Below are 82,960 nucleotides of genomic sequence, written 5' to 3' on the forward strand. Positions count from 1 at the left end.
TTGAAACTGAAGTTGATTCTGAAGAGGTTGCAGAAGAAGTAGTGACTGATGAAGAAGCAGCAGTAGTTGAAACTGAAGAGTCATCTAAAGAAGACGCTGAAGCTGTTATCGACTTAAAAAATTAATCTAAATTCAAAAGGACCGAAGGATTTTTCCTTCGGTTTTTTTTTGGCTTTCTGCATCAGTTAATGTACATGGTCACAAACAGCTTATAGGCATTAAGTGGGAAATTTCTATCCGCTTTAACAATTATCGGGTAAATTCGACCTAAATCTTTATGGTAAAAAATTACTGTTTATTCAATAATTTGAAAAATATGTATATTTTTTGTCATCCATATGATAATTTTGTAAAAAAAGAGGGAAAAAATTACATTGAAAATATTTACAATGTCAAAGAATCAAAATTTGATAGTCAATAAGTACTGTATTTAGGATCTTTGGCCATGTGTTATTCCCTAAAAAATACTAGGAGATATTCCTCGATACATAAAACGACACATCTATACGAGGAGGTACACTTTGAGATTTTTTCGAAAATACCCATGTACGATGCAGCATGATGCCTCTGATTGTGCTGCAGCTGTTATGTCAACTGTTTTACTCGTTTATAAAAGTGAAATGTCGATTATGAAATTAAGAGAAATAATCGGCACAGATGCCTATGGGACAAGTGTTAAAGGAATTGTCGATGGATTTGAGAGATTGCATTTTAATGTAAAGGCAATCCGAACAACTGCCAGTGAAATTACCAAAGAAATGACATTTCCTGCCATTGCACATATCAATACAAAGGAAGGACTCAATCATTTTGTTGTTATACATAAGATTGTAAGAGGAAACCAGCTTCTTATTGCTGATCCAAGTGAAGGATTAGTAAAAATGAAAGTAGAAGACTTTGAGCAATGCTTTACAGGTGTTCTAGTATTAATGGTTCCAACCAGTGAGTTTGAAAAAATTTCTTATAAAAATAAAGAGCTGCTTGATTTATTTGTTGCGTTAATTCTGCCGCAGAAACGCATGTTATTAACAATTATCTTGGCTTCGTTATTGTTAAGTGTGATTGGTATTCTTTCTAGTCTTTTTACCAAAGTTCTCATGGATGAGATTATACCATTTCAATTAAAGAATAGTTTATACATATTTCTTGTTGTCTTTGGAATTGTCACGTTAGTACAAAATCTACTGACTGCCTTTAGACAACATATTTTATTATTTTTGTCGAGAAAGGTTGATATACCCGTTTTAATAGGTTACTACAATCATATTATTCATTTGCCTTACCAGTTCTTTGCTACTCGTAAAGTCGGTGACATTATTACGAGATTCCAAGATGCGATGACTATTAAGGATATTTTTACAACCGTCTCGATTTCACTAGTTATGGATATCTTGTTAGCCGGGGTCACCGGTGTCGTTCTCTGGAATTTAAATAGTAAATTATTTGGTATTTTACTAATCATGGTCGCTGTTAATATTCTATTAATTTATTTCTTTAAAAAGCCATATAAGAAGCTGAATCATGAGCAGATGGAAGCGGGCGCCATCCTGAATTCGCAATTAATAGAATCGATTAAAAATATTGAAACGGTTAAATCACAAGGTGATGAAAAGTCTCAAATCAATAAATTAGAAAATAAATTTGTTTCGATGCTTAAAATCGACTATCGCGAGGGAGTCCTCACAAATATTCAAGGAGTCATCTCCTTATTCATAGGTTCGTTGGGGAATATCATTTTTATGGGGGTCGGAGCTTTAAGTATTATTAATGGGGAAATGAGTATTGGAGATTTACTGGTCTTTCAAACATTAAGCCAATATTTTACGGAACCGATTCAAAGTCTCGTTTCCTTGCAATTAACGTTTCAAGAAGCCCAGATTGCCATGAAGAGATTAAATGAACTGATGAGCATTGATCGTGAGGATAGTAATAAAAACTTACTTTCTGAAGTACATATGGATGGCGATATCTCGTTTAAAAACGTTACGTTTGCCTATGGTTCAAGACCTCCTATTATAGATAATTTAAATTTGACAATACACAAAGGGGCTAAAGTTGCCTTTGTTGGTGAAAGTGGAGCAGGAAAGAGTACGGTCTCCCGCTTGCTGCTAAAGTTTATTGCTCCTCTAGAGGGAAAAATCACCATATCAGGGTATGACATTGAAGATATTGATTATCGTTATTTACGATCGCGGATTGCCTATATCCCTCAAAACATAGAATTGTTTTCAGGCACGATTATTGATAATTTACGTGTCGGTAATCCTACCGCTACTTATGAGGAAATGGTATTAGCCTGTAAAAAATCAGGAGCAAGTGAATTTATTGATAAATTACAAAATCGATATGGTGCCTTTGTGGAAGAAGGCGGGAGCAACTTTTCTGGAGGAGAAAAGCAGCGGATCGCCATAGCTCGATCATTAATTACCAAACCCGATATTTATATATTTGATGAGGCAACCTCTAATCTGGATTCCTTTAGCGAAAAGAAGATTCAGAATCTTATTTTTAATAACAATAGTGAAAAAACAATTATTATTATCGCCCATCGTTTATCTACCATCGTTCACTGCGATATGATCTATTATCTTGATAATGGTCAAATCATCGAGAAAGGTACACACCAGGAGCTTATGGCTTTGAATGGTAGATATGCAAAGATGGCGGCATTCCAAATGGATAATGAACTCATTGGGAATGCTCCACTAAGAGAATTTGAAGAGGTTGTGTATGAATAAGGCTTTACCTACCAAGTTTGGTATAACGTACCTATTGGTACTTTATATAATCCATAGAAAAAAATAAAAAGGAGGATGACTATGGAACTAGTATTACCAAGAAGTTATGTCGAGTTGGAACAAGAAGAAATGATGTATTTGGATGGGGGAATTGATTGGGGGAAAGCTAAAACTTTTGCACTTGGTTTTATCACTGCTGGTGTAGCAGCACTTGCTAAAAGTGCAGTTTCAAAAAGTGCTGTTGGCGCAGTTATAAATAGTGCAGCTGGCTGGTTAGCGGGGGCTATCGACTCAGCGATTCTATGGTGCTGGTATAATCCGTGGCTGGCAGCTGGTATTGCTGTTGCGTTCGCTGGTACAATTGCGGGAATTTATGTCTATGGTAAAAAGAAAGGTAAATGGAAGTAATAGCCATTATTTGTTTTCATAACATACACTTAGTTCCTTAACATGCTACATAGGTTGAGGGGGATAGGCGGGCATATTTACTAATAAATATCCATGTTTTTAAAATGGGTAGTATAGTGGATTATTGCCCGCTTGATGTATTTTCTATAATAAAGAATAAAAGGATAAGGAGGAGCACTAGTATGAGTAAACTCGCCGTAAAAGAAAATAAAAGATTAGTATTAAAGAATGTTATTATTAAAGAATTAAGAAATATTCAAATGGACCATTTAGATAAAGAAATTGAAAAGTTTTTAAACTACTTAAGGGTATTAAATGTTCAAACATTTGGGCCATTGATCACAAAATCATTTGGAACAAATATTCATGAAGATGGCAGTATCACGTTTGACTATGATGTGATGGTACAGGCTCATGATTATCACTTACATAAAGAAAGATTTAGAGTGAATCAACTCCATACGTGTGATAATTGTATCTATGTTCGATATGAAGGAAAAGCGGATCAATTAAATTTTGCACATACTAAGTTAGATTTGCACATTTTCGAAAATGACTTAGAGACGGATGGTAGCATTTATAATATATATATTTCTAATGACCCTGATAACACAATAATAGATATTTTTAGGCCAGTGATGAGAGATGAAACTTTATAATCGAAGTGAGCTAAAACATTCGAGAATCTTTTTTGATCAAAGACCCCCGGCTTTTTTAACCTTTTTTATTTGTTTTCTAGCAATTATTATGATTTCAACTGTTTTTGTATCTAAAGTAATCGCAAAGCCTTATATCGTGAGGGCTCTCGGAATGGTCACAACAAATGATAACCACCTTATTTCCTCACAATTAGATGGAGAAGTGGTTATGATTCATTCTAAAGAAGGACAAAATGTTAAGGCTGGAGATATACTCTTAACGATTTCTAATGGGCAAGAGGGATTGCAAGCTTCTGCGTTAGGGGAGCAATTGAATGAACTCTATACAAAACTAGAAGAAATGGATCGTTACGTTCAATCTTTGGAAACTCAAAAAAATTTGATGAAGAATGCCGGATCAGAGCAAGAATACTATGGAAAAGTTGAATATTATTTATTACAGGTTAAAGGAGATCATTTTGAGAGCTCAAATACAGCCCAGCAACTTAAGGAAAAAAAGGAACGTATAAGCTTACTAGAAAATGAAATTAATAATGTATCAAATAATATAAATTTACTTAATTCGACGATTGCTGGAAATGACAAGCTAAGACAGGAAATACAGACTAGCATTGATCAAAAGCAATTAGCTTTGGAAAAGATAAATGAGCAATTAAACTTGGGCGAACCTGCAGAGGGTGATGAAAAGAGAAAAAAGGAATTAGAAACAGAATTAGCCACTCTTTCAAAAAAGTCAGCCTCAATTGAAAGTAAAGAAGAAAGTAATGCGAAGAAAAGTGCACTGCAGGCAGAAATTGACACGAAAAAAAGTGAGATTGAAAGTCTTTCAACAGAAATCAAACAATTAGAAACACAGAACAGGCAGCCAGTATCTCAAGCAAAGCAGCTTTATAATCAATTTTTAAGTGAAATAGGCGCTGCTAGAAGTCAGGTGGAGGCTAAGTTAGTTGAATTGCAAAGTCAAATGTCCGTTCAGAATGGACAGGAATCCTCTCTTATCATTAAGGCTAAGAATGATGGAGTTGTTCATTATTTAGTACCAATCAAGACGGGAATGTCTATTCAGAGAAACCAAGTTATTGCAGAAGTTTCAAGGAACTTGGAAAATGATTTACAAGTGGAAGCGTATATTCCAGCTCAAGATATTTCAAGGGTCAAAATAGATGATGAAGTAAAAGTTTCTTTGCAGGGCGTTAATATTCAGAAGTATGGAACGTTAAAAGGAAAATTAGTGTCGATTGATTCAGGTACGATCACGCAACAAACAGAAAATGGAAATGCTGTTTTTTATAAATGCTTGGTCTCTTTAGAAAATCAGAAGCTTTCTGCTAAAGACGGTACGGCTGTGAATGCCATAAAATCAATGCCAGTTGAAGCAAGAATCGTTTATGAGAAAGAAACCTATTTCGAATGGGTTTTAAAAATGTTAAGTTTTAAAAGTTAGTCGTTTATTTATTTCGCCCGCCTTATAAAGGCAGGATGGATTATAAAGAGGTATGTGAATATGCATAAAGCCGAATCTAATCAAGTTAGGTATGAACTGAACAAAACTAGTTACTATTCGCCATGGATGTATATCGTTACGATGATTATTTTACTAACTTTTTTGGTCGTCGGCTCCATAGGTTACTTTTTACTATTAAATAAGGTTTTTGGAGAGGTAACTTTCTCGTTAGGTACTTTCCTCGTTACATCCTTAATCGTCTATCTCGTATCCGTTTTTTTACACGAAATGGGTCATCTTTTAATGGCGAAACGATATGGTTATCCTTTTAGGATTTTTAAAGCCGGAGGGATTTTGGCATTTCATAATTCTTTTAGAAACATAAGTGTGAAACCTTCTCAGTTCCTAACTGGCGGATTTGTTCTGTTAAATTATAATGAAGCTATTACATCAAATAATAAATTATCTCAATTTGTAAAAAATGATTTTAGATATATTGCACTTGGTGGGATGGTTTCTAACGGTTTGTTGGTTATAATCGGATACCTTTGCTTGTTCCATACTAAGACTTTTGAATTCGGCTTTCTTTTAATTTGCTTTAACATGATGATTCTGATTGCTCAGTTTTTACATCCGAGTGATTTAACCAGGTACTGGTTTATACATAAAAATCCAAAGTTTGCAGCCATTGTATTTACCGAGGAATTATCCATCAATAGGAAAGTTAATGGTTTCCTCGAAGGGTTATTTCAATCCTATATCGAGGAGTCTTTATCGAATAGAATGTTTGATCAGCATACGTTTGCCGTGATTCAACGGATGATCGAATATAATTTGATACATGATAAGGAAAGCTCAAGGGAACTGAATCAGTTTATTCGCTGGTTTAGAGAAAATTTCAATCAAATCCTTCCATTGGGATTCGGGATTCGAATTTCCGCCCAAAGGTTAATGAATATGCTTATAGAATATAATCTAATTGATCCTAAAGATATCTCTATGCGTAACATATCTCCAGTCATTCATAAGCATCCGTTTCATTCCTATTACTCACATTTTTCAAGCTATAAACAAAAGATAGTAGAATTAGAGACAATAAAGAAAGAGAGGGGAACGAATGGACTTCCTTTTTAAGTTAGGTGCAATCGTACTAATCGCTATTCCTATTTTTTTTGTTAGTCGAATCATATTGATAGCCTTTCACAAAAAACTATCTTGGATGGAAAAGTTACATGAGAAGTTGGCTAATACCAAAAAGGAAAAGGTCATATCCTTTGCTGTTATTATACTAAGTGGAGGTTTATGCTATTATTTTTCAGAGTTTCTTGCATTTACCAATGTACAATTAGGTTTGGTATTAGGGTTATTTCTAGGAATATCTAATATATTTGATCCAAAGATGTTAAAATAACAAAAAACGATTCGCCTCTATGCGAATCGTTTTTTGTTATACATACCTATTTCGACCGGACAGCATTCCAAATACAATAACCACCACAGAAACTCCTATAAGGGTAAGGATCGGAATGGTCCATGAATGCGCCATATCATATAAATAGCCAATAAATAAAGGACCTACTGCCGCAAGGATGTAACCTGTAGATTGCGTCATTCCAGATAACTCTGCTGCTTGATTGGCATTCCGCGCTCGAAGTCCGATATAGCTTAGAGCTAAAGGAAAAGCTCCTCCTAAAGCAAATCCGATTAAGGCAATACTTACGATTAACATCGGATAAGACGAACCTAACAGTAAGCCGCTATAGCCAACAATAGCGCACATCCCTAACATGAATGCAAGCTTTACTTGTGATTGAGCACGTCCAGCGAGGACGGGAATGAAGAAACTAGCGGGTAATCCAACTAGCTGGGTAAAGGAAAGCAGCCAACCTGCTGTTTCCAAGCTCATTCCATGACTATGTAAGATTTCAGGCAGCCATGAAATGGTTACATAAAATAAAAAGGATTGAAATCCCATAAAAATAGCAATTTGCCAGGCAAGAGGCGAACGCCACATTCCTTTAGGAGCTTCAGCCTTTTTTGGCTGTAATGCTCTCGAATCTTTTAAGTTATATTTTCGAAGAAAGATCCACACTAAGATTGCTACTACAACAGGTATTGTCCATACAATTTGGGCTCCCTGCCACCCAAGGTTTGCATTCACAGCTAAAGGAACACTGATTCCTGACGCTAATGAAGCAACTAATCCCATAGATGTTGAATAAACACTTGTCATTAACCCAAATTTTTCTGGAAACTTATCTTTAACAACCGCAGGCAGCAGAACATTTCCAATGGCGATGCCCAAGCCAGCTAATAAAGTTCCTGTGAAAAGGAAAAAGGTCATAGGGATTGATCGGATTGCAATTCCAATTAAAAGAGATGTCAACCCAATAATTAATGTCAATTCATTTGTAAGCCGATTCGCTATTTTTGGAACGAGTGGAGACATGAACGCGAAAACCAGTAAAGGTAGACTCATTAATAAACCTGCACTCCAATGGGCAAGTCCCACATCTTCCTGAATCATACCCACTAACGGCCCAAGCGATGTAATGGCTGGGCGAAGATTAAACGCAATGAGAACAATCCCGGCAATAAAGAAATATATATAAGTTGATTTTGTATTTGCCTTTGATTCTAAAAACTCCAAAAGGGCAACTCCTCTCTAAAAAAACAAACCATTTAAAGTATAGCATAATCAAGGAGTCCCCGTTAATTACAAGAATAAGGTAACTTGTCCTCTAGCGAAGTAGGTTTATTACTATGAAGCGGGTTTGATTATAACAATAAAATGGTACCAATAAGACTTTGAAGCCCATGTTGGGAACATGGGCTATTTCGTTCTTAGTCTTTTTATTGCTTTCACAAGCAGTAAGATATACACCAATAGGATTCCGTACCCCACAAAGATAATGAGGATGGGGACATAATCCGGAGTACTAGGTGAATCAGTTGAGAACGCTGCCAAGAGAAGCGGCATTACTGGCAGCATAAGAGCGGCAGGACCTGTACTAATAACAAGAACAGCACCTGCTCCAATGACAATCCATGGCCAAACTGGCTTTTTAACAGCAGGTTGTTCCTGAATGATGAGGTCTGGTGAAGCCTCAACCTGTGGAGGAACATGGTTGTTTTTAGCCTTTTGATATGCCTTTATCGCTGAATAAGCCTTTTTCATCCCCCAAATTGTCACAGTGAGAATTCCAAGCGCAAAAATAATATAAAAAATGGAAAAAAAGCTAAATTCGTCTGGTTTCCACAAAGGGATGGTAAGAGTTAGCAGCATTCCAGGAGCGGCTTTTAGTAAGAATATCCCGCCTCCAATGAGGACAAACCATGCCCATAAAGGGTTCTCTATTTTTGATTGATTCATTTAGTAGTCTCCTAAAATGTTTTACTATTATTATATAAGGAAATGGAAAAAAAGGAAATTATTAGGTGTATATATTAAGTTATTCCCCGCCAAAAAATTTTAGGAAAAATGGTTATAAGTTGTTTGACAATATTTCTATTATAATTAAGTGAAAAGTTCTTATATACAGAGGTTTATTTTATCCTTAAATCAATCGATTAGTTAAAATGTATCTAGTAGAAAAATGACAGAAAAGGTGTGTCTGTGTTGAACTATACGCTTTGTTTTCTTGTAAAAGGGAATGATGTTTTAATGCTGTTTAGGGAGAAGAATCCGAATCGTGGTAAATGGAATGGTGTTGGCGGCAAGATTGAGCCATCGGAAACTCCTGAAGAAGGTTGCAGAAGAGAAGTGCTCGAGGAAACGGGATTACACGTCGGGAGTTTGTTGTTTAGGGGAATGATTGCTCTTAATGGGGTGGAGTGCATTTATGTTTTTATCAGTGATGATTTCGCGGGGGAACTCATTCAATCTGATGAAGGGGCACTGGATTGGAAAAGTGTTAATTGGATTCTAAAGACTAAGGATGTTGTCGAGAATATCCCTTTATTTATAAACAAGGTTTTGGATCGATATTCTGAGCCAAAAGTGTACGACTGTAGTTATGGAGAAAACGGGGAAATGAATAATTTTCAAAGCAAGCCTTGCTCAAAATTACTGCGAATTTAGTGTGTTCAACATTCCGCCATATCATTTCAAACAAACTGTGAACTTGTTACTATACCTATGTTAGTAACTATCGATTTCTAATATAGTATAAGTATCAAGAACAAGTTAAATTTTGAAAGGCGGAATGCTTTATGTTTAACAAATTTTTAAGAGAAAATAAGATTTCAGCAGCTATTTTAACTATTATTCGTTTATACCTCGGCTATTCTTGGTTCACAGCAGGTCTAGGAAAATTAACTGGCGGCGGATTCGACGCTTCTGGATTCCTAAAAGGAGCGGTTGCGAATCCAGTAAAAGGACCAGACGGCAGCGTGGTGTATAGCTGGTATGTACACTTCCTAGAAAGCTTTGCATTACCGAACATTGACGTGTTCAACTTCATCGTTCCTTGGGGCGAAACATTGATCGGATTAGGACTTCTGCTTGGCTGCTTAACAACAACAGCAATGTTCTTTGGTCTAGTGATGAACTTCTCTTTCTTCTTAGCAGGAACTGTATCTCACAACCCAACAGACATTTTCTTAGGCTTCATCATCTTAGCAGCAGGCTTCAACGCTGGTAAATATGGTTTAGACCGCTGGGTGGTACCATTCATCCGCAAAACAGTGGGCAAAGAAAAAGTAACCGCATAGCGGGCAACAGCAAAAAAGACGATTCGTCCCCCTCGAATCGTCTTTTTTTGTATTATTATTTCACTGCTTCCGCTAGTAAATCCACGATATGAACAGCACGCATTTTATCGGACAAACCTTCACGCTCAACTCCGAGCTGCATTTGGAGCAAACAGCCGGGGTTTGCGGTTACGATGGTTGTTGCATGTGTCGCTTTCGCCTGGACCATTTTATAGTCAAGCATGACCATCGACATTTCGGACTCTACGATATTATAAATACCAGCAGACCCACAGCAGCGGTCCGCTTCTTTCATTTCTACAAACCGTACCCCTTTGATGGACTCCAACAGTATTCGTGGTGCTGAAGCGGTTTTCATCACATTTCGTAAATGGCAGGAGTCCTGATAGGTAATTACCTGAGCTGGAAGCTCTAATTTCACTTTTTTATGAAATGAGACCGCTACAAGAATTTCAGAAATATCCTTTATTTTCGATTTGAACACCTCAGCACGTTCTTTCCATACAGGGTCATCCTTCAAAAGGTGATCATAATCAACAAGGAAGGCGCCGCAGCCTCCAGCATTGGTAATGATGAAGTCTGCACCCAAGTCCTCGAACGCTGCAATATTTTTCTTCGCAAGCTCTTTCGCTGCATTCTTTTCACCGCTATGCCCATGCAGGGCGCCGCAGCAGGTTTGCTGCTTTGGAATCACAACTTCACAACCCGCTAGTTGTAACAATTTCATGGTTGCGTCGTTTGTTTTCATGAACATGGTATCCATTAAACAGCCGCTGAAAAAAGCAACCTTATGCACTTTTTCGGCAATCGCCGGCAGGTGCTCAGGCCGGTTTTTCATATCTTTCATCGTTGGAACTTTCGGGAGCACTTTTTCCATCGTGGCTAAATTGTCAGGCAGCAATCCTAAATAGCCTGTTTTCCGTGCAAGGGTTTGAATCCCAGACCGCTGGTAGAAACCTAGAAGGCCAACCATCGTGCGCATACGGTTTTGGTGAGGGAACAGCCCTTCAAATACTGTTTTTCTAACTGCTCTAACAGGTAAAGAGTGTTTTTTATTTTGATTAATAATATCTCTTGCTTCCTCTAGTAAATGGCCGTAATTAACGCCGGAAGGACAGACCGGTTCACAGGCACGACAGCCTAGGCAGAGATCAAGTGAGCGTTCAAAATCCTCATCCGGTTCGACGATTCCATCGACGACGGCTTTCATCATCGCAATCCGACCGCGGGGAGAATGAGACTCCTTATAACCTGACTCGATATATGTTGGGCAGGTTGGCAGACAGAATCCACAGCGCATACAGTTTAAGAGTTCATCCTCATTCATCCGCTCTTTAAATTGCTGTTGAATTTTTTCTTGTTCGACCAAGGTTGTCATTTTGTAATCACCACGCGTTTCTTGCTGTCTTTCGCAAACACTTTCCCAGGGTTCATAATGTTATTCGGATCAAACGCCTGCTTAATTCCCATCATGGCAGCAATTCCCTCTTTTTTCAGCTTCCACTCTAAGTACGGTGCTTTCATCGCTCCGACCCCATGTTCCCCCGTAATCGTGCCGCCTAATTCAATCGCTTTATCAAAAATCTCCGCGAAAGCCTTTTCGACGCGTTCCATTTCTTCATGGTTTCTAGCATCCGTCGCACAAGTAGGGTGGAGATTTCCGTCGCCAGCGTGGCCGAATGTACAAATCGTCAGCTGATATTTTTCGGTAATTTCATTAATGGCTTTCACCATATTGGCAATTTCTGAGCGAGGAACGGTTGCGTCCTCTAGTATGGTCGTCGGTGCTAAACGTGCTACTGCCGAAAGTGCCGCACGTCTTGCCGTTCTAAGCGCCATGGCTTCCTCTTCTGTTGCTGCAATTTGAATCGATACCGCATTTTCCAGTTTACATACTTCTGCAATTTTATTAATATCGCGTTCGACGACTTCAGGCGGACCGTCCTGTTCAATTAAAAGAACCGCTTGAACATCGGTTGGGAGGCCAATTTGAGCATAATCTTCAACCACCTTTAAAGTAGCCTGGTCCAAAAACTCAAGCGTGGTTGGAATAATTTTATTGGCAATGATTTTTGAAACAGAACGTGCAGCTGCGGAAAGATCCTGATAAAGCGCGAGCATCGTTTTACGTGTTTCTGGCATTGGAATCAATTTCAGGGTTGCTTCGGTAATGACACCAAGCGTTCCTTCAGAACCGACAAATAGACGAGTTAAATCGTAGCCAGCCACATCTTTTGCAAGCTTACCGCCTGTACGGATGATATCGCCATTTGACAGAACGGCTTCAAGCCCAATCACATAATCTCTAGTTACACCATATTTGAGACCGCGCAAACCGCCTGAATTCTCATTGATATTGCCGCCGATGGTGGAGATTTTCATTGAACTTGGATCAGGCGGATAGAAAAGGCCTTTTTCTTCAATGGCCTGAATCATATCTAGCGTAATGACTCCAGGCTGCACGGTGATCGTTAGATTCTCCTCATCAATCTCAAGGATTTTGTTCATATGTTTAAAGAGAAGGACAATCCCGCCTTCGGTTGGGCAAGTTCCTGCACAAAGGTTCGTTCCCGAACCGCGTGGGACAATCGGAACTCCATATTGGTTACATATCTTCAATATTTGTGAAACTTCCTCTGCATTGCGCGGACTGACAACTGCATCTGGCATCGACTGGAAGTTGGGTGTGGCATCGTAGGAATATACTAAACGTTCTATTTTCGAATCATCGTAGTTTTTTTCAGATACAATCGAGATTAATTTTTGTTTCACTTCATTTGAGAGCATGCTATTTCCCCCATCTTCGTACTATTTTCATACTATTTAAAGTATAAAAAAACAGGCATAAGCCTGCTATGGAGAAACATCCAAAAAATAAATATTTTTTTGTTCAATTTCTGGTTATTCATCCAAAAATAATACAGCAAGATACAAACAAAACAAATCATGAATACGGTTTGGATTTAGATGTGTTAGATCCTCGATTTTCTTCAAACGATAATGAAGGGTGTTGATATGAATATGTAGGACCTGAGCTGTGTTTTTCAATGAATGATTTTGTTTAAATAGTTCCACTAAAGTTTCCAGGAGTTCTTTTTCTGTTAACAGTGGTGCAATGCTCCGTTGAATGTATTCAGCTTTAATTTCTGACGTAAGTTCGCCTGTTACCATTTCAAGGATTAATTCCTCATCAAAAATAATGCCTCTGTTCCGTCTAGCCAGTTTCAACGCTCGTTCTGCCTGAGCGTAGGAATGGTGCAGGTTGGACGAAGCTGCACATTGACCAACGCCCGCATAGGCGGATATCTCAAAGCTATTTTTCATCAATCGAAGAAATTGTTCCAGCCGATGTTTAATGGACGGAGGTTGAACAGGGGCGGAACAGTCAATTAACACAATGATTCGTTCATTTCCTGACCTTGTTACGACATCGTTTTTATTTTGAGAAAAGGAATTCAAAATAGAAGACCACATATCTCTTGATAGTGGTTGCGCTCTTTGTTCCAACTCGATAATCACTGCGGTACGGCTAAGTTCAAGATTGACGGTCAGCGCTCGAGCCCGCTCAAGCAAGTGTGAACTTGGTTCTTTTGCCTGGAGCCATTCGAGGACAAAGGTTTCCATCGCACGTGAATGATAGTCAAACTGTTCACCATAATAGTTTTCGCTGATTAACAGCTCGGTCATTTTACGGATGATTTCGCCAAAGGGGGTAACCTTTTCAGGGTCACCGGTAATGCCAATCACGCCAATGACATCATGCTGAAAGAAGATCGGGAGATTAATTCCGGACTTTACCCCTTTTAATTGTGGGGTGTCTTTTTCTGTGATAATCAGCTTTTTCTTCTGCTGTGAAGTAAGTAATGCTCCTTCATGGAAGGTACCAATTCGGTCTTGGTTTGTGCTGGCCATGATCAAGCCATCCGTGTTCACAACAATGATCTCTTCAGATATTAGTCTCTGGACTTCCCTGACAATTTTTTCTGCAAGTTCTGGTTGAAGCATGTTCAGCACCACCTGCCATTGATTAAAATGATATTTTAATAAATACTATAAGCGTAATGAAAAAATAGTGCAAAGGGGAGAGCAAGTTGGCATATAAATTATTAGCAACAGATTTGGACGGAACATTATTAAATGATTATAGAGAAATTGATAGAGAAAACATTCAAGCGATCCATGAGTTTCGTGAAAAAGGAGGAAGAGTGGTAATTTGCAGCGGCCGTTCACCCCTTTCAACAAGGTGGATTGCTAACACCATTGGTCTAAAAGGAGAACCGATTATTGCTTATAATGGGGCGATCATTCTTGATGAAAATGGCGGGATCAGTGAGCAAGCAGTTTTCGAGCATGACCACTTGCTGCATTTCTGGGAATTATGTGAGGGGGAAGGCTTTTACGCTCATTTTTATGAAGGAGATACATTGCTCGTTCCAAAAGAAACGAAATGGAATAAGAACTGGATTGAAAATAATATTCCTACGCTTGAAAAAACGGGTGGAAAAGCAGCGGACCTAGAAAATTTTCGCGGGCAATGCCAAGTGAAAATTGTGGATGATTTTTATCGATACATGAAGTCTAATCAACCAGATATCACGAAAATTGCCGTTTTTGATGAAGAGGGAAGACTTGCTGATTTTTCAAAGGTAATCGGTGAAAAGGTCGGGGGTATGGAAGTTAGCAGCAGTCTCAATTTTTTAAATTTGGAGATATCACCATCAGGAGTCAGTAAAGCTTCCTCACTGTTAAAGTTAAGTGAGAAATACGACATCCCCCTCTACCAGATGGCTGCGATTGGAGATAATTATAATGATTCTCTGATGCTGAAAGCTGCGGGACTGGGAATCGCGATGGGAAATGCACCAGATAAAGTGAAGGCGCTGGCAGATCAAGTGACCGGAAGTAATCAGGAAGCCGGGGTAGCACAGGCAATTCGACGTTATTTATTAGAATAGTTTTGGAAAATTTCATTGTTGATTATTCGTACAACGGTATAAAGGATGATGAAAGACAAATCAGGAGAGCCCCCAGTAAGATTAGTCCTTCATATTGCTGATGAAAGACAAATCAGGAAGGAACTTTGTGAGATTAGTCCTTCATGAGCGTGATGAAAGACAAATCAGGAAGGAACTCAGTGAGATTCGTCCTTCATAAGCGTGATGAAAGACAAATCAGGAAGGTTCTTAGAGAGATTGGTCCTTCATAAGCGTGATGAAAGACAAATCAGGAGAGATCTCAGTGAGATTAGTCCTTCATGAGCGTGATGAAGGACAAATCAGGAGAGTTCTCAGTGGGATTCGTCCTTCATGAGCGTGATGAAAGACAAATCAGGAGAGATCTCAGTGAGATTAGTCCTTCATGAGCGTGATGAAGGACAAATCAGGAGAGTTCTTAGAGAGATTGGTCCTTCATAAGCATGATGAAAGACAAATCAGGAGAGATAACAGTGAGATTCGTCCTTCATAAGCATGATGAAAGACAAATCAGGAAAGTTCACAGTGAGATTCGTCCTTCATAAGCGTGATGAGGGACAAATCAGGAGAGATCTCATTGTGTTTAGTCCTTAATAAGGATTTCCTTATGACAAAAATCAACATCTGTCTTTAACAGGGCCTTTAAAATAGATTTTGAAATGTCATTTTAAAATTTTAATAAAATTATTGAATTAATATTTCAGTAGAGGTATAATAAGGGTACGGAAATCGCTTACACCTAGAAAAACAAACAGGAGGATAAGGAAATGATCGAAGAAAATCTCGAATTATTAACGACCGAGTCCCGAAATCAAGAAACCATGCAGATTGATACGGCCGAGGCCATCGATATATTACGAATCATGAACGAACAAGATCAATTGGTAGCACTGGCTGTTAAAGAAGTTTTACCTGAAGTAGAAGCAGCGGTTCAGTTTGTATTTGAGTCCTTTAAAAACGGCGGCCGCCTGATTTATTTAGGTGCCGGTACGAGTGGAAGATTAGGTGTACTGGACGCTGTTGAATGTCCGCCAACCTTCAGCACCGAACCTGAAATGGTTGTTGGTTTGATGGCCGGAGGAGAAGGCGCCTTTTTGAAAGCCGTGGAAGGAGCCGAGGATGACCTTGAACTTGGTGTTCATGACTTAAAGCAGTTGGAACTGACTGAAAACGACACAGTAATCGGGATTGCTGCAAGCGGACGTACACCATATGTCATTGGCGCCCTTCGCTATGCACGCAGCATTGGAGCAAAAACTGTCGCACTTTCGTGTAATAAAAATGCTGCAATTAGTAAAGAAGCCGACCAAGCGATTGAAGTTATTGTCGGTCCAGAAGTTTTAACTGGTTCAACCCGTTTGAAATCAGGCACAGCCCATAAAATGATTCTGAATATGATTTCTACATCAGCGATGATTCTTTTAGGAAAAGCCTATGAAAATTTAATGGTTGATGTAAAAGTGAGCAACTTAAAGTTAAAAGAACGCGCGATTGGAATTATCCGCAAAGTGACGGGTGTTTCCTATGATGTGGCGCTGGAGACGTTAGAAACATCAGGTCTCCAAGTTAAAACAGCCATTGTCATGATTATGACGGAATCAACAAAACAGGAAGCAGAAGAATTATTAAAAGCAGCGAATGGATATGTAAAAATCGCAATCCAGAAAAAATGATAGGTTGAAAAGGTGGTATGAGTGTGGCAGCAGGCGGATTAAAAATGCTTCAAAATATGCTGGATCAGCTTCCGGCTTCCGAGCGAAAAATTGCACAATACATTCTTGAAAATCCAAGAAGTATCTTAAACAGTACCGTTAATGATATCGGGACCCAGGCAAAAACCAGTGGTGCTGCAGTCATTCGCTTATGCAAGTCACTTGGATTAAATGGTTTTCAAGATTTAAAGGTAAGAATTGCTGGAGATTTAGTGAAGCCTGTAGCAGAACAAGGGTATCGTGACATTGAACCAGGTGAATCGTATTATTCTATCGTTCAAAAGACAACCAGCAATAGTATTCAAAGCATCCGCGATTCTGAGGAAATTATCAATTATGAAGAATTGGAGCGTGCGGTTCAAACGCTCCTCCCTGCTCAGAATGTCCATTTTTTCGGAATTGGCGCTTCTAATATTATTGCCAAGGACGCGCAGCAGAAGTTCTTGAGGATTCAAAAAAATGCAACCGCTTTTACGGATACGCATCTTGTTGCGACATTGATTGCGAATGCGAGTAAGGATGATGTGGTGTTTGCTATTTCTCATTCTGGTGAAACCGCTGAGGTGGTGAAAGTGATGGCGCTGGCGAAAGAGCGCGGTGTGAAGACGATTAGTCTGACCAAATACGGACAGTCTTCGGTTGCTTCTTTAGCAGATATTAAACTGTTTACCTCTTATTCTGGGGAAGCAGCTTTCCGAAGTGCCGCAACATCGTCACGTCTTGCTCAGCTATACATGATGGATATTTTGTTTTTATCCATGGCAACGGTTCAGTATGAGCAAACGATTCAAGCCATTGACCAAACAAGAGAAGCAATTCGTTTTATCAAAGAAGGGAACTAACCTTACGGGGGGTGATGTGAACACTATTTACACCTTGAACGAATGGGGAAATAGATTCACGTTTCAAAGATAAAAATACAACAGAGAGTAGGGGAAATTCATGGCTGGAGAAAACAAAATATTAGCTGAACAGATCCTTGAACAATTAGGCGGCTCTTCGAACATTGGCAACTATACACATTGTATGACAAGACTTCGCGTTACACCGAAGGATGAGTCTATTGTCAATAAGGCAGCGCTTAAGAAGATAGACGGAGTTATGGGAGTGGTAGAGGAAGAAACCCTTCAAATCATTCTTGGACCTGGAAAAGTAAATAAAGTAACAGAAGAGTTTGGTAAGTTGATAGACGCGGATGGCGGTATCAATTTAAAGGAGAAGGCAGCGAGCACAAAAGCTGAAATTAACAAGAAGAATGCAACACCGTTTAAAATGTTTCTACGTAAAATCGCAGGAATTTTCATTCCATTAATCCCAGCACTTGTTGCGTCAGGATTAATTACAGGGATCACAAAAGCGATTATCCAAGCTGGATGGTTAGCAGGTGATTCTCAGCTTGCAACGATTCTTTCTGTCATTGGCGGCGGATTATTTGGTTATCTTGGAATTTTAGTTGGTACCAATGCAGCAAAAGAATTTGGCGGTTCACCAGCACTTGGTGCGATTGCAGGTATCTTAATTATCAACCCAGCTGTAGCAGGTATTCATTTGTTTGGCGAAGATTTACTTCCTGGACGCGGTGGTTTAATAGGAGTTCTGTTTGCTGCTATCTTTATCGCTTTAGTCGAAAAACGAGTGCGTAAGTTTGTTCCAACAAGTCTTGATCTATTCGTTACACCAACTGTGGCTTTATTGGTTACTGGTATTGTTACTTATCTTGTTTTTATGCCGCTTGGTGGATTTGTTTCAGATATTATCACAAAAGGGTTAACTTCCTTACTTGATATGGGTGGTGTTGTAGCAGGTTTCGTTCTAGGTGCAACGTTCCTTCCACTGGTTGTAACTGGTTTACACCAAGGTTTAACACCGATCCACTTAGAGTTAATTAACACAATCGGTGATGACCCGCTTCTTCCAATCTTAGCCATGGGTGGAGCAGGGCAAGTAGGTGCTGCTTTTGCCATCTACGTAAAAACAAAGAAAACTCGCTTAAAAAGAGCGATTGGCGGCGGTCTGCCAGCAGGTATTCTTGGTATCGGCGAGCCATTAATTTTCGGTGTAACCCTTCCTTTAGGTCGTCCGTTCTTAACAGCATGTTTAGGTGCTGGTGTCGGCGGGGCGTTCCAAGCAGCGTTTGGTATCGCAACGGTTGCAATTGGGGTATCTGGTTTACCACTTGCGTTCCTAGTTGTTACTGGCCAAGTTCTCCTTTATTTAGTAGGGGTATTAATTGCCTATGCAGCAGGATTCTTGTTCACGTATTTATTCGGTTTCAAAGATGAGATGGCTGGTGAATTTGATTGATCGGCATTTCCTTCTATTTAAATGATCCTTTAGCAGAAGAACGAATTGCAATGGCTGGAAAAATGGGTGTGAAGCGGGCGTTTACCTCGCTTCACATTCCGGAAGAATCTGGTGATTTAGCAGGTCGTGCCATGACACTACTTCAGTGTGCCAAGGACGCGGGGATAGAAGTGTATGCAGATGTATCGTTAAAAACACCTGGACACTTAGGTTTAGATAGCTTGTTTGCGTTAAAATCACTTGGGGTCAGCGGACTTAGATTGGATGACTTTTTTGAGAACGAGTTGATTTTGAAGCTGGCTGCTGAATTTAAGTTAGCTCTGAATGCTAGCATTTTATTTGAGGATGATATTCGTGCACTGCTTGATGGCGGTCTAAAAGCAGATCAGCTTTTGGCATGGCATAATTTCTATCCAAGAGTTGAGACAGGATTGTCCGACTGGTTTTTTGAAAAGCAAAATGAACTATTTGGGAAGTATGGAATCCCGGTAAGTGCCTATATTCCAGGTGATGGGGAAAAACGCGGTCCGTTATTTGAAGGGCTGCCAACACTAGAAGAGCACCGCGAAATGGATCCGTTTTTGGCGGCACTAGAGTTAGCTCATTTTGGAGTAGAAGATATCTATATCGGTGATCCAGAGGTTAGCGCGACTCTTCTTAAAAGGCTAATAGACTTTCATGAAAATAATCATGTAGCTATACGTATTGAAGGTTTTCAAGAAGGGGAGTTTAAACTCCGTCCAGATTTTGCCCGTGATGTTTTACGGTTGATGGATACTAGAAGTGTAGATCCTATCGCGCAAGAAAATACTTCTGAGCGTATTGTTGGAAGTATAACAAGAGATAACGACCTCTATGGACGATACCGCGGTGAGGTTCAAATTACACTTTGTGACCTTCCAGCGGATGATCGGGTGAATGTGGTGGGAAGAGTTGTTGAGGAAGATATCGTGCTTCTGTCCTACCTCAAACCTGGACAAAAGATAAAATTCATCCATGTATAAAGGGAACTGCTTCATTTTGAACTGACCCAATAAAGTAGATAAATACTTTTATTCAACTTAAAAGACCTGAGTTCGGTATTCCACCGGACTCAGGTTTTTTGATTTCGCCCTCATTTCTTACCATTTCGAACAATATGAAAAATGTCCTACCTTAATTATTGAAAACGATTTCAAAGATAGGTTTTTAGACTCTATGAACCAAATTGACGTATTGGATATAATATCCATTATAGGAACGAATATCAAAATCGCATGTTACTGACTTGATCAGGCAGGGCGGCACTTGGTAATGGGGTTTTCCCGTTGCTGTGTGTTGTCCTGCCTTTTTCTGTGTCAAGGCTATGGGTAGGCTTCTGAATCCTTGAGAGCCTGATCATCTTGGAACCTGAGGTTCGTCCCTGATTGTTTAAAATGATAATAGAAGAGGTGGTTACGTTGGCAAAAAGTAAAGCGATAAAGGCCGTTGTTTCAGCTTGTATAGTATCTGGGTTATTGGTTCCGTTTGATAGTCAACATATCGGGAAAGCGCAGGGTAGTAAAAGCTATGAATTGACGGTATCGCCCATCCCGAAATCGTTAGAACAAACAAATAATGGATTTCCTTTGAACCCAAAAGTCGCATTGGTGACAGAAGAAGGAACCGATTCTGCTGCGATTAATGAATTGAAGCAAGCCCTAAAAAAAGCGGGTGTAACCAACATTGTGGAAAGTGGTATGAAAGACCCTAAACTCCAGGCACCTGTCATCATTTGGCTAGGGGAGTTCACTAAGCCTGATGAACAAAAAATCATCCAGGAGCACACGGGTCTCGAGGACTTAGAGATGACGAAAAAGGAAGGGTATATTGTTGCTTCCAAGTACGGGACTCACGATAAGAAACATATTGTTATCTCCGGTCATGATGAGGAAGGTACCTATTATGGTACACAAACGTTCAAACAAATTATTGTCGAGCGGAAAGGAAATGACTGGATTCCTGAGGTGGAAATTAAGGACTGGCCAACAATGCCGATCAGAGGCTCGATTGAAGGTTTTTATGGTGCGCCGTGGTCCCATGAAGACCGCTTGCGTCAGTTAGAATTTTACGGCGAGCATAAGATGAATAGCTATATTTATGCCCCAAAGGATGACCCATACCACCGCGAAAAATGGAAAGAGCCGTATCCGGCGGAGAAGTTAGCGGAGATTGCACAACTCGTCCAGACAGCTCACGATAACCATGTCGATTTTACCTTTGCGATTTCGCCAGGGAATACCATTACATATTCCAGTGAGGGTGACCTACAGGCTTTAATGGATAAGGCACAAGCAATGTGGGATATCGGTGTAAGATCGTTTGCTTTATTCCTCGATGATATTGACCCTAGCCTTCGTTCACCAGAAGACAGGGCGATGTTTGGCAGCGATCGAAACCCGCCGGCAGCGGCACAAGCGTATCTATTAAATCGGTTCAATGAAGAATTTATTCAAAAACACGAAGGGGCAGAGCGTTTGATCACGGTGCCGACCGATTATTATCAGGCGGGCACTACTCCTTACCGAGAACGATTTGCGGATCTGGTTCAGCCTGACATCATTGTTCAATGGACAGGAATTGGTGTTGTTGCTCCTACGATTACCTCGGAGGATGCCGATAAAATCCATGGAATTTTTAAACACGATTTACTAATTTGGGATAACTATCCGGTCAATGATTTTGACCGAAACCGCTTGTTCCTTGCACCGCTGACCGGCCGGGATTCGGATTTAACACCAGAACATGGGGTGATTGGCTTAACGGCCAACCCGATGAATGAGGCCGAGGCTTCGAAAATCCCATTGTTTACAGTTGCTGATTATACGTGGAATCCTGAAGCCTATGATCCAGCAGACTCGTTAAAGCGGAGCCTGATGGAATTTGCTCCAGCGGCTTATGAACCTTTAAATCTTCTAGTGGAAGCCTCGTATGCTACGAGTCTCAATAGCAACCAGGAGCCGATTTCAGAAAGATTAAAGCCGTTGATTCAGGAATTTTGGTCCTCTGAGGAAGCCGGGGACAGTCAGGGAGTTTCAGAAGCTGGCACTGCTCTGTTAAAAGAATTCAAAAAGTTGAAGGAAGCTCCCAGCCAGCTGCACAATCAGGTCAATAATCCGAACTTCTTGAAAGAGGTGGCTGGATATTTAAACAAACTGGAGCTAATTGGACAAACGGGTGAAGCAGCCGTTAACATGGTGCTGGCTCAACAGAGCGGGAATGAGGCAGAGGCTGCTGCAGCAAGATTGGTCCTGCAGCAATCGATGACAGCGATGGACAAAATCCCTCAGAAGTTGAGTATTGGCGTGGTTCCGACGTTCCTTGACCGTGCGCTTAACGGGAAGAATTTAGCGGAAGGAAAACAGGTGACTGCTTCTTCGAGTGAAGTCGACTGGCTGACACCGAACCTTGCTGTAGACGGCAACAATAATACCAGATGGGCCTCCTTGTACACCGATAATCAGTGGATTACTGTTGACTTAGGGCAGGTGTATTCCATTGATAAAGTGAAATTAAACTGGGAAGCGGCTTATGGAAAACAATATAAAATTCAGGTATCAACCGACGGCAGCCAGTGGACAGATGTATACACAGAGCTAAACAGCAACGGAGGAATCGACGAAATTCAGTTCCCGGCAATCGACGCCCGATATGTTAAAATGCAGGGCATTAAACGTGCTGGCGGCTGGGGCTACTCATTGTACGAAATCAGCGTTTTTGAAACACAAAATTAAGAGAAGGAACATCTCTAAATACGCGAAAAAGCCCAACTAGCTTAATCTACTAGTTGGGCCTTTTCGCGCACAAAACTACCAATTGACCACTTTAAACTGTCCCTGTGGAATGCCTATGGTTCTGATATAATAGATGAAAAATGGTTACGACAACGCGGTTTATCTGGAGGTCACCCTAAATGGATAATTTTCATCCCCGTCAACGAACGATTATAAAAATGCTCTATGAAAAGAAGGCAGTGATGAAAGGAGGAGAGTTGGCTGCTGAGCTAGGGGTATCGGATCGGACGGTACGAAACGATATCGCCTATATTAATTCCGTAGTAAATACGGACCTAATCGTGTCTCAAAATAAAAAAGGCTATCATTTATCGGATTACGTTAAAGCCAGTGAGATTGTTGCTTATGAAGGAGAAGGGATTCCTGTTCTTCCTGAAGAGCGGATCAACTATATCTTGAAACACCTCCTCTTTCGGAACAGGGAGCTAGATCTATATGAACTTTCGGAAATGCTTCTGGTCAGTGAAGCAACAATTGAAAATGATATGAAGGAAATTAAGAAGCTGATTTCTGAAAACAACCGGGACCTAAGACTAACAAGGAAGGTAGCAGCCATCACGTTAGCAGGAAGCGAAAAGGATAAACGAGCGCTATTTAGTGAGCTACTATTTAAGGAAACGAACAGAAACTTTTTTAATATTTTCAAATATGAACGGTACTTTCATCACCTCGATTTAAATCTTATTCAAAGAAAGCTGATGCAGGCTGTAGCGAAATATCGTATTCATCTTAATGAAATGGCTGTGGTCAATCTCGTCATCCATATCGCGATCACCATTGACCGGATTAAAAGTGAAAATATCCTTGATATGGAAGAGGAATTGGACAAGGTATTGGAAATGCGGGAATATAAAATGGCTGAAGAGCTTTGCGGCCAGTTAGAGGATGATTTTGGAGTCAGGTTCCCTCGAGGAGATATCATCTATATTTCCTACCTTATCCTAGGGAAAAGCATTATTAAAAATAAATATAAGAAGAAAATTGAACTTGAGGGGATGATCGACCCCCAAATAGCAAGTCTTACGGAGACGCTGATTGCTTCGATCAACAGGGAATTCGGAATCAGCTTTGAAGAGGACGATAACCTCTTTATCGGATTATGTCTACATACTAAAAGACTGATGGATAGAATCACCAGCCATGTTCTGTTACGTAACCCCTTGCTGGATGAACTGAAAATAAAATATCCGTTTATCTTTGAACTTGCTGTTTTTGTTTCGAAGGAATTTTACAAAATAACGGGACACGTCATTAAGGAAGATGAGATTGGATTTATTGCCCTCCACCTCGGAGCAGCCTTTGATAGTCTCAATGGAAACCTGATCATCAAACGGAAAATTGCTCTTATTTGCCCGACGGGATACACCACAAGCGAGTTGTTGAAGTCAAAACTGCATTCCGTGTATCAAGACAAGATTGAAGTCCTTGGAACGTTTTCCTTTATGGAGTTGAATAAGCTGAGGGAGCAGGAGCCGGACCTCATCCTTTCTACCGTAAAATTTGATTATGAACTGGACTTTAAGGTGATAGAGGTATCGCCATTTCTTGATCTGAACGATATTGAAAAAATAAATCAACATTTATATCTATCAGGACAGGATATCGGAAAATCTCGGTTTTTGAATGATGTGAACGATTTTTTTAGAAAAGATCTTTTCTTTAAGGGCATGACGTGTAAGGATGAATGGGATGTGATTGAATATCTGGGGAATCAGCTCTCTACAAAGGGGTATACGCCAGAGGAATATGTCCATCTCGTGATTGAAAGGGAGAAGATTTCTTCTACGTCCTTTGGAAATCTTCTTGCGATTCCGCATCCGATTGTGATGAATTCATATGAAACGGTCATTGCAGCGGCCATCCTGCAAAAGCCTATGCTGTGGGGGAAAAACAAGGTTCAGCTTGTGTTTATGTTTGCCCTTAAGGAAGCGGACAGAAAGAAATTAAACGAACTTTATAAGCATATTATTGAAATTGTTGAAAAACCGGAGGGGGTACAGTACCTAATCAAATCTAGAAATTTTGACGACTTTATCTCGCGGATTTTAACCTATGATGCAATTTAGTCCCGGCTTCGGCTGGGATTTTTTTTGCATTTTCGCTTCCGTACTGCCCACCATAGACTTTTTCCTCTTTGTTAGGAAAATGTTTATTGGAGACAGAACATGATAGAAAACTATAATACAACTTAAGTAAGATTTTACAACAAGGAGGTGAAGCTAGTGCAAGAGGTCGAACAAACTGCATTTGAGATTATCGGATCGGCAGGGGATGCTTTATCGATGATGATGAGTGCTCTACAGTATGCACGAGAAGGGAAGTTTCAAGAAGCAGATAATCTAATGAACGAAGCAAACACGTCACTAGCAAAGGCACATAATGCCCAAACGAGTTTGATAGTGGAGGAATCAAGAGGGAATAAATCAGAATACTCCATCATTATGGTTCATGCGCAGGATCATTTAATGAATGCCCTGCTGAGTCAAACATTAATCGGTGAAATGCTTCATTTGTATAAAAGATTAGAGGAGAAATAAGGAGGGATGAAGGTGAAGTGGGGGATTATTGCAACCTGGCGTATGGCCAAAGAAGGCGTGGAAGCGGCTAGTGATCTGCTTAAGGAAGGCGGAAGTTCTGGTGACGCAGTGGAGATAGCTGTAGGAATGGTAGAGGATTATCCCCTTTATAAATCGGTGGGCTATGGCGGACTTCCAAATGAAAATGGCGAGGTTGAACTTGATGCCGCGTTCATGGATGGCGATACCCTTTCAATCGGTGCCGTTGCTGGGATAAGGGACTACAAAAATCCAGTGTCCATCGCAAGACGACTGAGTAAAGATCGATTTAATAGCTTCCTAGTTGGAAATGGTGCCGAGGAATATGCTCATAAGAATGGTTTTGAGAGAAGGAATATGCTGACGGACAGGGCAAGAAAGCTTTGGGAAAAACGAGTCAAAGAGATTCGCGAGAAAAACCTGAGCCCTTACGATGGTCATGATACGGTTGGGATGGTTTCCGTTGATTCCAAGGGACAGATGGCATCCGCCACATCCACAAGCGGATTGTTTATGAAAAAACGAGGAAGAGTGGGGGATTCCCCATTATCAGGATCAGGATTCTACGTTGACAGCAACATAGGCGGAGCATCGGCAACCGGGCTTGGCGAAGATCTGATGAAGGGCTGTGTATCCTATGAAGTGGTCCGTTTAATGAAAGAGGGCGTGCCTCCTCAGACCGCTGCTGAGCGTGTGGTGTATCAGTTTACCCGATATCTGACAGAGAAAAGCGGAAAAGCAGGAGCCATGTCAGTGATTGCCATGAACAACCGTGGTGAGTGGGGAGTCGGCACCAATGTGGAGTTCTCCTTCGCCGCCGCCACCTCAGAGGAAATGCCAATGGTGTATGTGGCCTATCCGATAGGGGACAAAACCGTATATGAACCGGCATCGGAGGAATGGCTTGAAGCCTATACCAAGCGGATAACTAGTCCTGTTGAATAGAAATTTAGAGGGATTGTAGGTCCCTATATAGTATAAAAGGGGGTACAGTATATGGAAAAAATTCAAAGATTCCTTGAGACCAAGCTTTTGCCTGCTGCAACAAAGGTGGCTGGGCAAAGACATCTTGCTGCGATCAGAGACGGATTTATTTCGTTTATTCCATTTTTAATTATCGGTTCCATCTTTATCATTATTCAAGATTTCCCTGCACCAGGCTGGCAGGAGCTGCAGGTCAAACTCTTTGGGGAATTTTTCAATCAATTTATTATTCTTCCAAAGCGGGTAACCTATGATATCATGTCGATCTTTATTGTTGCGGCGATATCGTATAAACTCGCACAATCGTATAGAATCGATGCCTTCTCGTCTGCGATGTTATCGATTAGTGCCTTTATCCTGTTAACACCGATTACCACGACCATTGACATTGATGGGACGTCACATGTGGTGGAAAAGGTTATCACAGTTGGCGGCTGGTACGGTACGAATGGAATTATTGTAGCCATTATTACGGCTCTAGTGGCAACGGAAATGTTCAATTATTTTATAAAAAAAGGAATCATCATCAGGATGCCGGATGGTGTGCCGCCGGCAGTATCACGGGCATTCTCTGCACTTCTGCCGGGATTTGTCATCATTGTTGTGATGCTATTGGTCCGATTGTTATTCATGCAGACACCATACGAAAATATCCATGATTTTATCTACCAAGTGGTTTCACTGCCGATGCAGAGTTTGGTCGCGAATAATATTTTCGGTGCCATCGGGACGGTATTTGCCATCAGTCTTCTCTGGTGTTTGGGATTAAACGGCGGAACGATTGTAAATGGAATCATGAGACCATTTTGGGTACCGCTTCAGGACGAAAACCTGGCCGCAATCGAAGCGGGGAAAGTGGCACCTAATATCATTACAGAGCAGTTCTTTGATATGATCTGGATTGGCGGTGCAGGTGCAACACTTGCGGTAGTCTTGGTGCTTTTATACAAGTCAAAGTCAAAGCAGTACAAAGAGCTTGGAAAAATGTCACTGGCACCAGGTTTATTTAATATCAATGAGCCGATCATGTTTGGATTACCTGTAGTTCTAAATCCAGTCTTAATGCTTCCGTTACTGCTTGGACCGATTGTGATCACCATTATTAACTACAGCGCGATGGCTCTTGAAATTGTCGCCAGGCCGACAGGAGTAATCATCCCATGGACCACCCCACCTTTAATCCAAGGATTCCTGATCACTGGACATTGGTCAGGTGCTTTGCTTCAATTAGTCGATATCGTCATCGTCATGCTCATTTGGTTTCCGTTCATCGCCGTGATGGATAAGAAAAAGGTAGCTGAAGAAGCAGGTGTTCTGGAAAGCAAAAATACAAATGGAAAAATGGGCGTTTCGTCATGAGTGAGAAGAGTTCGGGGAAGGGTAAATGTGCACTTACGATCCCTGGGGACGGTGTAAAGATTGAGCTGATTGCATCTGCGATTGAGGATGCAAAGAAGATTGAAGCCTGTGGCGGCGACAGGATTGAGCTTGTTAGTGCTCTTTCTGAAGGCGGATTAACGCCGAGCTATGGACTCATGAAATCAGTGATTGAATCTGTGAACATCCCGGTCAATGTGATCATAAGACCGCATTCCCAATCCTTTGTTTATCGTGAGGAAGAGATTGAAATGATGAAACAAGACATTAGAATGGCCAAGGAACTTGGAGCCAATGGTGTCGTGATTGGCGCTCTTAATGAACAAAACCAAATATGTGAACTGAGCCTTAACAGACTCCTGGAAGCCGCTAAAGGATTAGAGGTTACCTTTCACCGAGCCATCGATGAACTGGAACATCCTGTGGAGGGAGTAAAGATTCTTTCAAACTATAAAAGCATAAATAGAATTCTGACATCAGGCGGGAAAGGCAGCTTGAGTAACAATAAGGAGATTATTCGAAATATGATTCTTCACTCCGATCACATCAAAATTTTGGTTGGAGGGGGCTTGAACTTTGAAAATGTAACCGAAATCATGCAAGGGACAAATGCCCCAGAATATCATTTCGGAACCGCAGTGAGGGTTGAACGTTCTCCTTTTAAGAATATAAGTGAGGACTTGCTGAAAAAACTCATTAAACTAGTAAAGAAATAGGAGGAACAAAAAATGAATATCATTTTAGTCTGCTTTGCAGGTATGTCAACAAGTATGCTGGTCAGCAAAATGGAGAAGGTCGCAGCGGAACGTGGGATTATTGCGAATATTACCGCTATGCCGGCAACAGAAATCTATGATGAACTAGATGGAGCAGATGTTGTACTATTAGGACCTCAGGCTCGTTATGCACTGGATAAAGTAAAAAGCGAGGCAGAACCCAAGGGCATTCCCGTTGCGGTTATTGATTCCATTCTTTATGGAACAATGAACGGTGGAGCGGTTTTGGACATGGCTCTAGAAATGGCAAAGAAATAAGATTATGAATCAATGAAAAACGGTCAAGCTTTGTGAGCTTGACCGTTTTGACGGTTTCTTTATTTATGGGCAGATTATTTTGGGGTAGTATTTCTTAATATAGGGGAATTGACGCACCCTATTATTCTTGTATAATAAATGGATGGGTTCTTACAACTAAAGCATTTATTACTAGCTAGAAGGTAAAAAGCGACAATCGTTTGGGCAAAAAGATTGTGGATAATACCGAAGAATCAATGTGCAAGGAAAAAATGTGAAAATACTTGCTATACATAAATAAAATGATTGGCACGATCTTACCAGTGGTGACAATCCTCGCAAATAAAGTATCATAATCCATCGAATCCTAATCCATAATCCGATTAGGATTCTTTTTTACGGGTGACGACACATTGTAATGGGAAAAGAACAAGGAGTTATACTAAGAAAAAATAATAAAGGGTTGAGGTTGTAATATGGAACAGTCAGAGAAGGTTTTTTTAGATTACATTCACGATAAGGACTTGAATCAATCAGATAAGGATATTCTGTCTTATTTAATTCAAAAGAAATTTGAAAACCAACAGCCAAGCATCCGCAAAGCGGCAGATGATCTTTTTGTTTCAACGACTTCGATTATTCGGGTTTGTAAAAAGCTCGGTTTTAGCGGATATAGTGAATTTATTTATAACTTAGGCTTAAAAGTAGTGAAAACGGCCGACTCTGAAAATCGGTCTGTGACTGGCATCCACGGACCCTTTGAGGAAGCCCTTCTAGAATTTGGTCAAAACTTTGAGCGCACTTTTCGTTCCATCGACGAAAAGGACATAGAAGATTTCTTATATGAAATTGAACGTAATAAGATGGTTTATTTCTACGGTGCCGGATTTTCCACTCTATTTTCCAACTATCTCGCAAAGAAACTTGAGTTATTTGGCTATTATGTTTCGAACGCATCTACAAGCGACAGCAGGGCGATTTTTTTCAATAATATTCAAAAGTATAATCTGCTGATTATCTTTTCGCGTTCAGGTGAAACCAGTAAAGTGATTGAAAAGGTTCAAATCGCAAAAGATAAAGGATTAAAAACTGTCCTTTTTACAGGCAATAGTAAGAGTACTACCGCACAGATGGCCGATATTGTTTTCTCCGTGCTTGATCCTACCATCGAGTCACAGCGGGAGTTTCAGGTTACCTCGTTTGAATCCAACATGTTTATGTTAATTGATATTATTCTTATATTGGCGGTTAAAAGAGGGATTATGAAGGAATATTAGCCCTTGTGTGTAACATGTTACGTTATTTGTTAACATGCTACAGAATCGCCTTATCCCCTTCCTGGACCGTAAAATCCAAGCTATACTGTGAAATGTAAATGATAGCGTTTACCCATAAAAGAAAGGAAGGCTGCAAATGAAACAAGTGATAAATGGTCTCCAATTATTTGGAAAATCTTTGTTTGCACCAATATTAATATTACCGATTATCGGTCTCTTCATTGCTTTTGGAAATGTATTTGGAAATGGGAACTTAGCACAATACATTCCATTCCTTGAAAATCCGGCTGTTCAAAATGTCGGAAAGTTTATCTCCTCTTCAGCTGTTTCAATATTACAGAACCTTGCATTGGTTTTTGCGGTTGGAATTCCAATCGGATTAGCGAAGAAGGATAAAGGCTATGCAGCCTTAACAGGACTTGTTACTTTTGTTATTTTTATTAATGCTATGCACCAGGTTTTAAAGCTTTCTGAGCGCTTAGTAGCTCCAGAAGCTATGCAGCTTTCAGGACAGGCAACCGTATTAAATGTCCAAGTGTTAGAAATGGGAGTTTTTGCAGGAATCTTAATCGGTGCGCTCGTCGGCGTACTGCACAATAAATATTGTGATACCGAGTTTAAAGGCGTTATGCAAATTTATTCTGGACATCGCTTTGTAGCGATTCTCGCGATTCCAAGTGCAATGATTTTAGGGGCATTGGCAGCAGAGTTTTGGCCGTTTGTGCAAAATGGTATTACCGCTTTAGCAACAGGAATTAGAAGCTTAGGCGATGTTGGTTTCTTAATTTATGGTTTCTTAGAGCGAATCCTGATTCCAACTGGACTTCATCACCTCGTATATACACCGTTCTTATATACAGAACTTGGCGGTACAGCGAATGTTGCCGGTGAAGTGGTTTACGGAGCAAGAAACATTTACTTTGCCGAAATGGCTGATCCAAGTGTGGCTGTTTTAAGCAGCACGGTAAACTGGGATGCCCGCGGCTTAGCGAAAATGTTTGGTTTAATGGGTGCCGCTTTAGCAATGTACGTAACAGCGGATAAAAAGAATAAGACAATGGCAAAAGCGATTCTTTTACCAGCGGCGTTTACTTCTTTCTTACTGGGTGTCACGGAGCCGCTTGAGTTTGCATTTCTATTCACTGCACCAATTCTGTTCTTTACACATGCTGTGTTAGCAGGAACAGGGATGATGTTATTGAACATCTTTGGTGTCCATGCGATTGGTGCCAATGGTGTGATTGACTTTTTACTGTATAACCTTCCATTAGGAACAACGAAGTCAAACTGGCCAATGTTTATTTTAGTAGGATTGATTATGTTTGCTGTTTACTTTGTGGTTTTCAGAACGTTAATTTTAAAAATGAACCTCAAAACTCCTGGACGTGAAGACGGAGTAGAGGCAGCTGCAGAAACAGCACCAGCTGATGCGAAAGTAAGCGCAGTTGCAGGGAAAAATGCTTCTCCACTTGGAGAAACGATTGTCACAGCACTTGGCGGAAGTGAAAATATTGAAAATGTTGATAACTGTTATACCCGTTTACGTCTTGTTTTGAAAGATCCAAATGCAGTAAATGAGCAGCTGCTAAAGGAAACAGGGTCTAAGGGTGTTATCAAGTCAGGAAACAATGTTCAAGTAGTTTATGGATTGAATGTGAAGTCTGTTCGAGACCAAGTCGATCAAAAATTAGGAGGACTTAACTATGAAAACATATAAATTAGCGATTGCAGGCGGCGGAAGCACGTATACACCTGGTATTGTAAGAAGCTTAATGGATAGATTAGAAGATTTACCGTTATCGGAAATCAGATTTTACGATATTGATGGAGAACGTCAATCAAAGGTAGTGGTAGCAGCGAAAGCAGTTATTGCTGAATATACAGATTCGATTAAAGTAATGGATACTACCGATCCTGAAACAGCGTTTGACGATGTAGACTTTGTGTTTGCACAAATGCGTGTTGGTAAATATGCGATGAGAGAGCTTGATGAAAAAATTCCGTTATCTCATGGTGTAGTAGGACAAGAAACATGCGGGCCTGGCGGTCTTGCGTACGGATTAAGAACGATTTTTCCAATGGTTGAATTGATTGATTTCGTTGAAAAATATGCAAAAGAATCTTGTTGGATTGTAAACTATTCAAACCCTGCTTCCATTGTAGCTGAAGGTGTCCGCAAGCTTCGTCCAAATGCAAAAGTGATTAATATTTGTGATATGCCGGTCGCAACGATGCGTAACATGGCGGGAATCCTTGGCGTTAATCGTGAAGACCTCGTAGTTGACTACTTTGGCTTAAATCACTTCGGCTGGTTCACAAAGGTTGAGGTGGATGGTGTTGACCGTCTTCCGGAATTACGTGAACACATCAGTAAGTGGGGTCTATTAACAGAAGATATTTCGAAAATTGATTATCGTCATGCAGATGCTTCTTGGATTAAAACGTTTAAAAATATTAAGCCAATTATGGATTTCTTCCCGGATTATATTCCAAATCCGTACTTGCAATATTATTTACTGCCAGACTACATTGTTGAGAATTCTAATAAAGAATATACTCGTGCCAATGAAGTTATGGATGGCCGTGAGCAGTCTTTATTTGAAACGGTTCGAAAGTTTGAAGAAACAGGTATTTTAGATGACGCGTTCCACGTTGGTGTTCATGGAATCTTTATCGTCGATGTAACTGTTTCTATCGCTCAAAATCTAGGAAAACGCTATTTAGTAATGGTAGAGAACAATGGTACCATTCCTAATCTGCCAGCGGACGCGATGATTGAAGTTCCTGCGTTAATTACAAACAAAGGTCCTGTACCTGAATATGTTGGAGAAATTCCATATTTCCATAAAGCAATGATTGATACTCAGTTGGCTTCTGAGAAAATTTTAGTAGAAGCGATCACGGAAGGTTCTTATGAAAAAGCACTACAAGCATTCACCCTTAATAAGACCATTCCATCTGCGATTGTTGCAAAACAAATTCTAGATGATTTAATTGAGGCTAATAAAGAATACTGGCCAACGCTTACTAAAAAGTATCAGGAAGGCGTATTGGTATAACCGATTTGGAAGAGGTGCACGCAGTTTAACTGCGTGCTTTTTTGTGCTTTTTTTGCTGGGAGGTTGTAGATTGTGCCCGTAAACAGAGGGCATCAAGAATAACGTAACAATAGGCATATGAAAATAAATCTACATGTCGGAAATTTCCTTTTTTGGGTAACTATATAGGTAGGAGTGATTTTTGTGGAAGAGTTGAACTATTTAAATCCAACCGAGCTGCTTGAGAAGATCTATAATACACTTTGTTCCGAGTATGAGGATGAAGCTCATTACGACAATGACCAGGACAAACAGGAAATAGAAGTAACAAAAAAGCGGTTAACCAAAAAGGTCTTTAACGAATTCGTTGTCGATGATGAGTATTTCTTAACCATGGATCCAAAAACATTTAAAGAACGCTATCATTTATTTGAAAAAGACCTCTTCAAATTGATCACTGGATGCAGCAAACATGGAGTTCCTTATGAAAAATTCCTTCAAATAATAGATGACCTACTGGCCTGCGCCAACTATCGATTAAACGCCTTCCAACAACTAGAAGAAGAAATCATAAGAATAAAAGCAGAAAAAGCGCAAGAAGAAGCAGAACCAGAAGAAGAAACCGCAGGCGGCGAAACAGAGGAAACAGAAGAAATAGAAGGAGAAGAATAGTATAAAGCATAGAAGAAAAAAATATACAGTGATGTATAAATGGTGCCTGTCACCACTCGTGGACACTGTCCACGGGTGGTGACAGGCACCAAATTGGGCACCAAACTGATTTTAAATTTGTCATATTGCTGGTTAATCTGGAAAGGCTAAGGAGAAAAGGAGGTTTGATTGGAATGAAGATGAAACGGTTATTGATGATGTTGCTTTTAGGCTTTTCTCTTTTCAACATAACTGGTTGTGGAAGGGATGAGCCGCCTGAAGAAGGGGAAAAGCTTGAGGATGTAGAGGAAGAGGATGAAATTGGTGATGGCGAGGTTGATGATGAATAGGGTTAAACCCTATCGTCAGCACACCACATAATAGAAGGAGTGCCCTAATTCGGCACTCCTTTGCTTTATCCTATGGCAGGATGTTTCCAGCGGCACGGTAGATTTCGTACCATTCTTCGCGTGTTAGATCGATTTCGCTTGCTTTACAACATTCCTTCAACCTGTCCACGTTCATTGTACCAATAACCGGCTGCATTTTGGCTGGATGGCGCAGCAGCCACGCAATCGCGATGGTGGTATTGCTCACTTCATACTTTGCGGCAATTTCATCGATTTTCTGATTTAATTCCGGAAACTTTTCATTGCCAAGGAACACACCCTCAAAGAAACCGTATTGGAAAGGTGACCACGGCTGGATGGTAATGTCGTTCAGTCTGCAAAAATCTAGCACACTGCCATCACGGCTGATCGCTGATTCATTCACCATGTTTACATTGATTCCATTTGAAATCATGTTGGCGTTCGTGATGCTCAATTGCAGCTGGTTTGCAACAATCGGCTGTTTCACATATTTCTGCAGCAGCTGAATTTGCATCGGGTTTTGGTTGGAAACTCCAAAGTGGCGTACTTTTCCTGAACGCTCAAGGATATCAAAAGCCTCTGCCACTTCCTCAGGCTCCATTAATGCATCCGGACGGTGCAAGAGCAATGTATCCAGGTATTCTGTATTCAGGCGTTTCAAAATGCCATCGACGGAATGTAAAATATGTTCCTTTGAAAAATCAAACATTCCCTTGCGAATACCACATTTAGATTGCAGGATGATTTTCTCACGAATATCCGCATTCATTTGGATTGCTTCTGCGAAGATCTCCTCAGATTTTCCATCTCCGTATATATCAGCATGGTCGAAGAAATTTGCCCCTTGTTCTAGAGCTGTTTGAATAAAGGTTTCAGCTTCCTTCGTTTCTAATGATTTCATGCGCATGCAGCCGACGGCTACTACAGGCACTTCTAATGAACTAGTTCCTAGTTTAATTGTTCTCATCATCGTAACCTCCATTAAGGGAAATTTTTACTGCGATTCACCACTTCCTATTTTGACACATCTGCTGGTCAGTATCAAAAATTACAAATGATTGCTATTTTTCACGTACTAGAGTCTAGCATTATTTAAGTGCTATAATGGATTATTCCTATTATTTCATTATTGAAAGGGTTTACTTGACTTCGTTTGGAAGGGAGGAAATCATGCTTTTTTCATTACGAAACCGATTTCTGTTTATTTTTACATGTTTGCTGACGATTCCATTTGTCATTCTATCAATCATTATTCCTAGCTTTTTTACAACTGAAATCCGCGAGCAGACACAAGAATTGACCATTGAAATGATGGATCAGTTTTCACTATATGTTGATTCCATCACTACCCAGGCAGAAGATTTGGGCAAACAAGTCCTAGTTGATCAAACCACACAAGAATGGCTGAGGTTAAATAGACAGGGTGCAGAGAAGGATGAAATTGATTCATCGTTGAATCAGCTCAGACAGGATCTATCCTCCATTATGATTAATAATTCTAATGCCATGTCCATTTCCGTGCTGCTTGATGATGGAACAGGGTCTTGGGGAAATCATTCAACCCTTCATGAAACGGAATGGTATCAAGATTATACCCAAAATAACCAGGACTATGTAAAATCACATTTTGATCCATTTCAACAAAGTCACGAAATGCAACAAAAGAAGATCAATAGCTATATTCTCCCCCTTATTGATACCAATACGATGATATCCTCAGGGGTCATAAAGGTGAATTTCCCTTCGGTTTTACTTGAAACCGCACTAAATAAAATAAATAACGGACAAAATGAGCATACCTATTTGTTAAATGAAAACGGGGAAAACGTTTTGTCAGGAAAGATTAAGACACCCAGTTCAATTCTGCAGCAAAGTTTGAAGCAAATTACTGCTAGCAATGACCAGGAAGGACTCATTGAGGCTGCTTATCAGAATGAAAGATATTTGGTTTTCTTTCAAAAGATGTCAGTTGGTGATTGGATCTTAGTTAGTGAAGTGACGGAGTCCGAATTATTTGCAAGGGTCAATCATTTGCAGCAGAGCCTTTTGCTAACAAGTGCCATCCTTTTTATCATAACGATTATCGCTTCGTATTTTATGTCTAACACGATTACAAGCCCTTTAGGAAAACTCGCAAAAGCGATGAGATTCATCGAACGGGGAGATTTTTCAGGGGCCAAGCGGTTGCTGCCAGACAGCAAATATCAAAATAATGAAGTTGATTACCTTATTGATGTTACCAATCATACGATTTACAGATTACAGACCTTAATTGAAACAGAATATGAAGCTAATTTACGCCGGAAGGATGCGGAATATAAAGCCTTATTACTACAGATTAATCCTCACTTTTTAAATAATACGCTTGAAATTATAGGCAGTTTAGCACTTCAAGAGAAAAATAAAGAGGTCATGAATGTTAGCGTATATTTAGGGAAGATGTTGAGATATTCCTTAAATACAAAAAGCAATATTGTTTCTTTACGTGAAGAATTAAACTATATCAAAAGTTACACGAACATCTTAAAGTTGAGATATGAGGATATGATTGACATTCATATGGATGTAGACCCTGATACAGAAATGCTTCCTGTCATTAAGTTTATTTTGCAGCCACTCGTGGAGAATGCGGTGAAATATAGTTTCAGCGAAAAGACGTTTGCAGATATTTTTATTAAAGCTGAAAAGGTTGGAAGCCAGATCAACATATCCGTAGAAGACAAAGGCATAGGGATGTCAGAAGAGATGATTTCAACCTTACAGGAAACGGATGAAACGATGGTGGCGTTGGAAAGTAAAGGCAACAGCATTGGTCTAAGAAACGTACTTGGACGATTGAAGCTTACGTATGGAAATGACTTTTCCTATCGCATTGAATCTAAAAAAAATGAAGGCACTAAGATTACACTACTGATTGATATAAAAAGGGGGGATAGACAGGATGAAGGTGTTAATCGTTGACGATGAAATTCAAATCCGAAAAGGTTTACGCTTAAAAGTGGACTGGGATGAAGAGGGATTTCAACTTGTAGAAGAGGCTTCCAATGGGGAAGAAGCTCTTGGAATACTCCAAACCAAAGCTATTGATGTAGTAATTACGGATATGAGAATGCCTATTATGGATGGGGTAGAGTTGGCAAAACGCTGTCACCAAGAGTTCTCTCATGTAAAAGTCATCGTTTTATCAGGTTATTCCGATTTTGATTATGTGCGGAATTCACTGCAACAAGGCGTTAAAGACTACCTACTGAAACCTGTGGCCCCTGATGAATTAGTAGAAGCATTGAGAAAGATACGGAAAGAAGTAACGGATGAGAAAAGAAAACAAGCTGAAATCGCGCAAATGAGCCGCCTTGTTCATTCTCATTTACAAGAATTGCAGGAACAATTTATTCTTCATTTAGCAAAAGAAGAAGTATTGCAGCTTCCGATTGTGACGGAAAGGCTGCAGCAGCTTCAGTTAGAAGAACTGGCAAATGAAAATGGAAAAGTACAGTTTATAACTGTGGAAATTAGAGAAAGCCATGGTTCCAATCGCCTCGAGGAACTAAGGCTGCCATTCCAGCTGTTGTGTAAGGAAATCGCCCAACAGCAGAAAACAGCTTATGTGTTTACAGACCCAAGTTATCCTAATATGGTTCAATTTTTAACGTTAATCGAGTCCAATTCTCCTTCAACTGACCAGTTTGTTCAGCACATTCAGGTTAACATTAACAAGTTATTAAAATTAGAAACTGTCATTGGTATTGGTGCGATTGTGAATGGTTTGTCAGAATATCGGAGCGGCTATATATCCAGTTTACTTGCATGGAGCCAAAGTCAACTTGGTTCGAAGTCACAGGTTATGGATCAATCGGCCGCAAGCGAAGAGTTTTTTGATTTCTCTCCGGATTTCGAGAAACGGATAACGAATTCAATCGAGAATCTCGATTTTACTGCCTTTAAAGATAATTTACAGATGGTTCTGGAAGGTCGTTCTGTTATGTCGTTTTCGTTTGCGGCCAACCAGGTGTTATTTATGTTAGGTTCATTAGCCAAAAAGTATGATGTCGAGACGAAGGACATACAAAATACGATTTGGAATTGCCAACAAAACATTTGGAAGCTTTATTCTCAACATAAAGTGAAAGACGACTTGATTCAATTAGCGTCATTAATCATTGAAAAAGTTCGTCTTGCTCGTTTTTCCAATAAGAGGTTAATTGATAGTATCCGCCACTATTTGGACCAGCACTATGCAAGTGAAATATCGCTTACCACCTTGTCTAGTTTGTTTCACATTAACAGTGCCCATTTATCGGAAACCTTCAAACATCATGTCGGACAGAACTTCAGTGATTATCTCGTTACTCTGAGAATGGACAAGGCCAAACAATTACTCAAAGATAAACAGTTGAAAATCATTGATGTCAGCAACTTAGTTGGTTTTTCAAATTCAGGCTATTTTAGTACGGTCTTTAAAAAGCACTTTGGACAAACTCCTGTTGAATTTCGTAACTCAATAGAGGGTTAGGTCGATTTGAAGGGAGGGGCAGGTACGGTGAAGAAATGGATAGCGGTGATCCTTCTTATTAGTTTTGCAGGTTTTGCTTTGTACTATTTTGTCCCACTTTCAAGTGAAAGTCCAGATAAAGAGAAACCAGCCCAGCAAATTGAGCTGACCTTTTTACGGAACTTAGGCAACCAAGCGTTTAATCAAGCCTATGAAGAGGTAATCGCAGCTTTTGAAGCACAGCACCCCGATATTAAAATTAATATGCAATCGATGCACTGGGGAAATGAGTACGAATTAAGGCTGCGTACGGAACTGGCTGCAGGTAACCATCCCGATATTATGGCCATTGATAGTCCAAACCTCGCTCTTTATGCAAATTCTGGTTCGCTTTTATCGATAGATTCTTATATGAAAGAGGAAGGGAATATTGGAGATATCCCTGAAGGAGTGTTAAAGGGTTTAACCTATAAGGATGAGATTTATCTTGCGCCCATTGTTGAATCCAGTATTGCCTTATTTTACAATATGAATCTTTTCAGGGAGGCAGGAATTCCCTTTCCATCAGGAGATCCGAACCATCCGATGACATGGGATGAAGTACTGGAGATTGCAAAAAAATTAAACAATCCAGCAACAGGTGTCATAGGGATTGACCCTGCTCAAGGCTTCAATGTTGGAGAAGGACCTGCTTATTTTAAAATGCCGTTTCTATGGCAGTTCGGTGCAGAGGTCATTAGTCCTGATGGAACAACCGCAGAGGGGTTTATCAATTCGAAAGAAGCATTAGAAGCCTTGCAATTTTATCAAGATTTATATCGTAAGCATGGGGTTGCGGCAGTTGAAATGCCTCCGACTCCTTTTGAAACAGATAAGCTTGGGATGACGGTATTAGGTTCTTGGGCTTTATCCGAATTGGCACAAACTCCAGGTTTTATTTTAGGAGAAGATTTCGGGATTGCTCCGCTTCCGAAGGGTGATTACCAGGTTGTGCCGAATGGCGGCTGGGCACTTGGGATTTCATCGAAAACCAAGTATCCGGAGGAAGCTTGGGAATTTGTAAAATTCGTCACAGGGTATGAGGGTTCGAAAATCTTCGTCGACATCTCAGGTGATTTACCTGCGAGATACTCAGTAGCAAAAAACTTTCCTGAACTCAATGAATATCCAAAAAATATCTTTATCCAACAAGACCAAAATTACTCGAAAAGCCGGCCGGTAACCCCAGCCTATCCTGTTATCAGCCAAGCTGTTAAGGAGTTGTTTGAGGAAGTAGGTAAGAATGGAAAAGATGTTGAAATTGCAGCCAATGAAGCAGCGGAAAAGATTAATAATGGTTTAAGAGATATTAAAAAGCCCTAAAATCCTCTAGTTCACTAACTAGAGGATTTTTCTATGTTTATATGAATGGATGTTGATTGAAAGCGATATCAAACTCCCAAAAATTTTAAACTGTGATAACCAAAAATATTAAACTCTTATTTCCAACCATTTTGTTATATTTAACCCAAGTTGAAAGTGCTTTCAACGGATTATCTGGATAGGAGGGTAAGAGAGTGGAAGAACTAGTAAAAGCAGAGCAAGCCATGCCGGTTCATACAAGTAAACCGACCAAATTAAGCAGGAACCTACAATATATCAAAAAGAATTACATTCTTTATTTGCTTATTGCGCCTGCGGTGATTCTTACAATTATTTTTAAGTACATCCCCATATACGGGGCAACGATAGCCTTTAAGGATTTTAGTCCGATCCGGGGGATTACCGGAAGTGAGTGGGTAGGATTTAAACATTTTACAAGTTTCCTATCGTCACCAAATTTCATGGAAATCTTAATGAACACAATTAAATTAAGTTCTTTTGAACTGTTAATCGGTTTTCCGATTCCGATTATCTTGGCCTTGATGTTAAACCAGCTGAGAAAATCAAGTGTGAAAAAGAATATTCAATTAGCCCTTTATGCACCGCATTTCATATCCGTGGTTGTTGTTTCGGGAATGGTCTTTCTTTTTCTATCACCTGTGGGACCTATTAATGCAATGTTATCAACCTTTTTAGATAAGCCGATATCATTCATGTCGGATCCGGATTATTTTAGAACCATTTATATTTGGTCAGGAGTTTGGCAGGGAGCAGGATGGGCCTCTATTGTTTATGTAGCTGCACTTGCGAACGTTGACCCGCAGCTTCATGAAGCAGCAACACTGGATGGGGCGTCACTCCTGCAACGAATCTGGCATATTGACCTTCCAACGCTTAAGCCTGTGATGGCGGTATTGTTCATCTTGGCTGCTGGCGGAATCATGGGAATTGGCTTTGAAAAAGCGTACCTGCTGCAAACACCAATGAATTCACCGTCATCAGAAATTATCGCCACCTATGTTTATAAACGGGGTCTTCTGGCGGGGGATTACTCGTTTGCTACGGCCGTTGGATTATTTAATGCCGTTGTGAATGTCATTTTACTTGGAGTTGTCAACCAAGTGGTTAAAAAACTAAACGAAGGCGAAGGTCTCGTCTAGGGAAGGAGGAAAAGTATGAATAACCAAATCAAACATCCAAAGGGCGACCGAATTCTGCTTCTAACCAATAATATTTTACTAACGATTATTGTCCTTGTCATAGTTGGACCTCTAATGTATGTATTCCTGTCGTCGTTCTTAGAACCGAATGCCATCATACGAAAAGGGCTTTCGCTACATGCTTCTGATTGGTCATTAGAAGGCTATAAGCGACTCTTTACGGATGACACCATTGTGAGAGGATTTTTCAACTCACTTCTATATTCAACTGCCTTTACGATTGTGACTGTTGTGGTTTGTCTCTTTGCAGGATATACGTTATCTGTCGAAGGCTTGGTTGGTAAAAAAGTATTTATGATTTTCTTCTTATTTACGATGTTTTTTGGAGGCGGCTTGATTCCAACTTATTTTGTTATTCGTGATTTAGGAATGCTGAATACGATTTGGGCGATTATCCTGCCAGGTGCAGTGAATGTCTGGTTTATTATTCTCGCTAGAACTTACTTTAAAGCGGTACCAAATGAGTTGAAGGAAGCGGCGCGAATCGATGGTGCATCCGATTTGAAAATTTTCTTTCGTATCATTTTACCTTTGTCGAAACCAATTATCTTTGTTCTAGCTTTATATGCCTTCATTGGACAATGGAACGCCTACTTCGACGCCATGATTTACCTTGATAGTCGAGAATTACATCCCTTGCAATTAGTATTACGTTCGATTCTCATTCAAAATGAGGTTCAGCCTGGAATGGTAGCGGATGTAGAGGCTCGGAATGAGCTAATGAGAATTTCAGAAATGATTCGCTATTCCTCCATTGTGATTGCAAGTTTACCGTTATTGATTATGTATCCATTCTTCCAAAAGTATTTTGAAAAGGGAGTAATGGTTGGTTCATTAAAATAAAAAAAAGTGAGGGTTTATGATGAAAAAAAGAATGTTTACAACGGCTTCTGCTCTACTGCTTTCAGGTTCGTTACTTCTAACCGGCTGTACAAGTAAAAGCGGCGGCAGCGAAAGTTTCTCAGCTAAGGATTATGGATTAAAAGATGTATCCTTCCCATTGAAAGAGGAAAAAACATTAAAAATTATGACATCCAGTTCACCATTGGCACCTAAGGATCCAAATGAAAAGTTAATTTTTCAACGCTTAGAAGAGCAAACGGGTGTAAAAATTGATTGGAGAAACTATACCACGGATATCTTTAATGAAAAAAGAAATTTAGCGATTGCGAGTGGAGAACTTCCTGATGCCATCTTAAATGCAGGTTTTAGTGATTATGAATTACTGAAGCACGCGAAGGATGGAGTCATTGTACCGGTTGAAGATTTAATTCAGTATATGCCGAACTTACAAGCAGTCCTTGAAAAAGCACCACAGTACAAAGCAATGATGACGGCTCCTGATGGACATATCTATGCTTTTCCTTGGATTGAGGAGCTAGGTGAAGGAAAAGAAAGTATTCACTCTGTGGACGCGTTCCCTTGGATTAATATGGAATGGTTAAATAAACTGGGATTAGAAGTTCCAAAAACAACTGAAGAGTTAAAACAAGTATTACTTGCGTTTAAAACCCAGGATCCAAATGGTAATGGCGAAGCGGACGAGATTCCAATGTCCTTCATCATTAATGATGGCGGACAAGATCCACACTCCTTATTTGGGGCATTCGGTCTAGGAGACAACTGGGATTTCACGGTTGTTACCAATGATGGAGAAGTAAAACTTACAGCGGCAGATGATAGCTATAAAAAGGCGATTAGCTGGTTCAACGATTTATACAATGAAGGATTAATCGATATCGAAGCATTTGAGCATGATTGGAACACGTATCTTGCAAAAGGCAGAGACAAAAAATATGGTTTGTACTTCACGTGGGATAAAGGAAATATCACTGGCATGGGCGATGATTACGATCTGTTAGCTCCGTTAAAAGGTCCAGAAGGACATCAAAATGTTGCGAGAACAAATGGAATGGGCTTTGACCGCTCACGTTTAGTGGTAACATCCGCAAATAAAAACCTTGAATTAACAGCGAAGTGGATTGACCAATTATATGATCCTTCTCAATCGGTTCAAAATAACTGGGGTACGTATGGGGATGAAAAGCAGCAAAACATCTTCGAAATGGATGAGGCAACAAAAATGTTAAAACACCTTCCGTTAGAAGGGACTGCACCAGTTGAATTAAGAGAAAAAACATCTATCGGCGGACCGTTAGCGATCTTAGATAGCTACTATGGTACTGTGACAACAAAACCAGATGATGCTGCTTGGAGACTGAACTTAATGAAAGAAGTGATGGTTCCTTACATGGAAGCAGACAATATTTATCCACGTGTCTTCTTCTCCATTGAGGACCTAGATCGACTTTCTGTGATTGAAACGGATATGTTTGCTTATATTAAGCGAAAGCGTGCGGAGTGGATTGCAAATGGCGGTGTTGAAAAAGAATGGAAGGATTATCTAGCAGAATTAGACCGACTAGGACTGCAAGAATGGCTGGATATTAAACAAAAAGGTTACGATCGAAGCCAGGAATAAATCAGAGTAACTAGTATAAGGCTGTACATTGCTTTGGTATATGTACAGCCTTATATACTAATTTAGTAGAAATGAAGGAGCGAAAAAATGATGCAAACCTATAAAGAGCAGTATCGTCCACAATTTCACTTTTCACCCGAAGAAAAGTGGATGAATGACCCGAATGGAATGGTCTTTTTTAATGATGAGTATCACTTGTTCTATCAATACCATCCATTTGGCACTACATGGGGGCCGATGCACTGGGGACATGCCGTAAGTAAGGATATGATTCATTGGGAGCACCTGCCGATTGCCTTATATCCGGATTCATTGGGAGCCATTTTTTCAGGAAGTGCGGTTGTCGATTGGAACAATACCACCGGGTTTTTTGAAAAAGACAATCCAGGATTGGTTGCCATTTATACAAGTGCTGGCACCTATCCGGATTCTGACCGGCCGCTTCAGCAACAAAGTTTGGCTTATAGTAAGGATAATGGAAGAACGTGGGTAAAATATGAAGGCAATCCCGTACTTTCAGACATTAACATAACCGATTACCGTGATCCGAAAGTGTTTTGGCATGAAGAAACCCAAAAATGGGTGATGGTGCTGGCAACGGGTCAAACGATTACGATTTACACTTCCCTTAACTTAAAAGAATGGGAGTTTGCCAGTGAATTTGGCCATACCGCGGGTTCACATGATGGTGTTTGGGAATGTCCTGATTTATTCAAACTACCTGTCGATGGTGGACAAGAAAAGTGGGTAATGATTGTCAGTATCGGAGATAACGGACAATCAGCAGAAGGTTCCAGAACACAATACTTTATCGGACAGTTCGATGGAACAACCTTCGTGAATGACCATGATGATTCGACGGTTCTATGGTTAGATTACGGCCGGGATAATTATGCAGGTGTGAGCTGGTCTGATATCCAAGATGGAAGACGTATTTATCTTGGCTGGATGAGCAACTGGCGCTATGCCAATCAAGTGCCAACGGAAGGCTGGCGCAGCGCAATGACATTACCAAGAGAATTATCATTAGCTTCTACAGAAAATGGAGTCCGTTTGTTCCAAAAACCGGTTGCTGAAGTTCATACGATAAGAAAAGAAACGGAATCTTATCCAGACACTGCGATTGAATCTGGCGGTAATGTATCGGTTCCCGTAAAGAATTCTTTACTGGAATTAACGATTGAATTTGAAAAAGTAACTTCAAGCCAGTTTGGAATTATCATACAGCACTCTGATGAAGAGAAAACCGTAATTGGCTACAATGCAGTCGAAGAGAAGTTATTTGTTGATCGAACTCTTTCTGGGGATAAAAGCTTTTCGACATCTTTTCCAGCTGTACAGGAAGCAGCATTAAAGTTAGCGAATCAGAGATTGAAACTTCAGTTGTTTTTAGATACTTCCTCCATTGAGGTGTTTGCCAACGATGGTGAGCTTGCGGTTACTAGCTTACTGTTCCCTCATAAGGCAGGCAAAGAGCTCATTTTATTTTCAAATGAAGGAACAACTAACGCTGCTAATTTAAAATTAACGGAACTTGATTCCATTTGGAGCAGGTAGGTTTAACCGTATGAGAGCTCTAATCGGTAGTCATAGATTAGAGCTTTATTTGTTAAAGGGAAGGTGTGTAAAATGAGTTCTTCAATAGTATGTATAGGTGAATTACTAATCGATTTTTTCTGTACCGATGTGGACATTAATTTAATAGAAGGGCAAAACTTTCAAAAGCAAGCAGGGGGTGCTCCTGCAAATGTTTGTGCCACAATTGCAAAATTAGGCGGGACTGCACTATTCTCTGGAAAAGTTGGAAATGATCCGTTTGGACATTTTTTAAAAAAGACACTGGATGACGTTAAGGTAGATACATCAATGGTCGTATTTGATGATTCCCACCCGACAACATTGGCTTTTGTATCGTTACAGGCCAACGGTGAAAGAGATTTTGTGTTTAACCGAGGAGCTGATGCCTTTTTAGTGGAGGAAGAACTTAATTTTGAAAAGCTAAATGAGGCTGCTATTCATCATTTTGGCTCAGCAACGGCTTTATTAAATGACCCTTTTCAATCGACCTATTTTCAGGTAATGAATCATTCAAAGAAACAAGGAAAGTTTATTTCATTTGATCCTAATTACCGAAAAGATCTTTGGAAAGATAGTGTTCCAACTTTTATTGAATTAGCCAAAAAGGGGGCAGCTTTAGCTGATTTTGTAAAGGTGAGTGATGAGGAATTAAAACTTATAACGGGGAGCAGTGATTTGGCTGAAGGCACAGTATTCCTTCATGAATTAGGTGCAGCAGTAGTCGCTGTAACATTAGGCAGTGAAGGGACCTATCTATCTAATGGGCACAGTAAAGAAATTGTCCCTAGCATAAACGTAACTTCTATTGATTCTACAGGTGCGGGTGATGCATTTGTTGGTGCAACATTATACCAATTCGCAAACGAAAATCAAACAATAGAAGATTTTGAGGCACTTAAAAAAATTATTTCGTTTAGTAATAAAGTGGGTGCATTTGTCTGTACCAAGGTTGGTGCCATTTCTGCAATACCAACGATTGAAGATATCTTGCGACCTTAATGGGATTAAATAGTGCAACTGAATATCTAAGCATAACAAAAAGACGATTCTTTCCCCTCGAATCGTCTTTTTTCTAATTATTCCGGCTACTTTAGCTTTCCTTTGATATAGAAAGCTCTATTCGTTGGTCGCCTCTTTTGGATGCTGTCATTAGGCTCATGATGACCAGCATAGTGGTAGACCCTATTGTTACACCTGCAATAAAAGTTAACATTGTTTTTCCCCCATCTTTACATAATCGTAGAAGGATTCATATTCGGTAACTGGCTAGCCTTGTATATCACTTTAGCCCCTCTAGTTTTGCGTCATCACCTTTCGGTCATTTTGCCATTTCGTACGATATATGTTATTTATTTTTGGTGAATTCATCTTAATACTACCATGTATCGGCAATTTCTTACAAAAAGTTTAATCTTTTACCAAAAATTTTATTTAGGTGCAATCACGATAGCTTGTGAACCCATCTGTTCCCAAGCTGCAATAAACTTTTCTCGATTAACCTGTTTGTTTTTTGTTCCATAGGGATCGTTAAGATAGATATGGTTTTGGTCGTAGCCGGTAATGACGACGCTGTGCATGTTAAACGAAACCCTAACCGACCCTTGTGGGGTGGACCATGTTTGGAAACTTTGTATGGGTGCAAAGTCGGTTGTCGTAATCACCCAAACAGGCAGACCCTGGCTAACCTTTTCCAGAATGGAGGAAAAAGGATAGTTTGATAGATTTTGAACCATTAAATCGTTAGGGATATGAGTATTCGCCAAATAGAAAATCGGTCCATGGTAGACTCCTAACCCAGGCCCATCTTCCATATTGCCGGCAAAACCCATATTGGGATTTCCATTTTTACCATCTCCATATTGAAGAGGAACCCGTGGGATTTGTTCGGCTAGTTGATTTTTTGTCACATTAATTCCCCAATATTGCAGCAGCATTGCCAGACTGGTAACCTCGCAGCCATTAAATAACCGGGGTTCATCCATTTGATTAAGTAACGGTACATCCAATTGGATTTCCTCAGCCAACACCACTTTTGTGAAGGGAGTTGCCTTTGCTTCCTCTTCGTTACTTCCTGAGCCCACGTCTGCCACTATAGAAAAACATAAAACTATTAAACTGAAACCGTATATAACAACCCTTTTCACAGCTGTTTCACCTCTAGTCGCAGGAAATTTTTAACGGCCTCGTAAAATCACAACCGTTACACGGCGATTCGACTGCCGGTTTTCATCCGAATCGTTTGGAAATAGAGGCTGATATTCTCCAAAACCTGAAAATTGCATGCGATTGGCTTGAACGTTTTGTGACTCAAAGTAGTGGAGAACACTGGCCGCTCGAGCTGCAGACAGTTCCCAATTCGTTTTATAGATTGTATTATGTGCTGGAACATTATCCGTATGCCCCTCAATACTAATCGGATTGGGAACCGTATTAATCAAGCCAACGAGCCCGTTTAAAGTTTGATAGGAGCGTTCCTTTAAATCTGCCCTTCCCGAATCAAATAACACCACATCTTTTAAGGATACTTCAATTCCCTTTTCTGTTTCTTCGAGGGAGACCATATCCTCTAGGCTATTGTTTTGGATGTAGCTTTCAAGCTGCTGTCGCAACACATCCAGTTCTTTGTCATTTGTTTCACTTTTTACTTCTTCTTCTGGCAATCCTATTTCGGGTTGGGGAGAAGAAGGGTTCGGTGATAGACCTGCTTGTTGACTCTCAATTTTTGTCCCGGTTAATTCAGATTGAAAGGATTCCATGATCGATTGATATTTTTCCTTGTCAACGGTACTGGCTGCGTATAAGACAATAAATAGCGCCAGTAATAACGTTAATAAATCGGCATATGGTATCAGCCAGGATTCATCTACATGGTCTTCGTGGTCAGAGTTAAAGGCTCTTTTCCGTTTTCTCATGCTGATTTCTCCTCAATATAGTCATCTTGTTCAAGTTCTTTTTCAACTTTATTGCGTTCAGACGGAGGGATATGAACCGTTAGCTTTTTCTCCAAGGCACTTGGTAAAACCCCCTGATAGATAGAGAGCAGCCCTTCAATGATAATCAGCTTTAATTCTTGTTCTTGTTTGGATAGTCGCTTTAATTTGTTTGCTAATGGATGCCATAGTACATAACCGGAAAAAATCCCAAGTAAGGTAGCAATGAACGCAGCTGAAATCGAGTGACCGATTTTTTCGATTTCGGATAATGAGCCAAGTGCAGCAATCAGACCGACTACGGCCCCAAGTACACCAAGAGTCGGAGCATACGTGCCTGCCTGTGTAAAAATAAGCGCACCTGTTTTATGACGCTGTTCGATCGCTTCAACTTCATCAAATAAAACTTCTTCAATGAACTCCGCATCATAGCCATCAATGATCATTTCGAGCCCCTTTTTAAAAAAAGGATCGTCTGTTGTTTCAGCAATTTCCTCTAAAGCTAGAAAACCCTCTTTTTTAGCCATCTCCGCACATTCTATTAACCTAGCAACCTGTTCTGCTTTTGAAGGGAGCTTCGGTTCAAGCAGAGCAATTTTTAATAGTTTCGGAAATTTTTTAATTTCTCGAAACGGAAATGCGATAAGCACCGCAGCAGCTGTTCCGCCAAAAATAATCAGGTATGCCGCTGGATTGTTCAACGATGCCAGTGGTGCTCCCTTTAAAATCATTCCTATTCCAATTGCGAGGAGTGCCAATAAAATTCCAAAAATACTAGACATAAAATTCTCCTTTAGTTTATCTTTAATTTAGTTTAAATAAATTACATTCAACGTGAACCGGAAAAATTCGACAGCTTTCTTTTTTGAAAAAATGATGGTAACCATCATGAAAGGAGTATCCGCTTGAAGATCCAACAAAGCCAGGCAATCAGTCAGGATCGCTTTATTCCAGTGCGGGAGAAAGGGAAAGGATCCCCTTCTTTTCAACAAGTTTTTCAAGAAACACAATCTCATTTAACACAAGATCGTTTGCAAACCCTTCTCAAAGTTTTGGATCAAAACGGCAGTCGGTTAAGTACTTCTCAATCCGTAAAAGATCTATTAGCCTATAAACAAAGCATTCAAGACTTTTTAAAAGAAGTCGTACAAAATGGTTACTCCATAGAGGAGTATCGGTCATTTCACTCCAATGGTAGAGATAAAAGACTAAAAATAATTAAACAAATTGACCAACAATTAATCAAACTTTCAGAGCAGGTGATGGAAAAACAAACTGGTTCCGTTGACCTTTTGAAGACAATCGGTGAAATTAAAGGATTATTAGTAAACTTATACATGTAGAGAGGAGCACAATTATGCTTCGAGGAATTGATACCGCTGCATCCGGGATGATTGCATTGCAAAGAAGACAAAATGCACTAACCAATAATTTGGCTAATGTCGAAACCCCAGGTTTTAAACAGGATTCCAGTCCGCTGCGCTCTTTTCCGGAAATGTTATTGCAGCGTATCCGTCAATCAGAAACCACGGGAGAATCGCCAAAAATCGGCACCTTGTCCATGGGGGTGTATAACCAAGAAACCTTACCCCTTTTTTCGCAGGGAAGCCTGGTGGACAGCAACATGCCTTTTGATGTCGCGATTAACGACCAAGCACTAGCACCCATCTTAGAAAACGGAGAATACATCAAACCAGCTGCCTTTTTTGCCGTACAAACATCTGATGGCAGCTTCCAATTTACGCGAAACGGAAGGTTTTCAGTTAATGAAAATGGGCAGCTGACGACCGCAGCAGGAGATTTAGTTTTAGGAAAAAATGGTCTGCCCCTATCTGATCAGGAATTGACCTCTGGAAATGTGTCAATCCAAAACAATGGCGATATCATTGTTAACCCTGATGACCCAGCACGTGCACGAACCGTTGGCTCACTTGGAATCATGGTGGTTAATAACCCAAACCAATTAGTTAAAAAAGATAATGGTCTTTATGAGCTAGAGGGGGTAGCACCTGCTATGCTTTCACAGACTCTCCCTGCTGGTTTGCAGCTGCATCATAAAATGATCGAGCAATCAAACGTGGATACATCCAAAACCATTACCGAAATGATGACGAATATTCGGTTGTTTGAGGCGAATCAAAAAGTACTTCAAGCCTACGATAAAACGCTAGAACAATTAAACACGATTGGAAGGGTATAAAAGCTATGAATACATCTTTATTTATTGCTTCGTCTGGTGTTCGCGCCTACCAAGGGAAGTTAGATACTATCGCCAATAATATTTCCAATGTGGAATCCGTAGGTTTCAAGCGCAGAGAAGCCGCTTTTTCTGAGAATTTAACAGTCTCCATTCAAAACCAAATCGAACAGCAAAGGGAGATTGGCCGATTATCTCCTCCCGGTATTCGAACCACTTTTGGATCTCGAATCGCTGGAACTCCATTAGATCTGACCCAAGGTGCACCTAAGCAAACGGATCAGCCATTTGATTTCATGGTTGAAGGGAACGGTTATTTTCAAGTACAACGAACAACAGGAACTACAACGGAAATTTTGTACACAAGAGGCGGAGCCTTTCATCAAACTCCAGTAGGTGGCGGCCGCTTTCAGCTGGTAAACGCCCACGGAGATGTGCTTCTTGATCAAAATCGAAATCCAATTGAATGGAGCCTGGGCGATGAATTTGTAGTGGCTAGCGACGGAACGATTGGCGGGACAAACCAGCGTATCGGTTTGGTTGATTTTAGCAATTCACAGCTGTTAAAGGATGATGGCGGAGTTTACAGGTTAACGGGTGGTACGGTTACAGCTGTCAATACGAATGTTCAAATCAAACAAGGGTTTTTAGAATCGTCCAATGTGGACTTAAATCAGGAAATGACCGATATGATTAAAGCTCAAAGAGGTTATCAAGCCAATGCCCGAGCGCTTAGCTATGCGGATCAAATGATGGGAATCGCGAATGGGATTATGAGGTAATAAGGAAATTTAGCGGCGGCGGTTTATGCTGCCGTTTCTTTTTTAGGGCTGTGTTAAAGGCTATTGTGGATTTCTTAATTTTAAGAATCCAAATAAACGGAAAATTTTCGCTTAATTAGCATTACTAATTAAAAATAGCTTTAATAGACGGAGAGATTCCGCCTATTGAGCAGAATTACGTGAAAAAGGGAGATTTTGCTTTCAATAACCGGAAAACCTCCCCTTATTTACCTCAAAACAGGCTCCATTCTGCATTTAACCGGAAAGTCTCCGCTTATTTACTTCGCTGGTTACTAGAGCGCAAATCAACGCCATTATTTAACACAGCCTTTAAAAAAATTTAGAAATACTCTAAACAGTAAACCATAAACTGCCGATACAAAAAGTAAGGGATAGAGTTAAAAGGAGCGGACTTTATGAAAATCAATCCAATTAATCGACTTGATGCTGCATATCAGGCATACCAAAAAAACAATCAGCCAAAAAAAGAAGAAGTAACCAACAAACTTCAATCAGACAAAGTAGAATTATCAAACGAAGCCAAGCTTCAGATACAAAAAGAAAAAGATGCTAAAATTGAGCAATTGAAAAGCCAAATTGCCAATGGCACCTATAAAGTAGACAGCGAAAAGTTAGCGGATAAATTACTCTCAGCTTGGAAGACAGGTGCAAAAGTCGATGAATAGCCTCACAGAAGTTTTGCAGATGTTAACCGACCTGCATATCACATTGTTAGAAACTGCAAAGAAAAAGCAGGAAATCTTAATTTCTGCAGAAATCAATCCGCTGCTTGGTATTATGGCGGATGAATCGAAGCTGATCAAAAAAATCAAAGAAGTAGATGAGATGAGAATGGATGTAATGGAGCATGACAAATCGTATCTTCCTCTCTCGAAACTTATTGAACATCAGCCTGACGGAGTGACAAAAGCGGAGTGGGCTTCGAAACTGACATTACTTCAGCGTTTATTTGAAGAAATTGATAAGGTAAACAAACATAATCAGCAATTGATTCAACAGTCATTAACCTACACACAGTTCATGATCGAGCAAATGCTGCCGCAATCAAAGGATTCGGGTCTTTATAGTTCAGAAGCGGAAGCGCAGGATTCAAGAGAATATGCTCGTTTGTTTGATTTAAAAGCATAGGGGAGAAAAAAGATGTACTCAACCTTTCATGGGTTAGAAATCGGGAAAAGAGCGATTTTATCCCAACAAACTGGACTAAGTGTAACAGGGCATAACATCGCCAACGCAAACACGAAGGGATACACGCGGCAAGAAGCTGTACTGCAGGCGGGTCATCCACTAGCCTCACCGAATCCAAATAACGGGACCATTCCCATGCAGATGGGTACCGGTGTGGAGGTATCGGAGTTTCGAAGGATTCGGGAATCTTATTTAGACCGCCAATTTCAGAATGAGCAGAAAGAGGCCGGATATTGGGAAGCAAAGGCAAGTGCGCTTTCTAACATCGAAAATGTCTTTAACGAACTAGGAGATTCTGGTCTAACCAGTTCGCTGAATCGTTTTTGGCAAGGACTGCAGGAGCTTTCCAAGCAGCCGGAAAATCTATCGGCCCGCGTGGTCGTGGTTGCAAACGGAAAGGAATTGGCAGGTCAACTCAATGAAATCTATACAGGCATTGAACAAAACCAAACTTTCCTGGCCGATCAACTTACAGGTAAGACCAATGAAATCAATACCATCGCCAATGAGGTGGCAGGTTTGAATTTAAAGATTGCTCAAAACATTGGCAGCGGCAATCAGCCTAATGATTTGATGGACCGACGAGATGTGCTGCTGGATCAACTGTCAAAGCTAGTCGATATCCAAGTAACGCCTGCTCAAAATGGCAGAGTGGATGTTTCAATTGGCGGTGAAAAGCTGGTAGAGGGGAACAATGCCAACACATTTACATTGGACCTGGAAACTGGCGGGGCCAACATCGCTGGTAAGGTTATTACAATAGCAGGCGGGGAAATCAAGGGATTGCTCGAAACCCATGGGTACACGGTAAACGGAACAAGCTTTGGAACCATCCCTGATTTACGAGTAAAAATTGACCTATTGGCGAAGACCATCGCAGACAGCATAAACGCCATTCATGCAGGAGATGAGGCGAGGAATTTAGATGATATCCAAGCAAGAAGTACAGATCCGAATGCACCTTTAGAAAAACTTCTGTTTTTTGTTGATAAAGATGATCCGACCCAACCGCCAAAAAATGCGGGAAGTATGATGATTAACCCGTTGCTGGTAGAATTTCCATCGAAGGTAGCAGCGGCTTCATCGGATACGATTGGGGATGGCTCGAATGCGAAAGCGATGAGTAATGCTCTTTTTCAAAAAATGAATATTGGCGGAACAGAAGCAACTATCGGTGATTTTTACAAAGGGATTATCGGTCAACTAGGGACTGATGTTCAAACTGCCCAGCAGTCAGCTGAAAATGCCAACGACATGGTTCAGCAGGTAGAAAATCGCCGACAATCGGTATCTGGTGTATCGATTGATGAAGAATTGACGAACATGGTTCGCTATCAGCAGGCTTACAATGCGGCGGCCCGCTATGTGTCAGCAGTGAACGACCTGTTAAATACATTGATTAACGGAATGAAGTAACCATAATGATTCACGGCATGAAAGGGGGAGAACGATGCGCGTTACGCAGCAGATGATTAGCCAACAATTTATCCAAAGTCTCCATCGCAGTAACAAATCAATGGAGACACTTCATGGGCAGATTTCTTCTGGAAAGAAGTACGAAAGGATCTCGGACCAGCCTGGTGAAGTTTTGAAGGGATTATCTTATCGTTCCTCATTGTCGCAAATTGAACAATATCAAAAAAATGTTGAAGATGGTATCAGTTGGAGTTCAGCGATGGACGGCGAGCTTGGGAATGTTACGAATGTCCTGCACCGCGTTCGTGAACTCACACTTCAAGCGAGTAATGACACGAATAATCCGAGTGATAGGAAAAATATCGCTGTGGAAGTACGCTCGCTCATTGATCAAGTGGGAAAAATTGCGAATACAGCATATGGAAGCGGCTATCTTTTTTCAGGGACAGACTTGAATACGCAGCCCTATCAAAATGGTGCTTTGCAGCCGAGCAATCCAATCGTGAAAGAGTGGAATGTTGGTCAAGGACTTAGTGTAAAAGGGAATGTCCATGCAGCATCTGTGTTTGGATTTTCTGTAGACGGTAAAAACTTGTTCGAAACCATTGATGCGGTGGCACAAACATTAGAGAATGGGGAAAATCCAGAGGCGCTTTTGAATTCAATTGATCAACAATTGGATCATGTGATTACTGAGCGAACCGTGGTTGGCATCAATCAAAATATGCTCGAGCTTGCGTCCAATAAATTGGAGCAATCCGAGCTATTACATAAAAAAATGCTGTCAACAGTCATAGATACGGATATCACAAAAGCATTCACGGAGTTGTCTGCTCAAGAAACACTGCTGCAAGCATCACTATCTGCAGGTGGAAAAATCCTTCAGCAGAGCCTAGCCGACTTTTTAAGATAAAAATAACATCATGGTTTCCCCATCTTAGAATTAAGGTGGGGATGTTTCGAATGAGGGGATTGTATGGAGGAAATAGCAGCAGTTGCGTTAATTATCCTAGTTTCATCTATTATATATTTAGCCAATAGTAATAGGAAAAAGAGGCAAAGGACTGTGCAAAAAGAGGTGAAGCCGCCTAACAGACGAGATAATTTTCGATTTCGAATTAACATCAAAAATACGCTTATGGAAGTCATAAAGATTGGGAATTTGGATGTTAATGAATATATCTACTGTGAGGTTGTGGATGTTAGTGCAGGCGGGGTGGGAATTCTAAGTGAATACGACTTTCCACTAAGGGAAAAGGTTTACGTAAAAATTAATTTTTACTTAGATAATGAAGAATTCATGTTAAACGGAAGAATCGTACGCAAAACCGAAAACATCAAAAAACGTGCTGTATTGTACGGTATCCAGTTTGTTGATCTTTCAACGTATGATGAAAATCGCTTGTTGAAAATAATCTTCGCCATGGAAAACCAACGTAGGAAAATTGCTATTAAATAGATTTCGATATTAAGCCAGGCAACCGCCTGGCTTTCTTCTTTTATAAAATCAGACAAGAAGAATTTTATAAAAGATTTTCGTTTCCCCCTCTACAGCTGCAAAAATCCTGTCGATACATAAAAGCAGAGAGGGAAAATATTCCTCAAAAATAGGAGGGTACATAAAATGAGAATTAACACAAACGTAGCAGCACTTAACACACATCGTCAGTTAACAGCTGGTTCAAATGCAGCAGCGAAAAACATGGAAAGATTGTCTTCAGGACTTCGTATTAACCGTGCAAGTGATGATGCAGCAGGTCTAGCAATCTCAGAAAAAATGCGTGGACAAATCCGCGGTTTAGAAGTTGCTCAAAAGAACGCACAGAACGGTGTTTCTTTACTTCAAACAGCTGAAGGTGCATTGAACGAAACACATTCTATTTTACAACGTATGCGTGAATTAGCGGTTCAATCTGCCAACGATACCAACACATCATCGGACCGTGTAAAACTTCAAGCTGAGATCGACACATTAGCTGAAGAAGTAGGCCGTATCGGTTCAACTGCAGAATTTAATGGTAAGAAATTATTAAATGGTTCTTTCGACGGGACATTCCAAATTGGTGCAAACCAAGATCAAAACATGAGCATTCAAATTGGTGACGCACAGTCATTTAGCTTAGGTGTTGCGGGAAGTGTAGGAATCGAACAATCTAGCACGGTTACTGCTGGTCCTACGACAGGAGATACTTTAAAGGCTGGAACATACAGTGTTTCTCAAAATGGTGCAAACTATGAAGTGAAAGACGAGAATGGAAAAGTGGTAGCGGCAAGTACAGATGGTTTAACCTTTACTACCAAAGCGTTTGATGGTACTGCTGGAGATGATACCTTTACATTTAGCCAAGCGGTTAAATCTGGTACGTTAAGCTACGATGGAACAGATGTAAAAGCAACTGCCCAATTCACTAATAACGGCCTTGAAGCTGGTTCTTATAAATTCGATGCAACAGATAATGTTCTTTTAGATACACATGGTGAAGTAGTAGCACGTACAACTGACGGTATTGCATTCAAGGGAGCTGACGGTTCGACAGTATTTTCGGCAACTGTAGCATTAACGGATGGAGACGAACTTAAAGTTGGTGGTGCAGACGTTTCAACACAAGCTGCAGCTAATACCTCCATTACTGCGATTAACACAGCAATTGAAACAGTTGCGGCTGAACGTTCTAAAATGGGTGCGGTTCAAAACCGACTTGAATTCACTAATAACAGCTTAAGCACAACAGCTGAAAACTTAACATCTGCTGAGTCTCGTATTCGTGATGTTGATATGGCGAAAGAAATGATGACATTTACAAAAAATAATATTCTTTCTCAAGCAGCTCAAGCAATGCTTGCTCAAGCGAATCAACAGCCACAAGCAGTACTTCAACTACTTCGTTAATTTCTAAAAAAGAGATTTAAGGAAACTTAAATCTCTTTTTTAAGATTATTTTAAAAAAGGAGGGGAGCTTTTTGAGAAAAATTAAAACACTCCCAATGATTGTTAGTTTCATACTGATCGTTCAACTTTTCTTTCCGATAATCGGTGTGTTAGCAGCAGAGGTACAGGCGCCTGCTAATCTAAAAATCTATGAACGATATCCAGGCAGTGCTGTAATCGAATGGGACGCGGTACCTTACAGCTCTAGTTATAAAGTGTACAGAATAGACGGTGACACGAAAACGCTGGCTGCACAACCTACGACGAACAAGGCATTTATATCATTAAAAGAGGGAACCTACTCGTTCGCTGTATCTTCTATTGTAAGTGGTCAGGAATCACCTCTATCCCAACCAGTTACATATGAGATCATTTATCCCGAAATGCAAGCTCCTAGTAATATTCAATCAAAAGTAGAAAGATTTTATGATGTAACATTGAGCTGGGACACGGCAAGCTATGTTCATTATTATAAAATTTACCGTGTGGTAGATGGAGTAAGAAGCTTAGTCTCCACCACGGAGAAGACCACTCATGCGTTTACTACCTTGCCTGAAGGACATTATGTCTATGAGGTAACCGCATATAATAGTATTTTTGGAGAATCACAGCAAGCCGCTCGTGTGGAAGTGGATGTTGTCTATCCAGATATGGCAGCTCCTGCTAATGTAAATTATACCGTAGCGAATGGAAATGATGTCACGTTAAGCTGGGATCGTTCTAATTACGCAAATAAATATAATCTTTATAAAGTCGAAGATAACAAGAGAACACTCGTCACTTCCACCACCAATTTAAATGTGACACTTACGAATGTTCCAGAAGGAAAGCATTTTTATGAACTAACTTCTTATAGCTATACCTTTAAGGAGTCGGAAAATGCTACTGGGATTGAGGTCAATCTAGTTCATCCAGATGTACAAGCACCTGGAAATTTGAATTTATCTATTACAAATGGTAATGATGGCACACTAAGCTGGACTAAGGTAGATTATGCGACGAACTATAAAGTTTATCAAATCATAGACGGCTCTAGGGTATTACTTAAACAGACAACGTATCCGCAGTTGAGTTTACCCAATATGGAAGAAGGAAACTATATTTATGAAGTAACAGCCTATAGTGACCGTTTTGGAGAATCATTGGGGGCTCGATTGGAACAACAAGTCGTGCATCCAGATATGCAAAAGCCTGAAGGATTTACAGGCACCGTCTTAAATGTAGATACTCTTTATTTAAAATGGAACAAAGTTGACTATGCAACAAGTTATAAGCTTTACCAGGTAATAAATGGCGAGAGGAAATTTGTTTCTAACATCAATAATACTTATACAGCCATTAACAATTTACCAGAAGCAGACTATGCTTATGAAATTACTTCATATAGCGATCGCTTTGGTGAATCAGCCCAGGCTTCTAAAGTAGAAGCGACAATTGTTTATCCTGTATTAGCGGCACCTTATGTGCAGGTATACGTGAATCAGGAAGCTAAGTCTATTGCTCTCTGGTGGGATGCTGTGGATTATGCAACTTCATATGATATTTATCAAGTTGTCGATGGTGTACGTACCTTGATTCAACCTACACCAAATACCCGTATAGTATTTAACAATAAGCCTTATGGTTCCTATACTTACGAAGTAATTGCACATAGTAAGTATGGAGATTCGCCTTTTTCAAACCAGGTTACTGGTAAGGTCGAACCAGTGCTAGAGGCACCAGAAGCACCAAAAGCAACAGCTAATGGTAATGATGTTGTTCTAAGCTGGGAACCCGTTAAGGATGCGGATTCATATAATGTATATGAAGAAGTAGATGGGGAACGAGTTCTTATTGGAAATACGAGTGATCCAGAATTTTCATTACCAGGTTTAGAATCAGGTGAACACACGTATGTTATTGTTCCAGTTTCACCAGCAGGAACAGAGTCCAGCTCATCCAGCACGGTTGTTGTCGAGGTCGGAGAAAAGGATACGACTGCACCTGTAACGGAATCAAATGTAGTTGATAAGTGGAATCGAGAGGCTGTATCAGTGGAGTTAACCGCTACAGATGATGTAAGTGGCGTAGCAAAAACCTACTATTCTTTAAATGGTATTGATTTTGTTGAAGGTACTAGCTTAGTAGTTAGTGAAGCTGGAGTTACTACTGTTTCATTCTACAGCGTAGATAACGCAGGTAATGTAGAAGCAGTGAAAACAGCGGAAGTCAAAATTGATGAAGCTTCTCCAGTAACGACATCAAACGTGACCGATCAATGGTTGAACACTTCATACCTACTAAAACTGAATGCAACCGATGATTTAAGTGGAGTTAAAGAAACATATTACTCTATTAATGGTGAAGAATATGTTAAAGGTACAACCATTTTTGTAAGTGATTCAGGAGTGAATACAGTTTCCTTCTTAAGCGTGGATAACGCTGGCAATGTAGAAGAAGTGAAAACAGTAGAAGTGAAAATTGATAATGAGGCACCAGAGACCGTTTCAAATGTAGTTGATGGTTGGAATCAAGGAGAAGTGTCTGTTGAATTAACAGCAACCGATGATTTAAGTGGAGTTGCAAATACCTTCTATTCTATTAACGGATCAGAATTCGTGGAAGGAACAACATTTACTGTTACGGAAGAAGGCGTCAATGAAGTATCTTTCTACAGTGTGGATAACGCAGGGAATGTAGAAGAGACAAAAACAGTAGAAGTAAAAATCGATACTGAGGCACCCGAAACTGTATCGAATGTTACCGACAAGTGGAATCAAGGGGAAGCAGCGGTAGAATTAACAGCAACGGACGCACTTAGTGGTGTAGCAAAAACCTTCTATTCTGTTAACGGCTCAGAATTCGTAGAAGGAACAACATTTACGATTACAGATGAAGGATTAAATGAAGTATCGTTCTACAGCGTTGACAACGCAGGGAATGTAGAAGAAGCAAAAACAGTAGAAGTGAAAATCGATACTATGGCACCGGAAACTGTATCGAATGTTGCCAACCAGTGGAACAAAGGAGAAGTAGCAGTCGAATTAACAGCAACGGATGCACTAAGCGGTGTAGCGAAAACCTTCTATTCTATTAATGGCACAGAATTTGTAGAGGGAACAATGTTTACCGTTACAGAAGAGGGTATAAATGAGGTTTCGTTCTACAGCGTTGACAACGCAGGCAATGTAGAAGAAGTGAAAACAGTAGAAGTGAAAATCGATACTGAGGCACCAGAAACTGTTTCGAATGTTGCCAACCAGTGGAACAAAGGGGAAGTAGCAGTAGAATTAGCAGCAACGGATGCACTTAGTGGCGTGGTGAAAACCTTCTATTCTATCAATAGCTCAGAATTCGTAGAAGGAACAGCGTTTACCGTTAAAGAAGAAGGCATAAATGAGGTATCATACTACAGCGTAGATAACGCTGGTAATGTAGAAAAAGTTAAAACAGTAGAAGTGAAGATTGATAAAACTGCACCAAAGGTTTCTTTCGACATCGCTGCAGAACAGGAGCTTGGTTCTACTTTTACATTGGATTACCTTGCTGCCGATAACCTTTCAGGGATAGCGGTTGAAGAGGTAACGGTAAACGGTAAGTCCTATCAAAAAGGCGACCAAGTTACGCTTAGTGAACCAGGTGCATATAAGCTTGTTGTTACAGTAACCGATGCAGCAGGATGGACAACGCAAATAGAAAAAGAATTCCTTGTGTATATTCCTGCAACTCTTGAGGTACTACCGAAAGTGATTAAAGGAAACAAAGGAGTCTTTACTGTAAAAGCAATCTTACCGGAAAGCTTTGAATCTCTCTCTTTTGATGTATCTAGCTTTACATTAAACGGTGTAGCAGCTGATCCAAAAAATAATGGATTGCAAAAACAAGCAGAAAAAGGCCATTTCAAATTCGAACGAGAAGACTTTGATTGGAAAAAAGGCGAAGTTACCCTTGTATTACGTGGTTATTTAGAAAATGGCATTTTAATCATTGCCAAGAAAACTGTAGAAGTAAAATAACATGATGGCCCTAGGACTCCTAGGGCCATTTTTGTATAGTAAATTGTTTTGCTTTGCTGAGATAGCGTTTAAAAATATATCAGGAAAAATCCCAAAATATCAGGAAATCCTCATTTTTTTACAAAAACCCCTCTATTCTTCTGAAAAACCTGCCGATACTACATAAGAGAATATATTTATGAGAGGTGATTAGCAGTGAATTATTCCTCTATCACTAGGTTAACAGGGTTTGCTTCAGGAATGGACACAGACTCGATTGTTAAAAAGCTGATGAATGCTGAGAGTATCTCGCTTAATAAACTAAAACAAAACCAACAAAAGCAAACATGGTTAAGTGATTCTTATCGGCAATGGAATGCAGATTTGTTAGCGTTTCGGTCGAATACGATTTTAAATATGAGTCTATCAAAAACGTATAATACGTTCGATGTTTCTTCCAGCCAAGAGAACGCCGTTTCAGCTACTGCTTCAGGCACATCCTTAGCAGGTACGTATTCTGTTGAAGTAAAACAATTGGCCAGTTCAGCTGCCTTTACTGGAGATAAAGTAAGTTTGGATCCAACCAAGACGCTTGGGAATTCTGTCCAAGGTGCTGCCCAATTAACAGCTGATACATCGATAACAATTAATGTCAATAATGATCCGGGAAAAACGGCGACTATCGCTATTAAAACAACAGACACCATCAACGATGTCGTGACAAAAATAAATGGTGCAAAAGACAGTACTGGAAAAAGCTTAGGACTGCAAGCCTTCTATGATCCAACCCTGCAACAGTTTACTTTAAAAACAAAGGAAACTGGAGCTGCTGCCAAAATTGATCTGAGTATGAATACAAGCGCAGAAAGTCAGGCGTTTTTAAACAATACACTGGGCCTAAACACAACTAACTTAGTTGCTGCAGGCCAAAATGCTAATGTCATTTTTAATGGTAATGAAATTACGACGTTACCATCTAATAATGCGACCATCATGGGGATAAATTTTTCCTTCAAAAGTCCAACGGTGGGTGCAAGTACCGTTACTGTCTCGCAAAACACGGACGGGGTTATAAAGAATGTTAAAGATTTTGTTGATCAATATAATAGCATGCTAGATAAGATGAATAAATCCATCACTGATCCTGTCTATAGGGATTACCAGCCTCTCTTAGAAGAGCAAAAAGGTGAGATGTCGGAGAAACAGATTGAAATGTGGGAAGAAAAAGCAAAAAGTGGTCTTCTTCGCAGTGATCGTATTCTCTCTGGGCTGGTTACAAAAATGCGCAGTGTGATGACCTCTATTGTCGATAATGGCAGTTCTTATAACTCACTTTCGTCGATCGGGATTTCATCTAGAAGCTATCAGGACAAAGGTAAACTTTATGTGGATGAAACAAAATTAAGAGAGGCCATTCAAGCAGATCCTGACGCTGTTGAAAAACTATTTTCCCAACTTGGGGATGCAAGTAAAGGAACAAGTGGTGTCATCAATCAACTTTCCGAGACTTTACAGGCCGGGATTAAAGAATTGACCAATAAAGCTGGTTTCACCGGGAATAATCAGTATGATCAAAGTGTTATTGGGAAGTTATTGTCGAATGCGCAGACGGATATTGCCCGCCAAACCGAGAAGTTGCAGCGTAAAGAAGCACAATATTATCGCCAATTTGCGGCAATGGAGCAAGCAATGTCACGTTTTAATTCACAAAGTTCTTGGTTATATCAGCAAACGGGCGGAGGTATGTAGTCTATGAATATTGGATCTTTGTCTAGTAATTGGCTGCTTCACAAAACGATCTTAGATACTTCGCGCCTCGGGGAAAGTAACCTTTCTAATCAATCAGGTCTAACAAATAATCCCTTTGAGGAATTACTTGAACAAGTGTTGCTGCAAACCAAGATGAATCATAAATCAACTAGCAATCTAGATATTTCAACTCTACTAGCTCGTTTGGATTCGCTGGTCCCTCAGACTGGGGCAGGAGTTCCACAAAGTGAATCTCTCTCTTCTAAAACGACGGGCAGCAACAATCTTAATGCCCATCTAAAGGGAGTTTTGCAGAATACAGGTCACTTTTTTCAAGAGGCTGGTAAAAAATATAATATTGATCCTGCTCTCCTGGCAGCTATCTCCATCCATGAAACGGGTAACGGAACGTCTAACGCGGCTCGTTTTAAATTTAATGTGGCAGGGATGATGGGGAAAAACGGTTTAAAAACCTATTCATCCATTGAAGAGAGCATATTTGATATGGCTCGAAACCTTCGTCAAAACTATTTAGATAAAGGGAAATTAACCATCGCTCAAATAGGGGCCAAGTATGCACCAATTGGAGCGGCTAATGACCCCACTCAACTTAATAATCACTGGGTAACAGGTGTTCAGCGCTACTTTGATACCTTAACAACAGGGAGTAATTATGCGTAATAGGTATCTTTTATACAAAGGAAAGTGAGTAGGTGGCAGAACGTGATCCAGCTTTCAGGAATACAAATGAAAAGCATTAATCAAACCGGCAAAATGGCAGCGAGTGAGGGAGAACAGGCTGATGGTTTTGAGGCTTTGTTACAACTTATCGGCCAAGTACAAGAGCAGCAAAAGGAAGAAGATACGGTGCCTTTTGGATTCATTAACCCATTGGTACAACCTGCCTCATTGCAGCAAAATGCATTAACGGATCCTATTCTCCTAGAAGGGATGGAAAAAAGGTCGATAGCAGTGCAGGTCCAAGCTGAGCCAAACGTAGAGATGGCGAAACAAACAGCAGATAATCCTTTGTTCCAATCGGCAATAAATAGCCTGGTGGGTGTTGACGGACAGAAAGGTGAAATACTGCTGGAAACTGCAACCATTTATCAAAAGGCAGTAACAGCTGAATACGTTAAAGAAACAGGGATAGTCACTAATGAGGATTCCACTCAAAAAGAATTACTTGATATGAACCAAACGGGCAGGAATTCTTCAGTGGACGCCTTCACCACGGTTCATTCAACGCAGGCGACCCAACCGATTATTTCCAATGAGAAGGGTGTCCCTTTACAAACTGTACAAGCTAACCAATTTGATCAAGAAATAACGAAGTTTTTACAATCTTCGATACATGTAACAGGATTGGAAGATGGAATCGAGGCTGCGTTTACCCTGGCGCCAAAGCATTTAGGTAAGGTCGATGTCAAGGTTACCATTCAGGAGGGGCAAGTAACGGCTGAATTCCTTACATCGACTCCTTTAGGTAAGGATTTACTAGAATCACATGTTCAGACATTACGGTCTGCTTTAGAAACACAGGGGCTGCATGTCGTGAAAATCGATATCTCGCAACAGAACATAAACTCTAACTTCATGGGGGCTTTCTCACAAAAGGGAGATTCAAATGCAAGACATGGACAGCAAGATTCACGTAAGCGTAACGATCAACAATTGATCCAAACCCAGGATGAATATCGAGATTATGCAATTGAAACTGGATGGGTTTCTAAAATAAATACCACAGCGTAAGGGGGGACACCATTGACTTCAATCAATACGATCAATTCCTACTCAGCACAAAAAAACAGCACCCAGCCAAAGCAGGAAATGGGAAAAGAAGCATTTTTGAAAATATTAGTTACGCAGCTTCAAAACCAAGACCCAACGCAGCCGCAGAAAGACGGTGAATTCGTGGCACAAATGGCACAGTTAAGCGTATTAGAACAGCTCTCCAACCTTAATAACTCGCTTACAGCCTACTTAGAATCTAGCAATAATTTAAGTCAATATTCTTATGTGCTTGGAAATAAAGTCACCTGGACAAACCCAGAAACCAATGTGGAAGAGAGCGGAACGGTTACAGGGATTAATTATAAAAATAATCAAGTTTACTATAAAATTGGCGATCAAGAAATACTATCAAGTTTAATCGATTCAATGGAAATGAATCAATAAGAGGAGGAACAAAAACATGCTTCGTTCATTAAATTCAGGGGTATCCGGACTAAAAGGTTTTCAAACAAAATTGGATGTTATTGGGAACAATATTGCGAACGTTAATACAGTAGGTTTTAAAAAAGGCCGTGTCGTATTTGAAGATATTTTCAGTCAGACGATTAAAGGGGCAACAGGTCCAACGCAAACTGCAGGAGCGAACCCAGCGCCACTCTCAGGCGGGACAAATCCGATTCAGGTGGGCTTAGGAACAAGAGTTGGCAGCATTGATACTCTTCACACACCTGGAAGTCCAACAACTACGAATATAGGCACAGACCTTTACCTTGATGGCGATGCATTTTTTGTAGTCGAAAATGCCTCACAGAAGCAGTTCTTAACAAGAGCTGGGAATTTCACATTAGACAGCAGTAATAATTTGGTCAATCAGAATGGTATGTTTGTAGTCGGCCAAGATGGCGGAAAAATTACCATCCCAGATCAATACATTACGTTTTCCATTGATGCGAATGGCAGCATTATTGGTGTTAACCCGGATGGAACAAGTGAAGATTCCGGTTTGAAAATTGGAACCATAGCAGTTGACAATCCAAAGGGGTTATTGAAAGCCGGTGGTTCGTTGTATTCTTTAACACCAAATGCTGATTCAGCCTCGATTGCAACGCTGCTCACGGAAGGAAGTAATGCACAAGTTATCGCAGGCGCACTCGAAATGTCAAACGTTGATTTATCAGAAGAACTAACCGAAATGATTACCGCCCAGCGTGGATTCCAAGCAAATTCAAAAATTATTACAGTTTCCGATCAAATATTAGAAGAATTGGTAAATTTAAAACGATAATAGATAAAGAGAGAAAATATCATTCGAGATATTTCTCTCTTTTTTTACATATTTTTCAATTTTTATAGTGTATTTTGTTAAATTTTCGTAAACATTCGATTATGTTCGTCATTTTATGGGGGTATTCTACAAAATATAATTGAAAATTAATAGTTGTAATGTTATGCTTTTTTTGTAATAAATTTTAAAAATTGAAAAAGGCAAACCTGAGGAAACTCAGCGACGCAAAGCTATAGGGGCTAAATTGTAATAACAGTAAGCCAGCCAGTTGCCGAAATATAGATTGTCCTAATCTATTAGTTTATTTAGCTATGGACGAGACTATTCTTCGGAGTAGTCTCGTCTTTTTTTGTTGGTCTTTTTTAACAGTGGAAGGGAATGTGTGAAGAATGGACTATCGTGTGTCAAATTCCCCAATTGGAAGTAACCCTGCAAATTTGAAAGTATATGATTTTAAAAAGGCATTGCGGTTATCGATGGATCAGGTACGGGTACTGACGAGAATCCATGAAAACTTTGCTTACCAGCTTGCATCCTTTATTTCATCTGAGTTACGTTCGTTTGTCCAAGTAGAGGTTACGACAGTTGAGCAAATGCTGTATGAAGAGTTTATTAACCAGCTGCCGGACACTACGATATTAAGTGTGTTTGAATCAGGTGAACAAGGAATCCGAATGGCGATGGACTTAAATCCTGAAATGGCTTTTGTGATGATTGACCGACTTTTAGGCGGGAAAGGAACAGCAGAGGAATGGGGACGTTCTACCTTAACTCCGATTGAAACCAATGTTTTAAAGCGTCTATTAGAGGGAGTCGTTCAAATCCTGCAAAAAGCTTGGAGTGATATTATGGTGCTCCCGATCAAGTTTTTGAACATGGAAACCAATCCCCAGTTTTTGCAATTGGGTATCCCAACGGAAACAGTCATCGTCATCACATTCCAACTAACAGTTGGAAAAGTGGAAGAAACGATACATCTTTGTATTCCATACATATTGTTAGAGCCGTTTATTCCTAAGTTATCCTCCCATAATTGGTACGGACATGGAAAATGGGTGAAAAATAAGGAAGAAAGTGAATTTTTACAAGGACAGATTGAGCATTTAATTGTTCCGGTTATTACGGAATTAGGGCGGGCGACGATTACGATGGAAGAAATCCTTGGTTTAAACGTCGATGATGTCATTCAATTAAACCAATTGGTGGATGAGCCTCTGAAAGTAAATGTAAATGAAGAATTGAAGTTCTTAGCACATCCAGGAACGAAGAAGTCGAGAGTTGCCGTTAAAATTGAGCACTTGATAGAAGGGGAAGGCAAAAATGGTTGAAAAGGGGAAACTCACACAAGATGAAATGGAAGCACTTCTCGGCAGCAGCCAACAGAGTGCAGCCAATGAACACTTTCAGTTTACAGAGCTAGAGTCGGATGATTTTGGGCAAAACGCAAATGAAAAAATGAATTTGGACCTTCTGCTAGATATTCCCTTAGAAATCGTTGTGGAGTTGGGAAGAACAAAAAAAAGAATTAGCGAAGTTCTTGAATTAACCAGTGGGTCGATTGTCGAATTGGACAAGATGGCTGGAGAACCAGTTGATGTGTATGTGAATAACAAGTTGATTGCAAAAGGCGAAGTTGTGGTGATTGAAGAGCACTTCGGAGTTAGAATTAAGGAAATTTGCCAATCTCCTTTATGACAGTCATTAGGGTGAGGGGAAAATGATAGAGGAAAAAGAAACACAGTTGAGGCAATATTTTGAGCTCTCGAAGGCGATATTGAGTGCATTACAACTCGGGGAAGAGGAAAAGGCCCCCCTTTTAATCGAGCAGCGGGAAATCTGTATTTCTACTATTAATAGGTTAGATAATCAAGCAGGAATGGTTCTTAGCAATGAACGCATTCAAGTACAGCTTAGAGAACTTACTACGCTAGAGAAAGAAATTCAAATCCAAATGCAAAAGACAATGAAAAAACTATCGAATCGTGTACGTCACGCACAAAATGAACAATATCTTAGAAGTCAATATGATGATCGGATCACTGTTTCAAAGGGAGTATTTTATGACAGTAAGAAGTAAGGGGGATCTCACAAGTGATCAATCCAAATGAAATCTATCAACGAAATCAAATCATGATGGCAAAACCAGAAGAGCTGACACTCATGCTATATAATGGCGGCGTGAAGTTTCTGAATCAGGCAAAGCTGGCGATTGAGAAAAAAGATCCAGCGAAGGCACATTCTTTGATTATGAAAACCCAAGAAATTATCACGGAACTCATGGTGACGTTAAACATGGAGATTGAAACATCCAACTCTCTTTTTTCACTCTATGATTATATGAAACAGAGATTGATTGAGGCAAATATGTCAAAAGACATTGAGATTCTTAAGGAAATAGAGGGAATGTTTCAGGAATTAAAAATAACTTGGACACAGGCGATGAAATCATTATAGTTTAGCAGATTGAAAAAAGTGGGTGAGAAGATGAATCAGATGATTGGAATTATGTCGAGAGCGTTAGATGCGTCCTCTTTGCGTCAAAAGTCCATTTCAAATAATATCGCCAATGTAAATACCCCTTATTTTAAACCTACGAAGGTATCCTTTGAACAATTGCTTCAGCAAGAAGTAAAGAGCCAGTTTATTGGGAACCGCACGAATGCCAAGCATGTCCCGATTGGAGAATCGTCTCCACTCCCTACTCCTAAGCTTGAGCAGGAAAATACCGTTTTCCAAAACAGCGGTAATGGTGTGGATTTGGATTATGAAATGACGAAGCTGAGTGAAAATACCATTTGGTATCAATCGTTAACGTATGGGGTAAATGAGGAATTTAATTTATTAAAAACAGCGATTAGGGCGAGGTGATGAGAGAAATGTCAATATTTCAATCGCTTTCGATTAGCGGATCAGCCTTAACAGCGAATCGGTTAAAGTTAGATGTCGTTTCCTCGAATATTGCGAATGCGAACACGACAAGAGGACAAATGGTGGACGGAGAATGGGTTCCATATCGCAGAAAAATGGTAGAAGTGACGGCAAATCAGAATTCACCATTTGACAATTATCTAGAGAAAGAACTCTCTGGAATCCAAGTTAATAAAATCGTAGAAGATACAAGTCCATTTCAGGCAGTTTATGATCCCGCAAACCCTGACAGCAATGAGCAAGGCTATGTGATGATGCCAAATGTAGACGTTACAAAGGAAATGGTTGATTTAATGGCTGCATCAAGAGCCTACGAAGCCAATGTTACCGCGTTTAATGCAGGAAAATCGCTGCTGGTGAAAGCTCTTGAGATTGGAAGATAAGGTGGGGAAAAATAAATGAACATATCAAGTATTCAAGCGTTTACGGGATCGTTACCAACAGTTAATAAGCCTCAAAGTACGGCAGATTCCTCTTTTGGATCTGTGCTGAATCAGTATATTCAAGACGCCAATGGTGCCGTGAAAGATTTTGAATCCAAATCTTTATCGCTGGCAAAAGGGGAAGCAGTTAATTTACATGATGTTACCATTGCGGCACAAAAGGCTAGTATTGCCGTTTCGTTAACGACACAAGTACGAGACAAAGCAGTGGAAGCCTATCAAGAAATGATGAGAATGCAAATCTAGTAAAATCTTAGATGAAATAGTGGAGTGAGCATGAATCAACAAATACGTGACTTTAAAGAAAAGTACATAGATTTTTGGAATTCAGTCAGTAAAAAAAGAAGGTTTCTATTTATTGGTATTTTTATCGCCATCATTGTGGCTTTGTCTCTCTCTATCTTTTTTCTATCCAGATCTACTTATGTCCCATTATTCACTACGGAGATGAGTCAAAAGGAAATTGGCGATATCAAAGCAGAACTAGATCAAGAAGGCTTTACCGATTATAAACTAGATCGTAATGGGACAACGATTTTGGTGCCAAAGGAAGATGTTGATCAATTATTAGTTTCATTGGCAGCCAAAGGTCTTCCCGAAACAGGTACTATCAGTTTTTTTGATATGACAAAGGATTTGCAATTCGGGGCCACGGACCGCCAGTTAGATGCAATGGAAAAAGAGGCGCTTCAAGGAGAGGTGGCTGATCTTCTGCGGCATGTTGAAGGAGTAAAAAATGCTGCTGTTGTAATCACAACCCCACAGGAAAGCTTGTTTGTCCAACCCGATGAGAAGGAGCAAGCCTCAGCCTCCGCAGTCATTGAACTGGAGCCAGGATATCAATTGAAACCACAGGAAATTGAGGTTTTATATCATTTGGTTTCAAAAAGTGTGCCGAACCTGCCTAAAGAAAACATTGTGATGACGGACCAGAGCGGGCAAGGATTGGGTCTGCCAGAACAATTGACGGGTGCATTAGATAATTATGAGCAGCAACGGAAGATTCAAAAGGATATTGAAGCAGATATTCAAAAAGACTTGCAGCAAATGCTTGGGACGGTTATTGGTCAAAACAAAGTTCTTGTTCAAGCCTTTGTACGTTTAAATTTTGATCAAGTGAAGAAGCGTGAGGATTTAGTACAACCAGCAGCCGAAAATGAAGGCATTGCTGTCAGTGTAGAGGAGATTTCGAAAAACTACAGTGGAAAAGATACGACTTCCGGTGTGGATGGAACGGGAGAAAGTGATATTGCCGGATATGCAGGTACAAATCCATCTCAAGAAAACACTTCAGAAGAAGTAGAAAAACGTGTGAACTATGAAGTCAATCGTATCACAAATGAAATTGTACAAAGTCCATATAAAATTGAAGATTTGACGATCAATGTCGGTGTTGAACCGCCAAATCCGGAGAATCCTGCATCCTTAACACAGGAAACAAAGGATAGTATTCAACAAATTCTTTCAAATGTAGTTCGAACCGCACTAAGCTCAAATGACGCTTTAACCGATCAAGATGTCCAATCACGAATTACCGTATTCTCTCAGGAATTTAACGGAAAAGCAGAAATGCCGAAACTGGAGGAAGAAGCAAGTATCCTTCCAGCATGGGCTTGGTGGAAGTATGCTCTTATTGGTGCAGGTGGATTGGTTTTATTCATTGTTCTAATCGCTTTATTGCGCCGGAGAAAATCAAAAGAGGAAGAGGACGATCCCTTTCCTGTGTTTCAAGAAGCACCGGTTAAGACTGTTGAGTTGAAGGAAGATGAAAAAGTGGCCATTAAAAAACAAGTCGAACAAATGGCAATGCAACAGCCTGAAGAATTTGTGGGACTGATGCGAAATTGGCTTTCAAGGGATTAGGGTTAAGGGAGCGATTAAATGGAACAGTATACAAACACTCAAAAGGCAGCAATATTATTGCTTTCGGTCGGACCCGATGTCTCTGCGGGAATCATGAAACATTTAAAAGAAAGTGAAATAGAAAGTATCACTAAGGAAATTACCGAATTGCGCAGGGTTACCTCTGATGTAAAAGAGAGAGTAATAAGGGAATTCCATCAACTGGCCGTTGACTCCAATATCGTTTCGTATGGGGGAATTGATACAGCAACCGAATTATTAAAACGTACTTTTGGACCGGATAAAGCTGCAGGTTTTCTTAAACGGATGGGCAATCGGACGAATAACAGACCGTTTCAGTTTATCCAGCAGGTCGAGCAATCACAAATCTTTCATTTACTCCAATATGAAAATGCTCAAACCGTTGCGCTGGTTTTATCCTACTTAGATGCAGAAAAGGCAGCAGCAACACTTTCCGTCTTTCCGCCAGAGAGACAAATTGAAATTGCCAAGCGGATTGCTATGATGGATACCGCCTCGCCAGAGATTATCCATCAAGTAGAACAGGTTTTACAAGAAAAATTAACGATGACAAGCTCCCAGAAGCATGAAGTACAAAAAGGGATTGATAGTATTGTCAGTATTCTAAGCAGTGTAGACCGCGGAACGGAAAAAAATATTCTTGAAACATTGGAAAACGAGGACCCTGAATTAGCCAATGAAATTAAACAACGAATGTTTGTGTTTGATGATATTGCGTATCTCGATAATCGCTCGATTCAGCGAGTGTTAATGGATGTTCAAAATCAGGACCTCTATCTGGCGCTAAGAATGACCACCCAAGGAGTAAAAGATGCGATTTACCGGAACATTTCAAAACGTCGTGAAGAGGGACTTGAAGAACTATTGAACGCAAACGAGCAAGTTCGTGTGAAAGATGTAGAGGATGCACAGGGCAGAATTGTAACGGTCATTCGTAAATTAGAGGAAGACGGTGTCATCATCATTTCTCGAAATGGGGAAGAGAATCGTGTCATCTAGACTGTTAAAATCATTTAACGTTGTCGCAAAAAATGAACAAAAAGTTGTTGGTTTGCCCGCGCGAGATCCAATGCCTGGGGATGTAATGCCCAAACCGCCATTTGTGGAGCATCAGAAAGAACAATTGCTGTTGGAATTAGCGCAGCAAAAGGAACGCGCACAAGAAGAATTAAACGAGTGGCGAACAAGGGAAGAAGAAAGTTTTCGTGCACAGTTGGAAGAGGAAAAACGGCGCGGGTATGAAGAAGGTTATCAGCTGGGGATTGAGGACGGCGTTCAGCATGCGAAGGAGCAATATCAAATGCATCTGCAAAAGGCCGCTTACTTGTTAGAGGAAGCCTATCAAGAAAAAGCTTCAATTATTCAAGAAGCAGAACCGTTTGTCATTGAATTAACAATGGAAATTGCCAAAAAGGTTTTACAGCAGGAATTGAAAATGCAGCCTGATAGCTTAATCCATATTATTAAACAAACACTAGCATCTGTTTACGAAACTGAGTCCATTTCAATCGGTGTCACTCCCGAAGATTTCTCATTTGTCCAAAGGCAAAGAGAACAATTGCTAGCCATGAACAACGGCCGGGTCGAGATCAAGGTTTTCCCTGATTATTCCATTGAACAGGGAGGATGCATTATTCGAACTTCCTCCGGTAGTGTCGACGCCAGAATTGATGTACAGCTAAGTGAGATCAAAAAAGTGCTGCTAGCTTATCAACAGGAGGATTCTCGTGAGTAAATGGAATGTTAAACCCTATCTCGATTTGCTAGAAACCATCAATCCTATCAAAATGAACGGCAAGGTAACACAGGTAATTGGGTTAACAATAGAATCTCATGGACCTGATGTGAAGTTGGGGGATATCTGTCATATCTTTTCCCCCCAGCAGCAGAAACCGATCAAAGCAGAAGTGGTTGGATTTCGCAATCATAAGGTGTTATTGATGCCGCTTGGAGAACTTCAATCCATTGCACCTGGCTGCGATGTTGTATCAACGGGAAAACCGTTAACCGTTAAGGTAGGAATGGACCTTCTAGGTAAAGTGCTGGATGGGCTCGGCAATCCGATGGATGGAAGCACTCTGCCAGCCGGTCTCCTGGAGACGGGGACGGACAATCTTCCGCCCAATCCTTTAACCAGACCGAGGATCACAGAGCCGTTGAGTGTAGGTGTTCGAACGATTGACGGGCTGTTAACAGTTGGAAAGGGACAAAGAGTAGGGGTCTTTGCCGGAAGCGGTGTTGGGAAAAGTACCCTTCTAGGTATGATTGCCAGGAACACTGAAGCGGATGTCAATGTCATCGGCTTAATTGGTGAGCGCGGCCGGGAAGTCTTGGATTTCATTGAGCGGGACTTAGGTGAGGAAGGGTTGAAAAAGTCCGTGGTTGTCGCAGCCACTTCTGATCAGCCGGCGCTGATTCGCATTAAGGGAGCGATGATTGCGACTGCCATTGCGGAATTTTTCCGTGACCAAGGGATGAATGTTAATTTAATGCTCGATTCTGTCACGCGTTATGCAATGGCGCAAAGGGAAATCGGTTTGGCAATTGGTGAACCTCCGGCAACGAAAGGGTACACTCCCTCCGTATTTGCTTTGCTGCCGCGTTTATTGGAGAGAGCGGGAACAAATGCAAATGGCAGTATTACTGCCTTTTATACAGTATTGGTAGATGGCGACGATATGAATGAACCGATAGCCGATACGGTACGCGGGATCTTGGACGGTCATATTGTTTTAGACCGGAACCTTGCTCGTAAAGGAGTTTATCCGGCGATAGATGTTTTATCGAGTGTAAGCAGGGTGATGAGTGAAATTGTGACGCGTGAACATTTACAAGCAGCGGAGATCCTAAAGCAGCATAAAAGTGTTTATCAAAATGCAGAGGATTTAATTCAAATTGGGGCTTATAAGAGGGGAACGGACCGGGAAATTGACCGGGCTGTGGATGTAAAAGAATGGATTGATCAATTTGTGAAGCAAGGGACAAATGAATCCCCATCGATAGATACAACCATTAATCAACTGCTAACTAAATTTGGGGAGGATGGACAACTGTGACCTTTCATTTTCCATATATTCATATTTTAAACCTTAAAGAAAAGGAAAAAGAGCAAGCATTACTAGAGTTAGGGCAGATTGGGATGAAAAAGGAAGCAATTATGGGAGAGCTTCGGTCCTTGGAACAAAGAAGAACTCTTATTTTACAACAGACAGAAATAGGTAGTGGGACTGCTTCCATTGCTGAAATTCAACAACGAAATGAGTATCTCACCTATTTAAACCAGCAGATATCTAAGTTAGAAGCGCAGATTGATTTGATTGATAAAGAAATGGCTGATAAAAAAATAGATCTGTTAGATAAGCAAAAGGATGAAAAAACATGGAGTCATTTGCGGGATAAAGCGTTTGAGAAGTATGTTCAAAAACAGAAAAAAATCGAGCAGGATCTGATGGATGAAATGGCTGCGATCCGCCATTTTCATCAACGTCTATCCATGTAGAACCTTCTCTTGAAAGGAGCTGGCATACGTGAAAGAACAAAAGAGCGGATCCTTTGGAGCAGTTCAGTCCGTGCGGTTTTCCCCTCTTCCGGACCAGGTCCCTGCCGCTGCAGGAAAAAAACAAATACAGGTATTAACGGATGTATCTCTTCAAGTCTCTTTTGAACTGGGGAGAACTAAAATGAGTGTCCGCGAAATTCTTCAGCTGCAAAAGGGTTCGGTTATTGGCTTAAATAAATTAGCAGGAGAATATGTGGATGTGCTCGTTAATAAACATTCGGTTGCTGTCGGCGAGGTAGTGGTCATGGATGATAAATTTGCTATCCGGATTACAGATGTAATCTCTGATCAGGAAAAAGAGAAAAAAATTAAGTAATGAGGGACAGTCTAGTGTGTACATGGAAAAAATGGATAAGAATACTTACGATTAGTCTGCTAGTTTCTCTTTTCCCATTATCGGTCGCAGAAGCAAAAGAGGGAACGGTGTATGAACAATTCGAAAAGGAAACACCGGTAAATCAAACGGAAACAAAAGCAAGTCCCGAACCTGTCAAGGCTTCAGTGGTCCCTTATGCGTTAAAATTTATCGGATCTTTCCTATTAATCTTGTTGCTTCTTTTTATCGTACTAAAATATTTATCTAAGAAAACAAAGATTTACGCTGGAGGGGGTCCGTTCCATGCAATAGGCGGGCATTCACTCGGTAACAACCGATCCATACAAATGGTGATGGTGGGGGATACCTTATACCTATTAGGAGTGGGAGAAGATGTGAATCTCATTCGAACCATCCCGCCGGGGGAAGAACAAAGAAGGATGCTTGAATCACTTGCGGACAAACCAATTGATTCGGTAACGAAATGGAGCAATCAACTTAAAAAGACCTCACAGGAAAAGTGGGATGAATTTCTCTTAAAGCAATTAAAAGAAGTAAAATCAGATTCTCATCAGCCAAATAAGGAGGAAAATCGATGAAGAAACCACTACTCCTCACCTTTTTACTCTTATTTGTAGGACAAGATTCTGTTTTTGCTGCAATGGATATAACTTCCATGCCAGGGATTCATTTCGATATGGGAGGCTCAGAGGATGTCGAAGGGACAGCATTATCAATACAGTTAATCCTCCTCCTTACGATTCTTTCGGTTGCACCCAGCATTCTATTATTAATGACGTCATTTACGAGGATTGCGATTGTTCTATCGTTTGTTCGGACTGCACTCGGCACACAGTAAATGCCTCCGACTCAAATCATCATGGGACTTAGTATCATTTTAACCTTTTTTGTTATGGGACCCACTTTTCAAGAAGTGAATCATCAGGCACTTCAGCCCTTTCTAGAAGGAAAGTTGAGTCAAGAAGATGCCTTGGATGAAGCAATTTCGCCTATGAAGGAATTTATGGCAAAGCAAACGCGTGAACGTGATTTACAGCTTTTTTTGGAATACAGAAACACGAAGAACATCAAATCGATTGAAGATATTCCACTAACGGCTTTGGTTCCGGCCTTTGCGATTAGTGAACTGAAAACAGCTTTCCAAATGGGCTTTTTAATCTTTATCCCATTTATTATTATCGACATGATTGTCGCCAGTGTTCTGATGGCAATGGGAATGATGATGGTGCCGCCTTCACTTATTTCACTGCCGTTTAAAATTCTCCTGTTTATTTTAGTAGATGGATGGAACTTGGTCGTACAATCTTTGTTCGTAAGCTTTAAATAAGGAGTAACGTTATGACACCAGACAGCATTATGGGGCTTGCGCAAAGCTCGATCTATTTAACCATCCTCGTTTTGGCCCCCGTTTTAGGTGTAGCCTTGGCGGTAGGATTAATAATTAGTATTTTTCAAGCGATTACGCAGATCCAAGAACAGACACTAGCGTTTGCCCCAAAAATCATTGCTGTTTTTGTCAGTTTGTTGTTTTTTGGTCCTTGGATGCTCACTAAACTTGTCGATTACACGCGGGATATCTTATCAAATTTGACCCGTTTCATAGGGTAATTCCATGAGTATCTTAAATTTAGTTCCGATATTCTTGTTAGTGTTTGTTCGGTTAACAAGTTTCTTTGTCACCGCACCGTTATGGATGGAAAGGCAAATTCCCGCCCCATTTAAATGGGGGAGTGCTTTTTTTATAAGTTTGCTAGTGGTTGGCTTGATTCAGCCTGAACAGATGATTGAGATGGATTCTACTTTTATTCTTCTTATTTTAAAAGAAGTCCTGGTAGGTCTATGCTTAGGTTTTTTTACAAATCTGTTGTTGTATGCGGTTCAGCTTGCTGGTAGTTTTATTGACTTGCAGAGTGGTTTTGCAATGGCGACAATGTTTAATCCGCAAACCGGAATCCAAGAGAATCTTACAGGAAGATTCTTCTATATCATTGCGATTTTATTTTTTTTGTCCATAGACGGTCATCATCTTCTGATGCGCGGGGTGTTGGCCAGTTACCAGTGGATTCCAATTGATTCCTGGCTGCCTGGGGGTGTTTCGGAAAATCTCGTTCACTTATCGCTGTTGATTGTGAAGGACATGTTTTGGATTGCGCTATTAATTGCTGCCCCCGTAGTTACAACCATCTTTTTAGTGGATATTGCATTAGGAATCTTAGCCAAGACGGTACCGCAAATGAATCTATTTGTAGTCGGAATCCCAATTAAAATGGCTGTTCACTTTATCGTTTTATTTGTATTTATTCCAGTCTTTTTAATGGTGATGGAAAAGTTGATTCAGACAATGATTCACTCCTTCGAACAAATGTTAAAGATATTAGGAGCATAAACGATGTACGTAAGATTAGATTTGCAGCTTTTTGCTGAAAAAACTGAAAAAGCCACTCCGCAAAAAAAGAAAGAGGCAAGGAAAAAAGGACAAGTAGCCAAAAGTGCTGATTTATCAAATGCCATTGTCCTGTTATGTTCATTTTCTTTCTTGTCCTTCTATGGGGAGCAGATGGCCGAACGCTTCTTACATATGTATCGGCAAGGTTTCAGTGATTGGTTAGTGCTCGATATATCGGAACAATCGATATCGTTGTTATTCGTTACTCTTTTAAAGGATAGTGTGATCATTGCGGGTCCGATTATCTTGGCAGCTTGGCTAGGCAGCTTTGTCTCTGGATTAGCACAAGTTGGGTTTCTTGTTTCCACCGAAGCCATCAAAATGGATCTAAAAAAAATCAATCCAGTTGAAGGGGCAAAACGTCTTTTTTCACCACGAACCTTGGTAGAGTTGATTAAGTCGATCCTAAAACTAGTGATCATTGTGACGGTAACAGCGATATTTCTTTGGCAGCAAAAAACGGTGCTGTTGAAAATGCCGCAAATGGAGCCGTTAAGAATGGTCTCGTTTCTTGGCTCCCTTACGGTGAAACTGGGGATGACAATTTCTGCCGTCTATCTCGTGATTGCAGTAGCGGATCTCTTTTATCAACGATTTGATCATGCCAAGAATTTGCGGATGTCCAAACAAGATATTAAAGATGAACATAAAAAATCCGAAGGTGACCCATTAATTAAACATAAAATCAAAGAAAAACAACGCCAAATCTCAAGTGCACGGATGATGCAGGAAATTCCGAAAGCACAAGTTGTGGTTACGAACCCAACGCATTTTGCGGTTGCCATCGCCTATGAGGCCGGCAAAACAAAGGTGCCGGTTGTGGTTGCTAAAGGTGCGGATTATTTGGCCCTAAAAATGAGGGAAGTGGCAAAGGAACACCGTGTGGTCATTATGGAAAATAAACCGTTAGCCAGAGCTTTATATGCAAGTGTAGAGATTGGTCAGGAAATTCCGGAAGACCTTTTTAAGGCAGTAGCAGAAGTGCTGGCTTATGTTTATAAAGTGAAAGGTACATTAAGCAAGTAGAGGAGGTTGTGTGGTGACGATAAAAAATCTAGGTGTTTTAATTGCAGTAATCATGGTCATAGCGATGATGGTCATCCCACTGCCAACGGTTTTGCTAGATATATTACTAATTATTAATCTTTCCATCTCCATTATGATTCTATTAATTACGATGAACACGAAAGAGCCGCTGGATTTCTCTATCTTTCCTGCTCTTCTCTTGCTGACAACTCTCTTTCGTCTTGCCTTGAATGTGTCCAGTACAAGAGTTATCCTCTCAACTGCAAAATCCGGAGCGGTCATTGAAACATTTGGTGACTTTGTTATTGGCGGAAATATGGTGGTTGGATTAATTGTCTTTTTAATCTTGGTCATTGTTCAATTCATCGTTATTACAAAAGGATCGGAACGGGTAGCAGAAGTAGCAGCACGCTTTACATTAGATGCCATGCCGGGAAAACAAATGAGTATTGATGCCGATTTAAATACGGGGATGATCAATGATCAGGAAGCGCGTCTAAGAAGAAGCAAAGTTGAGCGGGAAGCGGACTTCTACGGTTCCATGGATGGTGCAAGTAAATTTGTAAAAGGCGATGCGATCGCTGGAATCATTATTCTAATTATTAATATCATCGGTGGATTTATCATTGGAATGACAATGCACGGGATGGATTTTTCCCAAGCAGTCAATACATTTACGCTTTTATCTGTTGGTGATGGTCTAGTGAGTCAGATTCCCGCCCTGTTAATTTCTACGGCAACAGGGATTATGGTAACGAGAGCAGCTTCAGAAGGCAATCTTGGTGATGATTTAATGAAGCAAATGTCTTTGTACCCAAGTCTGTTATATGTAGTTGCGGGATGTATTGCATTACTGGGAGTCGTCACACCCATTGGGATTTTCCTTACATGGGGAATTGCCGGGTTACTCGCATTTGCTGCCTATAGCACACAGAATAAACGCACGAAGCAAGAGGAAGCGATCGAGACTACGCAATCAGAACAAGAGCTAGAAAAAGTGCGCAAGCCAGAAAATGTATTTGCTTTACTGAGAGAAGATCCGATTGAATTCGAATTTGGCATTGGTTTGATCATGCTTGCAGATGTCAATCAAGGCGGGGATTTATTAGACCGGGTTGTTGCGATTCGCCGGCAAATTGCGTTGGATTTGGGATTAGTCGTTCCCGTCATTCGCATTCGTGATAATATTCAGCTTCACCATAATGAGTATGTGATAAAAATAAAAGGAAATGAAGTAGCCAAGGGCGAGATTTTATTAGACCATTTCTTAATGCTAAATCCGAATGATGAGGAACATGGAATCGACGGAATTGAAACAGTAGAGCCCACATTTGGACTGCCTGCGCTATGGATTACAGAAGATAAGAAGGATGAGGCCGAGCTGTTTGGTTATACGGTCATCGACCCTTCTTCAATCGTCAGCACGCATCTTTCTGAAACGATCCGTAAATTTGCTCATGAAATCTTAGGACGAGAAGAAACGACACAATTAATTAACCATGTAAAAGAAAATCAGCCATCTTTAGTAGAAGAATTAATACCAAATGTCCTTTCAGTTGGTGATGTTCAAAAGGTGTTACAAAAGCTGTTAAAAGAGAATGTTTCAATCAGAAGTCTTACTTCTATCTTTGAGGCACTCGCCGATTACTCTGTCTACACGAAAAATCCTGACATCTTAACGGAATATGTAAGGCAGGCATTGGCCCGTCAATTAACGTCTCAATATGTTCGGAACGGCGTAGTTCACGCGATTCAGGTCGGAGCAGGAATTGAAAAGAAACTGGCAGAGTCGATTACGAGGACAGAGCAAGGGGATATTCTTACCATAGACCCTGAATCCTCAAGCCAAATGATCCATTCTTTTTCTCAAAAAATTGAGCAAATGTCCCAACTTGGAATTCGGCCGATTATTTTAACATCCGCAGGGATTCGGATGTATGTACGGCAAATGATGGAACGAACATTGGCTGATATCCCTATTCTTTCCTATAACGAGTTAGAGGCAAACGTTGAGGTTCAAAGTGTTGGAGTGGTTAATCTATGATTATCAAAACCTATGTCGTCAACAAGGTAACGGAAGCTTATCCAATGATTTTCCATGATTTAGGAACAGAAGCTTTTATCTTAAAAACGAAGCCCATTAAAACAGGAGGATTTTTTGGTCTGTTTCGAAAAAAACAGGTCGAAGTGGTAGCGGCTGCTGATCATTATCCCGAAAAGTCAACTCATGCGGAGTCGAATATGAGAGCCGAAAAACCGGTGAACGTTACCCAGAAGGAAGTACTAAAAGAGCTGTCCGAGGTAAAGGGATTAATTAAGACAATCGTTAAAGATGAACAGAAAACTTTACCAACCACGGTAAAAAAGTGGGTACAGCGCCTGCGGGAACAAGAAGTGGATGAAGAAGTAATTGAGTATATTGTAAAAAAAGTGAAAATGAATCAGATTCAAAACCTAACTCCTCAAGAGATTGAGCAAAGCTTCATGACGATTATTGAGCAGCTTTTTGAAGAAGGACAAGAAAAGGATACAGATTCTACTCCTTTTCTAATTACCTTAGTCGGTCCTACGGGTGTGGGTAAAACGACCACGATTGCCAAGTTAGCGGCAGCCCGAGTTTTTCACCAAAGACAGAAAGTTGGTTTATTGACGACGGATACATACCGAATAGCGGCGGTGGAGCAGTTGAAAACGTACGCGGGGATTTTGAACATCCCGTTAGAAGTCGTTTCCAGTCCAGATGATTTATCAAAATCGATGGAGGCATTGAAAGGCTGTCATTTGATTTTTATGGATAGCGCCGGCCGAAATTATCTAGAAGAAGAATATGTTGAAGAAATCAATCAATATTTACGCTGTGATACACCGCAGGAAAATTACCTAGTTCTTAGTATGACAACCCGTTGGCGGGATATGCGGAACATCGTGGAACAGATGAAATCTGTCCCAATTGACAAGCTTATTTTAACAAAATGGGATGAAACAAGCTGCTACGGTGTTGCTCTTAATATGGTCTATCACTATCCATATCCTTTGTCCTATGTGAGCTTAGGACAAGGAGTTCCGCAGGATATTATGAAGACAGACCCCGTTTTTATGGCAAAAAAGATTTTAGGAGTAGATGAGCATGAAACAGGATCAAGCACACCAATTAAGACATTTATCTAACTCACTAGTTAGCCATGAGCGGACTTCCCGTGTTGTCACGATTGCCTCGGGTAAGGGTGGAGTGGGGAAATCAAACTTCACCTTAAGTTTTGCGCTTAGTTTGATGGAGCTGGGAAAGAAAGTCGTTGTAATCGATCTCGACATTGGTATGGCAAACTTAGATATTCTCATGGGGGCAACTCCAAAACAACACTTATGGGATATGATCCGAGAACGGAAAAGCATTTGGAGTGTACTAGAAAAAGGACCGGGCGGGTTGGAATATATTGCAGGGGGTTCTGGATTTCAGCAACTTCTTCAATTAAAGGACGAGGAGAGACAGTATTTTTTTCAGGAGTTAGAAAAACTTCATGGGTATGCCGATATTATTTTGATTGATACCGGTGCAGGATTAACCGTTGAATCACAACAATGTCATTTGTCAGCCGATGAAATTATTCTCCTAACAACGCCTGAACCGACTGCGATAGCAGACGCTTATTCGGTTATAAAAATATTACATAGCCAAAATCCTGCGCTCTCTTTTCAATTGGTGGTAAACCGGGTATCGCGCCAAAAAGAAGGAATAGAGGTGGCTAGTAAAGTCAAACTAGCAGTTCAATCCTTTTTAAAAAAAGAAATAAAGATCTTTGGAGCGATCCCAGATGACGCCGCCGTTACGCAAGCGGTATTGAAACAAGTACCTTTTTATATCGCATTTCCACGATCTCCGGCGTCAGTAACGCTAAGGAACTTAGCTGAAAGATTTGTGACAGGTTCTACGGTATCAGAAGACAACAAAGGAATTAAAGGGTTTATTCGTAATTTTTCAAGATTGCTAAGGTCATAATGTTTGGGAAGGGGAATATATAGTGAATTGGAATGTGGAAGAGGCAATGGATCAATATATTCCATTGGTTCATAGAGTTGTGAGGCATATGAAACGAAGCTTATCGGATGCGGCAGATGAAAATGATCTCATTTCTTATGGAATGACAGGTTTGTGGGATGCGGGTAAAAAGTTTGATCCTTCTCAAGGAATCAAATTTGAAACATATGCTGCTCAGCGGATCCGCGGCGAAATTCTCGATGGAATACGACAAAATGACCATGTATCCCGAACATTGCGAAAAAAAGAGAAAACATACTGGAATGCCCTGGAGACATTAGAGCAGTCCTATATGCGCCGCCCCACTCCGACAGAAGTAAGTGAACATATGGGTATAAGCATGAAAGAATATGAACAAACACAATTACAACTATCTTTTATTCATCAAGACTCATTAGACGAACCGAAAAGCTTAGAGGAAAATGCAGCGGTTCAACAAATTGAGGACAACAAATCGATTAAACAGGACGAATGGCTAGAGGCGAAAGAACGGAAACAAGCGTTAGCTGAGTTGATTGAGACCCTGCCCGAAAGAGAAAAGCTTATTTTGGCATTAATTTACTTCGAAAATTTAAGCTTTACAGACGTCAGTAAAGTTTTTGGGTTACACAAATCCCGCATTTCGCAGCTTCATAATCAGGCCATCAAAAGATTACGTAAATCTCTAGAAACAAAAGGGATCGAATGGTAAATGGCTTTGAAACAGACAAATCGTCCCTGCGGTTCGTCTGTTTTTTCCTAAAAATAGAAGATTCATTTTAAAACCAGGGGGATTGAGGACAAAACAAGGAGCGAGTTTGGAAGATTTGTCCCCAAGCAGGTGGATTGAGGACAAAACAGAGAGAAAGTTTGGAAGATTTGTCCCCAAGCAAGGGGATTGGGGACAAAACCAAGCGTGAGTTGTTAAGATTTGTCCCCAAGCAAGGGGATTGG

Annotated in this window: 78 protein-coding genes, 2 pseudogenes and 2 riboswitches; of the genes and pseudogenes, 70 read left to right on the forward strand and 10 right to left on the reverse strand. The window is 40.3% G+C overall.

The genetic code is table 11. The features are described 5' to 3' along the window. Window positions 1-521: 521 nt before the first annotated feature. The 6 genes from BANA01_RS17665 (at window position 522) to BANA01_RS17690 (ending at window position 6,660) form a co-directional block, all read left to right on the forward strand. On the forward strand, window positions 522-2,738 hold the full coding sequence (locus BANA01_RS17665; RefSeq protein ID WP_235847172.1) for a peptidase domain-containing ABC transporter: 2,217 nt from the start codon (window positions 522-524) through the stop codon (window positions 2,736-2,738). Between the two features lie 81 nt (window positions 2,739-2,819). Beyond that, a complete protein-coding gene (locus BANA01_RS29970) occupies window positions 2,820-3,146 on the forward strand; it encodes a hypothetical protein (RefSeq protein ID WP_063254167.1) in 327 nt (108 codons plus the stop codon). 182 nt (window positions 3,147-3,328) lie between these two features. After that, window positions 3,329-3,805: a hypothetical protein gene (locus BANA01_RS17675; RefSeq protein WP_063254168.1), complete on the forward strand. Its 477-nt coding sequence runs from the start codon at window positions 3,329-3,331 to the stop codon at window positions 3,803-3,805. A 151-nt stretch (window positions 3,806-3,956) separates the two neighbouring features. Beyond that, the gene (locus tag BANA01_RS30205) at window positions 3,957-5,249 is read left to right on the forward strand and encodes a beta-barrel domain-containing protein (protein ID WP_169803716.1); all 1,293 of its coding nucleotides are present in this window, start codon (window positions 3,957-3,959) and stop codon (window positions 5,247-5,249) included. Between the two features lie 60 nt (window positions 5,250-5,309). Further along, window positions 5,310-6,383 (forward strand): site-2 protease family protein, encoded by a 1,074-nt coding sequence (locus BANA01_RS17685; RefSeq protein ID WP_063254170.1) that lies wholly within the window; start codon window positions 5,310-5,312, stop codon window positions 6,381-6,383. An 85-nt stretch (window positions 6,384-6,468) separates the two neighbouring features. Continuing rightward, a complete protein-coding gene (locus BANA01_RS17690; protein ID WP_169803717.1) occupies window positions 6,469-6,660 on the forward strand; it encodes a hypothetical protein in 192 nt (63 codons plus the stop codon). A gap of 36 nt (window positions 6,661-6,696) precedes the next feature. On the opposite strand, the gene BANA01_RS17695 is transcribed toward BANA01_RS17690, so the two are convergent. Together BANA01_RS17695 and BANA01_RS17700 are read right to left on the reverse strand one after the other, a co-directional pair. Next, complete coding sequence (locus BANA01_RS17695) at window positions 6,697-7,899, reverse strand: CynX/NimT family MFS transporter (RefSeq protein WP_063254172.1); 1,203 nt, start codon at window positions 7,897-7,899, stop codon at window positions 6,697-6,699. A 183-nt stretch (window positions 7,900-8,082) separates the two neighbouring features. After that, entirely contained in the window at window positions 8,083-8,622 is a 540-nt protein-coding gene (locus BANA01_RS17700; protein WP_063254173.1) for a hypothetical protein, read from the reverse strand. A gap of 246 nt (window positions 8,623-8,868) precedes the next feature. On the opposite strand from BANA01_RS17700, the gene BANA01_RS17705 reads away from it, so the two are divergent. Continuing rightward, complete coding sequence (locus BANA01_RS17705) at window positions 8,869-9,330, forward strand: NUDIX hydrolase (protein ID WP_063254174.1); 462 nt, start codon at window positions 8,869-8,871, stop codon at window positions 9,328-9,330. Window positions 9,331-9,461: 131 nt separating this feature from the next. Then, window positions 9,462-9,962 (forward strand): DoxX family membrane protein, encoded by a 501-nt coding sequence (locus BANA01_RS17710; protein ID WP_063254175.1) that lies wholly within the window; start codon window positions 9,462-9,464, stop codon window positions 9,960-9,962. Window positions 9,963-10,017: 55 nt separating this feature from the next. On the opposite strand, the gene BANA01_RS17715 is transcribed toward BANA01_RS17710, so the two are convergent. The 3 genes from BANA01_RS17715 to BANA01_RS17725 form a co-directional block, all read right to left on the reverse strand. Further along, window positions 10,018-11,340 (reverse strand): (Fe-S)-binding protein, encoded by a 1,323-nt coding sequence (locus BANA01_RS17715; RefSeq protein WP_063254176.1) that lies wholly within the window; start codon window positions 11,338-11,340, stop codon window positions 10,018-10,020. Further along, window positions 11,337-12,749 carry a glycolate oxidase subunit GlcD gene (gene glcD, locus BANA01_RS17720; protein WP_063254177.1) on the reverse strand — a complete coding sequence of 471 codons (1,413 nt, stop codon included), beginning with the start codon at window positions 12,747-12,749 and terminating at the stop codon, window positions 11,337-11,339. Before glcD ends, BANA01_RS17715 begins: the two co-directional genes overlap by 4 nt. Window positions 12,750-12,863: 114 nt before the next feature. Continuing rightward, window positions 12,864-13,967, reverse strand: a complete 1,104-nt coding sequence (locus BANA01_RS17725; protein ID WP_063254178.1) for a CdaR family transcriptional regulator — start codon at window positions 13,965-13,967, stop codon at window positions 12,864-12,866. 86 nt (window positions 13,968-14,053) lie between these two features. Between BANA01_RS17725 and BANA01_RS17730 the strand changes: the two genes are divergently transcribed. The 17 genes from BANA01_RS17730 to BANA01_RS29600 all read left to right on the forward strand — a co-directional run bounded on the left by BANA01_RS17730 (window position 14,054) and on the right by BANA01_RS29600 (window position 34,008). Next, window positions 14,054-14,917 carry a Cof-type HAD-IIB family hydrolase gene (locus BANA01_RS17730; protein WP_063254179.1) on the forward strand — a complete coding sequence of 288 codons (864 nt, stop codon included), beginning with the start codon at window positions 14,054-14,056 and terminating at the stop codon, window positions 14,915-14,917. Window positions 14,918-15,702: 785 nt separating this feature from the next. Beyond that, window positions 15,703-16,608 (forward strand): N-acetylmuramic acid 6-phosphate etherase, encoded by a 906-nt coding sequence (gene murQ / locus BANA01_RS17735; protein ID WP_063254180.1) that lies wholly within the window; start codon window positions 15,703-15,705, stop codon window positions 16,606-16,608. Between the two features lie 23 nt (window positions 16,609-16,631). Further along, the gene (locus BANA01_RS17740; protein ID WP_063254181.1) at window positions 16,632-17,489 is read left to right on the forward strand and encodes a MurR/RpiR family transcriptional regulator; all 858 of its coding nucleotides are present in this window, start codon (window positions 16,632-16,634) and stop codon (window positions 17,487-17,489) included. A gap of 100 nt (window positions 17,490-17,589) precedes the next feature. Further along, window positions 17,590-18,951, forward strand: a complete 1,362-nt coding sequence (locus tag BANA01_RS17745) for a PTS transporter subunit EIIC (RefSeq protein ID WP_063254182.1) — start codon at window positions 17,590-17,592, stop codon at window positions 18,949-18,951. After that, window positions 18,948-19,955, forward strand: a complete 1,008-nt coding sequence (locus BANA01_RS17750; RefSeq protein WP_063254183.1) for a MupG family TIM beta-alpha barrel fold protein — start codon at window positions 18,948-18,950, stop codon at window positions 19,953-19,955. The genes BANA01_RS17745 and BANA01_RS17750 overlap by 4 nt, the downstream gene beginning before the upstream one ends. A 435-nt stretch (window positions 19,956-20,390) precedes the next feature. Further along, window positions 20,391-22,703: a glycoside hydrolase family 84 protein gene (locus BANA01_RS17755; protein WP_063254184.1), complete on the forward strand. Its 2,313-nt coding sequence runs from the start codon at window positions 20,391-20,393 to the stop codon at window positions 22,701-22,703. A gap of 179 nt (window positions 22,704-22,882) precedes the next feature. After that, entirely contained in the window at window positions 22,883-24,829 is a 1,947-nt protein-coding gene (locus BANA01_RS17760) for a BglG family transcription antiterminator (protein WP_063254185.1), read from the forward strand. A 156-nt stretch (window positions 24,830-24,985) separates the two neighbouring features. Further along, window positions 24,986-25,300 (forward strand): PTS lactose/cellobiose transporter subunit IIA, encoded by a 315-nt coding sequence (locus tag BANA01_RS17765; protein ID WP_063254186.1) that lies wholly within the window; start codon window positions 24,986-24,988, stop codon window positions 25,298-25,300. A gap of 6 nt (window positions 25,301-25,306) precedes the next feature. After that, window positions 25,307-26,263 carry a glycosylasparaginase gene (locus tag BANA01_RS17770; protein WP_063254187.1) on the forward strand — a complete coding sequence of 319 codons (957 nt, stop codon included), beginning with the start codon at window positions 25,307-25,309 and terminating at the stop codon, window positions 26,261-26,263. Window positions 26,264-26,314: 51 nt separating this feature from the next. After that, window positions 26,315-27,661, forward strand: a complete 1,347-nt coding sequence (locus BANA01_RS17775; protein WP_063254188.1) for a PTS sugar transporter subunit IIC — start codon at window positions 26,315-26,317, stop codon at window positions 27,659-27,661. Further along, window positions 27,658-28,395 carry a copper homeostasis protein CutC gene (locus BANA01_RS17780; protein ID WP_082799578.1) on the forward strand — a complete coding sequence of 246 codons (738 nt, stop codon included), beginning with the start codon at window positions 27,658-27,660 and terminating at the stop codon, window positions 28,393-28,395. The genes BANA01_RS17775 and BANA01_RS17780 overlap by 4 nt, the downstream gene beginning before the upstream one ends. A gap of 12 nt (window positions 28,396-28,407) precedes the next feature. Continuing rightward, on the forward strand, window positions 28,408-28,713 hold the full coding sequence (locus BANA01_RS17785; protein ID WP_063254189.1) for a PTS sugar transporter subunit IIB: 306 nt from the start codon (window positions 28,408-28,410) through the stop codon (window positions 28,711-28,713). A 455-nt stretch (window positions 28,714-29,168) separates the two neighbouring features. After that, the gene (locus tag BANA01_RS17790; RefSeq protein WP_063254190.1) at window positions 29,169-29,969 is read left to right on the forward strand and encodes a MurR/RpiR family transcriptional regulator; all 801 of its coding nucleotides are present in this window, start codon (window positions 29,169-29,171) and stop codon (window positions 29,967-29,969) included. 136 nt (window positions 29,970-30,105) lie between these two features. Next, complete coding sequence (locus BANA01_RS17795; protein ID WP_063254191.1) at window positions 30,106-31,686, forward strand: PTS transporter subunit EIIC; 1,581 nt, start codon at window positions 30,106-30,108, stop codon at window positions 31,684-31,686. Further along, the gene (locus BANA01_RS17800) at window positions 31,673-33,028 is read left to right on the forward strand and encodes a 6-phospho-alpha-glucosidase (protein ID WP_063254192.1); all 1,356 of its coding nucleotides are present in this window, start codon (window positions 31,673-31,675) and stop codon (window positions 33,026-33,028) included. Before BANA01_RS17795 ends, BANA01_RS17800 begins: the two co-directional genes overlap by 14 nt. Window positions 33,029-33,211: 183 nt before the next feature. Continuing rightward, window positions 33,212-33,679: a hypothetical protein gene (locus BANA01_RS17805; protein WP_063254193.1), complete on the forward strand. Its 468-nt coding sequence runs from the start codon at window positions 33,212-33,214 to the stop codon at window positions 33,677-33,679. A gap of 173 nt (window positions 33,680-33,852) precedes the next feature. Next, window positions 33,853-34,008, forward strand: a complete 156-nt coding sequence (locus BANA01_RS29600; RefSeq protein WP_157411823.1) for a hypothetical protein — start codon at window positions 33,853-33,855, stop codon at window positions 34,006-34,008. 70 nt (window positions 34,009-34,078) lie between these two features. On the opposite strand, the gene BANA01_RS17810 is transcribed toward BANA01_RS29600, so the two are convergent. After that, entirely contained in the window at window positions 34,079-34,996 is a 918-nt protein-coding gene (locus BANA01_RS17810) for an aldo/keto reductase (RefSeq protein WP_063254194.1), read from the reverse strand. Between the two features lie 203 nt (window positions 34,997-35,199). On the opposite strand from BANA01_RS17810, the gene BANA01_RS17815 reads away from it, so the two are divergent. The 8 genes from BANA01_RS17815 to BANA01_RS17850 all read left to right on the forward strand — a co-directional run bounded on the left by BANA01_RS17815 (window position 35,200) and on the right by BANA01_RS17850 (window position 46,162). After that, entirely contained in the window at window positions 35,200-36,990 is a 1,791-nt protein-coding gene (locus BANA01_RS17815; protein ID WP_063254195.1) for a sensor histidine kinase, read from the forward strand. After that, window positions 36,971-38,542: a response regulator transcription factor gene (locus BANA01_RS17820; RefSeq protein ID WP_063254196.1), complete on the forward strand. Its 1,572-nt coding sequence runs from the start codon at window positions 36,971-36,973 to the stop codon at window positions 38,540-38,542. Before BANA01_RS17815 ends, BANA01_RS17820 begins: the two co-directional genes overlap by 20 nt. 27 nt (window positions 38,543-38,569) lie before the next feature. Further along, window positions 38,570-39,883 (forward strand): ABC transporter substrate-binding protein, encoded by a 1,314-nt coding sequence (locus BANA01_RS17825; RefSeq protein ID WP_063254197.1) that lies wholly within the window; start codon window positions 38,570-38,572, stop codon window positions 39,881-39,883. Between the two features lie 224 nt (window positions 39,884-40,107). Continuing rightward, window positions 40,108-41,043 (forward strand): ABC transporter permease, encoded by a 936-nt coding sequence (locus BANA01_RS17830; protein WP_157411825.1) that lies wholly within the window; start codon window positions 40,108-40,110, stop codon window positions 41,041-41,043. 15 nt (window positions 41,044-41,058) lie between these two features. Further along, a complete protein-coding gene (locus tag BANA01_RS17835; protein ID WP_063254199.1) occupies window positions 41,059-41,946 on the forward strand; it encodes a carbohydrate ABC transporter permease in 888 nt (295 codons plus the stop codon). A gap of 19 nt (window positions 41,947-41,965) precedes the next feature. Next, window positions 41,966-43,585 carry an ABC transporter substrate-binding protein gene (locus tag BANA01_RS17840; RefSeq protein WP_063254200.1) on the forward strand — a complete coding sequence of 540 codons (1,620 nt, stop codon included), beginning with the start codon at window positions 41,966-41,968 and terminating at the stop codon, window positions 43,583-43,585. A gap of 87 nt (window positions 43,586-43,672) precedes the next feature. After that, the gene (locus BANA01_RS17845) at window positions 43,673-45,142 is read left to right on the forward strand and encodes a glycoside hydrolase family 32 protein (protein ID WP_063254201.1); all 1,470 of its coding nucleotides are present in this window, start codon (window positions 43,673-43,675) and stop codon (window positions 45,140-45,142) included. Window positions 45,143-45,214: 72 nt separating this feature from the next. Further along, the gene (locus BANA01_RS17850) at window positions 45,215-46,162 is read left to right on the forward strand and encodes a carbohydrate kinase family protein (protein ID WP_063254202.1); all 948 of its coding nucleotides are present in this window, start codon (window positions 45,215-45,217) and stop codon (window positions 46,160-46,162) included. Between the two features lie 91 nt (window positions 46,163-46,253). Here the strand turns inward: BANA01_RS17850 and BANA01_RS30415 are convergent, their stop codons facing one another. The 4 genes from BANA01_RS30415 to motA form a co-directional block, all read right to left on the reverse strand. Next, complete coding sequence (locus BANA01_RS30415) at window positions 46,254-46,376, reverse strand: DUF3789 domain-containing protein (RefSeq protein ID WP_235847173.1); 123 nt, start codon at window positions 46,374-46,376, stop codon at window positions 46,254-46,256. Window positions 46,377-46,417: 41 nt separating this feature from the next. Next, window positions 46,418-46,501: riboswitch (cyclic di-GMP riboswitch) on the reverse strand. A gap of 89 nt (window positions 46,502-46,590) precedes the next feature. Further along, window positions 46,591-47,307, reverse strand: a complete 717-nt coding sequence (locus BANA01_RS17855) for a C39 family peptidase (RefSeq protein ID WP_063254203.1) — start codon at window positions 47,305-47,307, stop codon at window positions 46,591-46,593. Between the two features lie 30 nt (window positions 47,308-47,337). Continuing rightward, window positions 47,338-48,075, reverse strand: a complete 738-nt coding sequence (locus BANA01_RS17860; protein ID WP_063254204.1) for a flagellar motor protein MotB — start codon at window positions 48,073-48,075, stop codon at window positions 47,338-47,340. Then, window positions 48,072-48,875 carry a flagellar motor stator protein MotA gene (motA, locus tag BANA01_RS17865; RefSeq protein WP_063254205.1) on the reverse strand — a complete coding sequence of 268 codons (804 nt, stop codon included), beginning with the start codon at window positions 48,873-48,875 and terminating at the stop codon, window positions 48,072-48,074. Before motA ends, BANA01_RS17860 begins: the two co-directional genes overlap by 4 nt. A gap of 123 nt (window positions 48,876-48,998) precedes the next feature. Between motA and BANA01_RS17870 the strand changes: the two genes are divergently transcribed. The 37 genes and pseudogenes from BANA01_RS17870 to BANA01_RS18050 all read left to right on the forward strand — a co-directional run bounded on the left by BANA01_RS17870 (window position 48,999) and on the right by BANA01_RS18050 (window position 82,718). Continuing rightward, window positions 48,999-49,436: a YaaR family protein gene (locus tag BANA01_RS17870; RefSeq protein WP_063254206.1), complete on the forward strand. Its 438-nt coding sequence runs from the start codon at window positions 48,999-49,001 to the stop codon at window positions 49,434-49,436. Window positions 49,437-49,450: 14 nt separating this feature from the next. Then, on the forward strand, window positions 49,451-50,293 hold the full coding sequence (locus BANA01_RS17875; protein ID WP_063254207.1) for a flagellar hook-basal body protein: 843 nt from the start codon (window positions 49,451-49,453) through the stop codon (window positions 50,291-50,293). 5 nt (window positions 50,294-50,298) lie between these two features. Continuing rightward, window positions 50,299-51,072, forward strand: coding sequence for a flagellar hook-basal body protein (locus tag BANA01_RS17880; protein ID WP_063254208.1), 774 nt, complete (start codon window positions 50,299-50,301; stop codon window positions 51,070-51,072). Between the two features lie 416 nt (window positions 51,073-51,488). Then, on the forward strand, window positions 51,489-51,758 hold the full coding sequence (gene flgM / locus BANA01_RS17885; RefSeq protein WP_063254209.1) for a flagellar biosynthesis anti-sigma factor FlgM: 270 nt from the start codon (window positions 51,489-51,491) through the stop codon (window positions 51,756-51,758). Next, on the forward strand, window positions 51,751-52,221 hold the full coding sequence (locus BANA01_RS17890) for a flagellar protein FlgN (protein ID WP_063254210.1): 471 nt from the start codon (window positions 51,751-51,753) through the stop codon (window positions 52,219-52,221). Before flgM ends, BANA01_RS17890 begins: the two co-directional genes overlap by 8 nt. Window positions 52,222-52,233: 12 nt before the next feature. After that, complete coding sequence (flgK, locus tag BANA01_RS17895) at window positions 52,234-53,697, forward strand: flagellar hook-associated protein FlgK (protein WP_063254211.1); 1,464 nt, start codon at window positions 52,234-52,236, stop codon at window positions 53,695-53,697. Window positions 53,698-53,731: 34 nt separating this feature from the next. After that, on the forward strand, window positions 53,732-54,610 hold the full coding sequence (gene flgL, locus BANA01_RS17900) for a flagellar hook-associated protein FlgL (RefSeq protein ID WP_063254212.1): 879 nt from the start codon (window positions 53,732-53,734) through the stop codon (window positions 54,608-54,610). A 63-nt stretch (window positions 54,611-54,673) separates the two neighbouring features. Continuing rightward, window positions 54,674-55,156, forward strand: coding sequence for a PilZ domain-containing protein (locus tag BANA01_RS17905; protein ID WP_063254213.1), 483 nt, complete (start codon window positions 54,674-54,676; stop codon window positions 55,154-55,156). Between the two features lie 165 nt (window positions 55,157-55,321). Beyond that, window positions 55,322-56,587, forward strand: a complete 1,266-nt coding sequence (locus BANA01_RS17910) for a flagellin N-terminal helical domain-containing protein (RefSeq protein ID WP_063254214.1) — start codon at window positions 55,322-55,324, stop codon at window positions 56,585-56,587. A 71-nt stretch (window positions 56,588-56,658) separates the two neighbouring features. Further along, window positions 56,659-60,621 carry a fibronectin type III domain-containing protein gene (locus BANA01_RS17915; RefSeq protein ID WP_063254215.1) on the forward strand — a complete coding sequence of 1,321 codons (3,963 nt, stop codon included), beginning with the start codon at window positions 56,659-56,661 and terminating at the stop codon, window positions 60,619-60,621. A 195-nt stretch (window positions 60,622-60,816) separates the two neighbouring features. Then, a complete protein-coding gene (fliD, locus tag BANA01_RS17920) occupies window positions 60,817-62,349 on the forward strand; it encodes a flagellar filament capping protein FliD (protein ID WP_063254216.1) in 1,533 nt (510 codons plus the stop codon). A 3-nt stretch (window positions 62,350-62,352) separates the two neighbouring features. Then, a complete protein-coding gene (locus BANA01_RS29195) occupies window positions 62,353-63,030 on the forward strand; it encodes a glucosaminidase domain-containing protein (RefSeq protein ID WP_082799580.1) in 678 nt (225 codons plus the stop codon). Window positions 63,031-63,072: 42 nt separating this feature from the next. Further along, window positions 63,073-64,101, forward strand: a complete 1,029-nt coding sequence (locus tag BANA01_RS17930; protein ID WP_063254217.1) for a flagellar hook-length control protein FliK — start codon at window positions 63,073-63,075, stop codon at window positions 64,099-64,101. A 12-nt stretch (window positions 64,102-64,113) separates the two neighbouring features. Then, on the forward strand, window positions 64,114-64,527 hold the full coding sequence (locus tag BANA01_RS17935; RefSeq protein WP_063254218.1) for a flagellar hook capping FlgD N-terminal domain-containing protein: 414 nt from the start codon (window positions 64,114-64,116) through the stop codon (window positions 64,525-64,527). A 16-nt stretch (window positions 64,528-64,543) separates the two neighbouring features. Then, window positions 64,544-65,368 (forward strand): flagellar hook-basal body complex protein, encoded by an 825-nt coding sequence (locus BANA01_RS17940; RefSeq protein WP_034672505.1) that lies wholly within the window; start codon window positions 64,544-64,546, stop codon window positions 65,366-65,368. A 189-nt stretch (window positions 65,369-65,557) separates the two neighbouring features. Continuing rightward, window positions 65,558-65,644: riboswitch (cyclic di-GMP riboswitch) on the forward strand. 113 nt (window positions 65,645-65,757) lie between these two features. Further along, entirely contained in the window at window positions 65,758-66,696 is a 939-nt protein-coding gene (gene fliM / locus BANA01_RS17945) for a flagellar motor switch protein FliM (RefSeq protein WP_052106258.1), read from the forward strand. 121 nt (window positions 66,697-66,817) lie between these two features. Then, window positions 66,818-67,063: pseudogene (gene fliN, locus BANA01_RS30420) on the forward strand (flagellar motor switch protein FliN); the annotation flags it as partial. Between the two features lie 22 nt (window positions 67,064-67,085). Further along, window positions 67,086-67,445: a hypothetical protein gene (locus BANA01_RS17955; protein ID WP_034672502.1), complete on the forward strand. Its 360-nt coding sequence runs from the start codon at window positions 67,086-67,088 to the stop codon at window positions 67,443-67,445. A 14-nt stretch (window positions 67,446-67,459) separates the two neighbouring features. After that, the gene (gene fliS, locus BANA01_RS17960) at window positions 67,460-67,822 is read left to right on the forward strand and encodes a flagellar export chaperone FliS (RefSeq protein ID WP_034672500.1); all 363 of its coding nucleotides are present in this window, start codon (window positions 67,460-67,462) and stop codon (window positions 67,820-67,822) included. A 30-nt stretch (window positions 67,823-67,852) separates the two neighbouring features. Continuing rightward, window positions 67,853-68,236 carry a flagellar basal body rod protein FlgB gene (flgB, locus tag BANA01_RS17965; protein ID WP_034672498.1) on the forward strand — a complete coding sequence of 128 codons (384 nt, stop codon included), beginning with the start codon at window positions 67,853-67,855 and terminating at the stop codon, window positions 68,234-68,236. Between the two features lie 8 nt (window positions 68,237-68,244). Further along, window positions 68,245-68,679 (forward strand): flagellar basal body rod protein FlgC, encoded by a 435-nt coding sequence (gene flgC, locus BANA01_RS17970; RefSeq protein WP_034672496.1) that lies wholly within the window; start codon window positions 68,245-68,247, stop codon window positions 68,677-68,679. A 15-nt stretch (window positions 68,680-68,694) separates the two neighbouring features. Further along, window positions 68,695-68,985 carry a flagellar hook-basal body complex protein FliE gene (gene fliE, locus BANA01_RS17975; RefSeq protein WP_034672493.1) on the forward strand — a complete coding sequence of 97 codons (291 nt, stop codon included), beginning with the start codon at window positions 68,695-68,697 and terminating at the stop codon, window positions 68,983-68,985. 30 nt (window positions 68,986-69,015) lie between these two features. Further along, window positions 69,016-70,602 (forward strand): flagellar basal-body MS-ring/collar protein FliF, encoded by a 1,587-nt coding sequence (fliF, locus tag BANA01_RS17980; RefSeq protein ID WP_034672490.1) that lies wholly within the window; start codon window positions 69,016-69,018, stop codon window positions 70,600-70,602. Between the two features lie 18 nt (window positions 70,603-70,620). Further along, on the forward strand, window positions 70,621-71,622 hold the full coding sequence (gene fliG / locus BANA01_RS17985) for a flagellar motor switch protein FliG (RefSeq protein WP_034672487.1): 1,002 nt from the start codon (window positions 70,621-70,623) through the stop codon (window positions 71,620-71,622). Next, on the forward strand, window positions 71,612-72,358 hold the full coding sequence (locus BANA01_RS17990; RefSeq protein WP_052106257.1) for a FliH/SctL family protein: 747 nt from the start codon (window positions 71,612-71,614) through the stop codon (window positions 72,356-72,358). Before fliG ends, BANA01_RS17990 begins: the two co-directional genes overlap by 11 nt. 52 nt (window positions 72,359-72,410) lie before the next feature. Continuing rightward, the gene (gene fliI / locus BANA01_RS17995) at window positions 72,411-73,679 is read left to right on the forward strand and encodes a flagellar protein export ATPase FliI (protein ID WP_235847174.1); all 1,269 of its coding nucleotides are present in this window, start codon (window positions 72,411-72,413) and stop codon (window positions 73,677-73,679) included. After that, window positions 73,676-74,122 (forward strand): flagellar export protein FliJ, encoded by a 447-nt coding sequence (fliJ, locus tag BANA01_RS18000; protein ID WP_034672481.1) that lies wholly within the window; start codon window positions 73,676-73,678, stop codon window positions 74,120-74,122. The genes fliI and fliJ overlap by 4 nt, the downstream gene beginning before the upstream one ends. A gap of 28 nt (window positions 74,123-74,150) precedes the next feature. Beyond that, a complete protein-coding gene (fliN, locus tag BANA01_RS18005; protein WP_052106255.1) occupies window positions 74,151-74,498 on the forward strand; it encodes a flagellar motor switch protein FliN in 348 nt (115 codons plus the stop codon). Between the two features lie 14 nt (window positions 74,499-74,512). Then, window positions 74,513-75,097: a flagellar biosynthetic protein FliO gene (locus BANA01_RS18010; protein ID WP_063254219.1), complete on the forward strand. Its 585-nt coding sequence runs from the start codon at window positions 74,513-74,515 to the stop codon at window positions 75,095-75,097. Beyond that, window positions 75,094-75,846, forward strand: a pseudogene (gene fliP / locus BANA01_RS18015) (flagellar type III secretion system pore protein FliP). The gene BANA01_RS18010 and the pseudogene fliP overlap by 4 nt, the downstream one beginning before the upstream one ends. 11 nt (window positions 75,847-75,857) lie before the next feature. Then, window positions 75,858-76,127: a flagellar biosynthesis protein FliQ gene (gene fliQ / locus BANA01_RS18020; protein WP_063254220.1), complete on the forward strand. Its 270-nt coding sequence runs from the start codon at window positions 75,858-75,860 to the stop codon at window positions 76,125-76,127. Window positions 76,128-76,131: 4 nt separating this feature from the next. Beyond that, complete coding sequence (gene fliR, locus BANA01_RS18025) at window positions 76,132-76,905, forward strand: flagellar biosynthetic protein FliR (protein WP_063254221.1); 774 nt, start codon at window positions 76,132-76,134, stop codon at window positions 76,903-76,905. 3 nt (window positions 76,906-76,908) lie between these two features. Continuing rightward, on the forward strand, window positions 76,909-77,991 hold the full coding sequence (gene flhB / locus BANA01_RS18030; protein WP_063254222.1) for a flagellar biosynthesis protein FlhB: 1,083 nt from the start codon (window positions 76,909-76,911) through the stop codon (window positions 77,989-77,991). Between the two features lie 13 nt (window positions 77,992-78,004). Next, a complete protein-coding gene (gene flhA / locus BANA01_RS18035; RefSeq protein ID WP_082799585.1) occupies window positions 78,005-80,035 on the forward strand; it encodes a flagellar biosynthesis protein FlhA in 2,031 nt (676 codons plus the stop codon). Then, a complete protein-coding gene (gene flhF / locus BANA01_RS18040) occupies window positions 80,032-81,159 on the forward strand; it encodes a flagellar biosynthesis GTPase FlhF (RefSeq protein ID WP_063254223.1) in 1,128 nt (375 codons plus the stop codon). Before flhA ends, flhF begins: the two co-directional genes overlap by 4 nt. Then, window positions 81,119-81,988 (forward strand): MinD/ParA family protein, encoded by an 870-nt coding sequence (locus BANA01_RS18045; RefSeq protein ID WP_063254224.1) that lies wholly within the window; start codon window positions 81,119-81,121, stop codon window positions 81,986-81,988. Before flhF ends, BANA01_RS18045 begins: the two co-directional genes overlap by 41 nt. Window positions 81,989-82,010: 22 nt before the next feature. Then, window positions 82,011-82,718: a sigma-70 family RNA polymerase sigma factor gene (locus BANA01_RS18050; protein ID WP_063254225.1), complete on the forward strand. Its 708-nt coding sequence runs from the start codon at window positions 82,011-82,013 to the stop codon at window positions 82,716-82,718. Window positions 82,719-82,960 lie beyond the last annotated feature (242 nt).

Origin of the sequence: Neobacillus niacini NBRC 15566, assembly GCF_001591505.1 — a bacterium.
Classification (GTDB): Bacteria; Bacillota; Bacilli; order Bacillales; family Cytobacillaceae; genus Neobacillus; species Neobacillus niacini.

Excerpts from the sequence above, each read along its gene's own strand:
- BANA01_RS17690 (WP_169803717.1), top strand. The coding sequence starts at position 6,469 with ATGGAAAAGTTACATGAGAAGTTGGCTAATACCAAAAAGGAAAAGGTC.
- BANA01_RS17760 (WP_063254185.1), top strand. The coding sequence starts at position 22,883 with ATGGATAATTTTCATCCCCGTCAACGAACGATTATAAAAATGCTCTAT.
- BANA01_RS17675 (WP_063254168.1), top strand. The coding sequence starts at position 3,329 with ATGAGTAAACTCGCCGTAAAAGAAAATAAAAGATTAGTATTAAAGAAT.
- BANA01_RS17780 (WP_082799578.1), top strand. The coding sequence starts at position 27,658 with ATGAGTGAGAAGAGTTCGGGGAAGGGTAAATGTGCACTTACGATCCCT.
- fliE (WP_034672493.1), top strand. The coding sequence starts at position 68,695 with ATGAACATATCAAGTATTCAAGCGTTTACGGGATCGTTACCAACAGTT.
- BANA01_RS17820 (WP_063254196.1), top strand. The coding sequence starts at position 36,971 with ATGAAGGTGTTAATCGTTGACGATGAAATTCAAATCCGAAAAGGTTTA.
- fliG (WP_034672487.1), top strand. The coding sequence starts at position 70,621 with ATGGAACAGTATACAAACACTCAAAAGGCAGCAATATTATTGCTTTCG.
- flgL (WP_063254212.1), top strand. The coding sequence starts at position 53,732 with ATGCGCGTTACGCAGCAGATGATTAGCCAACAATTTATCCAAAGTCTC.
- BANA01_RS17905 (WP_063254213.1), top strand. The coding sequence starts at position 54,674 with ATGGAGGAAATAGCAGCAGTTGCGTTAATTATCCTAGTTTCATCTATT.
- BANA01_RS29600 (WP_157411823.1), top strand. The coding sequence starts at position 33,853 with ATGAAGATGAAACGGTTATTGATGATGTTGCTTTTAGGCTTTTCTCTT.
- BANA01_RS30415 (WP_235847173.1), bottom strand. The coding sequence starts at position 46,376 with ATGTTAACTTTTATTGCAGGTGTAACAATAGGGTCTACCACTATGCTG.
- BANA01_RS17785 (WP_063254189.1), top strand. The coding sequence starts at position 28,408 with ATGAATATCATTTTAGTCTGCTTTGCAGGTATGTCAACAAGTATGCTG.
- BANA01_RS17795 (WP_063254191.1), top strand. The coding sequence starts at position 30,106 with ATGAAACAAGTGATAAATGGTCTCCAATTATTTGGAAAATCTTTGTTT.
- BANA01_RS29195 (WP_082799580.1), top strand. The coding sequence starts at position 62,353 with ATGAATATTGGATCTTTGTCTAGTAATTGGCTGCTTCACAAAACGATC.
- BANA01_RS17775 (WP_063254188.1), top strand. The coding sequence starts at position 26,315 with ATGGAAAAAATTCAAAGATTCCTTGAGACCAAGCTTTTGCCTGCTGCA.
- BANA01_RS17880 (WP_063254208.1), top strand. The coding sequence starts at position 50,299 with ATGAATACATCTTTATTTATTGCTTCGTCTGGTGTTCGCGCCTACCAA.
- flgM (WP_063254209.1), top strand. The coding sequence starts at position 51,489 with ATGAAAATCAATCCAATTAATCGACTTGATGCTGCATATCAGGCATAC.
- BANA01_RS17700 (WP_063254173.1), bottom strand. The coding sequence starts at position 8,622 with ATGAATCAATCAAAAATAGAGAACCCTTTATGGGCATGGTTTGTCCTC.
- BANA01_RS30205 (WP_169803716.1), top strand. The coding sequence starts at position 3,957 with ATGGTCACAACAAATGATAACCACCTTATTTCCTCACAATTAGATGGA.
- motA (WP_063254205.1), bottom strand. The coding sequence starts at position 48,875 with ATGTCTAGTATTTTTGGAATTTTATTGGCACTCCTCGCAATTGGAATA.
- fliR (WP_063254221.1), top strand. The coding sequence starts at position 76,132 with ATGAGTATCTTAAATTTAGTTCCGATATTCTTGTTAGTGTTTGTTCGG.
- BANA01_RS17715 (WP_063254176.1), bottom strand. The coding sequence starts at position 11,340 with ATGACAACCTTGGTCGAACAAGAAAAAATTCAACAGCAATTTAAAGAG.
- BANA01_RS17800 (WP_063254192.1), top strand. The coding sequence starts at position 31,673 with ATGAAAACATATAAATTAGCGATTGCAGGCGGCGGAAGCACGTATACA.
- glcD (WP_063254177.1), bottom strand. The coding sequence starts at position 12,749 with ATGCTCTCAAATGAAGTGAAACAAAAATTAATCTCGATTGTATCTGAA.
- BANA01_RS17745 (WP_063254182.1), top strand. The coding sequence starts at position 17,590 with ATGGCTGGAGAAAACAAAATATTAGCTGAACAGATCCTTGAACAATTA.
- flhF (WP_063254223.1), top strand. The coding sequence starts at position 80,032 with ATGATTATCAAAACCTATGTCGTCAACAAGGTAACGGAAGCTTATCCA.
- BANA01_RS17830 (WP_157411825.1), top strand. The coding sequence starts at position 40,108 with ATGCCGGTTCATACAAGTAAACCGACCAAATTAAGCAGGAACCTACAA.
- BANA01_RS17845 (WP_063254201.1), top strand. The coding sequence starts at position 43,673 with ATGATGCAAACCTATAAAGAGCAGTATCGTCCACAATTTCACTTTTCA.
- flgK (WP_063254211.1), top strand. The coding sequence starts at position 52,234 with ATGTACTCAACCTTTCATGGGTTAGAAATCGGGAAAAGAGCGATTTTA.
- BANA01_RS17910 (WP_063254214.1), top strand. The coding sequence starts at position 55,322 with ATGAGAATTAACACAAACGTAGCAGCACTTAACACACATCGTCAGTTA.
- BANA01_RS17940 (WP_034672505.1), top strand. The coding sequence starts at position 64,544 with ATGCTTCGTTCATTAAATTCAGGGGTATCCGGACTAAAAGGTTTTCAA.
- flgB (WP_034672498.1), top strand. The coding sequence starts at position 67,853 with ATGAATCAGATGATTGGAATTATGTCGAGAGCGTTAGATGCGTCCTCT.
- fliF (WP_034672490.1), top strand. The coding sequence starts at position 69,016 with ATGAATCAACAAATACGTGACTTTAAAGAAAAGTACATAGATTTTTGG.
- fliM (WP_052106258.1), top strand. The coding sequence starts at position 65,758 with ATGGACTATCGTGTGTCAAATTCCCCAATTGGAAGTAACCCTGCAAAT.
- BANA01_RS17875 (WP_063254207.1), top strand. The coding sequence starts at position 49,451 with ATGCTTCGAGGAATTGATACCGCTGCATCCGGGATGATTGCATTGCAA.
- BANA01_RS17790 (WP_063254190.1), top strand. The coding sequence starts at position 29,169 with ATGGAACAGTCAGAGAAGGTTTTTTTAGATTACATTCACGATAAGGAC.
- flhB (WP_063254222.1), top strand. The coding sequence starts at position 76,909 with ATGTACGTAAGATTAGATTTGCAGCTTTTTGCTGAAAAAACTGAAAAA.
- BANA01_RS17955 (WP_034672502.1), top strand. The coding sequence starts at position 67,086 with ATGATAGAGGAAAAAGAAACACAGTTGAGGCAATATTTTGAGCTCTCG.
- BANA01_RS18045 (WP_063254224.1), top strand. The coding sequence starts at position 81,119 with ATGAAACAGGATCAAGCACACCAATTAAGACATTTATCTAACTCACTA.
- fliI (WP_235847174.1), top strand. The coding sequence starts at position 72,411 with ATGAACGGCAAGGTAACACAGGTAATTGGGTTAACAATAGAATCTCAT.
- murQ (WP_063254180.1), top strand. The coding sequence starts at position 15,703 with ATGATCGAAGAAAATCTCGAATTATTAACGACCGAGTCCCGAAATCAA.
- BANA01_RS17725 (WP_063254178.1), bottom strand. The coding sequence starts at position 13,967 with ATGCTTCAACCAGAACTTGCAGAAAAAATTGTCAGGGAAGTCCAGAGA.
- fliQ (WP_063254220.1), top strand. The coding sequence starts at position 75,858 with ATGACACCAGACAGCATTATGGGGCTTGCGCAAAGCTCGATCTATTTA.
- BANA01_RS17685 (WP_063254170.1), top strand. The coding sequence starts at position 5,310 with ATGCATAAAGCCGAATCTAATCAAGTTAGGTATGAACTGAACAAAACT.
- BANA01_RS17835 (WP_063254199.1), top strand. The coding sequence starts at position 41,059 with ATGAATAACCAAATCAAACATCCAAAGGGCGACCGAATTCTGCTTCTA.
- BANA01_RS29970 (WP_063254167.1), top strand. The coding sequence starts at position 2,820 with ATGGAACTAGTATTACCAAGAAGTTATGTCGAGTTGGAACAAGAAGAA.
- BANA01_RS17810 (WP_063254194.1), bottom strand. The coding sequence starts at position 34,996 with ATGAGAACAATTAAACTAGGAACTAGTTCATTAGAAGTGCCTGTAGTA.
- BANA01_RS17860 (WP_063254204.1), bottom strand. The coding sequence starts at position 48,075 with ATGAGAAAACGGAAAAGAGCCTTTAACTCTGACCACGAAGACCATGTA.
- BANA01_RS17890 (WP_063254210.1), top strand. The coding sequence starts at position 51,751 with ATGAATAGCCTCACAGAAGTTTTGCAGATGTTAACCGACCTGCATATC.
- BANA01_RS17850 (WP_063254202.1), top strand. The coding sequence starts at position 45,215 with ATGAGTTCTTCAATAGTATGTATAGGTGAATTACTAATCGATTTTTTC.
- BANA01_RS17840 (WP_063254200.1), top strand. The coding sequence starts at position 41,966 with ATGAAAAAAAGAATGTTTACAACGGCTTCTGCTCTACTGCTTTCAGGT.
- BANA01_RS17815 (WP_063254195.1), top strand. The coding sequence starts at position 35,200 with ATGCTTTTTTCATTACGAAACCGATTTCTGTTTATTTTTACATGTTTG.
- flgC (WP_034672496.1), top strand. The coding sequence starts at position 68,245 with ATGTCAATATTTCAATCGCTTTCGATTAGCGGATCAGCCTTAACAGCG.
- BANA01_RS17770 (WP_063254187.1), top strand. The coding sequence starts at position 25,307 with ATGAAGGTGAAGTGGGGGATTATTGCAACCTGGCGTATGGCCAAAGAA.
- BANA01_RS17710 (WP_063254175.1), top strand. The coding sequence starts at position 9,462 with ATGTTTAACAAATTTTTAAGAGAAAATAAGATTTCAGCAGCTATTTTA.